General features: G+C 49.1%; 112 protein-coding genes and 1 pseudogene. 28 read left to right on the top strand and 85 right to left on the bottom strand.

Annotated elements, in window-relative coordinates; all coding sequences use genetic code 11:
* Positions 1-378 precede the first annotated feature (378 nt).
* The 6 genes from DWZ56_RS09730 to DWZ56_RS09705 all read right to left on the bottom strand — a co-directional run bounded on the left by DWZ56_RS09730 (position 379) and on the right by DWZ56_RS09705 (position 3655).
* On the bottom strand, positions 379-693 hold the full coding sequence (locus DWZ56_RS09730) for a hypothetical protein (RefSeq protein WP_118556441.1): 315 nt from the start codon (positions 691-693) through the stop codon (positions 379-381).
* A 159-nt stretch (positions 694-852) separates the two neighbouring features.
* Positions 853-1260 carry a hypothetical protein gene (locus DWZ56_RS09725; RefSeq protein WP_442911444.1) on the bottom strand — a complete coding sequence of 136 codons (408 nt, stop codon included), beginning with the start codon at positions 1258-1260 and terminating at the stop codon, positions 853-855.
* 35 nt (positions 1261-1295) lie between these two features.
* Positions 1296-1469, bottom strand: coding sequence for a transposon-encoded TnpW family protein (locus tag DWZ56_RS09720; RefSeq protein ID WP_008978040.1), 174 nt, complete (start codon positions 1467-1469; stop codon positions 1296-1298).
* Positions 1470-1533: 64 nt separating this feature from the next.
* Positions 1534-2397, bottom strand: coding sequence for an ATP-binding protein (locus DWZ56_RS09715; protein ID WP_118556440.1), 864 nt, complete (start codon positions 2395-2397; stop codon positions 1534-1536).
* On the bottom strand, positions 2394-3143 hold the full coding sequence (locus DWZ56_RS09710; RefSeq protein WP_118556438.1) for a phage replisome organizer N-terminal domain-containing protein: 750 nt from the start codon (positions 3141-3143) through the stop codon (positions 2394-2396). The genes DWZ56_RS09715 and DWZ56_RS09710 overlap by 4 nt, the downstream gene beginning before the upstream one ends.
* A 113-nt stretch (positions 3144-3256) precedes the next feature.
* Complete coding sequence (locus tag DWZ56_RS09705; RefSeq protein WP_118556436.1) at positions 3257-3655, bottom strand: cysteine-rich VLP domain-containing protein; 399 nt, start codon at positions 3653-3655, stop codon at positions 3257-3259.
* 126 nt (positions 3656-3781) lie between these two features.
* Here DWZ56_RS09705 and DWZ56_RS09700 point away from each other — a divergent pair, with 126 nt between their 5' ends.
* Together DWZ56_RS09700 and DWZ56_RS09695 are read left to right on the top strand one after the other, a co-directional pair.
* Positions 3782-4060 (top strand): type II toxin-antitoxin system RelB/DinJ family antitoxin, encoded by a 279-nt coding sequence (locus tag DWZ56_RS09700; protein WP_005924829.1) that lies wholly within the window; start codon positions 3782-3784, stop codon positions 4058-4060.
* A complete protein-coding gene (locus DWZ56_RS09695) occupies positions 4057-4347 on the top strand; it encodes a type II toxin-antitoxin system YafQ family toxin (protein ID WP_002596328.1) in 291 nt (96 codons plus the stop codon). The genes DWZ56_RS09700 and DWZ56_RS09695 overlap by 4 nt, the downstream gene beginning before the upstream one ends.
* Positions 4348-4454: 107 nt before the next feature.
* Here DWZ56_RS09695 and mobQ read toward each other — a convergent pair whose 3' ends face one another.
* From mobQ to DWZ56_RS09640, 11 genes are all read right to left on the bottom strand, one after another.
* Positions 4455-5900, bottom strand: a complete 1446-nt coding sequence (gene mobQ / locus DWZ56_RS09690) for a MobQ family relaxase (RefSeq protein WP_118556434.1) — start codon at positions 5898-5900, stop codon at positions 4455-4457.
* Positions 5901-6086: 186 nt separating this feature from the next.
* Positions 6087-6377, bottom strand: a complete 291-nt coding sequence (locus DWZ56_RS09685) for a DUF3847 domain-containing protein (protein ID WP_107630807.1) — start codon at positions 6375-6377, stop codon at positions 6087-6089.
* Positions 6378-6405: 28 nt separating this feature from the next.
* Positions 6406-6867, bottom strand: coding sequence for an RNA polymerase sigma factor (locus tag DWZ56_RS09680; protein WP_118556432.1), 462 nt, complete (start codon positions 6865-6867; stop codon positions 6406-6408).
* 10 nt (positions 6868-6877) lie between these two features.
* Positions 6878-7330 carry an RNA polymerase subunit sigma-24 gene (locus DWZ56_RS09675; protein WP_118556430.1) on the bottom strand — a complete coding sequence of 151 codons (453 nt, stop codon included), beginning with the start codon at positions 7328-7330 and terminating at the stop codon, positions 6878-6880.
* A gap of 103 nt (positions 7331-7433) precedes the next feature.
* Positions 7434-7847 (bottom strand): sigma-70 family RNA polymerase sigma factor, encoded by a 414-nt coding sequence (locus DWZ56_RS09670; protein ID WP_118556428.1) that lies wholly within the window; start codon positions 7845-7847, stop codon positions 7434-7436.
* 738 nt (positions 7848-8585) lie between these two features.
* Complete coding sequence (gene tnpA / locus DWZ56_RS09665) at positions 8586-9059, bottom strand: IS200/IS605 family transposase (protein WP_118556426.1); 474 nt, start codon at positions 9057-9059, stop codon at positions 8586-8588.
* A 205-nt stretch (positions 9060-9264) separates the two neighbouring features.
* Positions 9265-11604: an FtsX-like permease family protein gene (locus DWZ56_RS09660; protein WP_118556424.1), complete on the bottom strand. Its 2340-nt coding sequence runs from the start codon at positions 11602-11604 to the stop codon at positions 9265-9267.
* Positions 11601-12284, bottom strand: coding sequence for an ABC transporter ATP-binding protein (locus DWZ56_RS09655; RefSeq protein WP_117500089.1), 684 nt, complete (start codon positions 12282-12284; stop codon positions 11601-11603). Before DWZ56_RS09655 ends, DWZ56_RS09660 begins: the two co-directional genes overlap by 4 nt.
* A gap of 62 nt (positions 12285-12346) precedes the next feature.
* Positions 12347-13582, bottom strand: a complete 1236-nt coding sequence (locus DWZ56_RS09650; RefSeq protein WP_055066044.1) for a sensor histidine kinase — start codon at positions 13580-13582, stop codon at positions 12347-12349.
* A gap of 9 nt (positions 13583-13591) precedes the next feature.
* Complete coding sequence (locus tag DWZ56_RS09645; RefSeq protein ID WP_118556422.1) at positions 13592-14275, bottom strand: response regulator transcription factor; 684 nt, start codon at positions 14273-14275, stop codon at positions 13592-13594.
* A complete protein-coding gene (locus DWZ56_RS09640; RefSeq protein ID WP_118556420.1) occupies positions 14247-14456 on the bottom strand; it encodes a DNA-binding protein in 210 nt (69 codons plus the stop codon). Before DWZ56_RS09640 ends, DWZ56_RS09645 begins: the two co-directional genes overlap by 29 nt.
* Before the next feature lie 144 nt (positions 14457-14600).
* On the opposite strand from DWZ56_RS09640, the gene DWZ56_RS09635 reads away from it, so the two are divergent.
* Positions 14601-14969 carry a helix-turn-helix transcriptional regulator gene (locus DWZ56_RS09635; RefSeq protein WP_107602795.1) on the top strand — a complete coding sequence of 123 codons (369 nt, stop codon included), beginning with the start codon at positions 14601-14603 and terminating at the stop codon, positions 14967-14969.
* 27 nt (positions 14970-14996) lie between these two features.
* On the opposite strand, the gene DWZ56_RS09630 is transcribed toward DWZ56_RS09635, so the two are convergent.
* The 15 genes from DWZ56_RS09630 to DWZ56_RS09565 all read right to left on the bottom strand — a co-directional run bounded on the left by DWZ56_RS09630 (position 14997) and on the right by DWZ56_RS09565 (position 34709).
* Positions 14997-15296, bottom strand: a complete 300-nt coding sequence (locus tag DWZ56_RS09630; protein ID WP_005933668.1) for a hypothetical protein — start codon at positions 15294-15296, stop codon at positions 14997-14999.
* A 16-nt stretch (positions 15297-15312) separates the two neighbouring features.
* A complete protein-coding gene (locus DWZ56_RS09625) occupies positions 15313-15666 on the bottom strand; it encodes a TnpV protein (protein ID WP_026650081.1) in 354 nt (117 codons plus the stop codon).
* 26 nt (positions 15667-15692) lie between these two features.
* Positions 15693-17564 carry a recombinase family protein gene (locus DWZ56_RS09620; protein WP_118556418.1) on the bottom strand — a complete coding sequence of 624 codons (1872 nt, stop codon included), beginning with the start codon at positions 17562-17564 and terminating at the stop codon, positions 15693-15695.
* Entirely contained in the window at positions 17561-17830 is a 270-nt protein-coding gene (locus DWZ56_RS09615; protein WP_118556416.1) for a hypothetical protein, read from the bottom strand. Before DWZ56_RS09615 ends, DWZ56_RS09620 begins: the two co-directional genes overlap by 4 nt.
* A 94-nt stretch (positions 17831-17924) precedes the next feature.
* Positions 17925-18815 (bottom strand): Fic family protein, encoded by an 891-nt coding sequence (locus DWZ56_RS09610; RefSeq protein WP_118556414.1) that lies wholly within the window; start codon positions 18813-18815, stop codon positions 17925-17927.
* Positions 18816-19116: 301 nt separating this feature from the next.
* The gene (locus tag DWZ56_RS09605) at positions 19117-22029 is read right to left on the bottom strand and encodes a TOTE conflict system archaeo-eukaryotic primase domain-containing protein (RefSeq protein WP_118556412.1); all 2913 of its coding nucleotides are present in this window, start codon (positions 22027-22029) and stop codon (positions 19117-19119) included.
* 111 nt (positions 22030-22140) lie between these two features.
* On the bottom strand, positions 22141-22368 hold the full coding sequence (locus tag DWZ56_RS23605; RefSeq protein ID WP_334294778.1) for a DUF6783 domain-containing protein: 228 nt from the start codon (positions 22366-22368) through the stop codon (positions 22141-22143).
* Positions 22369-22471: 103 nt separating this feature from the next.
* Positions 22472-23830 (bottom strand): MATE family efflux transporter, encoded by a 1359-nt coding sequence (locus tag DWZ56_RS09600; RefSeq protein ID WP_118556410.1) that lies wholly within the window; start codon positions 23828-23830, stop codon positions 22472-22474.
* A gap of 682 nt (positions 23831-24512) precedes the next feature.
* Entirely contained in the window at positions 24513-25301 is a 789-nt protein-coding gene (locus tag DWZ56_RS09595) for a helix-turn-helix domain-containing protein (RefSeq protein ID WP_330424853.1), read from the bottom strand.
* Between the two features lie 153 nt (positions 25302-25454).
* On the bottom strand, positions 25455-28151 hold the full coding sequence (locus DWZ56_RS09590) for an exo-rhamnogalacturonan lyase family protein (RefSeq protein WP_118556408.1): 2697 nt from the start codon (positions 28149-28151) through the stop codon (positions 25455-25457).
* Complete coding sequence (locus tag DWZ56_RS09585) at positions 28151-29662, bottom strand: response regulator (RefSeq protein WP_147369412.1); 1512 nt, start codon at positions 29660-29662, stop codon at positions 28151-28153. Before DWZ56_RS09585 ends, DWZ56_RS09590 begins: the two co-directional genes overlap by 1 nt.
* On the bottom strand, positions 29643-31442 hold the full coding sequence (locus DWZ56_RS09580) for a sensor histidine kinase (RefSeq protein ID WP_147369411.1): 1800 nt from the start codon (positions 31440-31442) through the stop codon (positions 29643-29645). The genes DWZ56_RS09585 and DWZ56_RS09580 overlap by 20 nt, the downstream gene beginning before the upstream one ends.
* Before the next feature lie 44 nt (positions 31443-31486).
* Positions 31487-32323, bottom strand: coding sequence for a carbohydrate ABC transporter permease (locus DWZ56_RS09575; RefSeq protein WP_118556402.1), 837 nt, complete (start codon positions 32321-32323; stop codon positions 31487-31489).
* A complete protein-coding gene (locus DWZ56_RS09570) occupies positions 32320-33186 on the bottom strand; it encodes a carbohydrate ABC transporter permease (protein ID WP_118556400.1) in 867 nt (288 codons plus the stop codon). The genes DWZ56_RS09575 and DWZ56_RS09570 overlap by 4 nt, the downstream gene beginning before the upstream one ends.
* A 113-nt stretch (positions 33187-33299) precedes the next feature.
* The gene (locus DWZ56_RS09565; protein WP_118556398.1) at positions 33300-34709 is read right to left on the bottom strand and encodes an ABC transporter substrate-binding protein; all 1410 of its coding nucleotides are present in this window, start codon (positions 34707-34709) and stop codon (positions 33300-33302) included.
* Positions 34710-35068: 359 nt separating this feature from the next.
* Here DWZ56_RS09565 and DWZ56_RS09560 point away from each other — a divergent pair, with 359 nt between their 5' ends.
* The 3 genes from DWZ56_RS09560 to DWZ56_RS09550 are packed head-to-tail and all read left to right on the top strand — an operon-like array spanning position 35069 to position 37939.
* Positions 35069-35947, top strand: a complete 879-nt coding sequence (locus tag DWZ56_RS09560; RefSeq protein ID WP_118556396.1) for a hypothetical protein — start codon at positions 35069-35071, stop codon at positions 35945-35947.
* The gene (locus tag DWZ56_RS09555; RefSeq protein WP_118556394.1) at positions 35944-37152 is read left to right on the top strand and encodes a glutathionylspermidine synthase family protein; all 1209 of its coding nucleotides are present in this window, start codon (positions 35944-35946) and stop codon (positions 37150-37152) included. Before DWZ56_RS09560 ends, DWZ56_RS09555 begins: the two co-directional genes overlap by 4 nt.
* A 31-nt stretch (positions 37153-37183) precedes the next feature.
* Complete coding sequence (locus DWZ56_RS09550; RefSeq protein ID WP_118556392.1) at positions 37184-37939, top strand: hypothetical protein; 756 nt, start codon at positions 37184-37186, stop codon at positions 37937-37939.
* Positions 37940-37947: 8 nt separating this feature from the next.
* Here DWZ56_RS09550 and DWZ56_RS09545 read toward each other — a convergent pair whose 3' ends face one another.
* From DWZ56_RS09545 to DWZ56_RS09530, 4 genes are read right to left on the bottom strand one after another with little or no spacing between them, the layout of a single operon-like run.
* Complete coding sequence (locus DWZ56_RS09545) at positions 37948-38259, bottom strand: hypothetical protein (RefSeq protein WP_118556390.1); 312 nt, start codon at positions 38257-38259, stop codon at positions 37948-37950.
* A gap of 6 nt (positions 38260-38265) precedes the next feature.
* Positions 38266-39030, bottom strand: coding sequence for an ABC transporter permease (locus DWZ56_RS09540; protein ID WP_118556388.1), 765 nt, complete (start codon positions 39028-39030; stop codon positions 38266-38268).
* A gap of 11 nt (positions 39031-39041) precedes the next feature.
* A complete protein-coding gene (locus DWZ56_RS09535; protein WP_118556386.1) occupies positions 39042-39767 on the bottom strand; it encodes an ABC transporter permease in 726 nt (241 codons plus the stop codon).
* Positions 39764-40528 carry an ABC transporter ATP-binding protein gene (locus DWZ56_RS09530; protein WP_118556458.1) on the bottom strand — a complete coding sequence of 255 codons (765 nt, stop codon included), beginning with the start codon at positions 40526-40528 and terminating at the stop codon, positions 39764-39766. Before DWZ56_RS09530 ends, DWZ56_RS09535 begins: the two co-directional genes overlap by 4 nt.
* A 252-nt stretch (positions 40529-40780) precedes the next feature.
* Between DWZ56_RS09530 and DWZ56_RS09525 the strand changes: the two genes are divergently transcribed.
* Together DWZ56_RS09525 and DWZ56_RS09520 are read left to right on the top strand one after the other, a co-directional pair.
* Entirely contained in the window at positions 40781-41482 is a 702-nt protein-coding gene (locus tag DWZ56_RS09525) for a response regulator transcription factor (protein ID WP_118556384.1), read from the top strand.
* 4 nt (positions 41483-41486) lie between these two features.
* Positions 41487-42860, top strand: coding sequence for a sensor histidine kinase (locus DWZ56_RS09520; protein WP_118556382.1), 1374 nt, complete (start codon positions 41487-41489; stop codon positions 42858-42860).
* On the opposite strand, the gene DWZ56_RS09515 is transcribed toward DWZ56_RS09520, so the two are convergent.
* From DWZ56_RS09515 to DWZ56_RS09480, 9 genes are all read right to left on the bottom strand, one after another.
* Entirely contained in the window at positions 42857-43237 is a 381-nt protein-coding gene (locus tag DWZ56_RS09515) for a hypothetical protein (protein WP_118556380.1), read from the bottom strand. The genes DWZ56_RS09520 and DWZ56_RS09515 overlap by 4 nt on opposite strands.
* A gap of 2 nt (positions 43238-43239) precedes the next feature.
* Positions 43240-44130: a hypothetical protein gene (locus tag DWZ56_RS09510; protein ID WP_118556378.1), complete on the bottom strand. Its 891-nt coding sequence runs from the start codon at positions 44128-44130 to the stop codon at positions 43240-43242.
* Positions 44117-45187 carry a HAMP domain-containing sensor histidine kinase gene (locus DWZ56_RS09505; protein WP_243095171.1) on the bottom strand — a complete coding sequence of 357 codons (1071 nt, stop codon included), beginning with the start codon at positions 45185-45187 and terminating at the stop codon, positions 44117-44119. The genes DWZ56_RS09510 and DWZ56_RS09505 overlap by 14 nt, the downstream gene beginning before the upstream one ends.
* Positions 45184-45855, bottom strand: coding sequence for a response regulator transcription factor (locus DWZ56_RS09500; protein ID WP_118556376.1), 672 nt, complete (start codon positions 45853-45855; stop codon positions 45184-45186). The genes DWZ56_RS09505 and DWZ56_RS09500 overlap by 4 nt, the downstream gene beginning before the upstream one ends.
* Positions 45856-46102: 247 nt before the next feature.
* Positions 46103-46243 (bottom strand): hypothetical protein, encoded by a 141-nt coding sequence (locus DWZ56_RS22905; protein ID WP_176927092.1) that lies wholly within the window; start codon positions 46241-46243, stop codon positions 46103-46105.
* Between the two features lie 17 nt (positions 46244-46260).
* Positions 46261-46629 carry a hypothetical protein gene (locus DWZ56_RS09495; protein ID WP_118556374.1) on the bottom strand — a complete coding sequence of 123 codons (369 nt, stop codon included), beginning with the start codon at positions 46627-46629 and terminating at the stop codon, positions 46261-46263.
* A 72-nt stretch (positions 46630-46701) separates the two neighbouring features.
* Positions 46702-47964, bottom strand: coding sequence for an MFS transporter (locus DWZ56_RS09490; RefSeq protein WP_118556372.1), 1263 nt, complete (start codon positions 47962-47964; stop codon positions 46702-46704).
* A gap of 4 nt (positions 47965-47968) precedes the next feature.
* Positions 47969-48262 (bottom strand): hypothetical protein, encoded by a 294-nt coding sequence (locus DWZ56_RS09485; RefSeq protein WP_118556371.1) that lies wholly within the window; start codon positions 48260-48262, stop codon positions 47969-47971.
* 164 nt (positions 48263-48426) lie between these two features.
* Positions 48427-49089, bottom strand: a complete 663-nt coding sequence (locus tag DWZ56_RS09480; RefSeq protein ID WP_118556369.1) for a TetR/AcrR family transcriptional regulator — start codon at positions 49087-49089, stop codon at positions 48427-48429.
* Positions 49090-49556: 467 nt separating this feature from the next.
* Between DWZ56_RS09480 and DWZ56_RS09475 the strand changes: the two genes are divergently transcribed.
* The 5 genes from DWZ56_RS09475 (at position 49557) to DWZ56_RS09455 (ending at position 53020) form a co-directional block, all read left to right on the top strand.
* Entirely contained in the window at positions 49557-49862 is a 306-nt protein-coding gene (locus DWZ56_RS09475; protein ID WP_147369410.1) for a hypothetical protein, read from the top strand.
* 476 nt (positions 49863-50338) lie between these two features.
* Entirely contained in the window at positions 50339-50995 is a 657-nt protein-coding gene (locus tag DWZ56_RS09470) for a helix-turn-helix domain-containing protein (RefSeq protein ID WP_118556365.1), read from the top strand.
* Between the two features lie 13 nt (positions 50996-51008).
* Complete coding sequence (locus DWZ56_RS09465) at positions 51009-51734, top strand: nucleotidyl transferase AbiEii/AbiGii toxin family protein (protein WP_118556363.1); 726 nt, start codon at positions 51009-51011, stop codon at positions 51732-51734.
* Between the two features lie 163 nt (positions 51735-51897).
* A complete protein-coding gene (gene tnpA, locus DWZ56_RS23780; protein WP_118556361.1) occupies positions 51898-52260 on the top strand; it encodes an IS66 family insertion sequence element accessory protein TnpA in 363 nt (120 codons plus the stop codon).
* Positions 52261-52501: 241 nt separating this feature from the next.
* A complete protein-coding gene (locus DWZ56_RS09455; protein WP_118556359.1) occupies positions 52502-53020 on the top strand; it encodes an IS66 family transposase in 519 nt (172 codons plus the stop codon).
* Positions 53021-53140: 120 nt separating this feature from the next.
* Here DWZ56_RS09455 and DWZ56_RS09450 read toward each other — a convergent pair whose 3' ends face one another.
* The 8 genes from DWZ56_RS09450 to DWZ56_RS09415 all read right to left on the bottom strand — a co-directional run bounded on the left by DWZ56_RS09450 (position 53141) and on the right by DWZ56_RS09415 (position 66442).
* The gene (locus DWZ56_RS09450; protein ID WP_118556357.1) at positions 53141-55735 is read right to left on the bottom strand and encodes an exo-rhamnogalacturonan lyase family protein; all 2595 of its coding nucleotides are present in this window, start codon (positions 55733-55735) and stop codon (positions 53141-53143) included.
* Between the two features lie 269 nt (positions 55736-56004).
* A complete protein-coding gene (locus tag DWZ56_RS09445; RefSeq protein ID WP_158584517.1) occupies positions 56005-57369 on the bottom strand; it encodes an ABC transporter substrate-binding protein in 1365 nt (454 codons plus the stop codon).
* Between the two features lie 84 nt (positions 57370-57453).
* Positions 57454-60618: an alpha-mannosidase gene (locus DWZ56_RS09440; RefSeq protein ID WP_118556353.1), complete on the bottom strand. Its 3165-nt coding sequence runs from the start codon at positions 60616-60618 to the stop codon at positions 57454-57456.
* A 43-nt stretch (positions 60619-60661) separates the two neighbouring features.
* Positions 60662-61495 carry a carbohydrate ABC transporter permease gene (locus tag DWZ56_RS09435; RefSeq protein WP_118556351.1) on the bottom strand — a complete coding sequence of 278 codons (834 nt, stop codon included), beginning with the start codon at positions 61493-61495 and terminating at the stop codon, positions 60662-60664.
* Positions 61496-61501: 6 nt separating this feature from the next.
* On the bottom strand, positions 61502-62395 hold the full coding sequence (locus DWZ56_RS09430; RefSeq protein ID WP_118556349.1) for a carbohydrate ABC transporter permease: 894 nt from the start codon (positions 62393-62395) through the stop codon (positions 61502-61504).
* Between the two features lie 173 nt (positions 62396-62568).
* On the bottom strand, positions 62569-63822 hold the full coding sequence (locus DWZ56_RS09425) for a response regulator (RefSeq protein ID WP_158584516.1): 1254 nt from the start codon (positions 63820-63822) through the stop codon (positions 62569-62571).
* Positions 63782-65635: a sensor histidine kinase gene (locus tag DWZ56_RS09420; RefSeq protein ID WP_118556345.1), complete on the bottom strand. Its 1854-nt coding sequence runs from the start codon at positions 65633-65635 to the stop codon at positions 63782-63784. The genes DWZ56_RS09425 and DWZ56_RS09420 overlap by 41 nt, the downstream gene beginning before the upstream one ends.
* Before the next feature lie 228 nt (positions 65636-65863).
* On the bottom strand, positions 65864-66442 hold the full coding sequence (locus tag DWZ56_RS09415; RefSeq protein WP_118556343.1) for a 50S ribosomal protein L25: 579 nt from the start codon (positions 66440-66442) through the stop codon (positions 65864-65866).
* A 378-nt stretch (positions 66443-66820) separates the two neighbouring features.
* Between DWZ56_RS09415 and DWZ56_RS09410 the strand changes: the two genes are divergently transcribed.
* A complete protein-coding gene (locus tag DWZ56_RS09410; protein WP_118556456.1) occupies positions 66821-67951 on the top strand; it encodes a DUF362 domain-containing protein in 1131 nt (376 codons plus the stop codon).
* A gap of 28 nt (positions 67952-67979) precedes the next feature.
* Here the strand turns inward: DWZ56_RS09410 and DWZ56_RS09405 are convergent, their stop codons facing one another.
* The 16 genes from DWZ56_RS09405 to DWZ56_RS09330 form a co-directional block, all read right to left on the bottom strand.
* The gene (locus tag DWZ56_RS09405) at positions 67980-68687 is read right to left on the bottom strand and encodes an ABC transporter permease (protein WP_118556341.1); all 708 of its coding nucleotides are present in this window, start codon (positions 68685-68687) and stop codon (positions 67980-67982) included.
* A gap of 1 nt (position 68688) precedes the next feature.
* Positions 68689-69603, bottom strand: coding sequence for an ABC transporter ATP-binding protein (locus DWZ56_RS09400; RefSeq protein WP_118556339.1), 915 nt, complete (start codon positions 69601-69603; stop codon positions 68689-68691).
* 99 nt (positions 69604-69702) lie between these two features.
* Complete coding sequence (locus tag DWZ56_RS09395; protein ID WP_118556337.1) at positions 69703-70644, bottom strand: sensor histidine kinase; 942 nt, start codon at positions 70642-70644, stop codon at positions 69703-69705.
* Positions 70641-71345 (bottom strand): response regulator transcription factor, encoded by a 705-nt coding sequence (locus DWZ56_RS09390; RefSeq protein WP_118556335.1) that lies wholly within the window; start codon positions 71343-71345, stop codon positions 70641-70643. The genes DWZ56_RS09395 and DWZ56_RS09390 overlap by 4 nt, the downstream gene beginning before the upstream one ends.
* Before the next feature lie 278 nt (positions 71346-71623).
* On the bottom strand, positions 71624-72049 hold the full coding sequence (locus DWZ56_RS09385) for a DUF2871 domain-containing protein (RefSeq protein ID WP_330424852.1): 426 nt from the start codon (positions 72047-72049) through the stop codon (positions 71624-71626).
* On the bottom strand, positions 72046-72717 hold the full coding sequence (locus DWZ56_RS09380; protein WP_118556331.1) for a hypothetical protein: 672 nt from the start codon (positions 72715-72717) through the stop codon (positions 72046-72048). The genes DWZ56_RS09385 and DWZ56_RS09380 overlap by 4 nt, the downstream gene beginning before the upstream one ends.
* A 189-nt stretch (positions 72718-72906) precedes the next feature.
* Positions 72907-73467 carry a TetR/AcrR family transcriptional regulator gene (locus tag DWZ56_RS09375; RefSeq protein ID WP_118556329.1) on the bottom strand — a complete coding sequence of 187 codons (561 nt, stop codon included), beginning with the start codon at positions 73465-73467 and terminating at the stop codon, positions 72907-72909.
* Between the two features lie 130 nt (positions 73468-73597).
* Entirely contained in the window at positions 73598-74368 is a 771-nt protein-coding gene (locus DWZ56_RS09370) for a 4Fe-4S binding protein (RefSeq protein ID WP_176927103.1), read from the bottom strand.
* A gap of 66 nt (positions 74369-74434) precedes the next feature.
* A complete protein-coding gene (locus tag DWZ56_RS09365) occupies positions 74435-74962 on the bottom strand; it encodes a metallophosphoesterase (RefSeq protein ID WP_118556325.1) in 528 nt (175 codons plus the stop codon).
* On the bottom strand, positions 74959-75831 hold the full coding sequence (locus DWZ56_RS09360) for a metallophosphoesterase (protein WP_118556323.1): 873 nt from the start codon (positions 75829-75831) through the stop codon (positions 74959-74961). Before DWZ56_RS09360 ends, DWZ56_RS09365 begins: the two co-directional genes overlap by 4 nt.
* Positions 75828-76835 (bottom strand): ABC transporter ATP-binding protein, encoded by a 1008-nt coding sequence (locus DWZ56_RS09355; RefSeq protein WP_118556321.1) that lies wholly within the window; start codon positions 76833-76835, stop codon positions 75828-75830. Before DWZ56_RS09355 ends, DWZ56_RS09360 begins: the two co-directional genes overlap by 4 nt.
* The gene (locus tag DWZ56_RS09350; protein ID WP_118556319.1) at positions 76828-77832 is read right to left on the bottom strand and encodes an ABC transporter ATP-binding protein; all 1005 of its coding nucleotides are present in this window, start codon (positions 77830-77832) and stop codon (positions 76828-76830) included. The genes DWZ56_RS09355 and DWZ56_RS09350 overlap by 8 nt, the downstream gene beginning before the upstream one ends.
* Position 77833: 1 nt before the next feature.
* Positions 77834-78643, bottom strand: coding sequence for an ABC transporter permease (locus DWZ56_RS09345; protein WP_118556317.1), 810 nt, complete (start codon positions 78641-78643; stop codon positions 77834-77836).
* Between the two features lie 16 nt (positions 78644-78659).
* Positions 78660-79601, bottom strand: a complete 942-nt coding sequence (locus DWZ56_RS09340; protein ID WP_118556315.1) for an ABC transporter permease — start codon at positions 79599-79601, stop codon at positions 78660-78662.
* A 5-nt stretch (positions 79602-79606) separates the two neighbouring features.
* Complete coding sequence (locus DWZ56_RS09335; protein WP_199679571.1) at positions 79607-81229, bottom strand: ABC transporter substrate-binding protein; 1623 nt, start codon at positions 81227-81229, stop codon at positions 79607-79609.
* A 17-nt stretch (positions 81230-81246) separates the two neighbouring features.
* Positions 81247-81924: an HAD family hydrolase gene (locus tag DWZ56_RS09330; protein ID WP_199679570.1), complete on the bottom strand. Its 678-nt coding sequence runs from the start codon at positions 81922-81924 to the stop codon at positions 81247-81249.
* A 540-nt stretch (positions 81925-82464) separates the two neighbouring features.
* Between DWZ56_RS09330 and DWZ56_RS09325 the strand changes: the two genes are divergently transcribed.
* The 4 genes from DWZ56_RS09325 to DWZ56_RS23115 all read left to right on the top strand — a co-directional run bounded on the left by DWZ56_RS09325 (position 82465) and on the right by DWZ56_RS23115 (position 89403).
* On the top strand, positions 82465-84804 hold the full coding sequence (locus DWZ56_RS09325) for an ABC transporter ATP-binding protein (protein ID WP_118556313.1): 2340 nt from the start codon (positions 82465-82467) through the stop codon (positions 84802-84804).
* A gap of 28 nt (positions 84805-84832) precedes the next feature.
* On the top strand, positions 84833-85393 hold the full coding sequence (locus DWZ56_RS09320) for a DUF1854 domain-containing protein (protein ID WP_118556311.1): 561 nt from the start codon (positions 84833-84835) through the stop codon (positions 85391-85393).
* A 43-nt stretch (positions 85394-85436) separates the two neighbouring features.
* Entirely contained in the window at positions 85437-87635 is a 2199-nt protein-coding gene (locus DWZ56_RS09315; protein WP_118556309.1) for an ABC transporter ATP-binding protein, read from the top strand.
* A 67-nt stretch (positions 87636-87702) separates the two neighbouring features.
* Positions 87703-89403 carry an aminoglycoside phosphotransferase family protein gene (locus DWZ56_RS23115; RefSeq protein ID WP_243095167.1) on the top strand — a complete coding sequence of 567 codons (1701 nt, stop codon included), beginning with the start codon at positions 87703-87705 and terminating at the stop codon, positions 89401-89403.
* Here DWZ56_RS23115 and DWZ56_RS09300 read toward each other — a convergent pair.
* The 7 genes from DWZ56_RS09300 to DWZ56_RS09270 form a co-directional block, all read right to left on the bottom strand.
* Complete coding sequence (locus DWZ56_RS09300; RefSeq protein WP_118556307.1) at positions 89400-90284, bottom strand: sugar phosphate isomerase/epimerase family protein; 885 nt, start codon at positions 90282-90284, stop codon at positions 89400-89402. The two genes, DWZ56_RS23115 and DWZ56_RS09300, sit on opposite strands and share 4 nt — an antisense overlap.
* A 73-nt stretch (positions 90285-90357) precedes the next feature.
* On the bottom strand, positions 90358-91506 hold the full coding sequence (locus tag DWZ56_RS09295; RefSeq protein ID WP_158584515.1) for an exo-beta-N-acetylmuramidase NamZ family protein: 1149 nt from the start codon (positions 91504-91506) through the stop codon (positions 90358-90360).
* Between the two features lie 78 nt (positions 91507-91584).
* Positions 91585-93186 (bottom strand): extracellular solute-binding protein, encoded by a 1602-nt coding sequence (locus DWZ56_RS09290; RefSeq protein WP_118556303.1) that lies wholly within the window; start codon positions 93184-93186, stop codon positions 91585-91587.
* Positions 93187-93304: 118 nt separating this feature from the next.
* A complete protein-coding gene (locus DWZ56_RS09285; protein WP_118556301.1) occupies positions 93305-94192 on the bottom strand; it encodes a carbohydrate ABC transporter permease in 888 nt (295 codons plus the stop codon).
* A gap of 13 nt (positions 94193-94205) precedes the next feature.
* Positions 94206-95135, bottom strand: a complete 930-nt coding sequence (locus DWZ56_RS09280; RefSeq protein ID WP_118556299.1) for an ABC transporter permease — start codon at positions 95133-95135, stop codon at positions 94206-94208.
* A gap of 3 nt (positions 95136-95138) precedes the next feature.
* Positions 95139-96059, bottom strand: coding sequence for an N-acetylmuramic acid 6-phosphate etherase (murQ, locus tag DWZ56_RS09275; protein WP_118556297.1), 921 nt, complete (start codon positions 96057-96059; stop codon positions 95139-95141).
* An 11-nt stretch (positions 96060-96070) separates the two neighbouring features.
* A complete protein-coding gene (locus DWZ56_RS09270; protein ID WP_118556295.1) occupies positions 96071-96913 on the bottom strand; it encodes a MurR/RpiR family transcriptional regulator in 843 nt (280 codons plus the stop codon).
* 423 nt (positions 96914-97336) lie between these two features.
* On the opposite strand from DWZ56_RS09270, the gene DWZ56_RS23110 reads away from it, so the two are divergent.
* From DWZ56_RS23110 to DWZ56_RS09260, 3 genes are read left to right on the top strand one after another with little or no spacing between them, the layout of a single operon-like run.
* Complete coding sequence (locus DWZ56_RS23110) at positions 97337-97642, top strand: chemotaxis protein CheB (RefSeq protein ID WP_243095165.1); 306 nt, start codon at positions 97337-97339, stop codon at positions 97640-97642.
* Positions 97555-98082 (top strand): chemotaxis protein CheB, encoded by a 528-nt coding sequence (locus DWZ56_RS09265; RefSeq protein WP_330424851.1) that lies wholly within the window; start codon positions 97555-97557, stop codon positions 98080-98082. The genes DWZ56_RS23110 and DWZ56_RS09265 overlap by 88 nt, the downstream gene beginning before the upstream one ends.
* The gene (locus tag DWZ56_RS09260; RefSeq protein ID WP_118556293.1) at positions 98028-98672 is read left to right on the top strand and encodes an ATP-binding response regulator; all 645 of its coding nucleotides are present in this window, start codon (positions 98028-98030) and stop codon (positions 98670-98672) included. Before DWZ56_RS09265 ends, DWZ56_RS09260 begins: the two co-directional genes overlap by 55 nt.
* A gap of 83 nt (positions 98673-98755) precedes the next feature.
* Here DWZ56_RS09260 and DWZ56_RS09255 read toward each other — a convergent pair whose 3' ends face one another.
* From DWZ56_RS09255 to DWZ56_RS09230, 9 genes and pseudogenes are all read right to left on the bottom strand, one after another.
* On the bottom strand, positions 98756-100312 hold the full coding sequence (locus tag DWZ56_RS09255) for a glycosyl hydrolase family 28 protein (protein WP_118556291.1): 1557 nt from the start codon (positions 100310-100312) through the stop codon (positions 98756-98758).
* 39 nt (positions 100313-100351) lie between these two features.
* The gene (locus tag DWZ56_RS23105; protein ID WP_243095161.1) at positions 100352-100750 is read right to left on the bottom strand and encodes a hypothetical protein; all 399 of its coding nucleotides are present in this window, start codon (positions 100748-100750) and stop codon (positions 100352-100354) included.
* A gap of 66 nt (positions 100751-100816) precedes the next feature.
* Positions 100817-101569, bottom strand: a complete 753-nt coding sequence (locus DWZ56_RS23100; protein WP_279220284.1) for a hypothetical protein — start codon at positions 101567-101569, stop codon at positions 100817-100819.
* 11 nt (positions 101570-101580) lie between these two features.
* Positions 101581-101895: a glycoside hydrolase family 2 TIM barrel-domain containing protein gene (locus tag DWZ56_RS23325; RefSeq protein WP_279220283.1), complete on the bottom strand. Its 315-nt coding sequence runs from the start codon at positions 101893-101895 to the stop codon at positions 101581-101583.
* A 46-nt stretch (positions 101896-101941) separates the two neighbouring features.
* A pseudogene (locus tag DWZ56_RS23600) lies at positions 101942-102067 on the bottom strand (hypothetical protein); the annotation flags it as partial.
* Between the two features lie 241 nt (positions 102068-102308).
* Positions 102309-104519, bottom strand: a complete 2211-nt coding sequence (locus DWZ56_RS09245; RefSeq protein ID WP_118556289.1) for a helix-turn-helix domain-containing protein — start codon at positions 104517-104519, stop codon at positions 102309-102311.
* Between the two features lie 129 nt (positions 104520-104648).
* The gene (locus DWZ56_RS09240; RefSeq protein WP_118556287.1) at positions 104649-106292 is read right to left on the bottom strand and encodes an extracellular solute-binding protein; all 1644 of its coding nucleotides are present in this window, start codon (positions 106290-106292) and stop codon (positions 104649-104651) included.
* 61 nt (positions 106293-106353) lie between these two features.
* Entirely contained in the window at positions 106354-107265 is a 912-nt protein-coding gene (locus tag DWZ56_RS09235; RefSeq protein WP_118556285.1) for a carbohydrate ABC transporter permease, read from the bottom strand.
* A gap of 21 nt (positions 107266-107286) precedes the next feature.
* Entirely contained in the window at positions 107287-108246 is a 960-nt protein-coding gene (locus DWZ56_RS09230) for an ABC transporter permease (protein WP_118556283.1), read from the bottom strand.
* Between the two features lie 325 nt (positions 108247-108571).
* On the opposite strand from DWZ56_RS09230, the gene DWZ56_RS09225 reads away from it, so the two are divergent.
* The 7 genes from DWZ56_RS09225 to DWZ56_RS09195 all read left to right on the top strand — a co-directional run.
* Positions 108572-109279, top strand: coding sequence for a hypothetical protein (locus DWZ56_RS09225; RefSeq protein ID WP_118556281.1), 708 nt, complete (start codon positions 108572-108574; stop codon positions 109277-109279).
* A gap of 73 nt (positions 109280-109352) precedes the next feature.
* Positions 109353-110339 carry a tetratricopeptide repeat protein gene (locus DWZ56_RS09220; RefSeq protein WP_118556279.1) on the top strand — a complete coding sequence of 329 codons (987 nt, stop codon included), beginning with the start codon at positions 109353-109355 and terminating at the stop codon, positions 110337-110339.
* 132 nt (positions 110340-110471) lie between these two features.
* Positions 110472-111455, top strand: coding sequence for a tetratricopeptide repeat protein (locus tag DWZ56_RS09215; protein WP_118556277.1), 984 nt, complete (start codon positions 110472-110474; stop codon positions 111453-111455).
* 614 nt (positions 111456-112069) lie between these two features.
* Positions 112070-112312, top strand: a complete 243-nt coding sequence (locus DWZ56_RS09210; RefSeq protein WP_118556275.1) for a hypothetical protein — start codon at positions 112070-112072, stop codon at positions 112310-112312.
* A 108-nt stretch (positions 112313-112420) separates the two neighbouring features.
* Positions 112421-113404 (top strand): hypothetical protein, encoded by a 984-nt coding sequence (locus DWZ56_RS09205; RefSeq protein WP_118556273.1) that lies wholly within the window; start codon positions 112421-112423, stop codon positions 113402-113404.
* 63 nt (positions 113405-113467) lie between these two features.
* Positions 113468-114460 (top strand): hypothetical protein, encoded by a 993-nt coding sequence (locus tag DWZ56_RS09200; protein WP_118556271.1) that lies wholly within the window; start codon positions 113468-113470, stop codon positions 114458-114460.
* Positions 114461-114568: 108 nt separating this feature from the next.
* A partial coding sequence (locus DWZ56_RS09195) for a hypothetical protein (protein WP_199679569.1) occupies positions 114569-115343 on the top strand: 775 nt, incomplete at its 3' end.

Raw genomic sequence — 115343 nt, 5'->3', positions numbered from 1 at the left:
ACTGGATGATGATGTGCTGAACATTCCTCTGTTCATGACAGATCAGGCCGATCGGCTGATTGGGTTGGCATTGGAGCAAAAATCATAATAAACGTTGCACAAAGGAGTGCATACATCCGCAACACGAAGAAGGCTCCTGATATGTGTCCCGTTAAGATTGTGAACGCATGCGTTCACAATCTTAACGGGAAAGCACTGATAAAATTTGATGTAAGAATTTTTGCCAAACTCCTTATCAAATCTTCTGCCAATGCGGAAATTAAACCTCTATCGTACACTGCACGTTCACTGCCACCCATTTCCTGTCCCACAATTCGCTTGCCAATATTCCAATAGGTAAGCAGCATTGCACAGCTTTCCAGATCTGCTTAATCTTTTTTATTCCTCTTCTACCCATGGAACACCATAATACTCCTCTACCAGATAGTCATGAAATCCCCATCCGATTCCGTCTGACTCTTGAACAATATTAACAAGCCTGTCATTCCATTTTTCAAACAAAGTTCTATCACCAGAAACAATTTTTATTACATCACAGAACATATCGCAAACTACATTGTAAAAGCTTCCATCAATATCTCCATACATATTTGTGAATTCAGTTCCACATTCCACAAAATATAATTTAAGTTCTGCAATCAATTCAATATTCTGGCATACCTTCTTTAAATCCGACAGAACTTTCTTCGCCATTGAAAGCGAGAATCCTACGCGCACTATATCATATGGAAAAAATATTTTATCCAGTTTCTCCAGAGACAAATTGTCAAGGACTTTTTAATCAAATTCACAAAAAATCTACAAAAAAGGTGCCAGAAGCACTGTATGGCTCCTGACACCTCGTTTGATAGATTACATTTTTCCGTTCAGCAGGTCTTTGCAGAGATATGCATAGTCTGGCAGCTGGTTGATATATGGCTCCCAGCGCCGCTTGATTTCGGCTAATTCCAGCGGGTCGGCTGCTTCCAGTGCATGATCGTTGCCCGTCATATACAAAACATCCGTAGCAACATCGTCCAAACACCTGCCGCAGAGATCGGCGGCTGATTCTATCCTGATACCGGTATCCACATAGACAGGATTTACGCCAATCGTCAGCCAGACATAGCCCACCTTGTCCGACCAGAGCAGTTCAAAATCAGGGCTTTGCCGCAGATGTTCCGCAAAGACTTCCTTTACTCGCTCAATTTCATGTTTCTCTTTTTCTGTGTAAAGCATTTTTGTGTCCTCCTTGACAAAAATTTTGGTGTGTACCATCATCAGTTTAGCACAAGGCGGCTTCGTTTATCAGTCTGTCACATCTGCTGAATTTCATTTTTGAGCATACGCTTGATTTTATCGCTCATGGTTTCTGTGCTGGTATTGCTGAAATGGACATGAACCTTGTAGGTCGTCTTACCGATTTTCTTTACCATCGCCGGCGTGTTTTCCGGCGCTCTGGACGCAGTAACGGCGTCTGCCACCTGCATAGTACGGGGTTCTTTGTTCATGGCGCTCCTTTCTCCGAACGGGTCTGTGCCGCCCGGTAAAAAATCAGTCGTGCTTACTGTTTACAATGTCTTTTGCTGTCTGTCGGGTAGCACCGGCATTTTCTTCCCGAAAATTCTTCCCATCAAAGAGGATCGGCGCACACCGTTCCAAAATACGGTCATAGATACGGGCGTGGGCCAGATCAGGCGGTTTTTTCAGCTCGGACAGTTTCAAGTTTGTTGTGATAATCATGGGTCTGCGGCTGCGATAGCGGCTGTCAATGACGAAAAACATCTGCTCCATAGCATATTCGGTACTGCGCTCTACACCCAAATCGTCAATGATAAGCAAGTCATACTCATCAAAGCTGGCAATAAACTCCGACCTGTCCTCAGAGAACATCCCGGTCAGGCGGTTCAGAATGGTAGGAAAGTTCGTCATCAACACCGGCACATCCTGGTCAAGCAAAGCATTGGCAATACATCCGGCGAAAAAAGATTTGCCGGTTCCCACATCTCCAAACAGCAAAAGCCCGATATTGCTCTTATATGCCTCTTTCCAGTTCTCCACATAGGCGTGAGCCTTGTCCATCAATGGGTTTTGCCCGTTATCATTGGAAAATGTGTAGTCGTACAGATAACGGTCTTGCAAGCCCTGTGCCTTTCGGCGTTTGATACGCTCCATACGGCGCTGCCGTTCTTCAGCAGCCTTGCGCTGCTCCTCAGCTTCCCGCTGGCACTGGCAGATGCAACGCGGCACAAAGTAGCCGGATTTCCCAAAGCATGGCACAACGGTCTGCCTCTGGCCGCCGCATTTCTTACAGTGAATGAGCCCGTCTGACGGGTCTATATACTCGTCCTCAGCCAATTCCACACCGGCAGCTGCCTTGTCGATGAACGCCCGGATTTCTGCGGTAATCTCAATCATACAGTTTCATCCTCCTTTACGCTGTAATCCCGGTTGCGTGAGGGTGTGACGGTTTTTTTAGCGTCCTCACCGGCCCAGCGCCGGATGGTCGCTGCATGGCTCTGATAACGCTTGCCGGTAGAAGCCATGTACTCGGACAGTTTTTCGATGTACTGTTCCCATACAGCAGGAAAGCTGGCCTGCAAGTCTGCCAGTTCTTCATCCGTCAGGAAAACATTCTGGTAACGGCCATAGGTGTGGGAAGGGCGCCCCGTTTCAGGGCGTACCTTCTCTATCTCTCTCTTTATCTCTATCTCTTTCTCTAACTCTATCTCTATCTCTGGTGGACGAATGTCGGACAAATGTCCGCCACTTGTCCGGAGCGCAGAAAGAGCCTTATTTTGGAGCCTCGCAGCCCGCTTTCGCTCGGCCTCGGTAGAGGACTGGCCGATTAAAAGTTCGATGTTGCTCATGTAGAATGTGCCGCTGTCCAGCACTTCCACAAGACCCAGCTTCAGAAATATCTGCAAGGCTCTCTCAACAGTGCCGATCTGCTGGCGGGTAATGGTGGCGATCATCTGCGCCGTGTAAGGGATGTCCTCGTCAAGCTGGAGCCGCCCGCCATGTTTCAGCGATTTCAGGTATAGCTTGAGCAGAATGTTGGAATACAGCACACCGTCCTGCATACTTTCCAGCAGCACGATGGAATCATCGTCAAAATAGTTTTCTTTGAGTTTCAGGTAATAATATTTTCGATTGTCTGACATAGGGTTCCTCCTTAGGGGTTCTCTTGGGATTCTGTACGCATTTTAAGGCTATTTTAGGGGTCAGAGGATAAATCTATCAGCTTACCGTTGACACCCTCGAAAAAAGCCTTGATTTACAAGGGTTTTTCAGCCCCTAAAGCGTGACATTTCTCCCGTTGTTTCCGCTTGCGCTTTGTGGCGTTGATCCGCTTCATGCGTGCGGCACATTCCGGGCAGTATTTGGCCCGATTGGAACCGGGGGTAAACAGCGCCCCGCATACGGCACATTTCTTATCATTCAGCCGGTGGAACAGCGCCGTTTCCAGTTCCTTATCCTGCGGTAATACCGCCGCTCGAAACCACCTGCACAACAGGGAGTAGGAAATAGACTGGACACAGACACATTCCTCCTCATCGTCCAGGGCGATACAGTTTCCGTCGATGTAGTTGCAGCACTCATGCACCAGCCTCCGCGCTCTGCGGTACTGGCGGTAATCCATGACAGGGATAGGTTCAGTCTTGTTGTTCTTCATAAATGATTTCTTTCATAGTGTAGCTAACCTCCTCGAATGAATTTATTGTTAAATATTCGTGTAAAGTATTGTTTTCTTCGTGCAAGTGGCATATACTATAATTGCCAGCAGAAAGGGGTTGATCGTATGGCTGGAAATACCACAAACATCAGTATCCGCATGGACGCAGATTTGAAAGCACAGGCGGACGCACTGTTTACTGAACTTGGCATGAACCTGACTACGGCGTTTAACATCTTTGTGCGCCAGTCGCTTCGTGAAGGCGGCATTCCCTTTGAGGTAAGGCTGGAACAGCCGAACAAAGAAACGGTTGCTGCCATGCTGGAAGCGGAAAGGATTGCAAAAGACCCGTCTGTAAAGGGCTACAATGACCTTGACGAGTTGTTTGCTGACCTGAAAAGATGAAAGAAACCAAATATACCGTCAAGTACACGACCAGTTTCAAAAAGGACTACAAACGAGCCATCAAGCGTGGCTTGAAGATCGAGCTGCTGGAGCAGGTCGTAGCATTGCTGGCAATGGGCGAGCCGCTGCCGGATAAGAACCGCGACCATGACCTGTCCGGCGATTGGGCAGGCCATCGGGAATGTCATATTCTCCCGGACTGGCTGCTTGTCTACCGCATAGAGGATGATGTTCTGGTGCTGACGCTGGCCCGCACCGGCACACACAGCGACTTGTTCGGCAAATAAACAGTCTGCCGCCGTATGGGGAAACCTGTACGGCGGTTTTTCTGTATGCAAAGGTATGTCGTGAAACGCGACGCACTTGACAGAGGTACGCCAAAACGCGGTAGCCTTTACCGCTCCGGCCCACGGTCGTGAGACTTGTCCCGTTCCTGTCGGGACAGCTGCTCGGCGGTTTTGCGGAGCCGTTCCACTGCTTTCAAATCCTCCCTCATGGATTTCATGGCAAGCGTGTCCGTCTGCTTTCCGGCGGTCAGCTGGTCGATCTCCCGCTGCCATGCCTTCGGGGTGATTCCCTCGCCGCTGTCTTTCAATTCTTTCAGATACCGGGCTGCTGCGTCATACAGGATCAGTTCCCGGCTGTGGCGCTGCTCAAACTGTTCCCGCTTTTCCGGCTTTACTTTGGCAAGCTGTTTGTGGATGGACTTGTACTGGTTGTACTGTTCCCACATCTCCCCGCGTTCGGTAAGAATGGCGATCCGGCGCTCAGCCTTGACGATCTTTCCCCGCAGGTCATAGTAACGGCTGTTCATATCAGCGATTTTTTCATGAAGCTGCTGCATAGACTGGATGCCGTTTGCCTGTAAAAAGCTAAATAGTGCAGCGCTTTCCTGCAAAGCCCGGATTTTGCCGGTGCGGGTGCGGGGAGTGTTCAACTGCTGCTGGGCCCCCCACAAAGCAGTCAAGCTGCTTTGCTGTGTTTGTGGTTTTTCCGCTTCGTCTTTCGACCAGCGATAAAGACGGGTAATGCGGGCTTTAATTTCTTTCAGCAGTTTGTTGTCGGCGGCGATCTGTCGGTTTACTTCCCCCTTGTCGGTGCGGATACCGCGCTTTTCCATTTGGCTGGCAGCTGGCCCCAGATGGACAGAGGGAATTTTATCAATGCCCTGCCGCTTGTAGCTGCGGTGGTCAATGCGCTCCGGTCTACCGGCAGATTCCAGCGCCCGGTTGGTGTAGGCTGCCCACGCTGCCCGCCAAATCTCCACATTTCCTTTATCGTTCCAGTCGGTCGTATCCTCCCGATGATTTTTCCAGCCGCCTTTCCCATCCGGGATACGCTGTCCGTTCTCGTCCAGATCGTATGCCTTGCGGCACTTTGCGCCCCACTGTCCATTTTCTTTCAGAGGCCGGAGCGTCAGCATGATATGGACATGAGGATTGCCGGTTCCCTTGTCATGGATAGCAAAGTCGGCACACATTCCTTTGTCTACAAAGTTGTCCTTCACATAGGCACGCACAAGGGCAAGCTGTTGTTCGCCGGACAGTTCACGGGGCAGGGCTGCTTCAATCTCGCGGGCAAGCTGACTGTCCCTTGCTTTCTCGATTTGCTCCACGCTGTTCCAGAGGATAGAACGGTCTGCAAATTCCGGCGGGGCGTGGGCGGTCAGCATGATCTCCGCATGGACAATGCCGCCTTTCCGGGTGTAGTCGTGGGTCATTCCATCCCATTCATTTGTCATCTTGGTTCCGCTGCGGTAAGCAGCTGCGGCAACGGCAGAACGGCCTGCGCTGCGCTTGATGATACTGACGGGGATATGACAGAAATCTATGGGGAACACCTCCTTTCAGTGAGGGGATAACAGGCTCTGTGGAGCCGGACAAACGCAAAGCGGGTGTTTGGCTGTGCAGAGCGCACAAGGGGTTTGGGGAGCGTAGCTTCCCATCGCGGACGAAGTACGCAATGCCCCCGGCAGGGCGCACAGCACCGGCAACGGTGTATAAGTGCGCCCTTGTAAACAAGGGACTTATGGCGTGTCCCCGGATTTTGGAAGGATTGCAGTCAATTCCACAGCCCCCGGAAGGTGGGACAGGGCAATCAGAAATGCTTTGACCTCTGCGCCGGAAAGGTTAGGAGCCAGCGGGAAAATCCCCTCTAAAATGGCTCCGCGCTCAATCAAGCGGCGGGTGCGAACCCTGCGTTCTTCATTCCGCTGCTTGTTCTCTAAAATCTTCTTGCGGTTTTCAAGCTGCCAGATCTCCTTCAGGACTTTCTCCCGTTCTTCTTTTGAGGGGTGGGCTGTAATTTTTTCGTTCATGTCATGCACCTCTTTTCTTTGGAAACGCTCATAGATTGACCGTCCATTTCTGACGCGCAAAGTACCGGCGTAGCCCCCGCAGTGCAGCGTGGATGGATTTTCCCGCCTGCGATGGTGTGATACCCTCCATTGCGGCAATATCTTTCACTTTCATACCCAGCATATAGCGGGCATGGACACGGCGGGCCTGCATAGGTGGCAGGGAAGAAATGGCTTCGTACAATCGCCGTATCAGTTCTTCGTATTCGGCTAATTCCTCTTTTTCTATCAGATGATCCTCTGGCGATGGCTGCGCCCAGCCGATTGCAGCATTTTCGATTCCGTCGTTACAATCGAGGGAGTAAAACGCCTTATATCGGAACATCTTGCGCTCTCTGGAAGCCTCGGCCCTCTTATCCAGAAGAAACGCTTCGACGATCTCATCGGACACCTCCACAAAAATGTCCTCTTTGCAAAATGGATAATATTGTTTGAGATTGATGGTCTGCATAGGCACGCCCTCACTCTGTTTGAAAAAGGTCATCATAGCAGCGGCGCATATTCCGCAGACCCCGACGGATGGCAACGCTGACCTTACTGCTATGGATACCCTCTCTCCGGGAGATTTCCGGCTGCTTGATACCGTCAATATAGTAGGCGTGAACACGGCGGGCCTGTGTCGGAGTGGCATGAGCCAGAGCCACCGGCAGAGCTGCTATCAGGTGCAGGTGGGTGGTCATTTCTTCTCGTTCCAGCAAAATATCTTCCGGCGATCTGCTGTGTTCCAGTGCGTAATTTTCCAGCCAGCTGTATGCGTCCAGAGAGTAGTAGGCGCGGTGGTAGACTTTCCGACGCTCATAGTTCTCCATCTCCCGCTGGGCCTGATACATCGCTGCCCATACCTCGTCCGTAACATCCACAAACTCGTCATGCCGGTAGTGGGGATACATCCACCGCAGATTGATTGTTTTCATAGGCTTACCTCCTGAAAATCGGAGAGGCGGGCAGCTCGTCGGCTGTCCGCCCCTCGCTGAGATAAGGGAAATGATCCCTTTCACTTGGTAGCCAGAAAACAGGTCATTCGTTAAGCCTGTTTTCAAAGAAATTTATAAAATTTTTTCTGACCGCCTCCACACTTTGATACACAGCCACTTTGGAGCAGCCGCACAGCACACCGATCTCTGCAAGGCTCAGCCCGTCAAGCGCATAGAGCAGGAACCGGCTGCGCTGGACATTGGTGCAGGTGTCCAGAACAGCCATCAGCTCATGAAGCGTTTCCATGCGGCAAAGGTATTCTTCCGGCGTTTCGCCGTAGACCCCTACACCCTCGGTGGTAATGATGTACTCGTCAAACTCCCGGCCATCCCAATGCCGCCGCTGTTCATGGAACAGGTTCTCCGTTTTGTGATCGGCCCGGTCAAGAAATTCATAAACTTCCAGCGTGACCTCCACGGCCACAGCTTGTCCGTTATAATTGATGGTAACTTCCATCTGCCTTTCCTCCATTCAGATTTTTTCGGGAAAATCTGAATGGGGTGGCGGAGAACGGCACCGAGGATAAAGTTCGGGCCATGTTGACCCGATGTTCCGGCTCCATAGGGACAAAAAAGCGCCCGGACGGCATAAAGCCATACGAGCGTCATGGAATATATTTTGCTGTTTAATTACATGGTATAGTGCATACCACTGGCCGCATTGCTCCGCTGCTGGGAACAGGCTTTTTTTAGCTGGTGCAGGTCATGGGTACTGTGAAAAAAGACAAAAATAGACACGGCGGCAATCCTCCTATATGCCGCCGTGGATTTACACGGTGTTAGGTCGTCGTTAGATTGGGATAGACGAAAAGAAACGGCGGCTCTGAAAATCAAAGCCGCCGCTTCATAGGCGCGTGAATGTATCTGCTTTACGACGGCTTTTTTTCTTTGCCGTCGTCCGGCAGAAACACTTTTATTTGTTCTCAGTTTAGAAAATCAACCTTACTTCTAAATGACTTCCAGCTTACTCATGTGTAAGGCAAGTCATGACCACCCGCTTAGCGGGTGGCATGTTCTCCCCCTAGAAGGGGATATTACCTGCTTGCGCCCGGAAGGCGCACTGAAGTCTGCTAACTGCACCACATTTACAGCAGCCCCCAAACTGGGGGCTTTTTCAGTGCTTCCTTACTCCGGCGCATCCTCAAAAGAGGCTTGCTGGTTTGCTTTGACTTCCTACTTCCGCTCCAAGCGGGATTTACTTATTGTATTTCTTCACCGGCTCACCCGTGAACGGGTCGATATACTCTACTAATGACATCTGGTCATACTGTAAATCCTCTTTTAACTGATTCTGAATATACTCTTTGATTTTTGCAGTATTTTTCCCCACTGTGTCTACATAATATCCACGGCACCAGAAATGCCTGTTTCCATACTTATATTTTAAATTTGCATGGCGTTCAAATATCATCAGGGAACTTTTTCCCTTTAAATATCCTACTATTTCTGATACAGAATACTTTGGCGGAATTCTTACAAGCATATGTATATGATCTGGGCAGCATTCTGCTTCAATAATTTCAATTCCTTTTCTTCGGCATAATGATCCCAAGATTTCTCCTACATCTGCTCTTATTGCTTTATAAATTATCTGTCTCCGATATTTTGGTGCAAATACGATATGATACTTGCATTCCCATTTTGTATGAGCTAAACTATTCACGTCCATTATTTGGACCTCCTGTGCTTTCATTTGTGGTTTTGCAGACCCACATCTATATTAGCACAGGAGCTCATACTTATATCTAAAGATTATTCCCACCACCTGCATAGCAGGTGGTTTATTTTATTGTCATACAATCAAAAAGGCTGTCCTACCAGTTTTGGCGGGACAGCCTTTCAGATTTATGATGGTGTTAAGTTTTCCGTTTGTTTTACTGTGAACTGATATTTTCCACAATCGACATAGCGTGTAATCTTCTTGCTGGGCCTCGTACAGCCAGCGCCGTGGTTGCGAGAATCACGCCTACGATCAAGCACAATTCCAGCCACGGAACACCCCAGGGATTTCCGAATGTGCGAGTGATAAGGCTGGAGTACAGGAACCAATGAAACAGCAATCCGAAAATACATCCCAATATGACACCACTTATGGCATACGAGGCAGCTTCTGCAGAAATCATGCGTGTAAGCTGTTGATTACTCATGCCAATGGCACGCATTACTCCATATTGACGAGTTCGGGCGGAAACTCCCATGCTGATGGTATTCATAATATGGAAAATCGTAATGGCTACAATGATTGACAGGAAACCATATACCAATGTTGCAAAAGCATAATAAAGGCCGCGTTGTTGCTGTGCTTGGATTAAGACATCAGTGAAAGTGACTCCTTCACCGAACAATGCTTCAACCTCGGCAACATCTTCTTCATCAGAACCAAAGCGGAACTGGACATCCAGGATAGTATATCCAGTCTCACCCGTCAGCTGCGAAAAAGTTTCCTCGGAGCAGATCAGTGTTTCCGTTCCCTCTGCACGAGCCAATAGGCTGTCAGACAAAACACCCCCTACCGTAACTGTTTGATCCTTCCCGTTTATTGTCAGTGTAATGGTATCTCCCACCTGCACTTCTGTTCCTGTGTTTGCCACAAACAAGACCTGTCCCGGCGTGTTCGTTACAGTATCTATGGAACCTGCAATTAGTTGATCTTGCGCCCAGCGGAACTGATTTTCTTCATAGGAGATTAGATTGCTGTTATGGTTTGTGCCGCTAATTTGGGCAGGAACATCATAAGCAAACATTCTGCCAAACACTCGACTAACAGCGGAATTTTGTACTACGGCATCCCTTCGATCCGCCGGAATGGAACAAGTATTTGTGTCACTGACAATGGAAAGCTCGGGCGACCATTCTTTCGGCATAAATGCGTTTTCCATAAAGGGAACCAGCGTACAGAACCCTAAAAACAAGGTGATGCAGATTGCAAATGCACCTGTCATCAGAATATAGCTGCGCCGTTTGGCCTTGGCATGATGGATACCAAGTGCTACCTCTACATGCCACCGCCGAGTGTTTGCCGCATGGCGGAACGAGGATTCCTGCTGTGTATTGCCTGTGACAGCCTCCAATGGGGAAACCTTTGCTGCCATTTTTGCGGGGGTCCGAGCCGCCAATAGAACTGTAATAAGTCCCAATACAATGCTCACACCAATGCTTAGCCAGCTAATGCCAAAGATAGGCATATAACCAAACCATACAGTGCTGAGCTGCCGCATGACTGCACACAGTCCCCAAACCACCACGATACTTAACCCGATACCAATGGGTATGGCGGTAATGCACCACTGTAAAGCCTCACGGCGCACAAAGCGCAATACTTGGCGACGAGTGGCTCCCAAACAGCGCAGTAAACCGAAAAACTCCATGCGCTGGCTGACATTACTATTCAAACTACTGGAAATCATCATAACACAAGTTCCCATTACCACCAAAGAAAGCAGAAATGCCATTGTGTATATCTGCGACATATTGGAACCCGGCAGCTGCCCGAGCATACTGAGCAGTTCTTCATTTTGAGTGATTTGTGCATCAGATATGCCGTTTTGCTGCTGAATATCAGCAATGCTGGAACCAACATTAGTGAGCAGCGAGAACCGAACGACATACTGCCAGTTGCCGCTTAGATCCGCAGTTTGAATGTTTGACAGCCCTTCAGGTGTCAAAAGGATTGCACTGGCACTTCCCGAGATCATATTGGCGGCATCATCCTCCATAATTCCCGTAATCGCCAGTTGCATTGTACTCCCATCAGGAGAGTTCAAAGTAAGAGTATCTCCCAACGAAATTCCTGCTGTTTGTGCTAATGTAGATGAAACAGCTACCTGTCCAGCTATCTCAGGGAACTCACCTGAAAGGACAGAACCTAAATAAATTTCAGAAAATATTGTCTCGTCCATCCCTGCAACAGAAACGGGCTGATCTGCCACTGTGCAGCCGATTTCTGCGGGAATGTTGCCTTGCCAGCCAGACAAGTCTATTTCAGGGCGGGCAGCAATATATTCGGATGTTTTTTCGTCAATAGCTGTGATTTTACAATGCCAATCTCCAGTTTGATGCCGGGTTTCATCCGTCATGCTTTTCAAATACATATCGGCCAGTCCAAACATGACTGCAACCAGGAAAACCGCCAGCACAATGCAAATGCGTGTCATGCGGCTTTGCCTGCGGTGAACCTTGTTGGAGATAGAAACCAAGTCGAGGTAGTGTTTCATTTCCGGCTCGCCCCCAACTCCTTCAGCACACCATCAGACATATTGAAAATGCGGTCTGCCGCACTTGCATGATTTTTGTTGTGGGTAATCATCAAAATGGTTTGCTGGTACTTGGCCGACATGGTTTGCAGGAGAGCCAAGACTTCCTGACTATTTTTACTGTCCAGATTGCCGGTCGGCTCGTCCGCCAAAATCAGTGCAGGTCGTGTAACCAAAGCCCTGCCGATAGCGACACGCTGTTGCTGGCCACCGGAGAGCTGACTGGGAAGATGATGACGGCGTTCGGTCAGTCCCAAAACATTCAGCAGCTCGTTGACAAACCTCTGGTCTGGCCGCTTGTAGTCAAGCAGCAGCGGAAAAGTGATGTTCTGTTCTACATTCAGTTCCGGGATCAGATTAAATGACTGAAAGATAAAACCGATGTGTTGCCGCCGGAACACGGTCAGTTTTTTCTCCGGCATTGAGAAAATATCCTGACCGTCGATCCACACCTTGCCGGAAGTGGCTTTGTCCAGAGCACCCACGACATTCAGCAACGTACTTTTGCCGGAGCCGGATTCACCAATAATGGCAATAAATTCACCTTTGCGAACCGAAAATGTTGCATGACGCAACGCTTGAACCGCTGCTTCACCTTTTCCATAGGTTTTGCACAAGTCCTGTACTTCAAGAATATTCATACGCAGTACCTCCTTATGGTCACATCATACCCCCTTCGGCTTACTTCCAAGTGACCTGCATCTTACTCATTTGTAAGGCTGAAAAAGTTCAATGTGAAGGTAGTTCCAACATCGAGTGTGCTGGTTACAGAAATAGTTCCCCCATGTGCCTCCACAATAGATTTAGCCAGCGGTAAGCCCAATCCTATCCCATGCACATCTGACGAAAAGCGGCTGCGGTAAAAGCGTTTGAAAATGTTGTATAAGTCCTCTTGGTGGATACCTTTGCCATCATCTGTAATGACGATCTGAGTCAACAGGGGTGATTGTGTCCATTGCACCGAAATGTGACCGCCCGGTTGTGTGTGTTCCAAAGCATTTTTGACGATATTTCCAATCGCCTCTGACATCCATAGTGCATCGCAATTAAGAGAAATATCATCCTTACCCGAAAGGGTGATCTCTTTGTGATCCTGTTCTGCCCATGTTTCAAATCGTTCCAAAACATCTTGCATGAGAGCGGAAACATTTTCTTCTGCTTTTTCCATCTGTATAATTCCCGCATCCAGGCGCGCCAGTTTGAGCAGTGTATAAATGACGTTCTCCATTCGCTTAATCTCTCGTTGAGATTTTTCCGAAAAGTTCGCCACCGTTTCGGCTTCTCCTTTATGACTACTTATGATTTCATGGTACATTTTCAAAGCAGATAGCGGCGTTTTAATCTGATGTGATACATCCGAAATGATGTCCTGTAAGAACTCCTTTGTCTGCTTCTGGCTCTCTGCATGGGCGGAGAGAATAGTCGCCATTTCATTGACATCATGGAAAAGGCTATACCAATCACCGGTTTGGGAACATTCAATTCTGGACATGGAATTGCCATCCAAAAATTCTCGAATCTTACTTCCTGCATCATCAATAGCTCTATGCTGGCGTCGCAGATAAAACAGCAGAACCAGATATACCATACCGAACAGAAACAACAGCAGCAAGAATAGATACAGCATCGTCTGATTGCGATATTCCCGAACAGTGGGCAATAGCTGCATAGATGTTGCTTCACTGTATCCAATAGAGGCTAGCGCTTCTTTGCCTCGTTCTATATCGCTTTCGTTGGGGTGAGCAGTAAAAGCTGAAATCTGCAATTTATCCTCATGGTTCAGCTGGTAGCCGGAAACACCATAGTCATGGAGCAACATCTCATGTTGGAAGTCCTTTGCAAGTAAAAACGAAAGTCCTGCGGCAAGTAGAAATGAAATAAGGCAGATGACGGTGATTGCCAACAGTAGATTCTTTGTTTCTTTCCCTAATTTGCCCATACCTTGTCCTCACTCAACGACCCATTTATAGCCGATACCTCGTTCCGTCAGCAAGTATTTAGGCTGATTGGGTGTGTCCTCAATTTTGTTTCTCAGCCGCCGGATATACACAGACAAGGTATTGTCATCCACAAAGTTTCCGTTGCCATCCCACATCCTATCCAGGATCATTTCTCGCGGCATAAGGTGATTAGGATTTTGCATGAACAAACATAGTAATTTGTATTCCACCAGCGGGAGGTCAAGCGGTTCATCATTTTTCCAAACGAGCCGTTCCGCCGTATCTACACGAATACCATTGGCTTCCAGAATAGTGTCCGCTTTAGAAAATTGCAAGGAGCGGCGCAGGATTGCCTTAATTCGGGATAACAATTCATTCAGTTTGAATGGCTTTGTAATATAATCGTCGGCACCCATATCGAGCCCCCGGACAATACTGATTTCCTGATCCGATGCTGTTAAAAATATAATAGGGACTGTTGAACTGTTCCGTATCTCTTTGCAAACATCAAATCCCGTACCGTCTGGAAGAGTAACATCCAGTAACAGCAAATCATAAGTATTCTTTTTGAATAATACTAAAGCTTCTTTTTTAGTTTTGGCATTGTCTACTGTATATCCACTTATTTCTAAAGTATATTGTAGACCGTCAATTAGGCTTAAATCATCTTCTACATAAAGTATCCTTTGCATTTTTTAGTTCCTTTCCTTGTTTTGTCCGGCCATCAAGCGGCTTCTCCGCAGTTTTAGGGAGCAGCCAAATACTCGCCATTTTCACAGCGCCGGGGATACGCCCTCCGGCACAATAATAATTTACCCTACGAGGTGTCACGCCCCATTTCTCGGCGGCCTCTTTCAATGTTATATAGTCCATTTCGCACCTCCACAGAGTACATTATAGTTCTCTTTCTCGAACAATGCAAGAAACGGAATGTGAATTATAAACTTCAACCAACCTACATATAGCAACATTCCGCAGGCAAAGTATGAATTATACAATGTAACTGGGTGATGTTATATGGCGAAAGTTGAAGATTGTCCCGGTTTTGAAACCTTCGGCGCAGATGTCAAAGCCGCACGAGAGGCAAAGCGTCTGGCACGAAAAACATTGGCAGAAATGGTTGGGATTGAATGGCGGTATCTTGCCAACATTGAAAATCAAGGTGCGATTCCGAGCCTGCCCGTGATGATCCAGTTGATTAAGGTCTGCGGACTTCCCGTAGAGCGATATTTTAACCCGGAGATCATGCGGGAAGAAAGCGATCAGCGACAGCGGGTCAGCCACAAGCTGAAGCTCTGTCCTGAACAATACCTGCCGATTATCGAAGGTGCCATAGACGGGGCGCTCAAAATGGAACAGACTGCGAAGCAGAAGGAGGACGCATAATCGCGGCCTCCTTCTAGCGTTTCTATATCAAGTTTCCCGGCACTTTTCCCAAAGTTCCCGGCACCTCTGCTGGATTTCTCCGGTTTCTGTCACAGTCAGATCGCGGTCATTTCCGGTAATCTTATCTTCCAGAAAGTTGGCGTATGTATCCAGCAAGGCGTTTCGCAAATCCTCCGGAGTTTTCTGTATTTCGGCGCTGTACCAGTCATTCCGGTGAGGTTCCCATGCCATCAATGTATAACCGTGGCTGGTCTGCACCACCTCATACAGAGGATCATCATCCAGATATGCCTGAAACACTTCCAGAACCTTTTCAAAGGTCAGCATTTCCCACACCTCCCATTCAGCTGCAAATCAGTTCCCTGATTAAAATTTCCTCAATCTGTGCCGTTAATGTGTTCATCAGTCCTACCCAGCGCATAGGATCACAGGCTTTCAGTTCTTCCGTGACACCCGCAGTCTCCATCATGTGAGGCAGCATGGTGTCCATGCGCTCCTGCGCTGTCCGGTCAATCTCTAACAGGTGTGGATACAACTTCTCGCTCATCAGCAGTTGGTTGTAGAGAATAGGACGATGTTCCTTCAGGTAGGATTTTCGCATCCTGCCGTACTTGCCGATAGAAGTTTCCGGCTGCACAGAAAGTTTTAGGTTGGGTATATCATAATCTCCACAACGAATGTAAGTCAACTTACTCATATTCATTCTCCTTTGCTCCATGATGATTAGACTGCTGCGCTGGTTGCTTTGCGCGGTTCTTCTTTCGGCAGCTGCCCGACAGTAGAAAAAATACCTTTTTTCATATTCTCAGCCCGGATCAAGGCTTTCTTAGCGTCCATTTCCGCTTTTTTCTTCGCCTTGATTTTGTCCTCATACCGTTTTTGTGCGCCGCTGGCTTTCCGCTTCAAATAGTTCTGATGAAGCCTGTCCTTGCGTTCTTCTTTTTTTCGCAGTTCTTCCTGTTCCTCCGGGGTTAAAGGAACCGGCTGTAAAGATGGTGGGATGTAGCGTCCTAAAAAATTGAAGTAGATTTCAATTTCCTGCGTGGTGTCCTGGCTGCCTTTTCGGGCGCGTTCGTGGACAAGGATTTTCTCTACAAACTCGTTGAGCATGGTGTTTGTCAGAGTGTCAAAATTCTCGTACTTATCAATCAGGGCTATAAATTTCTCCGCTGATTTCTGGCTCTGTTCGTAGCCGGTAACAGCCTTTTCCAGCTCCGCAATTTCAATCTCAAGTGCGTCCTGCTCTTTGGCATACTGTGCATCAAGCGCCCTATATCGTGCATCCGGCAGTTTGCCGAGGGCGTTGTCCTCATAGATTTTGCAAATCAGTTTTTCCAGTTCTCCGGCTCTCTTTTGAGCAGCGGCCAGACGCCTGCGCTTTTTCGCTATATCGGCACTCTGTTGGGCAACCTGCGTTTCCTGAACGGTGTGAATAAATTCCGTCCGATCATTTCTGGAATATTCAGCGATAGCCCGGAGCGTGTCGGAAACCAATGTCAGAACAGCACTCTCATTGATACGGTGTTGTGTAGGGCATAGTGTCCCACACGGAACTTTGGTATAATTGGAACAGGTATATTGAGAAATCCGCTTGCCATTGTTGGTGCGGTGGACATACATCTTGCTGCCACAATCGGCACAATAGAGCAAGCCTGTGAGGGAAGCCGCTTCGCCCCAGCCGTTTGGATAACGCCGTACATTGCTGCGGATTTTCTGCACCAGATCAAAGGTCTGCTGGTCGATAATGGCTTCATGGGTATTCTCAAAGATCGTCCACTCGTCCTCAGAAACATAGTGGCTTTTCTTGTCCTTAAAGTGCTTGCGGGTCTTGAAATTGATGGTGTGCCCCAAATACTCTCGTTTTTTCAAAATATTCACGATGGTAGATGATCCCCATCCATAGGGGTCTTTGACCGGCTTTGAACGGTTCACACCCTCGTTGAAGCGAGCAAGGTGTACGACAGGAATTTCAATCCGGTCTGCGGATAATTTGTAGGCGATCTGATAAGGCCCATATCCCTCCAGCGTAAGGGAAAAGATACGGCGTACCACTTCGGCGGCTTCCTCATCTACCAGCCAATGTTCCCGGTTTTCATCCCACAAGTAGCCGTAAATCACGGTGCCTGTCAGGTGCTTACCGCTCATGCCTTTTGACTTAAACACAGAGCGGATTTTCCGGCTGGTATCACGGGCGTAAAATTCATTCATGATGTTGCGGAACGGGGTAAAATCGTCATCACCTTTCAGACTGTCCACACCATCATTGATCGCAATCAGCCGAACTCCGCGCTGCCGCAAAACCTCCATAACTTGACCGACCTTTAGATAGTCGCGCCCCAACCGGCTCATGTCCTTGATGACGATTGCCTCTACACGCCCTGCCTCCACTTCCTCCATCATCGCCAAAAATCCGGGACGGTCAAAACGGGTACCTGAGATACCATCATCGGTAAAGTGCGTAGGGTTTGGCAGCCCATTCCGGCGGGCAAAATCCTCTAACATCTGCTTTTGATTGGAAATGGAATTGCTCTCGCCCTGTAACTCATCGTCCCGGCTCAGGCGCTCGTACAGTGGGGTAATTTTTTCGTTTCTCATAGCTGTACCTCCTGAAACAAAAATGCTCTAAGTGATTGCTTCACTAACCATGACACAATCATGATTAAGAAGTCACTTAGAGCATATATCACCTGATACTGTTCTAACAGTTTTTTTCCATACGTTTCATCTAGCAGGGTAAGATTCAACATCTGTTCTGCCTGATCACAATTTTTATATACATCGCACAGCATTTTTTCCAGTTCTTTTCTCTCTAACTCTGCCAATCTCTTCTTCAACGCAGGGATTGTCATTTCTCTTTTCATTTATTCTTTTCCTCCTGGTTCGCCCTGTTTAATATATGCTTCAAGCTCAAACTGCCAGTTCTTTGCCTCTGACATACTTGCAAGTCCTTCCTTTTTAATACACAATTCTGAAATAATCCAAATACGTTTTATATTTGTCCTGCGCCGTCAAACAGGTATCCGTCAAATAACCTTTTTCATTATTCCATTCTTTCAAACCGCGATAATAGAACAGCTTCAAATTATCATCAATAATGAACGGAACAATATTATAATTCAGGCATTCCTTAAACATAATCAGTCTGCCAACTCGACCGTTGCCATCTTGAAATGGATGTATTCTCTCAAATTTCACATGAAAATCCAGAATATCTTCCAGAGTCTTCTCTTCTTTGGAATTGTACTCTGTAAGTATTTCCTTCATTCTATCGGCAACATCTTCTGGAAGGGCAGTTTCCATTCCGCCGACTTCGTTCGGCATCTTTTTATAGTCGCCAACAGCAAACCAATCTTTTCTTGAATCGCTGGTTCCTGTTTTCAAAATAGAATGAAGTTCTTTAATAAATTTTTCCGTCAATGCTGCTTTCGCATTGTCAATAATTATATCAATACAACGGAAGTGATTTGATGTTTCAATCACATCATCCACATTCAGCACTTCATTCTCCACACCGATCGTATTCGTTTCGAAAATATATCTAGTCTGATCGTGTGTCAAACGGCTGCCTTCGATATGATTAGAGTTGTATGTCAAATCAATCTGTGTCTTATGATAAATACCGCCGAAATATTTATTTGCTTTTTCATCCTGCAAAATATCCAACAATGTTGTCGGCTGTTCTTTTTTCTTATTGGAGCGTTCCGGCTTCTCTGCATTTTCCGGAATCGTCCAGGTCTTTCCGATAAGGAAAGCGCCCGGTACACGCCCATGAGCGCAATAATTGCGAACGCTTCGTTCTGATATACTCCATTTTTTTGCTGTTTCTGTAACAGAAAGGTAACGCATCTGATATCCTCCGCCTATGTGGTCAATACTATTTTCCTCAAAAAGATATTTATGAATCATGGCAAGACTTTTATAATTTTAACATCGAGTTTATTCAAGCAGCCCATTACAAACATATCCGCAGCCTTTATACCTAGTATACCACACTATCGGCAATTTTAATATATTCGCTTTTTGTTTTCATCGTTTTATTGCCGATACCGGTAATTTGCAAGCATCGCTTCTTATTCTCCTCATCATTCCTTGAATAGTATATTACTGATGCAAATAGCATCCATTAGCCGTCCCCTACGCATCTGCTTTATCCCAGCCCTGCCTCCAGCAACTCCGCTGCCGCCTTCCTATCTCTGACCCTAATGAGATTATCCCAGACATCTTCTTTTCCCAATAGATTCATCCCTCCATGCCACACCAGCATTTGGTCGATAACTGCAAAGCGTTCCGCTTCGTCCTCTGCAATTTTTATCTGAATCCCTGCTTCTTTCATTTGAGCAATCAGCTGATGGGAAAATGCCGCGCTGCCATAGGAAGAGTTCTCCGGATCCTCTGTAATAACGGTTATTTTGATTCCTGACTCCTGTCTCGGTTTCATCAGATATGTAAAGCGGCTGACTTTTTCCTGTGTTAACCCGGGACTGGAAATCACGATTTCTTTCTCTGCTTCTATTAGGTCCTGTTCAAAAACTGTTGTGTAATTGCCGGAATCATAAATCGCATTTACATCCTGTTTATCTGCTGCAATATCGGTCACAACCTGAAAACCTATCTTTTTATATGTGCGGAGACGTTTCTGATACATGTTGTCAAATTTCTGAATATGGGGATCTATATAATCATATACAATGACGTCCTTTTTCCCTTCATAATCACGGTTCAAACGCCCGACATACTGTTCCAGTCTGCCGGCAAATGATACCGGAGCGGCCAGCATAAGCGTATCCAGCCTTGGAAAGTCAAAGCCTTCACCGATTTTCTGTCCTGCAGCCACCAATATCAGCGATTTGCTGCGGGGCACTCCTTTCAGTCCAGATCTTACGGCCTCATTTTCTTTTGCAGTATTATCCCCGTATAGGATGAAGACATAATCCGCGTCCTGTTTCACACTGTCATAAAGCAGCTTCGCGTGTTCTTTATATCTCGTGAGCACCACGGGTGTCCTCCCCTGTTTTACACATGCCCTTATATCCTCCAGTATCTGGCTGTTTCTCACAGTGCTTCCGCTTATAAGGGCATATGCCGCATTTATGTCATACCTGCATTCGGATGTGCCTATGACCCTCGTATACCTGGGCATAACAAGATGAGAGATTCCCTGCTCCTCTGTCCGCTCCAAAGCCGTATATCTGTGTCTCACAGGTCCCAGAAGCATATAATTAATTTTTTCAAGATTATCGCTTCGCATCGGAGTGGCGGATACACCGTATACATACTTTGCATTCACTCTTTTTAGTATTTCCTGCGCCGTGGCAGATGCTGCGTGGTGGCATTCATCCATGATTATCATCCCATATGCGTTCAGGTTCTCATGGAAGGTTCCTTTTTTATACAGCGAACCGATCATAGCAATGTCGATAATTCCGGTCATGGTGTCCCTTCCGCCCTTTAATGTGCCTATAACGCTTGTACGCTGTTTTATACGTCCGGTTTTTGTCCGGTAGTTCGGCGGTTCTTCATCAACCTCCAGAAACCGATTAAGTTCATCTTCCCACTGTGCAATTAGTTCTGTGCTTTCCAGCAAGATCAGTGTATTTACTTTTCTGCTGGCAATCAGATAGCTGCAAACCACAGTCTTGCCGAACGCAGTTGCTGCGCTCAATATTCCGTTATCAAATGTCAGAAGGTGTTGCGCGGCCAGATCCTGCTGCACCCGCAGCTCCCCCTTAAAGGATACGCGGATTGGACGGCCTTTTTCTCTATGGTCGGTTATTTCAAATGCAATCTTCGCTTTCCTGCATTCATCCGCCACATTCTCCAAAAGCCCTCTGGGAATTCTAATATAGCCGTCCACATCCGTTCCCAAATAGACGGTGCTGAAATTATAATAATTCGAATAACCCATCCGCCTGTTTTTATAAAAAATGGGATTATCAAATGCCGCCATACCGCGTATCTGATTCTGCAGGCGGGGTTTTAAATTTAAAGCATCCACATACACACCGTCTGCCAGCACAATATGTAACGTACCGGTTACATCCGATGCGAAAAAACCGTTGTAGCGCTTCCAGGGTTTGGGGCGATCTTTGTTATCAGGACAGAGTTCACCTGACCATTTCGCTATATACTGGTCTATTTCTTCCTGTGACAGTCTTTTCGTTCGAAACAATGCGTTCCATTGGTCCGGATACGCATTCCAGTTCTCATCTACAAAAGCACTGTTTCCGTTTTTAAGTGCCTGTCCCTGCAAAGGCAGTGCGATCAGGTTTCCGATAGAATTTGCCACATTCTGTGAAGGGTACATCCGGTCATAATAGCGGAATGATTTCAGATTGACCGTGGAAGCTCCCATATCAAGCAGCAGATAACCAAAACGTCTTGCCGTCTCTGCCGATACAGCCTTACGAAAAAAGATCCATACATGCGCGCCCCGGCCGGAGCGGGACCGTTCTACCAGCGCATCGATTCCGTTCTGTCTGCATATCAGACGAAGGGCGTCCACCTCCTCATGCCATTCGTCATCCTCATTCGCAAAATCCATCTTTTCCGCTTCTTTTTCATGGTTATCAAAATCAAATACAAGAAATCTGCAGGTTCCGTCAGTCAGCAGTGGATATACCCCGATTACATCCGTTCCATCTTCGCGGTATCCCGTCAAATGTTTTATCAGAAGTTCCGGCGTAAGCTTTGTCCAGCTTGTATGCGCACACTCCTCGCACTGCTGCCTTTCTCCCCTTTGCTTCGGGCATAGCGGATTCCAGCGGTTACTGCACTGGGGATAATAATTGCCGCTCTTCGCCCTCTTAGCAAACACATCTTCTCTGCCCCAAAACATAGCAAAGAATTGGGTTGCCAGCTTTCGGTCAATATACTGCTGGCTGATTCTGGCTCCCTGATCCGGATCATATTCCTCCGACATGTTAGGTGTACTTAAAAACGCCTCGCTTTCCGCATATGGGATACCGGCTTTCTCCAAAAGCATTTTAAGTGCCTTATTCTCTGACTGAAGATCTCTGATCAGCTTTCTAAGGGAATCCAGATTATACGCTTCTACATTCATTCAGGATCTCCTTTCCCTGTCAACGGCCTCGGCCTGATGACCTATGCACACTTTCGTGTACTTACTGTTTTTCTTCTTTCTATCATTATAGAATGAGTCCGCAGATCCTGTCTACAGCCTGCTCTTAACTCCAATCGCATTACAGTGTTTCATCACTATGAAATGCATACCGGAAGACCCACAAAATAAATTAGGGCGTGTTTGAAAATTGCTTTCCGTAAGATGTGCGTCACACATTGTGGGAGATTGCCTCCAAATGAGGGAGGCGTAGCGGGCTACGTTGACCGAATTTGGAGGTAATATACCGCAATGTGGGGCGTGCAGATTGCGGAAATGAATTTTAAAACGCGCTCTAGGGCGGCAGAGCCATTTACAGCTCCGCCGCCCTCACTATTTAATCAAAATAGTGCTCATACTCCCCGCAGCTTCCGGCATACAGCTGCTATTGCTCCACCCTCTGCTTAAGCTCACGCCTCATCACCCGGCCAATCAGCACAGCCGCCAGAACAGCCGCAATCACTTCCGTTACCCAAAAGGCATTCCAGACGCCCGCAGCCCCCATCATTTGGCTTAATAAAAATGCCAGCGGCAGTATCACGGCAATGTATCTTGCCAGTGATATCATCAGGGACTCCATGCCTTTTCCCAGTCCCTCCAGCACTCCTGTAACCGCGACGGATATGCCCGATATGAGGAAGCCTCTGCTGATAATGAGCAGTGCCTCTCTTCCCAGAGCGACGGTTTCCTGACTGTCGGTAAACAATCCGAACAGCCCTGTGGGGAAGCATACGCTTAAACCGGTTCCCACTAACATCACGACGCTGATGAGTCCCAGGCCCGCCTTAAAAATATCCTTCACCCTCTTATACTCCCCTGCTCCGTAGTTGTAACCGCAGATCGGACGCATGCCCTGGACGATCCCGTTGGCGGTCAGATACAGGAAGGTCTGCAGCTTATAGTAAACCCCCAGAACCAGCACATATGCGGCGGAGTAGGCGGCCAGAAGACCGTTTAAGACCGTCAGCATCAGTGACGAAAGCGCCATGTTCAGCGCGGCCGGAATCCCTATGCCGTACATCCTGCCGATCACCTGTTTCGCGCCGGCCATATGTTTAAACGAGATGCGCACCGGCACCTTCCCGGTTTTCCTTAGATATATGAATACATAAATGAGCAGGGAAGTCATCTGGCCGATCCCTGTTGCGACAGCAGCACCTTCGATCCCCATTTCCGGAAAGAAGCCGATGCCGAATATCAGGAACGGATCCAGCACAATATTGACCACGCAGCCGGCCATCATGCTGAGCATCGAGACCTTCATCTGCCCTACCGCCTGAAAGATCTTTTCATAACATACACCGGCGCCGATCGGTATACAGAATAAAAATGCCACATTCGAATAAGCAGTTCCCATCTGAAGAATCTGCGCATCCTCTGTAAACGCCGATAAAAATGCCGGCATGCCCGCGATACATACAACGCTTAGTATCAGTCCATGCAGTATATTCAGGATCATCCCAGCCGTCGCGGCCGCATCCGCCAGTTTCTGATTTCCCGCCCCAAGCTGGAAGGCAATAACCGCGTTCACGCCTATGGCGAAACCCACGGTGACCGCATTTACCAGATTCTGCGCAGGAAATACCAGCGACAGTGCCGTCATGGCATTCTCACTGATTTTTGCCACATAAAAGCTGTCTATTATGTTGTACAGTGAATTAACCAGCATGGATATGGTCATTGGAAGCGCCATGGTCACCACCAGAGGCAGCACCGGCCTTTCTTTCATGAATGTCTGTTCCATCTTATATCTTGTCCTTTCTCATGTCACCAGCCAAGGGCTGATGACCTGCGCACGCTTCAGCGTGCTTCCTTTTTAAATTCTTCAAATTTCAACCTTACGCTTAGCCCAAGGCGAAAAAGGATCCCACGAGCGGAGTCTCCGCCTGCGGCGGATCACTTTCACAGCATACTACCTTCCCGCCTAGTACATCGTAAACCAAATAGCTATACTTTTTACTGAGCATATTTTTTCGGGAGTGCGGATCAAAAAACGCAGGTCTACATTCCATTACGGTCCGTGCTAAACAAGCGCCACTGGCGCTTAGCACCGTAGCGGGCTACGTTGAGGCTTTTTGATCCGTGCTATCGGAAAAATAGGCCAGTAATAAAGTGTAGCTATTTGGTATACGAGGTACTAGTGCAGTCCTAACGGAGTAATTTCGATTTCACAGATCGTACTGTGCAGAGCACCCCCTATGAAACAAAAAACGCCGCGCAGCTGCAATTAAACAGCCGCGTGGCGAAAAATGGAGCTAACCTCCAAAAAAATCCACTTCCAAATAGTTGGTTTTGGATTTTTATGGTACCATTTTACTCTGAATATGTCAAGATTTATATTAAACTAAACAAACCTCCTAAAACATCCATGGTTACTGTTCACACGCTGCCGATAAAGCAGCGTATGAGAGGGCAGGGTATGGTCCTCATAGGGATCCCTTGAAGCCCGCCGGTTCTTTCGCTGCGTAGTCTGCAGCGTTAGAACCGCTGCGCGCTTCACGGAGCGAGAGCGGGTCCCAATGAGGAGCATACTCTGGCCTGTCATGCGCGGGAAGTTTACGGTAACTGTGAACAGCAAACATCCCATGCCTGTTGCAGTACGCATACAGGATACCATGCCCTTTCTTTCTGAACCGAACCGATATCCCCTGTTCCGGGTACAGCTTAACCACCTCACAGCTGTCCGCAGTAACATATGCTATGAAAGAAATATAATGCTTCTTTTCCATGGGATGTGTCATGGTTACGCAATATTCATGATCCACCGTTTCAACCGATATCCCATGCGCATCCTCCTCCGGTTCGGCCAGAAGCTCCGGCAGTGAAACCCCGCAGCAGGAGATGCTGCTCTGCCCGACAGCTGTGATGATATTGCCGCAGACAGGGCAGACATAAAAATGCATTTTTTTCATATTTCCCGAAGGATTTTCATTTTCCTTAAAATCACCGGTCAGCAGCTCGGCCGCAGATACGCCCAGCGCTTTTGCAAGCTCCTCCAGGATTCCAATGTCAGGCAGCCCTTTCTCCGTCTCCCATTTCGAGATCGTCTTATCGCTCACATTGATACGTTCTGCCAGCTCCTTTTGCGTAATCTTCAGCTTCTCCCTTAATTTCTTAACTGTCTTTCCTGTAACGTAGCCCATAAATTCTATTCCTGCAGCTGTTTCATGACCTGTTATGCCCGCCGTACAGCTGCATCCTCTCTTTATATTCATTCATGAGCCCATTGTACAGCAGACTCGCTTCACTTACAATCTGCGCACCGTAGAGTCACGGCTGCCGATAAAACAGCACATAGAGGGACAGAGTATGCCCCTCCATGCGCGGGAAGTTTGCGGCACTGTGAATAAGCATAACTAATCCTCAAATCAGCACGTCCGAAACAGCTCCTCCTTAGGGAAATCCGCCAGCAGCCCCCTCACCTCCTCAAGCGTTTCCGGTATAGCGTCCCTGATAAATTCAAGCACCATGATGGCGTTAAGGCACCACTGGGAGGTAAAGTTTGTGGTGATCCAGGGGATTTCGGACAGCACAGACCGGTTGCCGCAGTCCGCCAGCGTGCTTACGGCAAATCCCGTGTCGCAGTCATCCGGCAATAGCGCCCGAAACAGATACTGCACGGTGCGCAGGGCCAGCCCATGATCCCCAAGCTTTGCCGCGCCGTAGGCGGCCATAGCCGCGGCCATAACAGGATACAGGAACACCCGCTCTCCGACAAGGCCGCGGCTCTCTTCCCGCTTTTCCTCCGGAGACAGGTAATAAAATCTGCCGTATTGTGCGATCAGCTCTGACCATTTCTCATCCCCCAGAAGGTCGGCCAGCTCCATCCAGACCTGGGGCCCTCCCAGGGAGATCTGGAGATGTATGCCCCCGGTCGCGCTCTCTCCGATATATCTTAGATGCCCTGTGGCGGGGTCGTATTCGAAGTCAGGCCCCGACATAAGCCCCAGCGGCGCCGCCTTAATATCTTCCATGCCCGTAAGAATCTTCTGCAGATACTGTTCATCCTGGCCGCGTTCCCACTGGGTCATCCAGTTCGATACCATAGCCGCCCAGTCCGGGCCGCTTCTGGCATGGGTGGGCAGCTGGGACTGCCCGCTGCCGTAAACATACCGCAGGGGATCCATGGAAAGCAGGCTGTAATCGGCATCCTTCGTGTCCTCGAACACATCCTCAAAACGCCGGTCACAGAGCAGGTAATAGTGGAATCTGTAATGTCCCGCCATGCCGATGCGTATCTCCTTGCAGGAGCATCCCCAATGGCGCACGCCATGCCTTGTTCCCAGGCCTTTCAGCTTGCCGAGATGATAGACATCCACGTCGGAGGCATGGCGCGTCATCGCCTCCGCCAGCTTTAATATCTCCCCGCGGCCGCTCCGCAAAAAGGCCAGCCACAGCCACATGGTGGGCATGAGCTCGGTGTTCTGCCAGGCGTAGCCGCCGATATCGTAGCGCCAGATGTGGCGGAAACGGTCGTAGGTATGCATCACATCCCCATAGTCATACATGCCGTACCAGTGTCTGGCTTCCACTTCCTTCAGATAAAAATCCACGGCCCGGTCCAGTTCCTCCTCAATCCAGGCAAGCGCCTGCGTCTGTCTGGAGGGAAGGCTCCAATAGCCAAACGCGCGCAGATCATGGTAGTAAGCCGGTTCTCCAAAATACACCGGCGGATCGTTCACAGAGTGCGCAAAGCGGTTCAGATCATCCTCCGAAGGAATTATTTCATCCTGAAAGGCGATGCTGCAGTCGTTGGTATTGGCCACACCATAGGGTGTTGCGCCGACTTCCGGAAACCCTTCATAACAGGTTTCGGCATAAGCGCGATGGTCATAGTGCCTGTAATCATAGGCTCTCGCGGAGGGCGAATAGATCCAAATGACAGCCTCGGCCGCATCTGCAGCCAGCCCCTGAAGCTCCAGCCCCGACGGGTATTTCTGCCAGAAATCTTTCAGGCCCATGAGGATGCTGCCGTTGCTGCCGCCAAACGCCATGACGCCCGGCGCCCTTTTGCCGTGCAGCGCGTCCAGAAAACAACGGTCCGTCCCGGCGGTCCGCTTGCGGATGCCAAAATGCATATCGCTGTCCTGCGCCAGCTCATAATGATCCCAGACCGGACAATTCTGCGCGATATCCTTCAGCCGCTCAAACTCCTCCGCGGACGATATGTATGGCTGTATGTATGGCTGCATGTATGACTGCATGCATGACTGTATGCAGGGCTGTATACATGGCTTTTCCAGGGGCAGTCCCCTGATCTGCCTCTCATAGATCGGTCCTGGGCGCTTATGGTCCCACACCAGCATGAGGCTCGCGGCCTCATGGAACGAACCGTAATCTGTGCCGAATCGAATATGTCTGTCAAAGGTCTCGCCCGAAAGCGGACAAGTTGCCGCTATACCGATCCCCTTCAGGAAATCGGTCCTTTCATCACCGTCAAAAAGGAATGTATGCTGTATGTCAATCCGGTCCGTATCATGATACAGCTTGAGCCTTAAGATGAACGGAATTTTCTGTTCTCCGATTTCCGTCAGCTCATGGATACCCTCTAAGCGAAAGCTCCACATCAGAGGGCCGCTCTCCTCCATGACAGCGCTCTTAAGCACTCCTCTGCCCGAATACTGGATCTGCGTATCCAGCCCGGCCACATGAAAATGCCTCTCCAGAAGCAGCTTCAGGTATGCGTTCTTCATCCGAAGCCTTCCGTTCACCTTAAGATCCCGGAAAATCACGTCCCCCGATTTGGGGATTTCCAGGGACAGGGTGGGGGAACAGAATCTCCATCCCCCTTTTGTCTCCGTGCATTTTGCACGGCTTTCGGGCGCGCCGCCTCCGCCTGGGATGATCTCGGCGCACTCCCCCACAGCGCGGCTGTCGGCCGTGTGCGCAGCCCATTTTATGCTGCCGTCCGGCCAGTAGGCCGTGATCCTGGACTGTACGAAAACATCTTCCTTCTTTTCATTTATAAGGCGGAAACGGCAGTCATGAACCGCCCCCTTTTTCCAGATGCTCCCGAACTGCGCATAGCCGCCGGCCATGCAGTTTTCCAATAAATGAAGCTTCATCATATCCTCCTGTCTTCGCCTGTCTGATCCGCAGGCGTGATGGACTGTCTGTACTGCGAGGGCGTCACCCCCACCTTCTTTTTAAAAACGGTGCTGAAATACAGCTGCTCATAGCCGAGGGCCAGGGCCAGATCCTTTACCTGGATCGCGGGATTGCTGCCGATTAACTTCACAGCATGGGCGATCTTTTCATCAAGGACAAAATCATTATAAGTTTTACCGGTATAGCGGATGAATGTCTTCCTCACATAGGGCTGGCTGACATGAAACATGCCGCATATTTCCTGCAGGGAGTAGTTATGTTCCAGGTTCTGCAGCACCAAATCCTTTATCTGTCCAAAAAGCTCCCTGTCGCTTTTCGCTGCGGAGGGGCTGTCCATGCTTAAATTTTCGTCCAGGATGCCGGTTATATAGCATTTAATCTCCTCATAGCTGTCCAGGCAGAGAATATCTTCGTCGATCCGGTCATTGAGGGAAATGCGCTCTGTATTCAGGATGCCGGCCTTTTCACAGAGGGCGATGATCCAGTGGATCCTCTTTCTAAGGCAGGCGACCGTCACCTGATGCTCCTGCCAAAGGGTGAACAGCTGCTTTAATCCCTGCATCAGCCTCTGACGGTTCCGCGACAGGATCGAAAGCTCCAGCTGACTGCATAAACCTTCATCACCTCCGGTCTCCGGGCTGTCCCCTGATACTTTGGATGTCCCCGAACAGGTACAAAAGCTGCCGGGAATTATGCTCTGAAGCAGTCTCGTGCGGTAGAAATCCTTGATACCCGCTATTGTCGGTTCTGCGCCTGGAGCTGGCTCCAGCCGGATGCATACGGCAGTGCGTTTTTGTCTGGGTGCGCCGGAGAATTTGACGCAGATATAGCGGAACAGTTCGGTGGAAGACATCTGATCCGCCAGAAAGACCACCGAGTTTTTATAGTGAATCCAATAAATCCTTTTCTCTATCCGGGTGATGCAGTCAAAGAGCCGGGCCATATCGCCGGTATAGTAGACCATCAGCACGCGGCAGGGCAGGCATCCCAAATCCTCAAGCTGCCTGGCAAACAGTGCCTCGTCGTCGGTCAGGAAGGCCCTTTCCAGAAGGGACCTCGCGACGGTGTAGCGTTTTGTGAGGCAGGCATCCCGGATTTTCAGCAGCACATCCCTTAGTTCTGCCTGGTCCACGGGTTTGGTGATAAAGGCGTCAATGTTCAAATCAATCGCCGTTTTGGCATATTCAAAAGACTTGTAGCCTGTGATGATCACAATGTGGATATCAGGCGACAACTTTCTGACCTTTTCTGCAAGGGCCAGTCCGCTCATACCTGTCATCCTTATATCCGAAATCAAAAGCTGAGGTTTCTGCTGCCCGATCACGGGCAGAGCTTCCTCCGCGTTGGTACATTGGGCAATCGCCGTAAATATCTCAGTCCTCGAGACAAGTCTGTACAGAAAGCGGAGCATCGGCGGTTCGTCCTCTACTATGACTGCCCGCAGTCCGTCAGATTTCTGACTGTTCAAACGATTCACCTACTTTCCCTTCCAAGGTGACGATAAAGCCACCGGCAGCTGCGTTGTTAATAGTATACCGAAAATCGTTTCCATAATACAGCGACATCCTGACCAGTGTATTCTTGATTCCAATATTTGCATTTTCACGCAGGGGGGCCCGCAGCGCGGCCGCCTCCTGAAGCATTTCATGAATATCCTCCTTCATCTTAAGAAGCGCATCCTCCGGCATGCCGGCGCCGTTGTCATGTATGGAGATGTACCAGCAGCCGTTTCTCACGCAGCCCCAGATCTCGATGGCAAGCTGTGTGTGGCTGGGATCAAAGGCATGTTCAAAAATATTTTCCACAAAGGGCTGCAGGATGATCCGCAGAGTCTTCTGCCTGCGGATTTCCTCATCACATTCGATTTTAAAGGTAAGCTTATCCTCAAAACGCAGCTTCATCAGCTGGAGATATCTTTCTGTATTTTCCAGCTCCTCTTCAAAGGTGGCAAAGCTGCTTTCCTTTTCGGTGATGGCATATTTTAATACCTGGGACAGCATCTGGCAGGAATCGTAGATCCGGTCATCCCCCACATCCGCGCCCATGATCCCGATGATGTTCAGGGTATTATGGAGGAAATGAGGGTTGATCTGCGCCTGCAGATAGCTTAAACGCTCCTTTGACTGCAGCGTCTTGAGGGTGATCTCATTTTCTATCATGACATCCAGGCGCCGCCTCATTTTGGAAAATTCAGCATAGAGAATCTGTATCTCACGAAAGGGAACCCGGCTGATTTCCAGGGAATCCTCGCTTAGATTCTGCACCGTAGTGTCCTGCATTTTCTTCGTAAAGAGTGTCAGCGGCGAAGACATCATATGCGCGAACACACAGATTACCAGGAATGTCAGTATGGCGACGCTGAATCCTGTGACTCCGGTAATCGCAAAGTCCTCCCAGTTTTTGTGAAGGATATTGTTTTTAGAAGCAATCGTTACTACGCACAGGGGACTGTTTTGGGGGCGGGATACGGAGACCAGGTATTCATCCTTCAGCGTCTCCCGCAGAGCATCCGGATCTGCCGCGCCGCCCTTAGCGCCCGGGAAACGGCTGCTCTGATACAGCACCTTATCATCGCACAGCAGCATCATCTCAATGTCATAAAGGCCGCCTGTCTCAAGGAGCTGTGTCAGATTTTCTCCCGTGAGCTGGACAGCCAGAAAACCGATGACCCTGCCCGGGCTCCTCACCGACCGGACAAGGGAAAAACTTTCCGTATCCACATTAGGGACCGAAACGTCGGACACCGGAAGGAGGATTTCCTTCCCGTAATTGGTCCGGGCGGTATTAATCCAGTCAAAGGCCTCCAGAGATCCCTGCGGCAGGCGGTAGGCATAGTTGTACTGGCGGTTATAGCCCTCATTGGTCATAAAGTATCCCTCATCGCTGAAGAAAACGATGCGGTAGGAAGAGCTGCTGTAGGAATAGGAACTGATGGCCCTGGCCAGCGTGCTGTAATTGTTGGCATTCTCGTAGGCGGAGCTTTCGCTGTCATTTAATCCCTTGGCGGCTGTCAGGAATTTCTCATTGGATAAGAGGTCCAGGGATATGAAGGACATGGTGTTGCGGATCGACTCCAGCTGTACGCCCAGAAGCTCTCCGGTATAGTCCACCGCGCTCTGCATCTCCTGTTTGGTGGCATTCCATTTCAGGCGGAAAAGGACGGCTGTGATGCAGAACAGCGGAAGCAGCGCGGCGATGGAGTAGGTCAGTAATAATTTGCTTAGAAAACTTCCTTTTTTCTTCATCATATGCAGCGAATCCTTTCTGCAGGGCGCGCCTGCCTTCACTTCTTTCAGCCTTTTACCGAGCCGGCCGTCATACCCTCCAGGATTTTCTGGTTCAGGAATATGTACAGCAGGATCAGAGGAAGGGAAACCACGATCGCCGCCGTAAATAAATGCCCGTAGTCGGTGGTCCAGGCCGATTTTAACGAATACACAAACAGCTGCACGGTCTGCGTGCTGGAGCCCGACATATAATACTGCGGGTTCTGAAAGTCATTATAAATCAGCACGGAGCGAAGGATCACTACGGTCGCCGTGATCGGTTTGATCAGCGGGAAAATGATTTTGGTATACAGCGCGATGGGGCCGCATCCGTCGATGACGGCCGCCTCATCGATCTCCCGCGGCACGGAGCTTATGTATCCCTTATACAGCATGACTGCGAACGGAAACATGGTGGCGACCTCCACCAGGCAGAGTCCAAACAGCGTATTGGCCACATGCAGCATATTCAGCATCCAGTAGGTGGGGATGACAGAAGCGGGGACAATGAGTCCCGCGACGATCAGTTTATTGGAAGCCCTGCTAAGGAGCCCGGATCTGCGCTGCATGATCAGCGCGGTGGCCGAAGAGGTGAATACCAGAAACAGCACCGAACCCACAGTTATGACCGCGCTGTTTTTAAAGGCTTTCAGCAGAGCGTGGTGCTGATACTGGAAGATAAACGCGATATTCTCAAACAGATCCCATTCTCCGGGCAGCTTAAGCGTCAGCTGCGCGGCCTCCCCGGTTGTCTTGCAGGCGGTGACGATCACAAAATAAAATATAAGCCAATGTGTCACAAAGGTCAATGCCACCAGCAGTATCTCGGTAATCTTGGAAAAAGCACTTCTCTTTTTAATCATGACATATCAACCTCCCGCTTCGAGACGTAGGAATTGATCGGAAATACGATCACGGCGACGGCGATAAATAAAATCACATTTCCGGCAGTGGCCAGTCCGTAGCTTCCCCTGGCAAAGAGCTTGTAGATCGCCGTTCCAAGGACCTCAGAGGCATAGCCGGGGCCGCCTCCGGTCAGCGCCTGTATAAGGTCATAACTCCTAAGTCCGCCGATTAAGCACAGGGTCAGCACGGTGTTAAACGAAGGGATCAGCAGCGGCAGCGTGATCTTACGGAAGGCCATCCAGGGCGTTGCGCCGTCAATGGCCGACGCCTCATAGTAGGACTTCGGTATCGCGCACATGCCGGCGATCAGGATGATCGTCACCGTGCCGATTCCTTTCCAGATATCGGCTATGATACAGGACAGCAGCGCAAAGTGCTTGTCTGTAAGCCAGCGGACCGCATCAAAACCCAGGAACTGCAGAAACTGATTGACGGTTCCGGCAGGCTCTAACAGAGCGCGGAAAGCCAGCGCCACCACGACGTTACCCAGGAGATAGGGGAAGAAGATCACGATTTTCAGATAGTTACCGCTTCGTATGCCGCTGGAGACATAGCGGGCCAGCAAAAGCCCTCCTATTATTTTGACAGAGCAGGTGGTCAGGGCAAAGATAGCCGTATTGATCAGCGCTGTCCTGGTATTCGTCATTGAGAAAAAGGTAATAAAGTTTTCCAGTCCGACAAACCTGGCTTCCTTCAGATTCCAGATCGTCATGGAAAAGTAAAAGGACGCAAAGGTCGGAATGATAAAAACAATGATATAGATGATCAGCCCTGGGGCTGCCAGCCAGATGGGATAAGTCTTCCTGTTAAGCTTTTGCATAAATATATTCTCCCTCTTTTATAAATGGGGCGCTCCCTGTGAAGCAGCAGACGGCAGAAAACACCGAAGAGCGTATTCTGCCGTCTGTTTTTATAGTTACAGCTGCTTTGGATTTACCAGCCCTCTACGCCCTTTTGCTGCGCATCGGTGGCATTGTCCTTTTCGATCTCCGCGATCGCTTCCTCCGGGGAATATTCGCCGGTCTCCGCCATCTGCAGGATGGTAACCATATTGGAACCCTTGATGCTGCAGGTATATTCCATAACGGAAGTGGAGGCCTTAGCCACCCATTCCTGTGCTTCTCTGGCAGCGCTCGAAATGCTGTCGGGCAGAGTCACGTTATTGAGCATGAATGCGCCGGTAGGGGTAGTTACCTGGCAGTACGCATCGATGGCTTCACCTGTGGTCAGGTATTCCATCAGGGCCAGCGCGCAGGCTTCCTTTTCAGAATCGATATTGGCTCCGACACACCATGCCACCGGCATCCAGGTCGCTACGCCGCGCTCCTCTGCCGACTGGTCGGGAAGAGGGAAAAATCCGATGCTCTCCACCTGATCGGGCGCAACCTTTGAAAGCGTCGCCATGATATTGGTGCGGGAGAAGGTCATGACAGCGTCGCCGTTCGCCAGATCCGTGGCTGATTTTTCAAAGCTGACGGAGAGAGGATCTTCATCCTGATATCCCTTTGTATAGAGGTCGTTGAGCTTGTAAAGGCCTCTCATATAGGTTTCCGACTCGTGCAGCGTGATCTCACGGTTTGTGTACTTATCCGCAAATTCGGGATCTTCGTTCCACACATAATAATACTGGGACAAAAACAGGATCTGGGAACCCGCCCCGTCGCTGTAAGGGGTGGATACGGGAACCTTGTCAGTCTGTGTCTTGATGATTTCACAGTTGGCCAAAAACTCTTCCCAAGTGGTGGGGATTTCCAGATTCAGCTCCTCATAGACATCCTTGTTATAGAAGCATCCGGCCACATTGGAGGTGGTCATGGGGATACAGTAAACAGCGCCGGTTTCCTTATCGGACACGAGATCCAGGTAAGAGGACGCCACATTTTCACGGATCCAGTCCTGTCCGGACAGATCGTAAATATTGGCGGCCGGATCCAGCTTGTCCAGCTGTGCGCCGATGGAGCTCTGGAAAATATCCGGCAGGTTGCCGGTAGCGGCGCGGACCTCCAGCGTATAGACAGCTTCTTCGGAATCCGAAGAGAGCAGTTCCACCTCGATCTTACAGCCTGTCAGCTCTTCAAAGGCGTCAAACTGGGCCTGCAGGGCATCTCCAACCTCCCCGGTGGTGGAGTGAGCGATGTTGAGCGTGATCCCCGAGAAATCCAGAGCGCCGTCCTTCTCCCCTTCTGTTTCCGCAGAGCTGCCGGAAGCTGCGGGCGTTTCCACAGATGCGGTCTCTCCGGCATCCGATGACGGGGGCTGTGTGGGAGAGTCTGAACCTTTACATGCCGTAAGACCGAGAAGCATGCTTAGAATCAATGCAAATACCAATACCTTCTTTTTCATTGTAATCCTCCTGTATGTATAAGGGTAAGTGTTTGTTACGATTATATTTTACAGTATTTACAGGAATCTTCTATTTAAAATCAGAAACGGGCATATGGAAAAAAAGTGTTACTGATAAACACTAAAAACACAGTGAAGTATGCCGCCAGATACGGTATAATATCGATAGATATTATACCCGCGCTGATTTTCGTCTGCGAAGCAGACAATTACCGTAGAAAATCATGCGCATCCCCGGAGGGGCCATGTCAGCTTGCTGACATGGTATAATGTCAATAGACCTTATACCCGCACTGATTTTCATCTGCGCAGCAGAGATTCCGAAGAAAATTATACACTTTCCCAGGAGGTATCCCGTTATGGATTTAATCGTCTTTACGCTTACCGCTTTCGCATCCTATTGGTATGAGACAGAAATCTTTCTGTTTTTCGGCGGACTGTTCCTGGCAGCCAGGTTTTTATACTTCTGGTACCGGCCGTTACTGTGTGCCTGGCCGGCCAGCCGCGGTCTGGCGGGCCGGCTGGTTCTCGGATTGCTGCCGGCTGCCGCTTTCATGATTATACTGTTCACCCTGCAGACGATGGCATCCTACGATGTGGTAGGATTCTGGGTATTCTTCTATATAGTCCTGGGCTATGCCTGGCTGCTGGGAGGAATGCATCTGCTGGAACGTTTCGATCTGGCTTCCGCCTGCGATGCCGTCTATCTGGACAACAAAGCCGCGCTGTTTCCCATGGTGGGCGGCTTTATCGGCGTGACTCTCATATACGCGGGCGCCAACATCGGTGACGGACCCGGCTGGTGGGTCATACTGATCGCGGGCAGCCTGGGGTTTGCCGTGTGGTTCTGCCTGGCACTGCTCCTGGGCCACTGCTGCGGGATCACAGAGCGTATCACCGTGGGACGGGATATGGGTTGCGGCATCCGTTTCGGGGCATACCTGATTGCCAGCGGCCTGATCCTTGCCCGGGCGTCGGGGGGCGACTGGACCAGCCTGTACTATACGGTTCTGGAATTTACGGTGGGCTGGCCTGTGCTGCCGCTGGCCCTATTTGCCTTTCTTGCGGAAAAGCTTATCTCCCTTGCCCTGCAGGACGGTTACAGGAATGAAGCGGCGGGAGTCTTACTCTCTCTTCTGTGCGCCGGCCTTTACCTGGCCTTTGCATACATAGCGCTGTCTCTGCCGCCTTCGGTTACGGTTAATTTGATTTTAAAGATCAGGGAGGTGATGCCATGAACGGACCTGTACTTGCCCGCATACCTGCGGACTATTACTCCGAATACCGGTATGAAGCCATCTTTCGGGCATATAAATGGGATCCTCAGGTAGAGGATCACAATACCGTAGCGGATCATGCGGTGCTGCTGGACCGCGCGACCGCCCGACAGCTGGAAGAATGGGCGGAGAAGCTGACGGACGAAACCATGCGGATGGAGGAATCCATCAAGGGCCGGCCGGAACTCATCAAAAAGCTCGGTTTTCCCCGTGCGGTGGAAAAAGCCATCGGCCGCATGGATCATTATGACCCCGCAAAGCATGTCCGGCTGATGCGGTTTGATTTTCATCCCACCACCGAGGGCTGGGCGGTCTCCGAGGTGAACAGCGACGTGCCTGGCGGGCTGGCGGAAGCATCGGTGCTGCCGGCCATCGCACAGCGCTGCTTTCCCGGATATATTCCCCACGAAAACACGGCCCGTCACCTGCTGGAAGCCTTTCAAAAGAGGGTTGAGCCCGGGGCCAGGATCGCCTTTGTGCACTGCACCTCCTATGCGGATGACCGCCAGGTCATGCAGTTTTTAGGGGATTATTTTGAGGAGAACGGTTACCGCTCGCTGTATGCCGCGCCTGACCACATCGTCTGGGAGCAGAAGCGTGCGGTCAGTCTGATCCGGGGCGAAACCGGGCCGGTGGACGGCATTGTCCGCTTCTTTCCTCTGGAATGGCTGGCAAACCTGCCCCGGCGTTCGGATTGGGGCGGATATTACGATACCCTGACCCCTTCCTGCAACCATCCGATCTCAGTATTTGCGCAGTCCAAACGCCTGCCTCTTGTCTGGGACTCTCTGGGGACTAAACTCACGGCATGGAAGGCGCTGCTGCCTGAAACCTGCGCTCCTAATCTGTGCGGTCCGGGAGAGGGCTGGATCTACAAGCCGGCGCTGGGCCGGGTGGGGGAAGGCATCTCCATCCGTGAAGCGCTGACCGCCAAGGAATACGCGCAGATTCAGAAAACGGTCCGCAGGAACCCAAAGGACTGGATCGCTCAAAAACGCTTTGAAAGCAAACCCATCCTGTCGGCGGACGGCGAACCGTATCATCTCTGCATAGGAGTTTTTACAGTGGATGGAAGGGCGGCGGGCTTTTACGGCCGCGTCAGCCCCTATCCCCGCATAGACGCCAGAGCGAAGGATATCCCGCTGCTAGTGGAAGAAAAGCGCTGATCCTATAACACTATAAAGGAGGACATGCACAATGGATGAAAGATACAATACCTATCGCATATGGGCGCCGGATGACGCCCTCTGGACCCAGTGGGCCAAGCCGGTTCTGTTCGCGCACCCCCCGCAGTCCGATCCCTGGCCGATTACTCTGCCCGAAGTTTCATGGGCGCCGCGGCCGGACGGATATACAGCGGTCATCACCGATCAGCCGGGGGCCAGCGGCGTGCTGGAGGGGCTTTCGCTGGCGCAGCTGGGGTACCGGCCGGTGCCGCTTTATAACGGCGTGCCGGCCCCTAACAATCAGGCCGCATCCGTAAATGTAAGCGGCATCATAAGCGTGCTGTACAACGGCGCGGCGCAGCTTTCTGATGCGGCCCTTCCAACGGATGCGCCTCCCGCATTTCTGCTGGACGCTAACCGCATGAACGGGCAGGCAAAGCAGCCGGGCAGATACGATAACCGCTGGTGTGTATTTCCGCAGGATATGCCCTCCGCCGATTTTATGATCCACCAGGGAATCGGGCAGGTATTCGTCCATGCGGACTCCATCCCGAATGATTTAACCCATATACTGCGGCGCTATCAGGAAAAGGGCATACGGATCCTGCATTTCCGGGATTACGGCGCTGTCAGGGAATTGGAGGTCATCCGGCCGTCCCACTTTAAAGGGCTGATGTATCGTTTCAGCACCATGCTGGGTCTGACACAAAATGCCGCAGGCGGCTTCGGCGGCAGGATACCTGAACCGACGCAAACTTCAGGGGAAAGGTTTTACGGGGTTGGTTGAAGCCGCGTTCAAAACGCGGCTTCCGGCATGATATAATTAATAAATACCGCCACTATGAGAATGCCGGCTATAACCAGCCCCCACAGGGCATTGATGCAGACTGCCAGCACATTGACCGGGCTGCGGCTTTCACTGTTTTTTACACAGATAACCGACAGGATCAGGCCGGCGGCAGCCAGCACGATATTGGTCACAGCCCATATGCTGCGCGCCGTTTCGGACAGGCCTATGTGCAGAGGGCCCGCAAGCAGCGCCGCTAACGGCAGTATGCTGATGATCAGTGCTGCTTTGCTTAACTTTTGGTATTTTTTATTTTCCATCTTTATTTACCTCATCTCTTTCTTCCCAAATCGGGTGACAGCCAGCCCCAGCATCAATACAAGGACCAGGGCTGCACATGGTACAAAGGGCATCAGTGCAAATGTCCCGCCGGAGGATGCGGCTGTAAAATCGTGGAGCGAACAGGTTACCAGATAGCCGCTGTAACAGTAAGGATATAAGATCCAGATCGGTGTATTGGCGGCCAGGACCCCAGGGATTACCAGCAGCAGGTTCAGGCCAACCGACAGCAGCGGCTTTTCAAACACAACTGTGACGGCCCACATCGCGGCCGTGCAGGGAAGCATTGTAATAAACAGTCCGGCGCACCATTTCAGCAGATACGGCGCCGGAAGGGCTTCGGCTATTCCCGCCGTCTTAACCGCTATCAGGCCTGCAGCGGCGAACATTCCGAAAAATACCGCCATCTCCATAAACAGATAAAACAGGAGAACACAGAATTTTGCCATCGAAAGCGCATACCGGCTGACCGGCAGAGCCAGCATCTTCAGGATGCCGCTGTTCTGTGTTTCCCGTCCGGCGATCATCACACACACCACAATCATGCTGAAGGGCAGCAGATAGTAGGCGTAGACCAGGGCGCTCTGGATAAACATGGCCGGCCATGCATCCGTGTATTCCGGCGTAAAGTATCTGCTCAAGTTAGCGATTCCCGTGCTCACCACCAGCAGCGGAGCGATAAAGATCAAAGGAATGATCCTCGAGCGTCTCACTTTCATAAATTCAATTTTCAGCAGGTCTAAGAAATTCATTTCGGCCCTCCTCATTCACAGCGCATATTTTTGGCCGCCCAAAGTCCGGCGGTAAGAAAAAGGGCGGTCTCAGACAGCGATGCAACGCAGACCGCCGTATCCGCCCGGGCGCTCATGGCCACTGCCGGCTTTAACATCAGGACGAACGGATGGAGCAGAAACAGCCCTGCATCCGTGGATGCAAACGCCATGCCGGTTAAGAACCCTGCCACCCCGATTCCCAGCGGCACCCACAGATTCTCAAACCGCGATGAAATAAACAGCATGAAGGCCAGCACCGGCATGGAGGTAACATATGAGTATCCTGCAAAGACCAGCAGCGTTTCCCAATCAAATGCTCCCTCCGGCAGATTTGTCACGCCGATCCGCGCCAGTGAAAGATTCTGCAGGATGACCGCGGCCAGAAATGCCGCGCTTACTATCAGGAATTTACAGAAATAGATTCCCGCAGTGCTCACCGGAAGCGTGAATATCTTCCTCACCGCATTCCCCTTAAATTCCATGTAAAAGACCATACAGGCCGCACATACGATTCCGAACATATTGAGCACAACGAGCATGCCGTAGAGCTGGGTCATGAGGACGTCCATCGGGTCCAGAGGAAGATTCAGCAGCGTTTTCCTGCGCACCAGGAAATTTACAAAGGCATATGCGGCTCCCAGTATCCCGGCTGCAAGCAGCACGGGGATCACGCCTGTCCTCTTTTCTTTGCCAAGCTCAATCATAAGCGTTCTCATATTACCGCCCTCTGCTTTCTGGCCGCATTGTCCTGATCGATCATGGTGAGGAACATCTCCTCCAGATTGTCGGAAGCAAATCCCATATTCGAAGCGTTTTCCCGCAGCTTTTCAAGGCTTCCCTCAAATAAAAGGCGTCCGTGGTTCAGTATGCCGATATCATCCGCAATCAGCTCAATCTCAGAGAGCATGTGGGAGGATATCAGCACCGAACAGTCATAGAGGCCGGGCAGAGATTTGACCAGGCCGCGGATCTCATGGATTCCGGACGGATCAAGGCCGTTTGTAGGTTCATCCAATATCAGGATGGGCGGACGGCCGATCAGCGCGCCGGCAAGTCCCAGGCGCTGCTTCATGCCGAGGGAATATTTCCTGGCCAGACGTCCGCCAAACTCCGCGAGCCCCACCAACTCCAGCGCATCGTCCACCGCATCCGCCGAGAGCCCTAAAATCCTGCGGATGATGTCCAGATTCTCCCTGCCTGTCAGGTTGGCGTAATAGGACGGCGATTCAATGAACGAACCGATTTCCTTCAGGATCTCCCTGCGCTCGCCGGGAAAATGCTTTCCGTCCACAGTAAAGCTCCCCGATGTGGGAGCCGCAAGCCCCAGCAGCATCTTCATCGTAGTCGATTTCCCGGCCCCGTTTGGGCCGAGAAACCCGTAGATGCTTCCTCTTCGGACATGAAGGGAAACATGATTGACGGAAATGAAATCCTTATACTTTTTTGTGAGCTGATCCGTTGTGATGATGTAATCCATAGATATATCCACTCCTTTCACTGTCACCAACCGAAGGTTGATGACCTGCGCACACTTCAGTGTGCTTCCTCTTTCACTGTCACCAACCGAAGGTTGATGACCACTTCTGTGTGCTTCCTGATTCGTTATATCCATCATACGGTGCCATCCTGAAACCCACATTTCCGCTGCCTTACTTTTACCTTACTTTTACCCCGAATGCCACACGTCAAACTGCTGACATGATATAATATCGGCAAGGAGGTAAACATCATGGACAATTCCTTTTTACACAGCAAAAAGATCCTGCTGGTTGACGATGAGCCGGATCTTCTGAACATGGTTTCTGCGATTTTAAAAGACGATGGGTTTCAGGATATCACCGCTGTTTCTACTGTCCGTGAGGGATTAGCCGCCGTGCGATGCGGGCGGCCGGATCTGGCGGTGCTCGATGTGATGCTGCCGGACGGCGACGGCTTTGCCCTTTACAGACAGATCCGCAATGTCTCTGACATGCCCGTAATCTTTCTGACAGCGAGGGATGAAGCCTCTGACAAGCTGGCCGGTCTGGGGCTTGGAGCCGATGATTATATCGTAAAACCCTTCATGCCCCAGGAATTCCTGCTGCGGGTTTATGCGGTTCTCCGCCGCTGTTTTAAAGATGAGGCCCCCCTGCTTAAGCTCGACGCATGTACCGTTGATTTCAGCCGCGCCGAAGTCATAAAAGACGGCGTGACGATCCCCCTCACTGCCAAAGAATACGCGCTGCTGGAAACACTTGCCCGAAACGGAGGCAGGATCATCACCACAGATGCGCTGTGCGAGGCGCTGTGGGGAGACAATCCGTTCGGATATGAAAACAGCCTGAACGCTCATGTAAGGCGTGTCCGGGAAAAAATAGAAGCAGACCCCTCCAGACCGGTTTCACTCATCACCGTTAAGGGACTGGGCTATAAGCTTAAGACAAGGACGTGAATCCATGAAATCATTCGGTAAATATATTTCCAGGCATCTGCTCACATTCGCCTCCGTTATCATCGCACTTGTAATACTCAATGTGCTCACATTCGGCATCACTTTTTATAAAATTATTGCGAAAGATTATGGGGAAGCCTCCCCGCAGAACATGCTGGAGACAGCGTCAGAGGCCTCATCGGCAGACGGGATCACGGAAGATGCGCGGCACATACTGGAAGCCAATCATATCTGGGCCATGTATCTGGATATAGACGGGAACTGCGTTTGGACTGCCGGAACGCCTGCAGGCCTCCCCAATCACTACTCCCTCCAGGATGTGGCTCTCTTTTCCAGAGGTTATCTGAACGATTATCCCGTTTTTGTCAGGAACACGGATGACGGCCTGCTGGTATTGGGCTATCCCAAAGACAGCTATACCAAGCTCACCGGAAACTATCTGTCCGTCCGCACGGTCAGGACACTGCCGGTATATATCACCGCGGTCCTCGCGGCGGACATCCTGCTGCTGTTTGCACTATATTACGTATCCAAACGCAAAATTATGCGTAATACCGATCCCATTATCGAATCCATAGAGGCTCTGTCCGATGAAAAACCGGTGCATCTTAAACTGAACGGGGATCTGGCGGAGGTTGCAGACAGTATCAACAGAGCATCCCGGGTCCTTAACAGGCAGAATGAGGCCCGCGCGAACTGGATCAGCGGTGTATCCCATGATATCAGGACCCCGCTGTCCATGATCATGGGATACGCCGCAAAGATTGAGGATAATATAGAAGCTGGTCAGCCGATCCGGGAACAGGCCGGCATCATCCGCCGGCAGAGTGTCAGGATCCGGGAGCTGGTGCAGGATCTGAATCTGGTTTCACAGCTGGAATACGAGATGCAGCCGCTTCACAGAGAAAGGGTGCGCCTGTCCGCCCTGCTTCGTTCCTATGTGGCGGATCTGCTGAACGGAGGGCTTGAAGACCGTACTTCTGTGGAACTTTTAATCGGACCCGGCACAGAAGAAGCCGTGATGGAATGTGACGCCCGTCTGATCACACGTGCGGTCGGCAATCTTGTGCAAAACAGCATACACCACAATCCATCCGGCTGCAATATCACGCTGGCTCTTCTTCAGTCGGACGGAGATCTCACTGTCAGCGTCCGGGACAACGGGGTCGGTCTGACCCTCCAAAAGCAAAAAGAGCTGGCAGAAACTCCGCATTACATGGAGAGTACCGATGAACGGCTGAATCTGCGGCACGGGCTGGGTCTGCTGCTGGTGCGCCGGATCACAGAAGCCCACGGCGGATCCATGCACATAGAAAATCCGCCTGAAGGCGGAGTCTGCGTGTCTTTAACCTTCCGGCAGACAATTCGGCCGCATTAGATCCCCTTCTGGACTTCGTCCGCCAGCTTTAATATCTCCGGAGCGATCTTTGCCCTCCTCGCCCTGGTGATCCACTTATACAGAGGAAAGGCCGCGGCCATGCCGGCGATCCCGATCAGTCCCACCGGTATGCCCAAAACGAACAGCGCATTGCCCCATACCGTTACACAGCACATGCCCAGGCCAAACACCAGGGTTCCAGTGACGCCGACAGCCAGCGCAGCCACCATGCCCAGCGTTTCCGTGCTCCTGTCGAGCCGTCGGAGCTGTTCCATCTTATCCTCCGTTCTGGGAAGGTACTTCTGGCGTATGCCGTCTATCTCCTCTTTTTGTTTTGCAGAATAAGTATAATGAAATGACTGATCCTGTTTATCCATGATTAACTCCTCTCACCGGCCAGGAAATCCAACTGGCGGCCGGACCGAATGATCATATACGCCGCCAGTATAAGCACCAGCAGACATACACAGCTTCCCGTCAGAATATTCATCCAATAACGGCAGGCCATATCGCCGCCGAATTGCGAGAGCATGGATGTCTGAAGCGCAAATAGGGACATCAGAGCCGCTGCCATGCTGAGCATCTTGGCCGCGGACAGCAGCGGAGAATCCATTTGACGGTATTTTATAACGTTTATCACCGCAACGGTAACTGAATAAAAGGTATATGCTGCCGATGCGTAGATCGTCCAGTCCGGGTAGTAAAAACTGCGGTTCTTCCATATCATCTGAATGATCATGCCGGCCATGGACAGATTAAGTAAAAGCATCAGCCAGCCCGTCTGTCGGTAACGGCGCAGCTGCCTGATTCGTCCAGGCAAAACCGCTTCCTCTTTTTTCATGCGGCGGATGCCAGCCATCAGCATGAACCTCATAAAACCCAGCGCCAAGTAATAGACGGCGGTCGCAGCGAGCCACTCCGAGCGAAACACCAGGCTTTCGGCCAGCTTAAACACCGCATAACCCAGATTGATGAACAGCCCTGCATACACCGAAAGCTTTGCTCTGTAATCCCGGTCACTTAAGAAACGGTCCGCAAACACGGTTTTATGCAGCCATTTTCTCAATCCCCGCATCGAGCGAGGAAAACGTATCAGCCAGACGGTCAGGGTATAGGCAGACACTATATACGAGATATACCCAAAAGCCGTGTCATTCTGTCCGGTCATAAATGTATAGGTTAAAAGTACGGTTCCTGTCACAGTGATCAGGAGAGCCGGCACAGTTTTAGGCTGCAGCAGCCACAGGATACTCTTCTTAAGCCCCGCCATTTTCAATCCTCCCAAACCTTACGGTAAAACAGCTGCCTTTGCCTAATTCGCTGGTGACGGATATCTCCGCTCCCGTGATATCTATGATCCGTTTTACAAGCGCCAGGCCCAGGCCGTTTCCCTGGGTGCCGTGCGAGGCATCCCCCTGGTAGAATTTTTCAAAGATATGCTGTCCTGTCTCCCGGCTCATCCCACAGCCGGTATCGGTAACCGTGACAACGGCATCCGCATTGTCGGTCTCCAGACGAACGGCCACTCTGCCGCAGGGTGGGGTAAATTTCATGGCGTTAGAGAACAGATTGTTCCACACCAGATTCAGTAGTTCCCGGTCCGCCTCCACCAGCACATCTTCCTCTATCTGTATATCCAGCCCCAATTCTTTCTGTTCCCAGGTATTTTCGAACGCCAGGAGGCATTCACATAGCTGTTCTCCAAGGTTATATCTCTGCGCTTCCGGGAAAATCTGCTGGTTCTCCAGCTTGTTCAGCTTCAGTATATTCGTGATCATCTCCGAAAATCGCCGTGCCGCATCGGCAACGGTGCCGGCATATTCCATTCTCTTATCCTCTGGCAGATCTGGAACTTTGAGCATCGCAGCATAGTTTTGTATGACGGACAGCGGAGTTTTCAGCTCATGGGAGACATCGGCAATAAAATCTGTTTTCATCGTCTCTATGCCGGCCACCTCCTCCGCCATATGATTGAAATTCTCTATGATGATATCAAACTCATTTTTTGCTCCCATCCGGTGCAACGGCTCAATGCGCGCGGTGAAATCTCCACGGGTCATCCTTCGCGTCGCCTCCAGGATGCGGTTTACCGGCTGCTGTACGGTAAGCTTTCTGCGCAGATAATCAATCAGTGAGAACAGAACGCTTAACACCAGCACATTACAGAATGTCTTTCCCGCCCTGGCGCGTATTATATCCTCCGGGATATCCGCTCCGGAAAAGAACATCAGGAAACAGCAAGTAACGGTAAACGCTACCAGCAGAAAAAAAATGATTAAATTCCACAAGGAAAACATGCTTTTTTGAACCTGCGATTTCTTTTTCACTTCAGCACCGCCTTATAGCCAAGCCCATGGACCGTAACGATTTCAAAATCACTGCAGCCGGATAATTTATCCCTCAGCTTGGTCATATACACATCCACCGTCCGAAGCCCTGAGGTGGTTTCCGTATCCCAGAACTCATCCATCAGCTGTGAGCGGGTAAATGTCTTCTTTGGATAGGACAGCAGCTTAAAAAGCAGGTTAAATTCCCTGACCGTCAGCAAAACCTGCTCGCCGTTTAAATAGGCCGCATGCTCCTGCGCATCCAGCAGGAGGCTCCCTATCTCCAGCCTCTTATCTGACGCGATTCTGGCACGGCGCAGCAGCGCTCCGATCCTTAGCAGCAGCTCGTCAAGATCCACCGGTTTCACCATATAGTCGTCTATTCCAATCTTAAATCCCTTCCGTTTGGAAGTCATGTCATCCCTTGCTGTCATGAACAGGATAGGGATATTCTGATTTAATTCACGCACCGTCTTAGCAAACTCAAAGCCATCCGTTTCCGGCATCATGATATCCGAGATAATCAGATCGAATATATTTCCATACATCGCCTCATACGCTTCCCGGACATCCGTACAGCCAACCGCTTCAAAACCGTTCTGCCCCAGATAAGTGCAGACAGCGTGATTGAGTTCATGGTCATCTTCTACAATCAAAAGCTTGAACATATCACATACCTCCGCTCTGCTGCGCAGACGGAAATCAGCGCAGGTATAATATCTGTCGATATTATATCATGTCAGCAGGCTGACATGACCCCTCCGGGGGATGCGCATGATTTCCCGGGGAAATTGTCTGCTGCGCAGACGGAAATCAGCGCAAGTATAATATCTATCGATATTATACCATATAAATGTTAAAGTTTTGTTTAAATCAGAAGCGCGGAAAAGCCATCTTCCGCACCAGGCTCCTTTTCTACACTGATTTTTTGTCTTCACTTCCGTCATCCGGTATCTTCTCCAGAAAAGTTTCAACAAAATTATTTTCGATTTTTTTATAGCTGCCTGTAACAGCAGTCTCCACCTTCTTAGGTGTTTTCAATCTGTAATTGCTCATTTCTCAATAACCTCCTCTTATTTTATGCCTCTGCATATGGGAAACAGCGACAGCAGCAATACAATTCCAAGAATCCCGATCACAATGCCCGGTATCATCCTGCCCCATACCATCGTAAGGCACATGCCCGTCCCCAGCACCAGCACACCAGCAATGCACAGAAAAACTGCGCCCGCCGTTTTTTTGCTGAGTCTGACCGGAGGCTTATGCTCCATCCTGCGCCATGTAATCATACCGGCCAGCCCAACCGCCAGACCGGCGCACCCGACGGTAACGCCCGGCAAAAACACGCCCCATTGAGGCAGCAAAGCCATGCACATTCCCAACGCAAACAATATTGTGCTGACGGTTCCGAATATAAGACCTGCAAAACTGCTTTTTTTCATGCTAAAATCTCCTTTTTTGTTTTGTTAGGTTTACTTTACCGGGAGATTGTTTTTGAAATGATTATAAAATATTTACAAAATGTTAAACTGCAGAATCTTCTCCTCTTCCTTTCCAAATCCCGAAAAGAAACCTGCCGACAGCACGCCGATCACGCAGATGATGATACCTGTGGGCAGCAGCACCAGACTCACATTTTCGGAAAAAGTATCAAAAAGATATCCGTACACAATCTGTCCCAACGGCTGGGCACACATGGAAACCGTGAATACACAGGACATCACCTTACCGGTCAGATGTGAGGGCGTGCGCTCCTGAATGGCTGAAAGCGCAAATATGGAAAACATATTGCAGGCCGCCTGCCCGGCGCAGAATGCCAGCACCAGAACCAGGTATTTGGCAAATGAGGGCGCCGGCAGCAAAAATACTGCACCGGAGGGAAGCAGACAAATCCCCAAACCGATCATCAGCCAGTAGAGTTTTGTAAACTGCAGCTTACCTGCCAGCAGACCCGCAGCAAGCCCCCCCAATATGGCGGCCAGACCCATAGCGCTTTCCGCGACGCCGTAATGCTCAGCAGAAAGCCCCAGCACGGTGCGCACCAGAAACGGAAATCCTACCACAGCCGTCCCCATCACGAAAAAGCTGACCAGAGCAGCCAAAAGCAGCAGTTTTAAAACGCCTGGCTGCTCCCTGCTAAGAAATCTCATGCTGGCTGCCAGATCCTCTTTTACAATTTGTGTGATGCTCTGTTTTGCCGCGGGCTTGTGCTCCAGCCGTATAAAGCACTCCAGGAACGCGGTTAAAAAGAAGCAGATCACCGCGGCCAGCAGTACAGACCGGATGCCGAACGCCGTATAGAATATGCTTCCTGCAAAAGGTGTAGTAAACGCGGCAACCGCAGAAATCTGATTTACGACCGCATTGCCTTTTAAGATATTATCTCCGCTCTGCATCTGGGGGACGCAGGCCTGGACAGTTAGTGACTCAAAGGCTCCCAGCACAGACAGGACCACCAGCAGTGCGCCGATGAGATATATCCCGCTTCCTTCTCCAAACAGCAAAAATACCGCAAACACCGATAATCCTGAAATAACATCCAGCACCACCATGATATTCCGCCGGTTCATCCGGTCCGCCAGCATCCCGCCAAAGGGCGAAAGCAGGATAGTGGGAACCATAGCCACTGCAAGCAGCCCCGCAAAGACAGCCGCCGATCCGGTACGCTCCAGCACATACATGGACAGTGCAAACTTCAGCGTATTATTGCCGATCAGCGAGCTGGCCTGCCCCAGGATCAGAAAAGTGAAATTTCTGGTAAATAATTTTTGTTTCATATGTCTATCTCCTTCTGAATGCAATCGCCGTTACAATGTCTGCCGCCAGCCCCGCTGCGCCGAGAATAAAGCACCAAAACGCGGCTGTATGGTGTCCCTGCTTAGCCAGCCTGGCGGCTCCAAGCATCAGTCCTGCCTCCGCAGCCAGTGAAATGCTCTTTAAGGTTATACGGAGAGTCCGGCTCTTGTGCCAGGCAACGCTTACGCCCCGATCCAGCCTGTCGGCAGCCTCCTCCACACGGCGTTCGAACCTCTGGGCCGCCGCTTCGATACATCTGTCAAATTCGTATTCAGTCATTCCTGATACCTCCAATTCTTACAGTCTATTTTTATTTATCATACCTACCGTATGAATGTATGTATTTAAAATAAAGCTGCCTTCGCTTGTTTGAAAACGCTATCCTGAGAGTATGACACACATTTTACGGGAAGCAATTTTCAAACAAGCTCTGGCAGGCAACTCTATTTATCCGCTGTCTTGTCGGAGCTTTCTATCTCAATAAAATACTGCCGGGCCAGTTCCATTATCTCATCATCCACTATAGGAACCCCCATCTTATCCAGCATTTCGCCTATAAACTGAAATTTCCTAAGCATCCCCTCCGCGGTGGCCGGGTAGACTGTCGGCGCAAGCCAAAGGCTGGTCAGCAGCGGAATAAGCTCCGCGACCTCTCTGGTGTACTCCGTGCGGATGGATCCGTCCCTGTTTCCCTCCTCGATCAGCCGCTGGAAATAGGGTGTCAGTGTCTGGCGGTTGGACTCAATCATTCCCACCAGCACCCGCGGATTCTTGAGGATAGGCAGAGATTGGATGTTCATATCCATCCTGGCCCGGTCCGACTGATTCAGCCGTATCATTTCCCGAAGCTTCTGCAGGCCGTTCAAGTCATTTCGCCCCATCACGGCTTCAAAAGGATTGTTTTCCGTAAACATCCTGTCTCCCACCGCGTCCATAATTTCCTCCTTGGACTTGAAATGGTGGTAAACAGCTCCTTTGGTCAGCCCCCCCAGCTCATCCACGATATCCTGGATCGTCGTGTTTTCATACCCTTTCACCAAAAACAAACGCTGGGCAGCATCCAGGATCCGTTCTACCGTCACCTCGGGATATTTGTTGCGTGCCATACTTTCCTTCCTTTCCTGTCACCAGCCGAAGGCTGATGACCTGCGCGCACATCAGTGCGCTTCCTCTTTTCCTGTCACCGGCCCAAGGCTGATGACCTCACCTCTTCATTTACATACATACTTTCGGTATGTTTAGATTGTAACAGCTGTTAAATGAACTGTCAAGATACATACCAAAAGAATCTATTTGAATATTACTATCCTGCACCTTTAAATTAGTTCAATCGCTCATCTACGATAGACTTAATAAAATCACTTTTTATCTTTTCTATCTTATATTTTTTTATTACCTCTTTTACAGTTTGCATATTCTCAACCGAAATCGGCAAAATTTCAATTTTAAAGGTAAGGATTATCACATCCGTATTGTCGGTGCAGATATTTATCCGCAGGGATTTGCCGCTATCGTCAACAACTTATCTGATTTTTCGGGTGTAAATATGCTCTGCGATATCGGAAACGGCACGATGAACATTATGTTCGTCAACGACAAAAACCCAAATCCCCGCCGCTGTTTTACCGAGAAATTCGGAACGCACCAGTGTATGCTTCAAATCTGTGAGAATCTGATGAGAATTCATCACGCAGAGCCACCCGAAGAAATGATTACCCGTGTGCTTCGTTTCGGAACAGCGGATATTGACGGTGACTATCTGAAAACAATCACCGACACCGCAAAAGAGTATGTAGAAGGCATTTTCCGCAGGCTCCGGGAACACGGTTATGACTCAAAGCTGATGAAGCTTTATGTAGTCGGCGGCGGTGCGTTATGAGTATCAAGCGAATGAGCCTGCGGTTTAACTTGGATAACGAAACTGACCGCAGTGCTTGGGAACATTTGAAAATGTACGGATTCTAAGAACAAGGCGATTATTACTGCCGTCAATCAGTTTTATGAGTCGCACACGGAAATTGCAGAGACGCTTCCGCTTGGCAGAACACCGGCTATCTCGGTATCCCTGAGATTGAAGAAGGAGCAACGCTAACACTCACCTTTGAGAGAGAAAAGAACGGCATTTCCTATTTGAGAAAGGTTGAGAGAAACGAAGGACAGTAATACGTGTCTCATACTGTAACAAGCAGGGAACTTGTACGGCAAGTTCCAACTCAAAATCGGCTGTTTAGCCGATTTACTCTTTAGGGGCTGCCGCCCCTAACACCCCGTTTTGATTTACGAATAAAATCTGAACTTTTGGAAACGCTATTGACATAATGCACTCATTGGGTGTATTGTATTGGTGAGGTGATAATGATGATGAATATTCGTGAAATGAGAACTCGGTTAGGCGACACCCAAAGCGAATTTGCCGCACGATATAATATTCCATTTCGTACCGTTCAGAATTGGGAAGCAGGCGTGCGTAAGCCGCCGGAATATATTATAAATCTGTTGGAAAGCCGTACACGGGCAGACCTTGTCAACCGAAAGACAACCGTATTGCCGAAGTACAGTCCGCAAAAAAGCGACCTGCCAAAAAGAAGCGACTATGTCGGCGCTCTCGCTTGGCTTAAGGCTGTCCGTGAATGTATTGGAGAATCCGTCGTTTTTGCATTAGATGAAGCGCTGATGTGTCAGGGCAATTTCAGAGGGCGCAGCGATGAGTATATTATATGGGTATATGGTGACGACTCGGTTTCTCGCTTTAACGGTGTAGTTGTTCTTGGCAATCAGATCAGCTCCTACAATGTAAAGGAAAAGAACGGACTGTTCTATACCGACTTTAACAGAACGGTGACAGATGCTCTTGCCAATGAATCTATCTTGGATATGCAGGGCATTACGGAAGCAATCAGCCGCTACTATTATCGCAACGGCGAGAGCTTGGAAGGAATTTCCGTAGCCCCCGAATATCAGGATAAGTTTGACAGATTAGCAGATGAAGCAATAGAATATTACGGAAATTAAGAGGTGATTTTTAATGAATATTACGGCAGAAGAAAAACTGATGTATGAGGTGATGAAGGCTATATATGACAGCGGGATTCCCATTAGCTTTAAGGGATCAATGGTGCTTAAAGCCTGCCTGATGGAAGCAGGCTTCACAGAAGATATTCGTCATACCGTAGATATTGACGCCAACTGGAACTCTGACACGCCACCGACAGCCGAGCAGATGGTTGAATCCTTGCAAAGCGCTATTAAAAAATGCGGCACTGATTTGGAGGTTAGCATTTACCGAATGTATGGCGAAGGACGCTCTGCCGGTTTTGAACTGGCCAACCGAGAAACGGGCGAAATACTCTTTTCTATGGATATTGATGTAAACCGCCCTATTCCTCCCACAAAGCTTTATGAGGTGGAAGGATTGCGTTTTCGTGGTGTATCCCCTTCTCAAATGATAGCTGATAAGGTTTCTGCAATTTCTACCGATAAGGTGTTTCGCAGAATAAAAGATGTCGTAGACCTATATTATATTTCAAAGGTTTTTGATTTTGACAGTGCCGATGTTATTCAAACACTGAAAAACAGCGGCAAAAACTTGGATACCTTTAACGGCTTTCTTCGCAGAACCGAGGATTTACAGCACTCTTACGAAAAGTTCCGTTTTGCGGGCGGCGTGAATAAGCCGCCGTTTGAGGAAGTATATCGTGTGGTAAAATTATATATCAAGGATGTGCTTCCAAAAAAAAGCAGTAAGCGATGAATAACCCACCGTTCCACAATTCCATCCTCTTGTGCAATAATAGAGACATTAAAGGAGAAGTACGATTCCAGCTGGTTCTCAGCTGCCTACTTTGTATTCGTTTACTACATCTCTTCGAAGCAAGTAACTGACTTCTCCCAAAAAGGAAGGAGCATAAAAAACTATGAATGAGAAACCGAAGAATGCCCCACGTACTGATCAGGAATGGATGGAACTGATACAAGAATGCCGTACAAGCGGGCTCGGGGACAAAATCTGGTGCGAACAGCACGGGATCCCGATCAGCAGCTTTTACAGCAAGATAACAAAGCTTCGCAAAAGAGCCTGCGAAATACCGGCAGCGAATCATCGTGTCATCAGGGAATGCCAGCAGGTAGTTCCGCTTCCACTCATCGATGAAATCCCTCAACCATACGGACACAGTTTGTCTGATGATAGATCCGAGCAGTCAGTTCCGGCAGTAATCCTGAAAGCTGGCAGCTACTGTATAGAATATCCAACCATGCAGCCAGAGACACGATCTTGAATAGTAACTGTTTAGGACCCCACTTTAGGTCCAGATGAAAATCTGTTTTGCAATCTGTTCCATGATTTCTGTGAATAAATCTTCCTCAATAATCATGAGACTTGATTTGCTGTGGATTACTCCACAGACATCTTAAATAACTATGTTTCAAAGCCACAGTCCGTGGATTTTGAATAGTTTTAGCAACACTTGAACCTTGAAATTTTATACTTATCCACCGCATTTTGACCATATGAATTGAATTGAATGGAATGGAGTAATAGAAAACCATCCAGAGCAAACATGGGCACCTAGATTCAAAAAGCTTCTTTTGAATATGAAAAAGCCAAAAGAAGACGCAATAGCAATGAATCTGTCAGGTGCTGATGAACATACGATTCAATATTATAATGAAGAGTATGATGCAATCATCCAAGTAGCATTTGCTGAAAACCCAATGGTTACAACGGAAGCAAAGAAAAAGGGGCGCCCTAAAAAAGGGAAAGTACTGGCACTCATTGAACGCCTGCAAAAATACAAGGGTGAAGTCTGCCATTTTCTAAAGGACTTCCAAATAGATTTTGACAACAATCAGGCGGAAAGAAATCTGCGCATGATCAAGACAAAAACTAAGGTATCCGGTTGCTTCAGAACCGAAGAAGGAATCCGTGATTACTTAGCCGTAATGTCCTATATTGGCACTGCCAAGAAACATGGGAAAAATGCGGTTGAAGCTATAAAAAATGCATTTATGGGAAGACCTGAATTAATATTTGAATAATAGGCCTCCTAAACAGTTACAATTTGCCGTATATTAAATTAACCTTATCTGCTATGTAAAATATAGCATATCCCCACCCCTTTTTCTACTTAAACAACACACATGAAGGCGTTTCCCATCTCATTCTTCTTCCAGATAATCACCGATATGCGCCAGCATCACAATCGCATGGGCGCCCCACTGTCCGGTGCCGTTTCCGGTCAGGTGACCGGCTTCATGTATGATTTTGTGCACACCGGCCTCGTCGATCTCACGCACAATGATGGGCACGGCCACCGCATCGTGCTGTTTGTGCTCTTCATCGCGCAGCAGATCTTCCCAACACTGCTTAGCCAGGACCTGATCACCGGCCTTGCCGGCCGTATAGGCGGCGACGCCGTTGGCATAAGTGCTTAGGCGGCCCCGCGGTGACCCCTCTCCCTTATGTATGCCTTTTCCGGTATTGGGCTCTCTCTCCCACCCTTCGTCCAGGCCATCCGGATCGCCGGCTGAAGAATAAACCAGCCCGGCATTTAAGAAGGATTTCCACAGCGCCGGATCGTCCAGCACAGCCAGCACCTCCGGCCATACATACTCGCTGCCGAAACAGTAGTTGAAGTGGCTGGGCGGTGTTTTCGTCATCTGCTTCATATTGCCCGTATGCGGGTCATACCCCCAGATCGAGGAAGACGCAAAGCCGTCCGGGCCGGCAAAATGTGATAAAAGATTCAGGATTTTATCACGGTAGCGCGTATCGTTCGTGCGCTCCCAATGGGTCAGCCAGTTCCCGGCAAATACCATCATATCCGGCCCAAAGCGCGCGTGACAGGGGTAGTCCGGATCCGGCGGGAAATACTGGCGCAGCGGATCCATCGCCGCAACGGCAAAATCCACATCCTTCTCCATCTCCATGATATCCCCGATCCGCTCATCGCCGGTCAGATAATAATATACCTTATGCAGCTGTGTCAGCCCGATGCGGCATTCCTTGCAGCCGCAGCCCCAGTGCACCACATTGTGCCTGCTTCCCAGCATCTTATACGGTCCCAGGTGATAGAGGTCGCATTCTGAGGTATGGCGTGTCATCGCCTCCGCCCAGCGGAAATAATCCGGCCTGCCGGATCGCAGAAATCCGTACCACAGCCACAGATTCGGCACCAGCTCGGTGTTCTGCCACGCATAACCGCCCATATCATAGAGCCAGTTATGGCGGAACGTGTCATAGGTGTGGCGGATATCTCCGTAATCCCAGAAGCCATACTGGTCAAATTCCTCGCGGATGCGTTTATGCTGCTCAAACAGATCGTCCAGATAACCTTCCACCTTTGCGCGTCCGGGTGTTGAACGGTCCTCCACACCCCAGGCATCGCCCAGAGCCATCGTAGAAAGGATGTATTCAGGGCCGCAGAAAAGCAGGTTCGGCTCCTGCCAGCTGCCGGCGCGTTTTACCAGTTCCTCATTGCCTGGGTACGCGCTGAAGGTTTCAACTACCGCCTCATTGGTGTTGGAGATGCCGTAGCCGGAAGCGCGCATTTCATCAAAGCCCTCATAGCAGGCCTGTACATGGGTCTTGTCGTCATAGCGGCGCATATCCATGGGCTGCCCTTCGGGGCTGTAGAACCAGAGGCGTATCGCTGCTCTGGGTTCCTTCATGCCCAGGATCTCCATGGATGCCGGAGACTTCTGCCAGAAATCGCGTTTAAACACAGCCATGCCTCCGTTTGTTCCGCCCGCATAGGCGATTCCCATGGCCCGCTTCCCGGCAGCGCCGCGCACATACACACAGTGATCGCCGGTACGCTTGGATATATCGTAATGATCGCTGGAAAGCTGTGTGATCTTATAGTCATTCCACACCGTCATATCGTTCTGAAGTATACCCTGTGCTTCAGGAGTGACCTCGCCTTTCAGCTGACGGCGGTATGCGCCGTCCGGATCGTTTCTGGTCCACAGGCTTTTGGGCGATTCACAGAACAGGCCGCTCTCCCCGCCGATGCGCACAAAACGGTTATGAAGCGCTCCGGCAATGGGCAGATCGAATTCCAGCCCTATGCCCCGGATAAAATCCTCCTCTTCTCTGCCGTCAAAGGTAAAGGTATGTACCAAACGCACCGCAGCCTGTCCGGCATAAAAGTACAGACGCAGGTCAAAAGGAAGCCACTTGCGGCCGCGTTCTCCGGCCCCCCTCTGAACATGGCTTCCGCGAAGGCGCACCACTGCGGACAGCTCTCCCGCCTTCTCCAGACGCACTACCTCAGCGACGCCGTCAAAAGGCGATACCTGGGAGAGCGAATCGTAGCCGCCGGTCTCGATCCGCCGCTCGCACAGCGCCACAAGGCGGCCATTGCTGTCGCCTCCTCTATGGCTGACTTTAAGCATATCGCGGTCATTTATCCTCATCGTCCAAACCGCAGCACCTGTATCTACAGTGACACATTCCTCCTGCCGATGTATCTTTAAACATGTTTCCGGCACCGCCGGCGTCTCCGGCACACGGTCGCTGACGGTATAGGAATTCTGAGGCGCATCCAACACTGTGCTGTGCAGCGTCCATTTAACCGAACCGTCCGGCCAGCAGGCCTGTGTCTCATTCTGTACGGGAACCGCTTTCCCGTCCGCGCCGTACAGATACAGCGGTGTTTCCTGCTTATGCGCTCCTTTAGGCCACGGCACGCCGAACCGTGTTCCGCCCGCTGTCTGGCGGCTTGCTTCCATCCATTTGAGCTTTATATCCATGATCTTCCTCCTGCATGTCTTTGATTTATGGATATATCCATTATACGTTTTACGGTGTATACAGGCAAGTGAATATCACCAAATAAAAAACGATAAGCGTCTTCTGCCGTCACGCTCAGCAGAAATTTTTAGAACGCAGCGCCATAAAGTTTCCGTGCATGGCAGGACTGGGTATATCGACAAAAAAGGATTTTCCTATCGAACAAAAAAGGAAAGCAGCCCTTTCCCACTTTCTGATGCCCGGAAGGACTGCTTTCTATTTCAATATCCTAATTTGCATAAATCGAATCGTAGTTGGCTTTCTCCTCTGTCATCGCCTCCGCCCATTCATCCAGGAACTCCTGTACACCGCAAAGCCCAGTCATTGCCTCCTGCATCTTTGGCTCCGCCACATTGGCCAGAATATTTCTATACTCTGTCAAATAGAGAGGCTCTTTGAAGAATTTAAGTTCCGGATCATTAAGATACTCGGCAGATTTAACATAATATGGCTTTTCGGTTACCCATTCCGCCTTAGCGGCTTCTTCCTCAACCGGGATACCTCCCCTTAGCTGGATTACATCCGGTGCCGCATCGCTTACCATATACTCAATGAAATCCCATGCCTCTTCGGGATGACTGCATCCTGCCGTAATCGAATAGCCCTGAGCATCTACCACCGGATGACAGCTGTAGCCCTTTACACTCGGCGGCATTAAGAAAATCTCAAATTTAGTGTAATCGCCCTCAAATGTATCATCAATCAACTGCGCAGATCCCAGATTGTGAAAGATAGAAGCCGTTGTACCTGACTGAAAAGAAGCAGCAACCTCTGTCCAGCCTTTATTTAAATCATCTTCTGCTGTATACTCCTTGTACAGCGATAAGTACTTTTCGCAAAACTCCACATTCAGCGGGTCATTGATTGTAGATTTTCCATTTTCATCAAACGCTTCGGTTATCCCGGAGTATGCATACATCATATACTCCAGGTTCTGAGCGCCGCCAGCTCCGCCGCGTATAGTGGTGCCGTATCTGTTATTGGCCGGGTCCGCCAGTTTTTTTACGCTGTCAAAGAACTCATCCCACGTTTCTGGTATCTCAATGCTATTTTCCTTATACCAATCTGTACGGATCCAGAAATTTCGTACATTGATAGATGACGGGATCGCATACAGATCTTTTTTGTTGGGGTCATATTCAATATTGGCTTCGATAGAACCTTTCGATATCTTACCGTTTAGATCTGAGGCTTCAAAATAATCCGTCAGGGGTATAATATTACCTCTGGTTATGAATTCCGGCATAAAACATTGAAATACATCCGGTGCCGCATTTGCCGAAAACGCCATCTCAAGCTTGCTTTTTGCATCGGCAGCATTTCCCGGTATGCCCAGATACTCAATCTTAATATTGGGATTCGATTGCATATATCTGTCCACTGCGGCCTGATAAATCTCGTCCAATTCCGGAGTAGTCATCTCCATCCAGAAGGTCAGGGTGATCTCCTCTTCCTGTTGACCGTCTACAGATTCCATTTCAGTCCCCTGTTTAGTTCCGCCGGCCTGTGTGCTTTCTTTGGGTGTACTGCTGCAGGCAGTCAGACAGAGCAGCATAACCGTCACCAGAAACATCGCGGTAAATCTTTTTAACATTATTCGTACCTCCTCCTTAATTGTGATTCTATTATAATAAGAAACATTACAAATGACCATGCAGTGGTTTTGCAAAAGTTTCATCTATTTTTGCATCCGGACTGTTTTTATCTCATATGGATGAAAGTCCAATGCAAAGCATCCTTCTTTCACGGTCAGACATTCTATATTTTTTTCCATCATATCGCATTCACTGACTTCTGTGCAGCACGCCGTATGAAATACTGCATGCCGGCGGCATCCAAAGCCTTCGTATATACGTGCGATCAGCCCTTTACCGTCTTCAGCGGGCTTTACTGTTTCAACAAATATACCATCGTTTTCGCAGGACAGCAGCGGCATCTTACACCATGGCATGCTCTCATCTGCAGATCCTTTACCGATGACGGCAAACAGCGGATTATTTAAATCGTATGCCTCTTTCTGTATTTCCGCCTCTCTCCAGTCACCCTTGTGAGGCATAAAAGAGTATGTGAACTCATGATGTCCTTTATCCACCGCGTTAGGGAATGACGGAGAACGCAGCAGGGTAAGACGCATAACCTGGTCATGTATATCATACCCGTATTTGCAGTCATTCAGAAGAGCAGCGCCGTAATCAGGTTCCGCAAGATCTGCAAAGCGCTGCGCGCAGGTTTCAAATCGCTCCGCATCCCAGGAAGTATTGCTGTGTGTCGGACGGACCGTAGTTCCAAACTGTATTTCATAGACAGCCGTATCCGCATGTATATCCACGGGAAACGCCGCTTTCAGCATAATGTGTTCATCCTGCCAGTCAATTAACGTATGAAAGTCTATTCTTCGGCTGTCCGCATATAAGCAGATTTCCTGATCAATTCTGGAGTTAAGCCAGCGCCTTGACTGCCTGATACAGATACGTACAGGTCCTTTTTCCGTCACTGTAACTTCCGGCGCGGGCAGTTTATACTGTTTTCGTCTGTAATAGGGGCTGATTTCCCAGGCATCATACTGGTAGGGCCTGTCCTCGTACGCTTCAATCACATTTCCCGGCCCGCTTAATATCTCGCGTTTCATCTCCTTATCATAGATGGACAGGATCGTGCCCTCCTCGCCAAAAGTTATAAGCAGATACCTGTTTTCCAGATGGCAGCCATCCCAGCTTATCGCATCCTCGACGGTCTCGCACCGGCCGCATATATCAAACAGTATAATGCCTGAGGCTGCAGCCTCCGGAATACGCGCAATATATCGGTTATTCCCGATTCTCTGTGCCGGATAGCCCTCTGCATCCCCATGTTTCAATCGGAGTACTTCTGCATCAGATATAAAATCAAACTTAACGATACCACCGCGTCTGAAACCCAATGTATTAATAACAGCCAGCCGGCCGTCGGGCAGACCCGGCTGAAGTATGGCAACAGCTTCATCCATATGCTTCTGCAGCACACTGAATATATTTTGATAGATCTCTTCAACATCGGGATATACACTCCCTAAGGCGGATCCCGGAAGGACATCATGGAACTGGTTCGTCAGAAATTGTTTCAGCATCTCATCCCAGGCAGCTTCATCCCGCTGAAAATCCGGATCGTACATGAGTGCTGCTGAAATCATGAACTCGCATTTCTGAAGCAGGTTTTCTACTCGGCGGTTCCAGCGCTTTACCATACCTACAGAGGTATATGTTCCCCGATGAAACTCCAGATAAAGCTCTCCGTTCCAGACCGGGAGATCCTCCCTACCGCACACCTCTTTTTCCAGGTGTTGAAAAAATTCTTTAACCGTTGAAAATACTACCTTAGGACATCCAGGCAGAGACTGTTCCATCCTCTGTCCTTCTTCAATCATCTGTCTGGTCGTGCCACCTCCGCCATCTCCATATCCATAAGCAATCAGATACGAATGGTTCAGCTGTTTCTGGCTGTACCGTTTCCATCCGCCAATTACATAATCCGGTTCCAGCTCACAATTGTACGAAGTAATATGAGGGCTTCTTGCAAAGCCAAAAGGATTGTAATCCACATGATCATACTGCTTTGCAGGTGAAAAATGCGTTAACAGGGCCGTTCCGTCTATGCCCTTCCATAGAAAGGTATCATATGGAATCTTGTCCTGCTGATTCCAGCTAATCTTAGTAGTCATGAAATAATCAATGCCACATTTTTTACAAATCTGCGGCAGAGCGGCGGAATATCCGAATACATCCGGAAGCCATAGAATACGGCTCTCTATGCCAAATTTACTCTGAAAATACTGCTTTCCCATTAAGAACTGACGTATCAGGCTCTCCCCTGAAGGCAGATTACAGTCAGCCTCTACCCACATCCCGCCCTCTGGCTCCCATCTTCCCTGCCGGACATACTCTTCCACTTTTGCAAACTGATCCGGCAGATTCTTTTCAAGGTATTCATATAACTGTGGCTGGGACGACATAAATATATACTCCGGATACTCTTCTAACAGCTTAAGCGCAGTGCTAAAGCTTCGCTGGACCTTCATCTGCGTATGGGCATAACGCCAGAGCCATGCCACATCAATATGAGTATGCCCCACACTGTATGCACAAACCGATTCCTGACTATTTTCCTTATCATAAACTGATTCTTTAAGATATTTTCTCACATGTTCTACGGATTGATAGAACGCTTCGCTGCCAGGTGCACACAGATTCAGCATGTCAACCGCCCTGCTCAAATGCGGAAGCATCTGTATGCCGGCCTCGCTGTCCTGTCCGATCAGCTTGAGTATTTCATAAGGGACCTTTAAATCGTAATACAGAGCGTGCACTTCCGGCACTATATTATAAAAACGCATAAAAAGTGTCCCCGGCCGGTTTTCCATCCCGCTCCAGGTAGTTTCCCGCACAGCCATGCCCGACCATGCATCCAGATCCACCGTATAACATTCTCCGGCGTGGACACTTTTTGCCAGCAGACATTCCTCGTGGTTTAAATCAATGCCCTGCAGCGGCTTCCGGTTGCAGTAGAGCAAGAACTGCGGGCTTTGGGCGTACCAGCTTTTTTTATCCTGTGTGATATCCAGCCAGAGTTCCTTTCCTTCCATTTCCGGAGGCACGGTAAATTCATAATGAAACCATCCCCGCATATCAAATCCGCCCCAGGTATCTCCGGAACCAAAAGGTTGAAACACAGGTACCTCCGTAAAATTCAGTACTTTATCCGCATATCCGATGGATTCCGGCCGTATGATATTGATGCGCATCAGATCTGCCAGATCCCGCGTCGCCTGACAGATGCGTTCTAATTCAAATGACTGTGTCTGATTCATACTTGCTCCATTCTTTATTAATATTTTTTGCAGCCGGGCGCACTCATCCTTTCACCGCGCCGGAAGCCATGCCGCTTACCAAATGTTTCTGGATCAGGGCAAACAGAAGCAGCGGAGGAAGAAGCGCAATCACACTGCTGGCCGCCAGTGAAGCCAGATTAACTGATGATTCCGCTATCAGCGACTTAAGGGCTATTGGAATTGTAAATTTTGTGTTCGTCATAATAAAAGAAAATGCGACCTGAAATTCATTCCAACATCCGACAAATGCAAAGGCACTGGTAGCAACCACTCCCGGCAGTACGATTCTCGGTATGATCCTCGCAATGATATACAGCCTCCCCGCACCGTCCACCATCGCCGCCTCTTCAATCTCAACCGGAACATCATTAATAAATCCCCGCATCAGCAGCGTATTAAACGGTGTCTGTGATACGATATAGAACAGAATTACAGAGCCCCTTGTATTGATCAGTCCCATGCGGTTGAACATCAGAAAAAGCGGCACTATATAGATTACAACAGGCATAATCTGCGTAAGCAAAAGCAGAATCAGGAATACCCCTTTGCCTTTAAACCGGAAACGGGATAGTGCATATCCGTTCAGCAGCGATAATATGACAATAAACACCACAGATCCCAGGCCAATGACCAGACTGTTCATAAAATATTGCGAAAATTTATTTCTGGTCCAGGAGACTATATAATTCGAAAACGTCGCCGGATCCGGTATGTATTTTACCGGGAGCTTGAATACATCTTCCGGCATTTTAAATGACGTAATAATGCTCCACAGTATCGGGGCAGCGGTAAAAAAGGCGATTACAATTAACGGCAAATATACCATCAGATACTTTTTACATTTTTTGTACCCCATATCCGTTTACCCCTCCTTTCCATATTTCGTAACCTTCAGATACACTACAGAATAAAGCAGCAGACCAATGGCCATAATGACCGCCATCGCTGACCCATATCCGTATTTTCCTCCTACAACCGCCTGCTGCATCAGATATACAGGCATTGTAGTGGTCAAGCGCAGCGGTCCTCCGTTTGTCATAGTAAATATTAAATCAATTGAATTAAATTCCCATATACATCTTAACAGTATAGAAAATGTAAGTGTCTCTCTAAGCAGCGGCAGCGTAATAAACCGGAATTTCTGCAGTGGACCGCAGCCATCGATGATACAGGACTCATAGATATCTGTTGGTATGGACTGCAGTCCAGCCAGAATTGTAATGGCGAAAAACGGTATGCCCCTCCAGAGCTCAGCTATTGCTACCGCCCAGAACGCCAGCCGCGGATTTGAAAGCCAGGCAATATTTTCATTAATCAGGTGCATTTTTTTCAGTACATCGTTTATAACCCCCACATGCTGATTATACATTACGGTCCAGAGCATGGTCGCAAGGACTCCTGATACCGCCCAGGGCATAAATGCCACCGACCTGAAAAATCCACGGCACTTTACCTTCTGGTTGAGTAACAGTGCAATGACCATACCAAAGACCACCTGTCCCACAATTTCAGAGACAACCCATTTCAGGCTGACTCCAAACGCCTTTTGAAAAACCTGATCTTTTATCAGAAGCTTTTGAAAATTTGCTATACCGATAAATGTTCCTGTTCCCGTAAGACTGTTGGTAGAATAATCCTGAAGGCTCAGCTTAAACACCTGTGTAATCGGTATAAACAGAAACAGAACAATCAGAAGTACCGTGGGCAGAATCAATAGATATGGAAAACATGATTTTTTAATGCGCTTATATTTCAATATAAAACCTCCTTCCGATGATGGCCATATGTATATTTTAGCTTTTGCGGACCGGATTTCCCATTAACTACATTGATCTTTTTGTTTGATCTTTTTGCGTTTTTCATCAACAGCCAGGTTTCAGACCGTAAAAAGAGCTGCCACAATGCGGCAGCCCTGAACATGCATGTATATTATTCGAGTTTTTGCTTATACTCCTGGGGGCTCAGCCCCGTATACTTTTTAAAAACAACGCTGAAGTACTGCGGATTGTTGTAACCCACCAGTTCGCAGATCTCATAAATCTTTCGGTCGGTGGTGCGCATCAGTTCCTCGGCTTTTTCGATCCGAACCATTGTAAGCCAGGACATAAAGTTTGTGTTTCTGTATTTTTTAATAATTCTGCACAGATGGGACGGTGAAAGATGGATATGCTCCGCGAGATCATTCAGACTCAAGCCGGCCACCGCATAATTATCCTTTATATAGTGTGCCGCCTCCCGAATTACGGCATGATTGCTGGCAAGTCCGGACTCTGTCTCCCTGACATGAAGGATCCGCCGGCAGTCTGTACCGGAGATGGACTGCAGCACCTTGTAGGTGGAATTATAAGCAGCATCTGTTTTAAAAATATCATGATACACACTGCTGATTCCTACCCTGCCATCCACATTAAGAAATTGTGCCAGTTTTTCCACAGACTCTTCCATTGCATGGTGCACTGCCTCATCGGCGTTTTCCGTTTCTGTCCCTTTTCGTACAAAGAGCACATAGATCTGATTATCATAAGAATTACACAGCACATGATCTGCAAAAGGCCGGCATACCTCACCGATAACATTGATATAAGAAAAAAGATGCAGGCCGTTGATATTGGGCTGGTCATACTCCAAACCTGTATGCAGTATTATACTGACCAGTGCCAAGATAAGCGTATGATCACCCTGATCAAACCCCAGCGTCTCAAGCACCTCGCTGCGGCTGTTTATTTTAGCCGTCCCGATTATCAGATCCGTCATAAGCTGTGTAGCCAGCTGTGATTTTCCCTTCTCCTGCAGTTTTTTCTCTCGCCGTTCTTTTTTGATTTCCTCGCTGATACGCTTGAGCTCCCCCAGCAGCACCTCATGCTTTTCATATTTAAGCACGTAGCCTGCGGCTTTCAGTTCAATTGCTTGTCTGGCATATTGAAAATCATCATAACCGGTCAAAAACAGCACCTTCATTTCAGGATGATGTTCCTGAATCCATGAAGCCAGTTCTATGCCGTTCATAAAAGGCATATTGATGTCCGCCAGTATGATGTCGGGATGCTCGCTGCCAATTACCTGAACCGCCTCTTCCCCATTGCGGCAGGGAGTTGCCAGATCAAACCCGTTCTCTCTCCATAAAATACTTTTTACTATGCCTTCACGTATAATATCCTCGTCGTCCACTATCAGTATCTTCATTATGCATCCCCCCAGTCTGCGTATATGGAATTCTGACTGTAACATTGGTGTATTTCTTGTATTCACTGTCGATCTCTATGCCGTATGCCTCACCGAAATAAAGCTTCAGCCTCTGATTGCTGTTCCATAGGCCGAAATGTCCGCCTGTCTTTTCTTTGGGATAAGGTTCCCGTATGTACCGGTTCAAGCGTTCCAACTCCTCAGGAGATATACCCTGTCCGTTGTCCCAGACTGTCAGGATAATCTGATCCTCACAGCAGCATCCTGAAATATCTATTATGCCCTTATCAGTTTTATTCTTTATACCATGTGATATCGCATTTTCCACCAGCGGCTGGAGAGTCAGGGTCAGTATGCCGCATTCCAGGATATCTTCCTCAACATTAATCATCCATTCAAAAGAATAGTTATAACGTACCTCCAATATGCTCAAATAGTTCTTAATTATCTTCAGCTCATTGGATATGGATGTCTGTTCGTGACCATGATTCAGGCTTAAAACATAGAAATCAATCAGGGACTGGAACATGCTGCTAGCCTGTTGATACCGGTCCAGATCAATCAGTGATTTTACAGAAATCAGCGTATTATAAAGGAAATGAGGATTAATCTGAGACTGCAGAAGCAAAAGTTCAGTTTTCCTCTTACTTTTTTCAATATAAATGACCTCCCCCAGCTGTTTTTGGATCGTTCTGGTCATCTTATTCAGCGCATCAGCCACACGCCTTAATTCCTTGCGGTCTCTTGTTTCAAAGTATATCTGTGTATCGCCCAGCTCATAGATCTCGATCTGATCCACCAAAGAAGAGATATCTCTGGAAATCCAGCGGGATAGCAGAAGAACCGGAATGCATGCAATCGCTATCATAATGCCTACGCAGAGAAAGATCATGCGCTTGACCAGCTCCGTGCCCTTCATAATGCTATCGGTGGGAACTCCGTTTACCAGAACCCACCCATTGATATCAAGAGCCTCATAACTTATCATAATCTGACTGCCGGACCGATCTGTGAGCAGCTTGGCGCCCCTGCCAGACAGCATGCTTAAATATTTCATATCCGCATCGCTTAGCTGAAACGCCCCATCGTTCTGTTCACTGCAGCATATGCCTTCTGATGATATAAGTGCCGCAAAACTGCCCTTCTCTGTTACAATATTACCCAGAACATCTGCAACCGTGGCGGATGGAATGTTGACAGCCAGCAAAGATCCCGCTGTTGAATCCTCGTTGCCAATTACACAGTACAGGGTGAGCACCTGTCTCGCTTTTTTCGTTGCCAGCAGATCATCCTCATGTTCGTTGCTCCATATATAGTGACAAAGTTTTCCCTGACTCTCAGGAACATCGAGTCTGTTTATCAGGCTGGAATAGGTATCCTGCATCACATAGGGTGCCGGACTCCTCATATAGATCAGCTTGTCCCCTGATTTCTCCAACATAATGATAGAATCCACCATACTCGGGTATTCCACAGCCATATCCGTAAGCATACCAGACAGACTGCTGCGGTATTCCAGATACTTTTTATCAATCGAATCTCTCACATCATGGCTGAACGTAAAGTATTCGTACGCAGTACTTTCGACGATCGCACTGCTTCGCATCAATATGGAACTCAGCTTATCTTCCAGCAGAATCTTTGTCTGATGAACCGTATTTTCCATCATTTTTTCCGTATTCAGCTTGAGCTGCTCTCCGGAAAAATATAGACAGATTCCTCCTGTTATGATGATAAAGCAAAACAGCAGCGGCAGAAATATAAGAAGTAATTTATTTTGAAAGCTCAAACTGTAAAAAGCATGTCGTTTCATTCCCTCTCCCCCCAGATGCAACCCTTCCCGTTTTATTATATATGTTACAAATAGAATTCTCAAGCATTAGAAATCCTACGGGCAAATGCATATCGACAAATCCTTCAAGGCGCAACATAAACAGCCCGCCGGGCGCAGAATAAAGCGGGGCATACCGTTGTCTGTATGCCCCGCTCCTATGCGGCATTCTATATGCTTTATGTCATCCCTGCGCTATTTGGCTGCGTCTTAAGCCTCCTGGCTGCTTTCGTCTTCTGAAGCAGAATAGTGAACCTTGGTCACTGTCAGCACCACCGTCTCTGGATCGGTCAGCAGGTCTACGTCTTTATCGGATGCGATCGGCAGATCCTTTACCTTGATTGTATCTCCGACCTTCATCGTGCTCACATCGATTTCAACCTTTTCAACCAGCGCCGCGGGCACCGCCTTATATGAAATCTCATGCAGCAGTTCCTGCAGGACACCCTCCTGAAGCTTGTCATGGCCGAGGAGCACAACTTCCGCGACAGAATGAACCTTCTCTCCGCTCACCAGCGCCTGAAAATCCATTTCATCGATCTGTCTTTTCATCGAGTTGTATACAATTTCTTTGACCAGCACATCCATGTTCCGGCCATCCACTTCCAGCATGATCTGGCTGCCCTTGCCATTCGTCTTGAGAAGACGTTCCGCATCGGCCTTTGCCATCTTAATCGGCATGGAACCCTGAATCTCTCTGCCAAATACATTGCCGGTCACAAATCCTTCCCGTCTAAGCTTCTTTGCTTTGATGGACATGTCTCTTTTTTCAGCTTTTAAAGTATTCATTTGACTTTTCCTCCTTATGCTGACTGCCACCGCCCACAGGCTGATGGCTTGCGCGCACATCTGTGCGTGTCCCAAATGCTTAGCGGCCTTTTTAAATAACAAACAGGTCTACTTAAGTATCACTTCTTGTTACGCCTTCATTATAACACCGGTGTCAAGACTAAATTGCACAACTATTTTTCGTTATTTATTTAAAATATATGAATATTTATAGTTTCAATTTAATATTGGTCATCATTTATACTTTCCTGCCATCTGAACTGTTACTTATATTTACACAGGCCGCAGGCGTGGTTGCAGGCGTTTTCGCTTGACTTAGAGTAAACTCTAAGCGTTATAATAAAAGCAGGCGTTATAATGAAACACGAGGTGAAAATAATGGAAAAATCAAATGTTTATTTTACAGACTTTCATACCGTTGCGTTCGGTGACGGACTGCCGGCCAAGCTTAAAAAGCTGATCAAAGCTGCCGGAATCGGCAATATCGATATGGACGGCAAATTTGTTGCCATCAAGATGCATTTCGGGGAATTGGGGAATTTAAGTTTCCTGCGCCCAAACTACGCCAAAGCCGTGGCGGATGTAGTGTCGGAGCTTGGCGGACAGCCTTTCTTAACCGACTGCAATACGCTGTATCCGGGCAGCCGCAAAAATGCGCTGGAGCATTTAAGATGTGCATGGGAGAACGGCTTTACGCCACTGACGGTGGGATGTCCGATCCTGATCGGCGACGGCTTGAAGGGTACCGATGACATCGAAGTGCCGGTAAACGGAGGCGAGTACATAAAATCCGCCAAAATCGGCCACGCCATCATGGATGCGGATGTATTCATCAGCTTAACCCACTTTAAGGGCCATGAGGCCACCGGATTCGGCGGCACCATCAAAAACATAGGCATGGGCTGCGGTTCCCGTGCAGGCAAAGCGGCGCAGCACAACAGCGGAATCCCCCATATCGATGAGGAGCTCTGCCGCGGCTGCCGCAGATGCTTCCGGGAATGTGCAAACGATGGGCTGGAATTTGATGCGGCTACGAAAAAAATGCATGTAAATCAGGATAACTGTATGGGCTGCGGCCGCTGCCTGGGGGCGTGCAATTTCGATGCCATTTCCTTTACCGACAGCTCCGCCGTTTACCAGCTCAACTGCAAGATGGCGGAATATACCAAAGCGGTGGTGGACGGACGTCCAAACTTCCATATTTCCCTTGTCATGGACGTATCGCCCAACTGCGACTGCCACGGCGAAAACGATGTCCCGATCCTGCCCAATATAGGCATGTTCGCGTCCTTTGACCCGCTGGCTTTAGACCAGGCCTGCGCCGATGCCTGCCTCGCCGCCAGCCCCATGCCGGACAGCCAGCTGGCCCGCAATATGGAGCAGCCGGATTTCGTGGACCATCACGACCATTTCCGCAACTCCACCCCGGAATCGGAATGGCAGAGCTGTCTCTCCCATGCAGAAAAGATCGGCCTGGGAAGCCGCCAGTACAATCTGATCCGGATTTGATCCGAATAAAAGCAGACCTATGCGGCGGTCACATCAGATCTTTTTTCTCCACATTCCATACGGAGAGAACTGCGAATATCAGTGAGACCGCCGTCAATGCGGCCGGCAGAACCGCGCTGTCCGCCATCGTAAAATCCCCAATATTGGCCTGTGTCAGCAGTATCAGCAGAAAAGATGCCACCACAGCTGCCTTTGATGAATGCATGGCCAGGCCGATATAGAGCGCAATAAACCCCATGCTGACGATCACAGCGGATTTCAGGATGAGCTGGATATAGAACCAGGCATCCGCCATATTAAAATCCAGCACAAATGAGGAAGTCATAAAATGCGATCCGATCAGGAGGCATCCGTAGATCAGCAGCTTTGTCAGAATCAGCGCGCCACAATTAAAGATCCAGACAGCGAGCATCTGTGAGGCAAGAATCCTGCGGCGTCCGATGGGATAGGTGAACATCAGGTTCATCGTTTTATTTTTGTATGCGCTGACTATGAAGGATGACAGCATGACGCCGGTCAGTATCAGAAATGCCATGCCGGTAAACAGCTCCACCGAAGAAGAGATAACTTCGTTTCCAGGAGCCGCATCCGGCACTCCGGTTACCGGATCGTTGGCTATGCCAAAAAAGGCCAGTGCATATATGAAGAGGCTTAACGCGGCTGCCACTAAAACAGCCGCCCGGATATACCTGCCTATATTGTTCTTTTTCCATTCCAGCCGTATAAGCTTAACCATATCAGTCCACCTCCCCGGTAATTTTCAGGAAATAGTCTTCCAGCGTACCGGCTTTTCTGCCAATAGCTTCGATTCCCACTTCATTTTCCGACAGCGTTTTGGACAGCGTCTGTATGGGGACACTCTCCTCATAGATGCGGATCCTGCCGCCGTCCATAATCTTAAACCGGTCAAGGTTCAGTTCATTGCTTAACACAAAGGCCGCCCGCTTTGTATCTTGAGTCTTAAGCTCAATGTACTCCAGGCTCATCTCTTCTATTTCTTTCATGGAAACTTCTTTTTTAAGGCAGCCGCGATGAATGACGCCGATCGTATCGGCAATGCTCTCTATCTCCGACAATATATGGGTGGATACCATCACCGTGATACCGTATTCCGAACAGAGCGTCTTTAACAGATCTCTTATCTGCTTCATACCCGCCGGATCCAGACCGTTTGTGGGCTCATCCAGGATCAGAAGCTCCGGCCTTGTCAGCACCGCCCTGGCAATCCCCAGTCTCTGTCTCATTCCCAGTGAATAGCTTTTCACCTGACGTCCGGCCGCCTCGGTCAGATCCAGCATCTCAAGAGCACTGTCTATGCTGCCATCCTGGTAAAACCCCATATACTCACAATGAAGCCTCAGGTTTTCTCTGCCTGTCATGTGATCGTAGAAGGTGGGAAACTCTATGATGCTGCCCATCCGCCCCAGCACTCCGTAAGATTTCGGTGTGAGGGTCTCTCCAAAGATTTCTATGGTTCCGCCGCTGGGTTTCCACAGGTTTGTGATCATCTTCATCACCGTGGTTTTACCTGCTCCGTTCGGGCCAAGGAAGCCATAGATTTCCCCCTTGCGGATATGCAGGTCTACATCGGATACCAGCGTTTTTCCGCCTATATTTTTGGTCAGACGGGCTGTTTGCAATATATAAGACATGATGCCGCCTCCTCTCTTTTCTGATATCCATTATAGAGGCACGGATTTTCAAAACCCTTGACCAATTATTACAAATTCCTTTCGTGGCCGGGCAGAGCACTAAAGGGGGCTCCTCTTCAGCGTTACGGTAAAAACCGTCTCCACGCCCGGTTCGCTTCGCAAAGTGATATCTCCCCCCAGCCTCCTTGCCAGATTTCTTGCTATGGTCAATCCCAGCCCGTTTCCCTGCACCTGGCTGCTCCTGGAATCCTCCGCGGTAAACAGCCGTTCAAACACCGTGCGGGCAAAAGCAGGTTCGATCCCTCTGCCGCGGTCGGTCACATCAATATACGCGCTGCTTTCATCCGCCCGCAGCGTGATACCCAGATATTTTCCTTCCGCCCCATAGCGCACTGCATTGGTAATCAGATTGAACAGAATCCTCTGCAGAGCGTCTTCATCTCCCTGCACATAGATAGGAGTCTCCGGGATCCCGGCTTCCACCAAAAAGCCCTGCTGTGTCAGAAGCTCGTAGAAATCCAGCAGATTTTTGCGGCAGCTTTCATTGACATTTATCCTGACCGGTTCAATGTTCATATCTCCGGCTTCCAGCTTAGCCAGCGTAAAAAACTCATTGATCAGATCCATTACCCGCTGCGCCCTTTCCTCCACCTTCGCTAGCATCCCGCCGTTTTCTGTCGTATTCAGCCGCATGATCTCCAGATAGCCCAAAATGACTGTCATCGGGGTTTTTATATCATGGGAAATATTTGAGAGCATCCTCTTTAAGGATATCTCCATGCGGCGGTAATCGGCGCGCACTTTCCGGCGGTCCTCCAGCACAAGATTGATCCGGTCCGCCAGCCGGATCAGTTCCCGGTTGTCCGTAAATACCAGCACTCTGCTGTCTTCTCCCGTTTCAAGAACAGATTCCAGAGCAGCGGCCATTTCATTCAGTTTTTTTGCCATCCCCTTTTTGTAGGCATACCTCTGATATAAAAGCATACCGGCAAGGGCGGCCGCACACAGAGATAACACGAATATCACAGCTTTATCGCTCATGCCTGTTCCCCCAGCTTATATCCGATTCCCCATACGGTGATCACATACCGCGGGCTGCGCGGATTCTCCTCCAGCTTATTCCGAAGCCTGCTTATATGGACATTCACCGCATTTTCATCCCCGAAATACGCCTCATTCCAAACACTGGTATAGATCTGTTCCTTGGTATAAACCCTCCGGGGATTCTGCATAAACAGCTTAAGGATCTCAAACTCTTTTGCTGTCAGTTCCACATTTACTCCTTTGTTAGACACGGTATAATCGGTAAGATTCATCATCAGATCACCGCATCTGATCGTCTCGCACTCCTGCGGCTCTGCCGCCTCGGACGTCTGCGCCCATCTGGTGCTTCTCCTTATATTGGCCTTTATGCGTGCCAGCACTTCGGACACGGAAAAGGGTTTCGTAATATAATCGTCCGCGCCCAGTCCCAAGCCCAGCGTTTTATCCGAATCACTGTCCTTAGCCGATAGGATGATGATCGGCACAATGCTGCTTCTGCGTATATACTGCATCACATCCATCCCGCTCTTTTTAGGTATCATCAGATCCAGCAGCACCAGGTCATAATGACCGCCGTCAAACAGACGGCATGCGCTCTCCCCATCCCCGGCACAGGTCACTTCAAAATTCTCCGTAGCCAGAAACTCCTTCAGCATTGTGCTGATCTCCATATCATCTTCCACCAGTAATAACTTCACGCCCCTACCTCCGGTTCTAAGCTTTTTATCATTATATTTCCTGCACGGATAATATTCAAGGACTTCACAGCTTTTAGCCGGATATTCAAAGTTACTGTTCACGGTTGTCGTAAACCTACCGCGAATGACAGGGCTTCAAGGGATCCCTATGAGGACCATACTCTGCCCTGTCATTCGCTGCTTTATAAGCAGCCGTGAACAGTAACTATTCAAAAAGGATCCGATTAGCGGTATAATACCTTCCCGCGCCGTTTACAGCGTCCGGACAATCGTTATATTTACCTCTCCTCCAACTCTATGCGCTCCTTAAGAGCCAGGAACAGCGTTACAAAGCCGGCCGTGACGAGGATATGCGCGATCCCCGCCACGCCGGATATCGCGCCGTTTGCTCCCGCGCCGGGCTGTATCTCCAGAACCTGCACCGCTCCGCGGACAAACATCATGACCACAGTCAGAGGGAGCCCTATGTTATACAGCACCAGAAATACCTTAAACTTCCGGCTTTCATTCAGCTTTAAACTCCTGTATAAAAGCATCAGCAAAAGAAACAGAAAGCAGCCCAAAACGAGCAGATGACCGTGGGCAAATGCCAGGGCTGTACGGCCTTCGAAAGCCATATACTTTGTAAACTCCCGATAAAATACGCCGCATACGATGGCCAGTATAAAATACAGAAAAGAAATCTTCCAAAGTCTCTTCATCATGCCGCCTTCCTTTCCGAACGCATATCCATAAACCCGATCAGCACTGTCCACACATAGGCGCAGGTCTTAGGGATCATGAGCATGCCGATTAACGGGTATGTATCCGCAAACAGCACCACCGGTATATAGAAGGCAAAGCTCAATACGATGGTCAGCCACATATGGCGGAAAGGCCGGTCATTATGCTTTTTTGCCTCCCGGAAGAACAGCACGATGATCAGAAGTCCCAAAAGGGCAAACGGGATATTGCGGTAAATGCCCCAGCTTAAAGGCGCGTCGGCGCTGGTCCAGGCATTCTGCGGGAACATGCACAGCGCGATCCGCACCGCGGACAGCAGATAAACTACAGAGGTCAGCCCTTTTTGTCCCTTCACTTCATAGCGCAGCCGCCAGACGTAGTACAGCAGGATATAAAATACCGTCATCGTCACAGATGTAATCAGCTTGCCGACTCCCAGGGCAGCCGCGTAGTTTTCCAGCCCGGTGGTGCACAGCGCGTATGCGCGCGGAACCAGATGAAACGCATCCCCTGCCCCCAGCGTCACCGCCATGATCCCAAAGAGCAGATACTGCCGCTTTCCCTGATTCTTTCGAATCATGATCACACCCAGGGTAATCACCGTAATAAGATATACGGCATCAAACAGTGTTTCCATAATTGCCTGCATAGTCATTTCCTCCTTAAATAAAATAGAATATGATATTTATTATGAACATCGTTCATATTCAGTTATAAATTTTTCCCACCCAAACGCACGCATAGCATTGAGAAACCTCGCTGTATCTGCGTACCGGTAAGTGGGAAAATTAAATCGTCAGGCCCGCCGCATCAGCCGCGACGGCCATAGAACCGCGGTTCATTGATAGATACATCTAGACGCCATCTCTAACAGCGGGCCGCACCGCTCTCTTCCCTGCAGAAGCATGGAAGTCAAAGTGATGAATATCAGATCGACAAATTCATCCTGCGTAAAACCGCCGTGAAAAGCATCCGCCCTGACATCGGAATCCCTGCCTAGAACACATTTTAAGTTCTGTTTGATGTGTCCGAAGTACTGTTCCATCATCCGTCTGCCGCTGGCCTTGTCTTCGGCCGCAAAGCTCATGGAGTGGAGAGTAAAAAATCCCGGATACTTCCCGCATCCTTTCCGTATGCTTTCAAAAAGCCACTCAAGGCAGTCCGTGAAACAGTCAAACACGGAAAAATCCCCTGACATGTGAAAAATATCCTTCCATACATCTTCCACCGCAGCGCTGATCAGATCTGTCTTTGACGGAAAATAGTTATAGATGGACCCCACCGCCACGCCGCAGGCGGCGGCCACGCTGCGCATGTTCACAGCGGATATCCCCTGTTCCATCACAATCTTTCTGCATTCTTCCAAAATGGCTTCTCTGGACGTCACCACGGTATTCATAGCTCTCACCTCTCAAACTGAACAATGTTCATTATACATGAATACCTGCGCCTTGTCAAGAGCTGCGCCATGCGCTGCTTTATCGGCAGCCGCGAACAGTAACCGGCTATGAATAGCTGCTGTCCCCTCCTTACGGAAGAAACAGCTGGTTTTCCTTCCTGCCGCCGCAGCTCTTCTTCATCTTCTGCGCCGCCGCCGATAACAACAGCTTATTGTTATGCCTTGCCTTCACAGGACATACCGCTATGCAGTGCATGCAGGAAATACAGCGTTCCCTGTCCACGCCCGCCGGATCATCCTGAGGGATCGCCTGGACCGGGCACTCCTTGGCACATCTGCCGCATCGGATGCAGGATTTATCCGCCGCAGGCTTCATCGGCACCCCGTTATACTCCCGGTAGGGCCTGCTGCCCGGGACCTTCACCTCGCCTTTGCTTCCGCCGTCCTCCAGGTGTTTCCTGATCCGCTGAGCGTAAGCCGCAAGCTCACTTTTGTCTCTGTCATCCGGCCTGCCCTCACCGAATTTATGGATGATGGAATGCTCCGCCACAGCCGCCACGGCAGCGGCACAGAAAAATCCCGCCCCATCCAGGGTATCTTTAAGTTCCAGCAACGTATCCTCATAATCCCGGTTTCCGTAGACCGCCACAAGCACGGCGGAGGCTTTGCCGCCCTGAAGCATGGCGAGGCGCTCCAGCGCCGTGCCCGGCACCCGGCCTCCAAAGCTCGGCACCGCAACGATACAGACGTCGTCGCCGCCAAAACGGCATTTCGACAAATCCCTGTCCGGATTCAGCAAATCGATCTCTTCCTTTTCGCAGTCCCATGCGCTGCCTATGATACCTGCCGCCTTTTTGGTGCCGCCGGTAGGGCTGAAATAAATTATATACAGTTTTCCCATATGCCACTCTCCGTTCATCTTACACTGTATACAATTATATCCCTTACCTCCTCCGGATGCAATACATCACCGTTCCTCTTCCATACGCGCCTCTTTCATACGCATCATAATCTCTTCCCACGCCGCCGGCCGGTAATCCATGCGCTCCGCGCTGACGCAGAAGCTCTGCCTGCTGACATCCGCATATTGGGGACTTGCATGTACATGTCCGAATATATTGGCATAGGGCATGTTTCTGTTCAAGTACAGCGGCTCATGGGAGAGCCAGTACCAGTTTTCAAACAGGACCGGCCAGTATGAGGCATGGATAAACCCCATCTCCTCCCACTGCTCCGAAGTGAAATACCGGTCATGATTGCCCATGATCAGGTACTTCTCTCCGGCAAGCAGCGACAGGATTCTCCTGTTGTCTTCCCGTCCGCAGGCAGAAAAATCCCCTAGGACAAAGACCCGGCTGTCCTGGTCCACCGTTTCGTTCCAGCGCCGGATGAGCTCCTCTTCCATCTCTTTTGTTCCGGCAAAGGGTCTGCCCTCATATCCTATGATCCGGCTGTCCCCAAAATGGGTATCCGCAATCAAAAATGTCCGCTTCATATGGCAATCCACTGCACGGCATGCTCAATCTGCCACCGCAGATCCCCGCTGTGCACGCCGGTATGCTTCCATTCGCTGTGATACCCCAGGCACGGACAGATACAGGTCATATACCTGCCCGCTGCTTCCGCCTTTCCCTGTCCGGCGCCCCCGGGCACGTGGATGCGCATTCTTTTTCTGTAATGGACATGTCCGCAGACAGCATATTTCACACGGTACCTGGAAAGAAGTTCTCCCAGGGCTTCGCTTCCCAAAAATCCGTTAAAGTAATCCCAGGGCGCGCGGTCTCCCGGCACACAGAACTCCCTCACCGGCAGCATATGGGTGACCACGATGGCCGGATACTCCCTGTACCTTACAAGCTGAGCCTCCAGCCGTTCAAGGCTGCGGCGAAGACACCCCCTGTTGTCAGACGTCCACTGGTTTTTCAGACGGTCCTGCCAGATGCGGCCCTCCAGCTCCATGGCATCCAGCTGCTTCTCATCATATTGAGGAGACGCGAAAGAGTAATCGTACCATCCGATATCGCCGATCAGCGCATAGGTTTCGCGTCTTCCCTTCAAAAGGCAGCCTTTGTTTGACAGGCAGTTTGGGTCCTTTTCGAACGTCCGGTAAATCTGATCGGTGGACAGGATATGAAAGTCTCCGCTCCACATATCATGATTTCCGGGCACATACCAGACCGGAATCCCGGCCAGCCGTTTGAGGTCAGCCGCCGAAGTGCAGGTCTTAAGCACATCCTCACTGATATCACCGGCGATGAGCACGCCGTCCGCCCCCTCGTCCTTCAGATAACCGGCCAGACACTCCAGGACCGGATAAGATTTATTGATGTCCACATGCAAATCTGCAATCGCCGCCAGCTTCATATGGCAATCCCCTCCCCATCATACGGCAGAGCCGCCGTTTCTCCCTGTTTCTGCTCCCCGCAGTAATGACAGGCAGCCATCCAGCCTTTGGATATCTCCTGCAGCTGCGGCTTCTCCTGCCTGCATTTATCCGTGCAGTAAGGGCATCGGGTGTGGAAGGGACATCCGGACGGCGGGTTTGACGGGCTTGGCACATCCCCCTTCAGCACAATCCGCTCCCTCTTTTCCCCGTCTTCCCTGGCCGAGGCGGAAAAAAGCGCCTGTGTATAGGGGTGTCTGGCATGCCAGGTGATCTCTTCCTGGCTGCCGATTTCCACGATACTGCCCAGATACATCACCCCGATCCGGTCCGACATGTAGGACACCACATTCAGATCATGGGAGATGAAGAGATAGGTCAGGCCATATTCCTTCTGCAGCCTCTTCATCAGATTCAGGATCTGAGCCTGCACCGATACGTCCAGAGCCGACACCGGTTCATCCGCGACCACAAAGGACGGATTTAAAATCAGTGCCAGAGCGATGCTGACCCGCTGGCGCTGGCCGCCGGACAGCTGCCCGGGATACCGGTCTTTATAGCTCTCATCCAGCCCCACCACCTGCAGCATGCGTTTTACCATATGCTGCCGCTCCTCTTTACCCATCTCACGGTGATGGATCACCAGCGGTTCTTCCAGAAGCCAGCCGATCTTTTTCTGCGGATTGATGGAAGCATAGGGATCCTGAAACACCATCTGGATACTGCTTCGGAAGGCTCCAAAACGGCGTTCGCTCATATGGGTGATATCCTGGCCTTCAAACAGGATGCTGCCGCTTGTGGCCGTCAGCAGATGGACCAGCAGATTGCCCGTGGTGGACTTGCCGCATCCGGATTCCCCCACCAGGCCCAGAGTTTCTCCCCTGTAGATATCCAGGGATATGCCATCCACCGCTTTTACCTGCCTGCGCTTCTTATCCGTATAAACCTTAGTCACATTGCGCAGAGTTACCAGCGATTCATTCATGATCCGCCTTCCTTTCCGCCGACCGCTTTTCTATTTCCGCCGGACTTAGATGACAGTACACGTCTCTGCCGCGATAGCTGTAGCTATGGGGAGTCTCCTCATGGCAGAGGCTCTGCGCGCCAAAGCAGCGGCCGGCGAAGGGACAGCCTTTTTTGCTCCGGCGCTGCAGCGGTTCCACGGTGCCCGGTATGGATTCCAGCTCCCTGCCCCGTCTTCCTGCAGAAGGGATAGCTGCGGCCAGCCCTCTCGTATAGGGATGCACCGGCTCCTTAAGCACATATTCCACCGGGCCGCTCTCCACCACCCGTCCGGCATACATGATATATACGCGGCTGCACAGGTCGCGGATCACTCCCAGGTCATGGGAAATCAAAAGCACCGCCGTCTGCCTCTCTCTGTTCATCTTTTTCATCAGATCCATGATCTGAGCCTGTATTGTCACGTCCAACGCCGTGGTGGGTTCATCAGCGATGAGCAGATCCGGGTTATTGACAAAGGCCATGGCGATCATGATGCGCTGGCGCTGGCCGCCGGAGAGCTGATGGGGATAGCTCTGATAAATCCGTTCCACATCAGGCAGGCCCACCTGCTTTAATACCTCTAAGACCTGCTTTACGGCTGCTTCTCCGGTCACTTTCTGATGCAGCAGCACATTTTCCTGTATCTGTTTTCCCACTTTAATCAGAGGATTCAGCGCAGTCATAGGTTCCTGAAAGATCATAGAGATTCTGTCCCCGCGGTAAAAGGACCACTCCCTGTCATTTAAAGTGAGCAGTTCCTCGTCCCCAAAGCGAATGCTTCCGGAAACTCTGGCATTCTCCGGCTGCAGCCCAATCATGGACAGAGCCGTTACCGATTTCCCGCAGCCCGATTCGCCGATTAAGGCCACGATCTCCCCGGGGGCTATCTCCATATTCACATCCCTTACGGCCGCGTATTCTTTCTTATCCTGTACAAAACTTAAGGAAAAGTTCTTCACTTTACACACACTGTTCATTCTATCTGCCCTCGTTCACTTCCTGAATACCGTCCCCCAAAAGGTTGAATCCCAGCACCAACACCGCAATGATGACGGCGGGAATCAGCACATACCAGGCCGCGCGCAGGATGCAGTCCTGAGCCTCGCTTAACATCTTGCCAAGGCTTGGGTCAGGCGGCTGGATGCCCATGCCCAGATAGCTTAATCCGGCTTCCGACATCACCGCTCCGGCAAAGGCCAGCGAAGCCGTGGCCGCAAGCTCTGCCGTCAGATTGGGCAGAATATGTACAAACATGATGCGTAGCCCTCCGGCTCCCCGGACCTTCTCGGCCTTGACAAAATCCGCATCCCGGTACTTCATGAAGCCGCTTCTGGACATCCTGGCAAACCGGGGCACCGACATGATTGCCAGCGCGAGAACCGTGTTGGAGATGCCGTTTCCAAATACCGCGATCAGCATCAGCGCCAGCAGCACCCCCGGAAAAGCCATCTGTGCGTCAATCAGCTTCATGATCACTTCATCCACCCTGCCGCCGTAATAGCCTGCAAAGGATCCGACCGCGATGCCCGCGGCTCCTCCGCATACCACCACCAGTACGCCGATCAGAAAGGAAATCTGCACGCCCTTCATCGCACGGCTTAAGATGTCACGCCCGAACTGGTCCGTGCCAAGCCAGTGCGCGGCTCCCGGTACGGACAGCTTATTGGTCAGTTCCATCGCATTGGGTTCGCAGGGCAGATGCACCAGGCTCACTAACAGCAGTGCGCTCATCAGGGCAATCATGCCGAATCCTATGCAAAAACTGATACTTGAAAAATATTTCTTCATAAGAATCCCCCGATATTTATTTCAGTCTGATTCTGGGGTCCACCACGGAATAGACCAGGTCCACGGCAAAATTACACAGCACGACGATAACCGCCAGGTAAAGCACCAGCCCCTGCAAAAGCGGCAGGTCGCGGCTGGAGATGGAAACAGAGATCAGGCGGCCGATGCCGGGAAGTGAGAACACATTCTCCGTGATGATGCTGCCACCCAGGATATCGGCGGTCAGCATGCCAAGGATCGTGATGACCGGAATCAGGGAATTGCGCACCACGTGCCGGTACATCACCTTTGATTTCCGAAGGCCCTTGCTGTAAGCGGTCCTGACATAATCCTGCTTCTGCTGGTTGGTGACGGACACCTTAACGTAGCGGATCAGCACGGCTGAAGAACCCAGGGCGATGGACAGCGAGGGCAGAAGCAGCGAACGCATGCATCCTGCCGGGTCCTCCGCCCAGGAAATATACCCGATGGACGGAAGCCACTTAAGCCTCACGGAAAACAGGTTGATCAGGAAAATCCCCATGCAGAATGCCGGTACGGACAGGCTGATCTGGGACAGCATGGAAAAACCTACGCTGTATTTTCTGCCGCCGTGCCCGGCCAGCCATATCCCGGCCGGTATGCCGATCAGAACGGTCATGAGCATGGTCATCACCGCCAGGCTTCCGGTCACGGTAAGCCCCGATGTAATCAGCTGGGACACCGGCTGCTGATAGCGGAAGGATGTCCCCAGGTCTCCCGCAAACAGCCCCCGTATCCAGCTGAAATATCTCTGGTACAGCGGTTTATCAAGCCCCATGCTCTGTTCCAGGGCCTCAATCTGCATCGGATCCGCATCCACGCCCAGTATGATATAGGCCGGATTGCCCGGCAGTATCTGGAACACCCCGAAGGTGATCAGGGATACCAGCGCCAGCGTCACGAGCAATCCGCCTGCCTTTCTGCAGTAGTACATCATATTCGTCAGTCCTCATAATACATCTTGCTAAAGTCCATAAATCCAACCGGATAGAAGGTATATCCCTTTAAATCTTTTCTGGAAGCTACGGTCAGGTTCGGATCGCAGATCCAGACCGCGGCCGCGTCTTCCGTGAGAATCTTCTGGCACTCCTTGTAGTATTCCGCCCTCACAGTTTCATCTGTTTCCTTGATGGCCTTTTCGATCAGCCCGTCATAGGCAGGGTTGGCATACTTAAAGAAATTCTTGGCATAGGTGGTGGTATAGCGCCCCAGCACATCGTTGGGATCCAGCTTTCCGGTCAGGCCAACGATGGTTGTCTGGTACTGTGCGTTGGTGTACACATCCTCCAGCCATGCCGCCCACTCGATCAGTTGGATTTCCGCCGTGATATTCACCTGTTTTAACTGCTCCACAATGATCTGGGCCGTGTCAATATGCTTCTGATAGTTGGCCGGAACAGTGATTGTCATGGAGAATCCGTCCCCATATCCGGCCTCGGTCAGCAGTTCCTTCGCTTTCTCAATATCCACCGTGTATGTGTCTGCCAGCTGATCATTGTAATAGGTCCCCATCACCGGGCTGAAATTGGAATACAGCTCTGTGGCATAACCTCCGAACACGCCGTCAATGACCTGCTGCTTGTCGATCACATAGCTTATGGCCTGGCGCACCTTCACATTGTCAAACGGCTTCACGCTGTTGTTCAGCGCAAAGATCTGCACCATATTCTGCGGAGAGTTATAGATGTCAAATTCACCGCTTAAGATCTCGGCATTTTCTGCGGATACACCCGCAATGTCCAGCTGTCCGGACTGCAGTGCGGTCACCACAGCGCTCTCATCCGTCATGATATAAATTTCCGCCTTGTCGATCATGGGCATGCGGCTCTCATCATAGTACTCCGTATTTTTCTCCAGGACGACCTTCTGGCCCGGCACATATTCCACAAACCGAAACGGGCCGGTGCCCACCGGCGCCACAGCCTGCTCCTCATAGCCTTTGGGCAGCACGGCTATTTTATTAAACTGCAGGAAGGCCGCATTCACATCGGAGAGCGTCATAACCACGGTATAATCGTCGGGAGCTTCCAGATTCGTGATGCTGCTGAATTTGGATGAGATGGCCTTCTCACCGTTTAAACCGGAGAGGTTTTCATAGGTATAGATCACATCCTCCGAGGTCATGGGGCTGCCATTATGAAATGTTACATTCTTTCTTAAATGAAAGGTATAGGTCAGGCTGTCATTGGAGATATCCCAGCTTTCCGCCAGTCCCGGAATGATACTGCCGGCCTCATCAAAGCGTACGAGGCCTTCAAAAACATTCATAAAGATGGCTTCCGTATCGGTGGCTGCGGACATCCACGGATCCAGGCTGTCCGGTTCGGAGCCCACATTGATGCGCACCACCTTTTCCCCCTGATTCTCTGTGCCCGCCGTTTGTGCCGGCGCCGTGCTTTCCTCTCCTGTCTTTTGGCTCTCCGGACTCCCGGCGCTTACCGCGGATGTTCCGGAGGCGGATGACCCTGATGCGCCTGTTCCTGCCGCAGAGTTACCGCATCCTGCCAAAATCAGCATTGATACCGCCATAAAAATGCACAGCATATTTTTCAGATTCTTCTTCATTGTCATTTTCTCCTCTTCTAATCATAAGTATAGCGTTCCACATCCTGTATGCTCTCAATCACATCGGGAAACTTAAGCTCTTCAATACCAAGCCGCCCCGGCGGATTGATCAGAAGCGTACGCATTCCCGCCGCAGACGCTCCCACCGCGTCATCATAATAATTATCCCCTACATAAAGGCATTCCGAAGGTTCCACTCCCGCCAGCAAAAGAGCTCTCTCAAATATCCTGCGGTCAGGTTTCTCACATCCGGCTTCGGAGGATATCACAACGGTATCCATAAGGCTTAACAGGCCGTTTTCCTCCAGGACCCTTCTGCAGGAGTGATCCCAGTTGGATATCAGCCCGGTTTTTATGCCCCGTTGGTGCAGGCGGTTTAAAACACCGTCCGTAAAGGGGAATTTTCTCCAGCAAACAGACGGGTTTTCCTGCTCCATCCCGATGAGAAACCGCTGCGTTTCCCGGCCAAGCTGCAGGTATTCCATCAGCTTTTCCAGATAGCCGCGGACACCTTCCTTTTTTCCAAGGCATCCCGGATGCTCCCGCATAAAATACTTGTTGGCCAGATGATATGCACACTCGACTTCGTTTATTTCCTTTTTCACTCCCAGATCCGCCAGCACCTTTTGATAGATGGCGGCATGATTGTTTCCGACCAGCGTAAGGCCCAGGTCAAACCATATATACCGGATCATCAGCAAGCTCCCTCTTTTCCTCCTGTCGTTTACAAGCATCAGAATAACACCGCCGTGTAAACTTTCCGGCGGTATTTTTTATAAAATCGGTAAAATCACTGTCAAAACGCCGTGCGCAACGCTGGAAGATTTCACTGTGTTTATATAAAAACTACAATAGAAGATGAAATATATCATAAAAAAGTATAAAATATCAAAAAAATTCGTTTGACATATCTCCCATGCCGTTCTATACTAATAAAAGACCGCTGAAAAATTAGAGAAAGGAGGCAGACAACATGTTCAGAACAATCAATCGTTCCATCGCATTTCGTAACAGAGATAATTTAGTTACCAATACAACTTTACCGTCATCACAGCATCCGTTTGCGAAAAAACCTGCATGGTGTCCTGCCCAAACCAGCTCTGCGTTCTGATCCAGGAAACCGTCAGCCCTTTTCCGTAACCGGGAAAGGGCTTTTTTTGTGCAAAAATAGCTGAACTGTTACGATTATCAGTATAGAAGAAAGGGGAAAGGCACGCGAGTGCCGGTAAGAAACATTGAATAAGGAAATATTCCGCAGGCTTCCGCCTGCATTAAAAACTCTGGCGGAAGAACAGGGCATCACGGAGGACAGCTGTCTTGTCTTTGCCCGCTTCGATATGAATTTCGAGGAAAAGTATGTGGACGGCTGGCTGCTTCTGACAAACAAGCAGGTTCTGATCGCCCAGGCCGTCAAGGGGCCCATGTATCTGAAGCAGTACAAAGGCTGCGTGGACCGCAGGGAAAAAGCGGCGGGGAGCGAATCCTATGAGACCAGCCTGCTGCCTGTGTCAGAGACCGCTTCCATGCAGGTGCTCAAACAGGTAGCCACCAACGTCCTGTTTTACAGGCCCGAAGGGGAGGGCAGGGAGGATATCCGCCTGGCGCTGTGCTCCAACATGTATCTGGCGCAGCTGCGCCATTTCGCCGCGGTTTTCACCGCGCTGAAGGAAGGTAAGGAGCTTACGGAGGAAGTGCTTCGCGGGGAAAAGGAAGAGGAATACTGCCCCAAATGCGGCACCATGTATCCGGACCGGGAGCGCCGGATCTGCCCGAAATGCATGAACAAAAGCTCCGTGTTCTTCCGTACATTGGGCTATTTTAAGCCATACGCGGCCAGCATCGCAGGCATGTTCGTCTGCATCATCGCAACCGCACTGCTCAATCTGGTATGGCCTTACTTAAACGGTACGATACTGTACGACCGGGTGCTTGCAAGGGATGAGCACTTTCTGGAATTTTTAAACCTTCCGGCCGGCAAATTCGTCACCGCACTGCTTCTGGTGGTTCTGTCCATGTTTATGACGAAGCTGTTCATACAGATCTTCGGCATCATCCAGGGCGTTTTAAATGCCAGGATCATCCCTGGCGTGGTGATGAAGCTTAAAACAGACGTGTTCGATTCCATGGGCCGCCTGTCCATGGGTTTTTACAACAGCAAACAGACCGGCAGCCTGATGACCAGGGTCATGGGGGATTCGGAGGAGGTTACGGGATTCTTTATCGACGGCCTGCCCTATATGTTCTCCAACATCTTCTCACTGATCGCCACAGCCGTCATCATGCTTAAGATCAACTGGAAGCTGGCCATACCGGTGCTGATCTGGATACCGGTGGTTTTATTCACCAGCTATAAGATGGCTCCGATCCTGTTTAACTTCTTTACCAGCAGGCACAGGGCCCGCCGCTCCTTAAACGGCAGGGTCAATGACAACCTGACGGGAGCCCGCGTGGTCAAGGCCTTCGGCCAGGAAGAGAAGGAGCTCACGCGCTTTGACAAATACAACCGCAAGCTCATGCGCGCCGATGTGGATCTGGTGCGTTTCGACAACCGATTCACCGTGCTCTATGCGGCGGTGGAGAGCTTCTCCAACCTGCTGGTATGGGGATTGGGCGGCTTCATGCTCTTTAAATACGGCAATCTGGAGCTGGGTGTGCTGATCACCTTCATCAGCTACGTGGCGCAGTTGAACAATCCGCTGGATTTTCTGGCCTTCAGCTTTCACTGGTGGGCGGAAAGCATGAGCAGCGCGCAGCGTATGTTTGAGATCATCGATTCCCTTCCTGAAATCACGGAAAAGGAAAATCCGGTGCACATGCAGGATCTGCGCGGCGATATCGAGCTAAAGAATGTCACCTTCTCTTATGATAAGAACAAAACCATACTGAAAAATGTCAGCCTCCATGTGGAAGCCGGCCGGATGCTGGGCATCGTAGGGCGCTCCGGCGCCGGCAAGACCACACTGGTCAACATGATCTCCAGGCTGTACGACCCGGATGAAGGCGAGATATTGATCGACGGAGTCCCTGTAAAGGATATCGCTTTTCTGGACCTTAGGCGCAATGTAGCCATGGTCTCACAGGAAACCTACATATTTATGGGCAGCGTATACAGCAACATCGCATACGCCAACCCCGAGGCAACCAAAGAGGAAGTGGTGCAGGCCGCGGTTTTAGCCAGCGCCCATGATTTCATCTGCAAGATGCCGGACGGCTATGACACGATCATCGGCGCCACAGGCCGCGAGCTCTCCGGCGGGGAGCGGCAGCGCATCTCCATCGCGAGAGCCATACTGGCTAACCCCAAGATTCTGATCCTGGATGAGGCCACCGCTTCTGTGGATACGGAAACGGAAAAAGCCATACAGGCATCCATTAACTTCCTGATTAAGGGACGCACCACCATCTCCATCGCCCACCGGCTCTCCACCCTGCGGGACGCGGACCGTCTAGTGGTCATGGATGAGGGCCGCATCACTGAAGAAGGCACCCACGAGGAGCTTTTGCAGAAAAAAGGAACCTATTACAAGCTTAGAGAACTGCAGACCAAGGCGCTGGCCATGAGGGGTCTGGAATAATGACAGAAATGAAGAAATGAGGTAGATTATGGAACAGGATTTATACGCAGAAGAATTTGATCTGGAGCAGATGGAGGCGGAAACCGAAGCCATGCTGGCCCTGAACTATCTGGACAGAAACAACAGCACGTTCCGGCGCACACCGGGCGGCTTTGTCTCTCTGGATACGGAAGATAAACATTACGCGAGGGTTCAGGTGTTCCGCACCTTTCCTTTCACCGGCAAAAATCTATATATATCCATCCGCGAGGCGGATGAGAAAGCCCGCGAGATCGGCATCATCCACGACCTGGATCAGGATGTGGACGAAGAAACAAGGCAGATGCTGACCGAACAGATGGAACTGCGCTATTTTACGCCGATCATCAAAAAAGTGAAGAATGTAAAAGAAGAATACGGCTTCGCCTATTTTGACGTGGTGACGGATCACGGCCCCTGCCGCTTTGCCATCCATATGAGCGGCAACGCGGTGGTGCACTTAACCGACACACGCCTGCTCATCACGGATCTGGATGAGAACCGTTTTGAGATACCGGATACCCGAAAGCTCTCCAATAAGGAGCTGAAAAAAATAGGGCTGTTTCTTTAGTTAAATACCGCGCCGGATACCGGTGCAGAAAACGAGGTTATCCATGGAATTAAATGTAAAGCTGCCGCAGGAGATCTTAAGTCTGTTTCAGCTGCGGGATAAGGAGGAGATCCGCTACAGCTCCCCTTTTGACATCAACCGCCAGGGGCAGTTCACTAACAGCTCCTACGGCATACTGACAAACAACCGCCTGATCATCGTGGAAGACAGGCAGATTGTATATGAAAAAGAACTGGCAGAGCTCTCCGCCATGAAATGCGAATCGCAGGTCAACAGCGGCATCCTGGTGGTGACGGAAAAGGACACGGACACCGCCAGGCATGTGGCCAGATTCTCCATGAAGCAGATCTCCCGGTTCGCATCCATCGCCAAGGGCGGCATGCTCATGATGGAGGGGAGCCGGCGGACCGTGGAAAACAGGGAATATGAAAAGACCTGCCCCAAATGCGGCAGAGCCCTTCCCGGCACCAGAGTCTGCCCCAAATGCGAGGGCAAGCATGTCACACTGATGAAATTTGTCCGCCTCTGTTCCAATTATAAGCGGCAGTTTCTGCAGGTGGCGCTCATGATGCTCTTCGCCTCCGCCATCAACCTGGCCGGCCCCATATTCCAGCAGCGTTTTATCGACGACACCCTGCTGTCCGGCCACGGAAATGTCCCGGCTGTCATCCGTTTTATCCTGATCATGGCCGTAATCACCGTGCTGTCCATCATCACGCGCTATCTGCGCAGCCTCTGGAGCGCCAAGCTGGGCGCCGGAATCAGCATGGACATCCGTGAAAAGCTGTATCACAGGATCCAGATACTCACGCTTTCCTTCATTCAGGACCGCCGTCCCGGCGAACTGATGAACCGCATTAACAATGATTCCGCCAATATACGGAAATTCATGGAGGATGCCTTTGGCAGCATCTTCTACCAGATCGTGCTGATGCTGGGAGCGATCATCGTCATGCTGACCATCAGCCCCGGCCTGACGCTTCTGTCCATCGTATTTCTGCCTCTGGCCTTCTCCCTGTCGGTGGGCTTTCGCAAGGTGATCCACCGCAGGTTCCACATGCAGTCCAAGAAGGGCGACGACAATAACAGCGCGCTGCAGGATGTGATCTCCGGCATAAGGGTTGTGAAATCCTTCGGCAAGGAACAGTACGAATCCGAGCGCTTTAAGGCGGTATCGCAGACCTATGCCAATATCCAGAAAAACAATGAGGTATTCTGGGCGGCGTTTTACCCCATGCTGACATTCATCATGGGCATGGGCATCTATTTCGTGACGGCGCTGGGCGGCTTTAAGGCGCTGGACGGAAGCCTGTCGCTGGGTCAGCTGCTGCAGTTCATCACCTATGCCACCATGCTCTACGGACCTTTGGGCTGGATGACCCACCTGCCCCGAATGATTGTGCAGATGTTAACCAGCCTGGAACGTATCTATGACGTGCTGGATGAGCAGCCCAAGATACACAACGCCGAGCATCCCATAAGCCGGGAGATTAAGGGCGATGTGGTATTTAAAGATGTCTGTTTCGGCTACCGTTCCTATGAAACGGTGCTGGATAAGATTAATTTTGAGATTAAAAAGGGAGAGATGATCGGCATCGTCGGCGCCTCCGGCACCGGCAAATCCACGCTGATCAACCTGGTCATGCACCTGTATGATGTGGATGACGGAGAACTGCTGATCGACGGGATCAACATCAACGATTACCGGCTGGAAGATTTCCACCGGCAGATCGGCGTGGTGCTGCAGGAGACCTTCCTCTTCTCAGACACCATTCTCAACAACATGCGTTTTGCCAAGCCGGACGCCACCTACGAGGAGATCATCCGCGCCGCCAAAATGGCCAACGCCCACGACTTCATCTGCAAGACGCCCAACGGCTACAACACCTATGTGGGCGAGAAAGGCTTTAATCTCTCCGGCGGTGAACGGCAGAGGATTGCCATCGCCCGGGCTATTTTAAATGATCCTAAGCTTCTGATCCTGGACGAGGCCACATCCAGCCTGGATACGGAAAGCGAATACCTGATACAGAAAGCGCTGCAGAGGCTGACCGCCGGCAGAACCACGCTGGCCATCGCCCACCGCCTGTCCACATTAAAGGATGCCGACCGCCTGATCGTCATAGACGGGCATAAGATCGCGGAATGCGGCACACACAACGAACTGCTGGAACAAAAGGGCATCTACTACCAGCTGGTAACCGCTCAGCTGCAGATGCAGACCTTAAAGGAAGATGCCTGATAAAGCGCACCGGAGCGTGTACAGAGCATCCGCCTGCTGTCGCTCACAGTTAAAGAAGGAGAGTTTTATGGACCGTTTTATACAATGTGAACCCATAGATAAAGGATGGTCTGAGGACAAAAAATACAGCGCTGTGTTCCCGAACGGGGACAGAGTGCTGTACCGGGTCTCCGCCGCTGATCAGTATGAGCGGAAAAAAGCTGAGTTTGATATCATGAAACAGATCGCCGCGCTCGGCATTCCCATGTGTATGCCGCTGGAATTTGGCACCTGCGAAGACGGGGTGTACTCGATCCAGAGCTGGATCGACGGGGTATCCGCAGAGGAAGAAATCCCCCTGCTGGCGGACACAGAGCAGTATGTCCATGGCCTTCAGGCAGGGCAAATCCTCCATAAGATTCACTCCATACCGGCGCCCGCCGGCAGAGAGGGCTGGGAAAGCAGGTTCGGCCGCAAGATCGACCGCAAGATACGCGGCTATCACGACTGCCCCATCGGATTTGAAGGCGCAGATCATATGCTCCGGTACATAGAGGAACACCGGCATCTGCTCAAAGGGCGCCCCCAGTGCCTTCAGCACGGCGATTATCACATCGGCAATATGATCATCGATCCCTCCGGCGTCCTGACCGTCATCGATTTTAATAGGTGGGATTACGGAGACCCCTGGGAAGAATTCAACCGCATCGTCTGGTGCGCGCAGAAGTCGCATCTGTTTGCCACCGGCATGGTCAACGGCTATTTCGGCGGCACGCCTCCCATGGAGTTCTGGAAGCTTCTGGCCCTCTACATATCCAGCAACACGCTCTCCTCCGTCTATTGGGCGGTGCCGTTCGGCCAGAAAGAAATCGATACCATGAAACGGCAGGCGGCCGAAGTGCTGGGATGGTATGATAACATGAACCGGCCTGTGCCCTCATGGTATCTCGGAAACCCGTGCGTGCAGACAACGGACGGCCTGACCTATATGCTGAAGTCACCTTTTGATTTCAGCTTCCTAAGCCGGTATGGCAGGGTGTTCCGGATCTTTGACGGACAGGATTCCGGCAATATCTGTTTCGGCACGGAGAAAGACGGCAGACGTTATTTTATAAAATTTGCCGGGGCGCCGACGGCCCGCTATGATGGGAAACCGGAAGACGCCATATCCAGGCTCAAGTCCACAGTCCCCGTCTATCAGGACCTCCGGCATCCGAACCTGATTGAATATCTCGGGTGCGAAGAGATCGGCGGCGGCTTTGCCATGATCTTTGCATGGGCAGACGGCGAGTGCATGGGAAGAATGTTTCCAAAATCGCGGCGGCGGTTTCTGCAGACGGATACAAAAACCAGAATGCAGGTGTATCTGGACATCCTGTCGTTCCTTGAATATACGGCATCCCAGGGATATATCGCCATTGACTTCTATGACGGCAGCATCATGTATGACTTTACGCGCCATAAGACGGTCATATGCGATATCGATTTTTTCCGTAAAAAGCCCTGTGTCAATGACATGGGACGGATGTGGGGCAGCTCCCTTTTTCAGTCTCCGGAAGAATACCGGCTTGGCGCTGTGATCGATGAGGTCACCAACGTCTACACGGCCGGAGCTATGGCGTTTGCCCTTTTCTCCGGATACTGCCGTTCTCCTGAAGACTGGCCTCTTGGCAGCAAGCGTTATGAGGTTGTCTGCCGGGCGGTTCATGAAGACAGGGATTGCCGACAGCAGTCCATCCGGCAGCTGATCGGGGAATGGACGGCGGCCGCCGATCCATTGGATATTTAGCCCTCCACGAGAGACAGCAGATATTCGCCGGTCTTCATCATGTGCCGCCACATCGAATCCTTAATCGATTCCGGCACATGGGCGGCGAGGCGTTTCACCTCAAAGCTGAAATCTCCCTCATAGCCGATTCTCTTTAAGGCCGGCATGACTGCCTCCCAGTTTACATTGCCGATATAGGGCACGCGGTGTTCATCCATTCTCCCGCTGTTGTCGTGGACATGGGTGACTTTAATGCGCCTGCCCAGATACTCCAGGCAGGGAACCTGATCGGCATAGACCAGATTGGCGTGGCCGAAGTCCCAGCATATCCCCACATTATCGTATCTTTCATGGAGTTTATCCACAAGCTCCGCCAGCTCCTCCACAGTCGCGCAGTAGCTTCTCTTAAAGCCCTGGCCGGGAAAGTCGGCCATATTTTCTATGCAGATGCCCACATCCTGCCGCGCTGCAAATTCCAGATGGCGCGAAAAATATTCCAGATTCTTCTTCCTTGACCCGGCGCCTGTAAGGCTGGTCTGAAAGTCGGTCCCCGGATGCGCTACGGTCCAGTGTGCGCCCAATATGCGGGTGCACACGATGGCTCTGCGGATGATCTCCTCCGTATCTTCTATAATACCTGTCTGCGGATGGCAGAAATTATAAAAGGGCACATGTGTCTGCACAAATGTGATGCCCAGTTCATCGGCCTCCCTGCGTACGGTTTTGGCCCACTCCTCAAAGCGGTCCGTCCTAAGCGGAGAGCCGGGCGCGCCGGCCGAACAGAAGATGGCATCCAGATTCCGAAAGCCCAGTGCCGCATAATGGCGCAGATCTTCCAGATAAGCGCGGTAACTGCCGTCATCGTCATAGATGAAAAAGTTGATGGTTGTTGATAGCCTCATATTAACCTCGATTCCTGCTGCCTTAGAGCATGTTTTAAGATAATCGGTACGGCGCAGAGCCGTATTTGTATGCCTAACGGTAGATGCGGATATCCTCCGTCACCGCTTCAAACTCTTTCGCCTGAACCCGCCACTCCTCCAGCAGCTCCTCCAGGCAGATGCGTCCTTCCAGATATCCGGCCGCCTGTTCGCTGCCGGTCAGATAATGAAGATGTTTCCTGCCGGTTTCATTGTCTATGAGCGCAAACTGCTCCGGATACAGCCTGGCCGCCGTGCGCAGCAGGATCAGCGACGCGGGGATGAAGTCCAGGTCCTTGCGAAGCGGGGCAAACTCCACCCCATAACACACCTCTCCTGCATATTTTCTCTCCGAGGGGATAAAGGCCCGCTGGCGCAGCAGGATGCCCTCATCCTGTATTTCCCTCTTCAGCTCCCGGTAAAATTCACCCATATGTATATATGGCGCGCCATATATCTGAAAAGGCTTTGCGGTCCCGCGCCCGTCACTCAAAGTCGTCGCTCCTGCCAGGCATCCGCCGGCATAGCATACAGTGGTATCGTAATCCGGCAGGGCAGGGCTCGGGATGTTCCATACGGCCTTGGTATCCGGAAAATAGCAGTCCCGGTTATAGTTTTTGAGCTCAATTACCCTGTAGTCCATATCCAGGTTCCGGTACCGGATAAAATAATACCCCAGCTCGCCCGGAGTCAGCCCATATCTTAGCGGCAGCCCATAGTCACCGATAAAGGAAGCGAACTTAAGCTCAAGCGTTCCGCCCGAAACGATCCGGCCGCCCAGGGGATTGGGCCGGTCGAGCAGCAGGAACGGAATATGCAGGCGGGCCGCAGCCTCCATACAGTAAGTCATGGTATAGATATAGGTATAATACCTAAGTCCCACATCCTGTATATCGTAGACCAGCACATCAATTCCGGTGAGATCCCCGTCCCCGGGCCTCACCTTATCCCCAAACAGGGAGGTTACAGGTATGCCGTGCTCCGGATACACCGTATCCTCCACGCCTCTCCCGGCCCCTGTCCCGTACAGCCCGTGTTCGGGAGTAAACAGCTTTACGATCTGCAGCTCTCTCTCTGTAAAAATGTCAACATTGGTCCGCCAAACGGAGTCCACACCTGAATAATTTGTGATCAGTCCGATCCGCTTTCCTCTAAGAGCACTCTCAAACTCATCTATCCGGTCAAGTCCTAAAACAGTCTGCATCTTTTTTCCTCTCCTCATACAGTTCCCAGCCCGGCTGAACGTTTTGGGCCGGAGCATCTGCATGCTCCGGCCGGTTCATTACTGGGATATCTTCTTATAAGCCTCTTTCCCCTGCTCAATCACATCGGAAAGGCCGGCAGCCTTCAGGGCTTCATACTGTTTCTGGTATTCCGCCTTATCTATCTGTCCCATGATGTATTTGTCGCGCAGCGCGGTCTGCTGCTCCAGCAGATCAAAATTATCCACATAAGCCTCTGTCTTAAGGAGCGGTGCTTCCACATAATAGTAAGGCTCATTGATGGTCATACCGTCGATGAATGTCTGTCCGGAATCTTCCAGCTCGTCATAGCTCATGCCGCCCATCAGAATCTGCATATACAGATCCTCTGTAAAGCAGAAGGGAATCGTGCTGGGAATCAGTCCGTTTTCTCTCGCAACGGCAAATCCCTCATTATACGGAGCCTTCAGGACGGGTTTGTTATCCACCCGGTCAAAGTACTCGCCTTCAATACCGTAATTGGTCAGTTCAATACCCTCGTCGCTGTATACATAGTCAAAGAATTTCAAGATCGCATCCAGCTTGCCGTCTTCCACAGCCTGTACGCTCACATAGGTGCTCGCTGTGATCTTCGCCCTGGCCGGTATATTCTGTGCTCCGTCAGGTCCCACGATCGGCACCACACAGCTGAAGAAAGCATCTTCATCGATTTCACGGCAGGCGATGGTATAGTTCTTCGCGTATTCCGCATAGCCGACCAGGCTGCCCAGCGTGTTGCTGGCGCCCAGAGTGTTAAAATCTGCGCCCTTTAATGTAACAAATTCTTTGGCAAACAGCCCATCCGCATATACCTGTCTCATGCTGTCCAGGAAAGTTTCATAATTCGGGTTTTCCGGATCGTACAGATACTCCCCGTCCACCACTGAAAATGTGCCGTTGCTCTGCATCCCGAAGATATTCAGGATGAATTTGAAGAAGTCATAGTTGATTGCGAAGGGGATCTCATCGTTAGGATCTCCGTTGCCGTTAGCGTCTTCAGCGGCAAATGCTTTCCATACATTCACCCACTCATCCCAGGTCTTCGGCATCTCCAGATTCAGGTTATCCAGCCAGTCCCTGCGGATCATTGTGCTGAAAGCGGGCGGAACATCCATCACCAGGCCGAAGCCATAGATTTCACCGTCCTCCTGGTTGATCAGCTGCAGCCTGTCCTTATCGTCCACGAACCGCATATAGTTGGGCATATCCTTCTCCAGATAATCCGTCAGAGGGACGATCAGCCCCTGTTTGATCAGATCATCGATGGCCTTGGGCGCGCCGGTGCCGCCGCTGATCACATCGGGCAGATCTTTTGCCGCCACCTTAGAGGCCAGCTGTGTGTCAAAACCTTCTTCGTTGGCCCATTCGAAATTTACCGTTATCCCCGTGCGCTTCATCAGCTCGTCAAATATGGGCGTGGATTCCTTATACGGCTTCCACAGCGGGCCGAAATAGGAAAACTCTGCCGCAGTTTCGGAAGCGCTCCCGCTTTCCTTCGCTGTGGGCTCCGATGCCTCCTGTGTTTTACCGGCATCCGGCGCGGTTGTCGATTCGGTCGGCTTATTGCCGCAGCCTGCCAGAGACAGAATCATACTCAATGCCAATACAACCGCAAAAACTCTTTTACCTTTACCTCTCTTCATTACCTTTCCTCCTTTTTCTTGTCACCAACCGAAGGTTGATGACCTGCGCACGCTTCAGCGTGCTTCCTCTTTTCTTGTCACCAACCGAAGGTTGGCCTGCGCTTAACTTTGGTTCGCGCTAGCCTTTCACCGCCCCCAGAGTAACCCCCTTAACAAAGTACTTCTGGACAAACGGATAAATAACCAGCATGGGAACGATGGATACGATCAGTATCGCATAGCGGATCTGATCCGCCAGCTTTACCGATGTCTGTCCCGGCCGCGCGGTCCCCAGATCGAACTGGGCGGCGTTTGCCTCCAGGACTATTTCACGCAGCACTTGCTGCAATGTGAACTTTGAAGAATCCGTGATATATAAAAGCGGTCCGAAATACGCGTTCCAATGGGCTGCGATCACCCACAGGCCGATGGTGGCAAAGGATGCCTTTGCAAGCGGCGCCACGATCCTGAACATCACGCGCAGCTCCCCGGCCCCGTCCATGCGGGCGGATTCCAGCAGCTCCCGGGGGATTCCCCTAAGAAAGCTGGTCAGGATCAGCACATGGTAGGAGGAGATCAGGGCCCCCAGTATCAGTGACCAGTAGCTGTTAATCAGCCCCAGCTTCTGGATGCAGATATAGGACGGAATCATTCCGCCCTGGAACCACATCGGGATCAGGACAAAAATATTATAGATTTTCTTCCCCGGAAATTCGCAGCAGGCGACGGGATAGGCAGCAAAGAATGTAGCGATCAGGCTCACCCCGCAGCCCACCATCGTGATATAGATGGAATTGCCGAAGGATCGCAAGATATCCCCGTTGGCCAGCACATCCTTATAAGCCTGCAGCGTAAATCCCTTGGGCAGCACCCTCACCTCATGGCGCAGCACATAGCCGTCAGAGCTAAGCGATACCGCCAGTATATTCACGATCGGGTATAAGATACAGATGCAGGTCATGATACCGATCAGAAGCAGAATCCCTTCCACGATATAATCCGTCCTGCTCATCTTTTTATGAAGCATAACCGTCCCCCCTTTACCAGATGCCGGCAGAATCCGAATACTTCTTGCTAAGCCGGTTTGCCATAATGACCAGGATCAGGGCCAGCAGGCCGTTAAACAGTCCCGCGGTGGTGCCCATGCTGTAGTCGTATTTAATCATGCCCCTCTTGTATACCCAGGTCTGTATGACCTCGGATACCTCCAGGTTTACGGAGTTCTGGAACAGATAGATCTTTTCAAAGTTGGCGTTGACCAGGGAGCCCACCTTGAGGATCAGCATGACGACGATGGTGGGAGTGATCCCCGGCAGTGTGATATGCCAGAGCCGGTCGAAACGGTTGGCACCGTCCACCATAGCTGCCTCATACAGGTTTACATCCACCGACGTCAGCGCCGACAGATACACGATGGCGCTGTAGCCCATAGTCTGCCACAGTCCCGACAGCACCATGATCGTGCGGAAGTATTTGGCATCCCCCAGGAAATACACCGGCTCCTTTCCGAAGAATTTCATGATATCCGCCAGCAGTCCTGTGGAGGGCGAAAGGAATTCGGTCACGATCGAGACAAATGCCACCATGGATATGAAATAGGGCAGGAAGCTCACGGTCTGTATGACCTTTTTCGCCTTCTTAAACCGCATTTCATTTAAAAACAGGGCAAATATGATCGGCATCGGAAATCCCACGGCCAGAGCATACAGATTGAGCAGAAGCACGTTGCGCATCAGCCGCCAGAAGTCCAGCCCGTTAAAAAATCTGCTGAAGTTCTCAAAGCCGATGAACTCGCTTCCCGCAAAGCCCTTGTACATATTGTAGTCAAAAAAGGAAATGGACAGCCAGCTCATCGGCCAGTACTGAAATATGATGTACCAGACAACCACCGGCAGGATCATCAGATAGATGAATCTTGCCCTGTACATGTCCTTTTTCAGCTGTTTAAACGATCTCTTCCTCTTATTCATCCGCTAGTCCCCGCATTTGATGCCAGTCCTGACAAGAGCATTCCTAAGGAATCCGCCGCAGCCATCCAGCGCGTCTTTTGCTTCTTCCCTCCCAAGCCCAGAAAGGCACATCATTATTGCCAGCTTTGTGTCTTTGCCGGAAGCCTCCAGATAACGCTGCGCCTCCTCCATACTCCTGCCTGTAACGCTGCAGAAGATCCGTTCCGCGCGGTCTTCCAGCTTTTTATTGGAAGCCTTCAGATCCACCATCATATTCCCGTACACCTTACCCAGCTTAATCATTACCGCCGTGGAGAGCATATTTAAGATCATTTTCTGGGCGGTGCCCGCTTTCATTCTGGTGGAACCGCTGATCACCTCAGGCCCGGTGACCGCTTCGATGCAGATATCGGAAACTTCCTTCATCCTGCTGTATACATTGTTGACCACCGCCACCGTCGCTGCCCCTCTTTTCCTGGCCTCTGACAGAGCGCCAATCACAAAGGGGGCGCTTCCGCTGGCGCTGATTCCGACCACAACATCCTTTGCGGTTACGCCGCATCCGGCTATCTGCATCTTCCCCAGCGCGGCATCGTCCTCGCAGCCCTCAATCGCAGTCCGCAGCGCCCTGTCTCCGCCGGCGATACATCCCTGCACAAGGTCCGGTTCCACACCGAATGTGGGCACGCACTCCGAGGCATCCAGGACTCCCAGCCTTCCCGAGGTTCCGGCCCCGATATAGAGCAGATGTCCCCCTCTCTTCAGCGCCAGATACGCCGTATCCACCGCGGCTGCGATCTGGGGGAGCGCCCGGTTCACGGCTTTTGCCACCGAAGCATCCTCCCGGTTGATCAACTGCAGGATCTCCCGTGTGCTGCACTGATCAATATGTGTCGTTTCCTGGTTGACCTTCTCCGTCTCCAGGTACGCATAATAGGAATCCAATTTTCCACCTCCTACTCCTGTTTCCTGATATGAGTGCGTTCCAGCTGCCTCATATTTTCTTCAAAGTTCTTATTTATGTATGCCGTATACAGAATATCAATGATATTGAGCTGTGAGATGCGCGAGGACATGGCTCCACTGCGCATGATGAATTCCGTCGCCGCCACGGAAAGATTGTAGTCCGCCAGTTTAGCCAGCGGCGAATCGTCAAACCGCGAGATCAGAATGATCGGAACATCCTGCTTCTTGATTTTCTTCGCGCAGGAGATCATTTCCTTCGTCATGCCGGAATAGCTGATGATGATCGCGATGCTGCCCTCCCGTATATTCATGGCCTGCAGATACTGAGCATGCCAGTCGTCACAGAGAAAACATTCCTTGTTTACGCGCAGGAATTTCAGATAGGCATCCCTTGCCACAAGCAGGGAAGAGCCCAGACCGAACAGGTAGACCGCGCGACACTGCACCAGCAGTTCCACACATTTCTCCAATACCGGAATATCGATCAGCTTTCTGGTATTCTCCAGGGATACGATATTCTTATAGGTTACCTTATTGACGATCTCTTCCAGGCTGTCCTCCCTGCGGATCTCCTCCATCTGTTTTTCCACCGAATCCTTGCGGATCGCCAGCTCATAGAGCAGGGATTGTTGGAACTCCTTATAGCCGCGAAATCCCGTCTTCTGGCAGAGCCGTATGACTGTGGAGGTGGAGGAAAAGGTCCTTTCCGCCAATTCGTGTATGCTGCAGCCGGCCGCCTGCTCCGGCTCCTTCAGGAGAAATGCGATCACCTCTTTCTCCGTTGTGGTGGCCTGGGCAGAATATTCCTGCAGTCTTACCAGAACATTTTTCATTGTACCCTCTTATTCTCTGCCCTGAAAATTTTCCAATGTTCCGGGATATCGCCGGAACATTCGGATTGGAAAATCCGGGGCAGTCACTGTATCCGATGCAGTTTCTATTTTCATTATACGGATTGGAAACTATTTATCAATGCTTTTGCCTTTTTATGAAACTTTGTTTCATATATTGGTGCTTTTTTACGAAGTTTTTACCGAAAAATGAATGAAAACTATGTGGATATCCATGTGGAAATCCATGGCAAATAAATGTGCATTTTGTCGAACACTGTGATATGGAAGAATGCTTGATGAGGAGATATCTGCATCAGGTGTTTTTTGCATATTCGGGAAAGTCATGATTTAAAAATACATATATATACTATAGCTAGTGTGCTGACACCAGCTATAGTATTGCTCGCATGAAAGGAGAGTATCATGGAAGAGATAGGCGCCGATCAGGCAGATTATATGCTGCCGGATCAGGAGGATGTCCGGTGCTATGTGGGGGTGGGAGCTTCCGCGGGAGGAGTCGAGGCATTGCAGGAACTGTTTCAGCATATGCCGCTTGATACCGGCGCATCGTTTATTATTGTACAGCATCTTTCACCGGATGCCGTCAGCCTGATGGATAATCTCTGGCCTCGGTTAGCGACGTGCATGCCGTGGCCATTATCCTGTCCGGAAGCGGCTCTGACGGGGCCATTGGAATCGGTTCTGTCAAAGAAAACGGAGGGCTTGTGATCGTCCAGAAACCGGGCGAGGCCCAGTATGCCTCCATGCCGCAGAGCGCCCTCGCCACCGGCATGGTGGATTTAACCTTAAACGTGGCACAGATCGGTTCCTCCCTGAGGGAATACCTGAAAAATCCTCACATTCAGTCCATGCATCAGGAAGAACTGACCCATATGGATCTGGCAGAAGATTATTCCTGTATCCTCAATGCGATCAGCCTGTATTCGGACATCGACTTCACGATCTATAAGACAAATACGATCTACCGGAGGATTGAACGGCGTATCACGCTCAACAAGTTTCACGGAATGGGAGAATATCTGGATTACCTTCTGTCCACAGAGGAAGAACGTGCACAGCTTTACCGCGATCTGCTCATCGGGGTGACTTCCTGGTGGCGGAGGAAAAATCCGGGGGAAAAGAGCAGGCGGAATTCACCTTCCGGGTAAAAGACTCCGGCTGCGGCATCAGCGCCGAAAACCTGGAGGTGATTTTTGATGCATTTGAACAGGTGGACGGGGATAATACCGGTAAGGTGCCCGGAACCGGCTCTGAGTTCTATTTCACCGTACCGATCAAACTGTCTGAATGTCAGATGCCCGGGGAACCGGTGAAGCCAGAGGTCATCCGGTCTGCGGAAATGCTTTCGGAGAAACGCATTCTTCTGGCTGAAGATAACGATCTGAATGCCGAAATCGCCCAGACACTGCTTGGCAGTTATAATTATCAGGTGGAACGGATGAAAAACGGGAAAGAAGCAGTGAAAGGCTATCTGCAGAAACCGGAAGGATATTATGATCTGATCCTGATGGATATACAGATGCCTGTGATGGATGGCTTGGCCGCCGCCAGGAAAATCCGCAAAAGCGGCAAGCCGGGAGCGCGTGAGATCCCCATCATTGCCATGAGCGCCAATGCATTTAAAGAGGATGTGGAACGCTCTTTAAACGCCGGGATGAACGCTCACACCACGAAACCTATTGAGATTGAGAAGCTGGTGGCGCTTTTGGATACCTATCTGACGGAGACGAAAGAATAGAAGAATTTAGGGAAAGACGATGGGAAAGCGGAACAGGGATGTCCGCTTTCCCTTTTTATTTTTAGCTAAATAGCTGTGTATTATTAAAGGCAGCGCACTCTTTCCAATGTTATATCTTCACAAAACTGCAGACTGATGGTCTGCTTTCTGCTCTGTCCTTCTTTGCCAATTGTTATATTACGAAAGATAATATTTCGGAGTTCATGGCCAGACATATCGAAACCGCATAATTCTATGGCTTCACATTCCTGATAGCCTCTGTGTCTGCTATAATATTCCCCCAGTATCTCCAGGTTTTCAAATCGGCAATTTTCAAAGACTGGCGGCTCTTTCGCAGCAACCCCATCATCGTTATAGCCCACGGAATGAAATAAAACCCTGGCGCTCCTCACATTTACTACCTTTACCCCGCGAACATAACCTCCTCGCTTTTTAGTGCCTTTAATTTCGATACCACAGAGTGAATTTCCCATATCACAATCCCAGATACTTACATCCTCTACGCCTCCGGACATCTCGCTTCCGATACATATTCCGTGACCAAATGCACATTGACAGTCAAAAACTCTGATCCGGGCAGAAGGACGGTTAACCGTATTACCCTCCGGGTTTTTACCGGACTTTATCGCCACAGAATCATCTCCTGTGTAGAACGTACAGCCAAAGACTGTACAGTCCGTGGACGAGTCCGGATCCCAGCCGTCCCCATTCCATATATTCTCGGAGTAGAAAATGCAATGATCTGTCACAATATGATCTGAATAAATCATATGTACATTCCAACTGGCTCCATTTTTCAAAGTCACATGCGATAATGTAATATTCTGGCAGTTACTCATATTAATCAGCCGGGGACGTACTCTGCCGGGTATGGTCTCCGGTTTCTCGCACTCCTGGATCATATCCCCCAATTCCTCCAGATAATCCTTCAGCCGCACCGTTTCATCCGCAATCACCCTCTCTGCCAAGGTTCTTCCTCCGCTCTCAATAGTACCGCCTCCCCGGATCACCACATTTTTACAATTATATCCTGCATCATGATCTAATTCTCCCAAATTTAAAAGGCTTTGGTAGCAGGGAAGCTCTGTACCTTCAAAACGGCTCCAAATACGTGGCAGGTAATCCTCCGGGTTATCTGTCCCTAAAAGCACTGCCCCTTCCTCCAGATACAGTTCCATGTCACTGTGGAGGCGCAGCGCTCCTGTACGGTAAACGCCAGCAGGCAGGTACACGGTTTCTCCAGGTCCGCAGTCGTCAATTGCCTGCTGAAGAACCAGCGTATTCATAGTATGTCTGTCGCCAGCCGCCCGGTAAGGTGATTGCGTAACATTCAGCCTTCTTCGGTGCGGCGTTGTTGTTATGGAAACTCTTTTCCAGGGACATTCCTGCTCCGCCTCTTCAACTGCATTTCCTCTAGCTTTCGAACCGTCGTTTTCCTTAAAAGTTTTAGGAATCCGATATAAGCTGATCTCATAATTCCTCTCAGCTTCCAGCCCCGTCAGCTCATAATGAGTTCTGTTTGTAATTCCTGCCTCACGCCCATCCACCAAAATCCGGTACCCTTCATAGACTCCCGAATCCTCAGGCAATTCCCAGTACAATGTAATGCTGTCTTCTGTTGCATAAAAATATGGTTCCATTCTGTTCCTCCATAATCCTCTTTATACAGCCCATCTTATCTACCCTACACAAAGAGTGATCTGCCCGCTTCTCATACCATCCGAGTCCGCCCATACTGACACACGCCCTGGCTCTCCTGTCAGCACAATCAGTACGCTGGCACATCCCCGATGCATATGAATATGGTCTTCCCTATAGGGTTCATTTCCTGTAATATCTCCGTTGTCTACTGCCAGAATCACAGCCGGACCTTCTGTTCGGAACCGCACTTTTCCACTCTCCCGAAAATATGGATGCCCCTCCCCGTCAGCGGCCCTGACTGTCAGCAGTATTTGATACCCTTCCTCCGCTTTCACATGGCGGAGCCCCCCATCAAACTGCAGCTTTATGGCAGGCCCCGGCGTCACGGTTTCCTGGCTGCAGACTACTTTTCCACCGTTCAGTCCGACTACACGCACTGTTCCTGGCTGCCAGGGCAGGAATCCCGTAATCAACCTGTTAGGGCAATCCTTAGGGCGGGGAATTTAGAATCGTTTACCATTCAGATATAATGCTACCTCTTCACAGTTACTGACAATCGAATATGGAATCAAACATTTATGGAATCGAGAGAATTGCCAATGATCTGCGTAAGCAGGCATATCCCAGTGCTCCTTTATCCCTTCATCTGCCAGAAAATAATCCATAACGGAAAAATGCACCATTGGCTCCTCTCTCCAATAACTCTGGATGAGATAGAACCCTGACCTGCACTCATTATTCGTGCGGATTAATGCGCCGCCCCACCCCTTGGCTGGGTAACCCATGGACTCACCCGGATAGTCGTAGCCAGTCCAGATCATACCCCCAATACAGTATGGTTTTTCAAATGGAATCAGGGACGGATTTTTCTCAGTAAAATTCTGCATCTGCTCCCCATTCCCCATAAAATATTGGTATAGCTCCGTACCCAGAATCAGTTTATCTGGCACGGCTTCATGAATCAGCGAATACCATTGTTCCTGGTAATTGCAGGAAATAATATCAACTAGTTCTGCAATACCCGAAATTCGCTCCACACGTTCACGATTGTCATAGATTTCTGTATCAGATATCTCGTCCACAAACTGCTGAATATCCTTGATCGCTGACAGATTCACATCGCTTTCTCTCTTAAAATGAGGATTCATCGCATAGGACACAGGCCGTGTATCATCCAAAGATAAGGCGTACCTCTTAAGCATCTGCAATATTTTCAGCATAGATTCCTGCCCCTGGTTTTCTACCTCATTTCCCACACCCCATATAACTACGCTGGGACGGTTCTGTCCCGCTTTATCATAGCATCCATATCAGACTGCCATTCCTGCTCAAAATATCTGCCATAAAGCCCGCCCTGCCATTTATCAAAACATTCCTCATACACATAAAAGCCCATCTCATCACACAGATCTATGAACTCTTCCGCAAAGGTATGGTGGGCTGCCCGGATTGCGTTGCAGCCCAGCTCCTTCAGATGCTGAAGCCGCTCCCGCCAAATCTCCGGCTTCGCGGCTATCCCAAGGCACCCCGCCTCCTGATACAGACAAACACCCTTCAGCTTGATAGGAGGTACTGTAACCATACTTATGTCCTCCTGCACATTTTTCGTTCACCCATACGGTACAATTCTCGTAAACACCGCCGAACTCCATAAAGTACAGGTACCTCGGATATTTATGCTCCAGACGCAGCGCTCTCCTGTACCAGCCGATACCCCAGCGGTCCCTGAACCCCTGATCTTCTCCCTGCACCATATTTCTGTCAAAGGGTGCGTCCACCGCCCAATCATGAGGTAGTCTAACCGATGTGAAGCGCAAATCTTCCGGGATATCAGGTATCTCTTCAGGCACTCCCTGCACCTTCTGTTTCTTGGCAGCCTCGGCAACACTGTAAGGACCGCATTTCATCAATCCGAATTCCCATCCTGTCATAAGTATTTCTTCTGTTCTTGGCATTTTCTGATCCTTTCCTTCACTTCTCCATTATCATCTGAATTCACATTCTGCCCATGCGGTACTCCTTAGGCGTCTTTCCCACATATTTCTTAAACCGCCTCATAAACACATGGTCATCCTCGTATCCAACAGCCTGGCTAACTTCCTTCACAAGCAGCTTAGTATTCTCCAGCAACTCTTTCGCCTTCTCCATGCGTATGGCCACCAGGTAGTCGGAAGGGCTGATATTTTCGCTGTTCCTGAACTCCACCGCAAGAGTCACCGGACTGATACCCAGATATTCAGCCAGCATTCCCATATTTAATTCAGGGTTACCGAAATTCTCCTGCATGTAGGAAACCGCGCGGGCAGCCATATTGTCCCGTTCCTTTTCGGTAGCCCGTCGGTTATCCATCAGCATACGGCAGGCTTCGCATAGGATATCGCTAAAATCATGGATATTCAGACATTGGGACAGCATAAATACATTGTATACATCCTTCAGGTCCGTTCCCACATCTTTAAATTCCTCCAATAGCAAATGGAGCAGGTCGTTATACATGATACGAAAAGTCAAAAGTGTCTGGTTTCCCTGCTTCACCCGATTGCATATATCTCCCACTGTCCTTTGCACCTCCGGCATACTGCCCGAACGGATCGCTTTTTTCAGATTGTACAGATATACGTCCGGCAGCATCTCGACTGTCCCAGGACCTCCCAACGATGAAAAGCGTAACATCATGCTGTTATCTTCCAAAAAACGGTTGTCATAAGCTGCGTCCGCCTCAAGATAAGCCTTCGCCCCCTCTTCGAAATCCTCATGGTATTCGCTGACAGCCATGATAAACTCTTCACAGTGCTCCTGGCCGCAGGTAAACAGCCGCTGCAGCACCTCTTCCATGCTTTTTCTCTCTCTGCCAAACAGCACATACAGGCTCTGACCGCTGTTAATCAGCCCAACTTGCCAGCCCTCCACCGTATTTTCCTTCTCAATCTCCTGAAGCATCAGGGTGTGTATCCTTCCCTCATTACCGTCTCCCCTGTCACCCATAAGCACAACCAGAAACAGGCTGATGTTTTCCAGCAAAAATCCAGAATCCCGCGCCGCCCGGTATATTTCATCCTTCCTGTAATCACTCTGAACAAAGCTTCTGATAAAGCCAGATTTGCGATGGTTCAAATTTTCACGGGTAGATTCCTGGCTGCTTTTTGTCAGCATTTGTATCCCACTCTCGATGCTGTCATAATTATATGAATCCTCCTTCTGATTTAACAGCATATTCAGTCTCTTCACTCTGGTGGAAACCGCCCTTGACGCGCTTACCACCGCGATTGCAGCCGGCACGCTGCACACCAGCAGCAAAAACAAAATCCCCCATTGCTCTGACAATATCTTCTCACGAAAAACATCCATAGTCTGCAGAGTACAGTAGGTGAGTCCGCTCACTCCACGCTCCGCTGTAAGCAGATAATGCTCTCCGCCGATAGTCACCTTCCCCTGTTTCTGTTGCACCGCTTCCATAACTGCCGTCTGCCGGAGCAGTTCATCGGCCTCCGTATCAAAATTTTCCCGGGAGACAATGATCTGCCCGTCGTACAGGATATAATTGTTTCTCCGTTCCTTAGCCTCGCTCCCCAACAGTTCGTTATAAAATTTTTGATTCACCACAAATACGGCCGTACCGATGTTGTCCGGCAGCACAGGAAGCATGTAAATTGTGGACTGTTCGGATACCAGATATCCTGCCTGCAGATAGCCGCACACTTCCTGCTCCGGCAGCGCCAGCATCTCTCCGCTTTCATCATACAGAAACTCTTTGAACATCCCTCGGCTGTTCTCCTCTAATACAAGTCCCTTGTTAAGAAAGGAATCAATCTCCAGGGAAGTATTCTGATTAAAAACATAATGATCCCTGTGGTAACAGTAAAAGATAAATTCAAAAAATTCGCTGGCTATCCAGTATTGATTAAGGCGATCCCGCAATTTCAGGCTTTTCTCCGGTGTCTCCTCCAATCGGAATCTTGTGATATTTGTCTCCACATTCATCTGAATCACAATATTCTTCAGGATCTTCATCTCACTTTCATGCCTGGTCATGATGTAATCCAATGTGCGTTCATTTGCGGCAAGAAAATCGGCGTAAATAGTGTGATAATAATACTGATAAATGTATATCCCCATAGACAGAAATATCAGCAAAAGGACGGTGCTTACTGCAACAATATAATGAAAAATATTTCTGTTTCTCCACTTTCCCTCTGTTCTGTTCATCCGTGATCCCCCTCAAATAGTGCTGAGTCTGCAAACCGTTCTGTCTATTTTACCATGTCCGGGAAACGCAAACAATCTCGCCATTCAAAATGACGAGATTGTTTGCATGGCCCAGATCAGTTCCCTGCCTTAATCAAGTTTCATCTGATCCAGCGCTCCCTGATAGACCTGAACATACTTCTCCTCAACTCCCATATCTGCAAACAGCTTAACAAAGGCATCCCAGCTCTCGTCCGTCACCCCTTTTGATACAAAGTTCGCCGCGTTCTCCCACACAGCATTGTCTATATCAGTGGCAATCAGCTGAGTGGAATCCCGCTGTTCAGCGGTCAGGGGCACATAGTTCAGATACTTATCAGAGTACTTCTGTACAATACCGGCCTCCTCATATATATCACAGTATTCAATCTTCTCAATCCTCTGAGAAGGCAGATTATAAGTGGATGAGATATAATTGCCGGGTGCGAAAAACAGTGCATTACAATCCAGATAATCTTTGACATCTGCCGTATTGTCATTTGTGACATTGATCATGCCGTTGTTATCGTATTCCCAGCCTTTTCCCTCAGCACCGCTGCCTTCTGCTCCGAAGTAAAGAGAAAACATAGTCTCCGTTTCCAGCATGGCATCCAGCAGCCGGAGTGACTCTGGCACATGTTCATTAGTGCAGGTGATACTCGCTCCTGGGCTTGCGGTCTCCAGGTATCGGTAGCAGCTGACCTTCGTCCCTTCGGGTGACGGGGGAACGAACAATGTGGCATTCTTCTCTACCCCGTCCGAATATCCCATGGCCTCCAGACGCCAGCACACAAACATTCCCACATTATCGCTTTTCAGCTTGGTATCCACAGTATTCTTATCCTGTGAAATAAACTCCGGATCTGTCAGTCCCTCTTCATACAGCACATGCAGCCATTCCATGCACTGCCTGAATCCGTCCTGGACAGGGGCCAGCTGCACGTTCTTATCATCGTCGATATAGATCCATCTGCTGCCGCTATCCAGCGGTATACCAAACATGGGAAGCAGCCATCTAATGCCATAACCGGCCGCGTTCAGTCCCATCTGTAACGGGACCTCATCCGGCTGACCGTTGCCATTGGGATCCCCATTCTTAAAGGCTCTAAGTGTATCCGTCAGCTCATCCATCGTCTCTGGTGTCTTCAGGTTCAATGCGTCCAGCCATTCCTGGTTGATAAAGAAATGCTGTTCCACACTGATATCCTGGGCAAACAGATAGCCGATCGAATATGTATGCCCGTCCGAGGCGATCAGACTTGTTGTGGGATCTTCATCTTCTCCCGCGATCCGTTCTGTATAAACCGGCATATACTGCTCTATCATCTCCTCCAGAGGGATCAGCAGATGCTGTTCCACACCGAATTCTTCTTTTTCCACAGCGCCGCTGGGATGGAGCAGTATATCCGGATATTCCCCGGAAGCCCACATCAGGTTAAGTTTTGTGCTCCAATCACTGCTCTTTACCACCTCCCACTCCAGATGAATCCCAGTCTTCTCCTCCAGAGCCCGGATAACCGGCATGGTATCCGGTTCCGTCAGCACGTCCGTGTCCCGAATGGCAAACATGACCTTCAGAGTCAGTGGCTCATTTACAATCGGATACCCCGTCTCGTTAAAGCTCTCTCCTGCCGCCTGGCCGGATGTCTCCTGATTCGATGACGAAGGCACCGAACTGTCCGCGCTGTGGCAGCCGGTAAGCCCGCACAAAATCAACGAAAGTACCAACACTACAGCAATTACTTTCTTTTTCATAAACAACCTCCTTCTAAAACCTTTTTTATTATTACTCTATCTCAACACCTTTGTGCCGAAATCATCCCTTTAAAGAACCGATCATAACACCCTTCTCAAAATACTTCTGCAGGAAAGCATACAGTATGACGACAGGGCCTGTGGAAATCACAATGATACAATATTTGGAGACGTTGGCGATCCGCAGAGCCTCGCTCATAGACTCCATTGAATCCGCCATGGAAATCATGTAGTCGCCGGATTTGTCCACCTGCAGAGAAGCCAGAATTTCCCTCAACACCGTCTGAAGGGGCAGCAGCTTTCTGTCCTTTATGTACACAAGACCTGTAAAATAATCATTCCATTTTGCTACGCCGTAATATACAGCCAGCACAGCTACGATCGTCTTGCTCAAGGGCATCACCACCTTTTTGAAAAACTGTATGTGGGAAGCCCCATCCAAAACCGCGGCCTCGTAAAGCTCACTGGGAATACTGGTTTGGATAAATGTTCGCGCCACCATGAGGTTCCAGACACTGACACATCCTGTCAGGATCAGGATCAGCGGGTTGTTGTACAGCCCGACATCCTTCAGCACCAGGAATGTGGGAATCAGACCGCCTCCAAAGAACATCGTGATCACAAAGTATAGATTGATCGCGGTCTTCCCCGGGAACTTCGGCCTTGACAGCGCATATGCCGCCAACAGGGTAACAATAACACTGAGCGTAATGCCCGTCGCGGTGTAAAACAGGGAATTCCCATAGGACCGAATCAGCTCACTGTACCCGAGCACCGCCTTATAGCCAATCAGTGAAAAATCCACCGGATGCCAGATGACCTCCCCACGGATAATGGCGTCCGGATCAGACACCGATGCGATAACTACCAGATACAGCGGGTACAGCACGATCAGCATGACCACAATCCAAACCACCGAATTAAACAGATAAAACATCCTGTTACTAAAACTCAACTTCATTTTCTTCTTCATCGGCTTTTTCTTCCTCCCTGTCTAAAACAGCCCCACGTCCGACACTTTTTTTGATATTCTATTTACGGATATGATCAGCACAAAGTTGATTAGGTTAATAAACAGTCCGATGGCGGATGTATAGGAAAACTGGCCGCTCCCCAGGCCCACATTATATACGTAGACTCCAATGATATCCGACCTTGTAATATTACCAGGCGTCTGCATGACAAGTGCCTTGCTGGTATCGCTGTTCAGCATCTTCCCGCAGTTTAAGATGAAGTTCATCATCGCCACCGACATAACACTGGGCAAATCTATGTACCGGATCTTCTGCCAAATACTCGCACCATCAATTTCCGCCGCCTCGTATAGGGACTGGTCGATACCGGTCAGCGCCGCGATGTACAGAATTGTGCCAAACCCTGCCGACTGCCAGACCCCGGAGATAATATAAATGGAACGGAAATTCTCCGCTTTAGACATGAAATCCACTGCCGGCAGTCCGAGCATTCCCCGGAATATATTCAGGATACCACCGGTTGGCGAGAGGAAGACATACAGCATTCCCGCAAGTACTACGGTAGAAATAAAGTGGGGAATATAGATTGTCGTCTGTATAAACTGCTTTGCTTTTGCATTTCTGACCTGATTTAACAGGATTGCTAGAATCAGGGGAGCCGGAAAACTCCAAAGCAGGTTGTATATATTTAGGAGGAATGTATTTGCCAGCAGTCTTTTAAAATAGTAGGCTTCAAAAAAAGTTTTAAAATGCTTCAGACCCACCCAGACGCTGCCCGCTATCCCGTCCACCGCCCGGTAATCCCGAAAGGCGATCTGGATGCCATACAGGGGCAGATAATGGAAGATCAGGAAGTAGACGATCGCAGGGGCTACCATCAGGTACAGCTGCCAGTTATTTCCCATAATCTGTAACAGATTTTGCTTCTTCGTCTTCTTCGGCGCCTTCGTCAGAACTCTCTTTCTGTCTCTCTTTCCCATACCTTTTATTCCTCCTCATCCGACTGTTTTGCAGCCCACATTGTGCGTTCGGTACAGTTTTTAGTATAAGGCGGCAGTAAGATTGGGTAAAGTGTTTAAAATTATAACACTGTTTTTGCTGCCTATCCCCGAGTTTTACTCAAAAAACACTGGTAATTTATGGTTCTGTTAAAAGGTATAAAAATTTTCACCCCTTTATAGGGGAGGGAACGTTACTATTTTTTGTTCTGTGAGCTTGATTAAAATAAGATCAGAATATATAATGGAAGATGCAGAACATGCATTCGCCTTATCATTCATTTGAAAAGTCACGGAGGCTAAAGATATGAACGTACCCTATATTTGGGAACATAACCATGATGACTCGCTGATCTACGCCGACCCATATATCGGCGCTTATGTCCGCGGCCGGAACAAAGAGGAGGCCTTAGCCAAGTTTGATGATGAAATCCGTTCCTATATCTTATGGCGGGATCATACACCCTTCACCGGTGAACTCACCTTTGAGATGGCAGAGGACCACAGCAGCAGCCTGGATATCCGCGATGCCGATTCCGATGTGATCTTTCTTAGCGAACGGCCGCCGCTGTCTGCGGAGGAATATGCCTGTCTGAAATCCCTGGCAATGCGGTCCGCCGCCTCATTTCAGAAACTTTTTGATTCAATCCCTGATAAAAACAGGACCTGTCTCACCAGACGCCGCACCTTTTACGGAGAAATCCCCGTGACTGCCACAGAGATGTATGAGCATACAAAGAACGTCAACAGTTATTACTTCGGTGAGATCGGCATAAAAGCAGAGAACGGGCCGGATATCTACTCCTGCAGGGCCGATGCGTTCCGGACGCTGGAATCCTCTGCGGATTATCTGGACAATGCCGTTTTTGACGGAAGCTATGGGGAGCAGTGGTCGCTGCGGAAGGTATGCCGGAGATTCGTATGGCACGACCGGATCCATGCAAAGGCTATGTGGCGCATGGCGGCAGAGGTGTTTGGCGTAGATGCGGCGGTTAATCCGTTTTGCTTTGTATAAATGGCGGATCGCCAAAACAATAAAGAGGAAATGATCCGTAATAGATTTATTTACCTTTACAGAGGAGTAGTTTATGCCAAAATGGTTAAAAAAATATGAATTATTGAGAAGGGTGGAGTTCACACTCTATGCATTGTTTGGAGTTGAAAATATACTGTTCTTTTTTTTCTTACTTGATTTTAATAATTATAAAACTGATAATAGTATAATAGTGTACTTTATATCCATGGTTATAGGAATCATTCTTTTTTACACAGGTATAAAGAAGATATTTCGGTTCAAAGCGGAAATAGAAAACATTAAAATATCCTCCATTCTATACTTGCAATGCGATCCTGAACGCTTTATCAAACAAGTCGAGCCCGCTGTAACATATATTGGTAATGGCAGATTAACATGGTACAGTCAAACAGCAAGCGAACTTTCATTGAAAACCTCTCTGGCCACAGCTTATATGTTAAACGGAGATTGTGAAAAGGCAATTGCGCTTTTTAAGGATGTCTATTTACATTCAGAATACAATAAAAATAGCAATGGTATGCTCTATTATTTGCATAATCTAATAATAGCTTATATTACCAATAATGATGTTAAAAATGTAAAAAAATATTTATTTGACTATGAACAAGCTCTGAAAGATACCAATTCATCTAAAAATGATTCACAGTTTTTTATAGATAGCCTAACCGAAATGAAATATCGTCTAAATCTCATATGCGGGAATACAGCCGATGCCGCTGAATATTATGAAGGTCTGTTGAATTCCGAGCCTAATATGCTAATTACTTATCGAACAACTATATACTGGCTTCTTGCAAATATTTACAGGATCGAGGGCAGGGAGGAGCAGGAAATTGACTGCTTAAAAAAAGCAGCTGAACTTGGATATAACCTATTTACAGCCCAAAAAGCCAGGCAAATACTGAAGGATAAGGGTATCACGGTAAAAAATATGCCTATAGCGCCCGTTGAACTCCCTAAGGTCAAATATATCAAACCTTTATTATGTATAGCAACTGCATGTCTTCCCTGCATATGGTTCATTATTACTCAGTTTTAAACTTGTACTCTGTGCAATATTTATTTTGATGTTAACGGGGTGCGTACATTGTCTTTGTCTTATGCTGCATATACTTTTTTAACGCTGACGGATAAGGGAGCTGACTGATTTCATATTTTGGAGGTGAACTGCATGCCTAAATGGTTTAAAAGGGCTGCGACAATAATATCCTTAGGAGGTGCAATATTTGCATCATTTACAGCTATAAACATTTTGTATTTCTTTTTCTATTGGGAATTTTCATACAATTATAGATTTGATACAGCGGTTATAATATATTTGATATGTATGATTGTTGGCATAATATTATTTCATATTGGTATTAAACGATTGACCTATGGGATCGCCTCTGTCATTATCCAGAAAGTCAGGAATACTTTAGTCCTCCAATGTGATACCAAACAATTCATACAATTGGCGGAACCCGCTATACTATATATGAACAAAGGCAAGATATTATGGTTCTCAAAGTCCGCCATAGAAATTAACTTAAAATTGTCTTTGGCTTCTGCTTATGTGGTAGACGGTAATCCAGACAAAGCAATCCAAATTGAAACACAATTATTTTCAGACCCCGAGTTCATAAAATATAAAAACGTCAAACTCATTTTAACGCGAGAGCTTATCTGGGCTTATATAGTAAAAAAAGATTCAGATAAGGCTGCAGAATTGCTAAACAGTTATAAGCAATTATTAGATGAATACGAACCTGACCGTAAAGATTACGATAAAGCGAAAGATCAACTTACTGATATGACATTCCGGTTAAATATACTTAATAACGTTACAGACGGAGCTGCTGAATACTACGAGAACGTTCTGCAGACTCCACTTAGTGAAAGCTATAAAACCGTTGTATACTGGCTCTTAGCCAATATTTACAGAATAGAAGGAAATGAGGAAAAAGAAATACTATATCTTCGTAAGACATCCGAAAACGGGTACCATATGCACGTAGCAGAACAAGCCCGATGTATTTTGGCCAATAAAGGTATTACTGTAGATGAGCCTGTATTAAAAAAATTCAAACCAAAAAGAATATCATATATTTTACCGGTGCTTTTAATGATAGTCGGATGCGTACCATTCATTTGGTTAGCAATAACGAAGTTGTAATATCATCAGGTATCACAAATTATACAAAAATAAATTCATGCCTGATCAATTAGAAAAATGAACCATCAATTGCATCATGAAAATGTAGGCTAATTATTTTATTTTTATATGATAACATTATCAAAGAACTCAATCACTAAAAGGCCATTTAATAGGGGGAATGTTTTATGGAGAATTAACAATTGCCTAGAAATTAGTCAACGAGCTAGACAGTTAATGATTGATATGAATGAAGAAATAGAACCTTCTTTAGAAAAAAATTTTAAATATTGTTCAATTTCCATACCACCAGTCGCATACACTTTAATTGTAATAGGAGCTGTACCTTTACTAATATATTTATTTGACACATTTTATCATTTGTTAATATAATTTAAATTCATAATTAAGGAGCTGCTGTTTTTTTAAGCCCCTACACCAAAATAAGCATACCCTGCAGATTTTCTTGCGTTTCAACAAAGGATGTTCAGTTGGATATACTTCCTATCGCAAGCGCCATTTGGCGCTTACAATGCAATGGCCGGAATTAAAGACTTTATTGTATTTAGAGCATATACCACCCCCATACTGCCAGCCAGAATCCCCACTATCAGCAATATGGCTGCTTGTGTGGCATGAACAGTGCGCGGAGGGCACTGATCGGCCAGGGGCAGGGAGAATTTGTGGAAGAGGAGATTAGGGCTTACGAACAGAGTTATGAGGAGTTACTCTGTAAGGGGATGGATGAAAACAGGAAAACAAAGCTCATTATGCAAAAAAGGAAGATTGCGATACTGGAAAATATCAAACATGTATTCATGGGTACACCGGTTATTTTTTTGCCGGTGCTAAGCCCGTCTGTTCAGCCGGCAGACTGAACTGTTACCGTTTACACCACAATATATAAAGAGTTGCATTTTATAAGCTTATAATATATTATTAGTTGGTAACTTCTGTAAAATATCAATGATCAAGTAGGACGTATTATGGAAAATTGGTTTAATAAAATTAAAAAGGCGAATAGATTTTGTCTTATAATAATATTAATATATCTTTTGCTTTATTCTGTCATTTGGGCAATATATCTGCAATTTAATTCATTTAGCTGGAGTGATTTTCTACTGCGGCTTACCGGTGTCTATCTATTCTGTGCAGGATCAGTATTTTTATATCTTTATATCCCGAATCGGCGGGTTCTTCTGTTCTTCTTCAAAACTTTATTTTTACAATGTAACCCCGTATCAATTATTGAAAATGTTGAACCTGTAGTCAAACAGTTAGACAAAAAATCCGGATACTTTTTTGCCAAGGAAAGGACAATAATAAGGCTTAAATATTTATTGGCTTCTTCGTATTTTAATGTGGGATATATTGATAAGGCCTTGGACTATTACACTTATGTGGTTAATTATATCGATTATGATATTAGTAATATAAATCGTTTATTATATTATAGTGGTATAATAAATATATTGTTATGTAAGAATGATCTGGAAAAAGCAAAAAAATATTTGAAATTATATAAAGACATCTTAAACAGCCGTAACAAAGTTAAATATTTCAAATTATTCCACTCCATTCTTCCTATATTCGATTATATTATGGAACATGGGTACAACGAGTACGTCTATTTGATTGAGTTATATGAACGTCTGCTGGCAGATATTAAGGATTATCGGTTGACACTTTTTAAAATGCAGGTTTGCTGGCAGCTTGCACACTTATATAAGAAAAAAGGAGATAGCGCCCTCCAAATACATTATTTAAAAAGCATTGCTGAACAGGGCAACACCATGAGTATATGTAAACAGTCAATTGCGATGCTTAGTACACAAAAAATCGATATTCCGAAGCCGATTATAGAGGAAGTAAAAGTAACTGTACGACCTACTGTAACAGTTGTTTTATATTTATTACTTACAGCTGGTCTCGCAATTCTAGTATATTCATTTTTAACCTTAATTATCTAGCAAGAAACGAATAAAGTTACCCATTTCTATAGTATACAAAAACTATCAAGACAAGGATATCATATGGAAAATTGGTTCTCCAAACTACAAAAGAATTATTATATACATATAATCAGTACATTGCTATATTTTATTTTTATAATAATAATTTACTGTTTTACAAGACATTTAAATAATGATGTATTTAGGGATGATATTTTTATAGCACTTATTATTGGTGTACTATTATTTTATAGTGGAACATATATCCTAAATATTTACCAGCCAGTGGTAGGGGGGCTGCAGCAATTAACAGGATTACTTTATATACAATGTAATCCATCCCTGCTTATCAGTTATATTGAACCTGTTATCAAATTGGCAGAGAAAGACAAAGTGCATTTATATGCGAAAACGACACTTAAATTGCGCCTTAAATATCTTATGGCATTATCTTATTTATATCTTGGCGAAGCAGAAAAATCGCTTCCTTATTGCAATGATTTAAGGGTTTATATTGATTATGAACACAATCTGTCGAACAGGCTATCTTACTACAGTTGTATTATCAGTACTTACTTATATCTTCAAGATTTTGTAAATGCAAGAAAATATGTTGCGCTATATGAAAAGGAATTAACGAGTAAAAGGAAAGTGCCTTTTAAGCAGTTCGAAAAATCTCTACTAACTATATATAAATATATTACAGAAACAGCTGATACAGATATCGATCAGTTAATCCTCCTTTATGATAAGCTATTAACGGCTTTAAAGGATATTCCATTCATTCATATAAAAATGCAAGTTTACTGGCAGTTATCACAACTATATGCTAAGAAAAACGATAAAGAACATCAGCTGTCATTGTTACAGGAGATAGTCAAATACGGAAATGGTCTGGATATAAAACAGCGTGCTCAAATAGTGCTGCAGGAACATCAAGTGGATATTCCTGATTCCGAACAAAAGAATCCCCATTATACGTTAAAACCATCTTTACATACCGCATATGCCCTATTAGCTTTAAGTTTTCTTCCACCTTTGATTATATTGATTAAAGTATTAGTGTGTATTTAAGTATGTATCCTACGGAACCAAAAATAATAATATACTTGCAATAAGATACCATATGTCCTTTAATTATTCTAGTAGTTTTTGTAATTATGCATTTTGGAGGTGAACTGCATGCCTAAATGGTTTAAAAGGGCTACGGCAATAATTTACTTAGGGATTACAATATTTTTATCATTTACAGCTATAAACATTTTGTATTTCTTTCTCTATTGGGAATTATCATATAATTATAGATTTGATACAACGGTCATAATATATTTGATATGTATGATTGTTGGCATAATATTATTTCATATTGGCATTAAACGATTGACCTATGGGATTGCCTCTATTTTGGTCCAGAACGTTAATGATACATTGCTCATCCAATGTGATGTCAAACATTTCATACAATTAGTAGAACCTGCTATTCTATATATGAACAAAGGTAAAATATTGTGGTTTTCACAGTCCGCCATAGACCTTAGCTTAAAAATGTCTTTGGCCATTGCTTATATGGTAGACGGTAATCCAGAGAAAGCAATTCAAATTGATACACAACTATTTTCAGACCCCGAGTTCATAAAATATAAAAACGCCAAACTCATTTTAACACGAGATCTGATCAAGGCTTATATAACAAAAAAAGATTCAGATAGGGCTGCAGAACTTCTAAACAGTTATAAGCAATTATTAGATGAATACGAACCTGACCGTAAAGATTACGATATAATGAAAGATCAACTTACTGATATGACATTCCGGTTGAATATACTTAATAACGTTACAGACGGGGCCGCTGAATACTACGAGAACCTTCTGCAGACTCCACTTAGTGAAAGCCTAAAAACAGCTGTTTACTGGCTCTTGGCCAATATTTACAGAATAGAAGGAAATGAGGAAAAAG

This window comes from Lachnotalea sp. AF33-28 (assembly GCF_003477885.1).
Lineage (GTDB): Bacteria > Bacillota > Clostridia > Lachnospirales > Lachnospiraceae > AF33-28.
This window is presented reverse-complemented; position numbering and strand designations above follow the sequence as displayed.

What these genes read in the sequence shown, in the direction of transcription:
- DWZ56_RS09495 (WP_118556374.1), bottom strand. Translation starts at nt 46,629, where the DNA reads ATGAAAAAAAGCAGTTTTGCAGGTCTTATATTCGGAACCGTCAGCACA.
- DWZ56_RS09695 (WP_002596328.1), top strand. Translation starts at nt 4,057, where the DNA reads ATGAAAGAAACCAAATATACCGTCAAGTACACGACCAGTTTCAAAAAG.
- DWZ56_RS09715 (WP_118556440.1), bottom strand. Translation starts at nt 2,397, where the DNA reads ATGATTGAGATTACCGCAGAAATCCGGGCGTTCATCGACAAGGCAGCT.
- DWZ56_RS09245 (WP_118556289.1), bottom strand. Translation starts at nt 104,519, where the DNA reads ATGAACAGAACAGAGGGAAAGTGGAGAAACAGAAATATTTTTCATTAT.
- DWZ56_RS09340 (WP_118556315.1), bottom strand. Translation starts at nt 79,601, where the DNA reads ATGATGTACTACTGCAGAAAGGCAGGCGGATTGCTCGTGACGCTGGCG.
- DWZ56_RS09705 (WP_118556436.1), bottom strand. Translation starts at nt 3,655, where the DNA reads ATGAAGAACAACAAGACTGAACCTATCCCTGTCATGGATTACCGCCAG.
- DWZ56_RS09560 (WP_118556396.1), top strand. Translation starts at nt 35,069, where the DNA reads ATGGATTTAATCGTCTTTACGCTTACCGCTTTCGCATCCTATTGGTAT.
- DWZ56_RS09530 (WP_118556458.1), bottom strand. Translation starts at nt 40,528, where the DNA reads ATGGATTACATCATCACAACGGATCAGCTCACAAAAAAGTATAAGGAT.
- DWZ56_RS09425 (WP_158584516.1), bottom strand. Translation starts at nt 63,822, where the DNA reads ATGAAGATACTGATAGTGGACGACGAGGATATTATACGTGAAGGCATA.
- DWZ56_RS09620 (WP_118556418.1), bottom strand. Translation starts at nt 17,564, where the DNA reads ATGAGAAACGAAAAAATTACCCCACTGTACGAGCGCCTGAGCCGGGAC.
- DWZ56_RS23110 (WP_243095165.1), top strand. Translation starts at nt 97,337, where the DNA reads ATGGAAGAGATAGGCGCCGATCAGGCAGATTATATGCTGCCGGATCAG.
- DWZ56_RS09535 (WP_118556386.1), bottom strand. Translation starts at nt 39,767, where the DNA reads ATGAGAACGCTTATGATTGAGCTTGGCAAAGAAAAGAGGACAGGCGTG.
- DWZ56_RS09640 (WP_118556420.1), bottom strand. Translation starts at nt 14,456, where the DNA reads ATGGACTATATAACATTGAAAGAGGCCGCCGAGAAATGGGGCGTGACA.
- DWZ56_RS09315 (WP_118556309.1), top strand. Translation starts at nt 85,437, where the DNA reads ATGGAATTAAATGTAAAGCTGCCGCAGGAGATCTTAAGTCTGTTTCAG.
- tnpA (WP_118556426.1), bottom strand. Translation starts at nt 9,059, where the DNA reads ATGGACGTGAATAGTTTAGCTCATACAAAATGGGAATGCAAGTATCAT.
- DWZ56_RS09615 (WP_118556416.1), bottom strand. Translation starts at nt 17,830, where the DNA reads ATGAAAAGAGAAATGACAATCCCTGCGTTGAAGAAGAGATTGGCAGAG.
- DWZ56_RS09480 (WP_118556369.1), bottom strand. Translation starts at nt 49,089, where the DNA reads ATGGCACGCAACAAATATCCCGAGGTGACGGTAGAACGGATCCTGGAT.
- DWZ56_RS09420 (WP_118556345.1), bottom strand. Translation starts at nt 65,635, where the DNA reads ATGAAACGACATGCTTTTTACAGTTTGAGCTTTCAAAATAAATTACTT.
- DWZ56_RS09345 (WP_118556317.1), bottom strand. Translation starts at nt 78,643, where the DNA reads ATGAAGAAATATTTTTCAAGTATCAGTTTTTGCATAGGATTCGGCATG.
- DWZ56_RS09380 (WP_118556331.1), bottom strand. Translation starts at nt 72,717, where the DNA reads ATGCAGGCAATTATGGAAACACTGTTTGATGCCGTATATCTTATTACG.
- DWZ56_RS09600 (WP_118556410.1), bottom strand. Translation starts at nt 23,830, where the DNA reads ATGGAACAGACATTCATGAAAGAAAGGCCGGTGCTGCCTCTGGTGGTG.
- DWZ56_RS09565 (WP_118556398.1), bottom strand. Translation starts at nt 34,709, where the DNA reads ATGAAAAAGAAGGTATTGGTATTTGCATTGATTCTAAGCATGCTTCTC.
- DWZ56_RS09365 (WP_118556325.1), bottom strand. Translation starts at nt 74,962, where the DNA reads ATGAAGCGGACATTTTTGATTGCGGATACCCATTTTGGGGACAGCCGG.
- DWZ56_RS09405 (WP_118556341.1), bottom strand. Translation starts at nt 68,687, where the DNA reads ATGGTTAAGCTTATACGGCTGGAATGGAAAAAGAACAATATAGGCAGG.
- DWZ56_RS09515 (WP_118556380.1), bottom strand. Translation starts at nt 43,237, where the DNA reads ATGGATAAACAGGATCAGTCATTTCATTATACTTATTCTGCAAAACAA.
- DWZ56_RS09210 (WP_118556275.1), top strand. Translation starts at nt 112,070, where the DNA reads ATGAACAGTGCGCGGAGGGCACTGATCGGCCAGGGGCAGGGAGAATTT.
- DWZ56_RS09200 (WP_118556271.1), top strand. Translation starts at nt 113,468, where the DNA reads ATGGAAAATTGGTTCTCCAAACTACAAAAGAATTATTATATACATATA.
- DWZ56_RS09710 (WP_118556438.1), bottom strand. Translation starts at nt 3,143, where the DNA reads ATGTCAGACAATCGAAAATATTATTACCTGAAACTCAAAGAAAACTAT.
- DWZ56_RS09660 (WP_118556424.1), bottom strand. Translation starts at nt 11,604, where the DNA reads ATGAAACACTACCTCGACTTGGTTTCTATCTCCAACAAGGTTCACCGC.
- DWZ56_RS09655 (WP_117500089.1), bottom strand. Translation starts at nt 12,284, where the DNA reads ATGAATATTCTTGAAGTACAGGACTTGTGCAAAACCTATGGAAAAGGT.
- DWZ56_RS09730 (WP_118556441.1), bottom strand. Translation starts at nt 693, where the DNA reads ATGGCGAAGAAAGTTCTGTCGGATTTAAAGAAGGTATGCCAGAATATT.
- DWZ56_RS09485 (WP_118556371.1), bottom strand. Translation starts at nt 48,262, where the DNA reads ATGACTGAATACGAATTTGACAGATGTATCGAAGCGGCGGCCCAGAGG.
- DWZ56_RS09610 (WP_118556414.1), bottom strand. Translation starts at nt 18,815, where the DNA reads ATGCGTTACCTTTCTGTTACAGAAACAGCAAAAAAATGGAGTATATCA.
- DWZ56_RS09280 (WP_118556299.1), bottom strand. Translation starts at nt 95,135, where the DNA reads ATGAATAAGAGGAAGAGATCGTTTAAACAGCTGAAAAAGGACATGTAC.
- DWZ56_RS09570 (WP_118556400.1), bottom strand. Translation starts at nt 33,186, where the DNA reads ATGCAAAAGCTTAACAGGAAGACTTATCCCATCTGGCTGGCAGCCCCA.
- DWZ56_RS09415 (WP_118556343.1), bottom strand. Translation starts at nt 66,442, where the DNA reads ATGAATACTTTAAAAGCTGAAAAAAGAGACATGTCCATCAAAGCAAAG.
- DWZ56_RS09375 (WP_118556329.1), bottom strand. Translation starts at nt 73,467, where the DNA reads ATGAATACCGTGGTGACGTCCAGAGAAGCCATTTTGGAAGAATGCAGA.
- DWZ56_RS09410 (WP_118556456.1), top strand. Translation starts at nt 66,821, where the DNA reads ATGGAAAAATCAAATGTTTATTTTACAGACTTTCATACCGTTGCGTTC.
- DWZ56_RS22905 (WP_176927092.1), bottom strand. Translation starts at nt 46,243, where the DNA reads ATGAGCAATTACAGATTGAAAACACCTAAGAAGGTGGAGACTGCTGTT.
- DWZ56_RS09270 (WP_118556295.1), bottom strand. Translation starts at nt 96,913, where the DNA reads ATGAAAAATGTTCTGGTAAGACTGCAGGAATATTCTGCCCAGGCCACC.
- DWZ56_RS09555 (WP_118556394.1), top strand. Translation starts at nt 35,944, where the DNA reads ATGAACGGACCTGTACTTGCCCGCATACCTGCGGACTATTACTCCGAA.
- DWZ56_RS09470 (WP_118556365.1), top strand. Translation starts at nt 50,339, where the DNA reads ATGATGATGAATATTCGTGAAATGAGAACTCGGTTAGGCGACACCCAA.
- DWZ56_RS09520 (WP_118556382.1), top strand. Translation starts at nt 41,487, where the DNA reads ATGAAATCATTCGGTAAATATATTTCCAGGCATCTGCTCACATTCGCC.
- DWZ56_RS09550 (WP_118556392.1), top strand. Translation starts at nt 37,184, where the DNA reads ATGGATGAAAGATACAATACCTATCGCATATGGGCGCCGGATGACGCC.
- DWZ56_RS09215 (WP_118556277.1), top strand. Translation starts at nt 110,472, where the DNA reads ATGCCTAAATGGTTTAAAAGGGCTGCGACAATAATATCCTTAGGAGGT.
- DWZ56_RS09575 (WP_118556402.1), bottom strand. Translation starts at nt 32,323, where the DNA reads ATGATTAAAAAGAGAAGTGCTTTTTCCAAGATTACCGAGATACTGCTG.
- DWZ56_RS09630 (WP_005933668.1), bottom strand. Translation starts at nt 15,296, where the DNA reads ATGCTGACCTTTGAAAAGGTTCTGGAAGTGTTTCAGGCATATCTGGAT.
- DWZ56_RS23115 (WP_243095167.1), top strand. Translation starts at nt 87,703, where the DNA reads ATGGACCGTTTTATACAATGTGAACCCATAGATAAAGGATGGTCTGAG.
- DWZ56_RS09670 (WP_118556428.1), bottom strand. Translation starts at nt 7,847, where the DNA reads ATGGAAGTTACCATCAATTATAACGGACAAGCTGTGGCCGTGGAGGTC.
- DWZ56_RS09350 (WP_118556319.1), bottom strand. Translation starts at nt 77,832, where the DNA reads ATGAACAGTGTGTGTAAAGTGAAGAACTTTTCCTTAAGTTTTGTACAG.
- DWZ56_RS09465 (WP_118556363.1), top strand. Translation starts at nt 51,009, where the DNA reads ATGAATATTACGGCAGAAGAAAAACTGATGTATGAGGTGATGAAGGCT.
- DWZ56_RS09475 (WP_147369410.1), top strand. Translation starts at nt 49,557, where the DNA reads ATGAACATTATGTTCGTCAACGACAAAAACCCAAATCCCCGCCGCTGT.
- tnpA (WP_118556361.1), top strand. Translation starts at nt 51,898, where the DNA reads ATGAATGAGAAACCGAAGAATGCCCCACGTACTGATCAGGAATGGATG.
- DWZ56_RS09220 (WP_118556279.1), top strand. Translation starts at nt 109,353, where the DNA reads ATGCCAAAATGGTTAAAAAAATATGAATTATTGAGAAGGGTGGAGTTC.
- DWZ56_RS09205 (WP_118556273.1), top strand. Translation starts at nt 112,421, where the DNA reads ATGGAAAATTGGTTTAATAAAATTAAAAAGGCGAATAGATTTTGTCTT.
- DWZ56_RS09545 (WP_118556390.1), bottom strand. Translation starts at nt 38,259, where the DNA reads ATGGAAAATAAAAAATACCAAAAGTTAAGCAAAGCAGCACTGATCATC.
- DWZ56_RS09225 (WP_118556281.1), top strand. Translation starts at nt 108,572, where the DNA reads ATGAACGTACCCTATATTTGGGAACATAACCATGATGACTCGCTGATC.
- DWZ56_RS09330 (WP_199679570.1), bottom strand. Translation starts at nt 81,924, where the DNA reads ATGATCCGGTATATATGGTTTGACCTGGGCCTTACGCTGGTCGGAAAC.
- DWZ56_RS09540 (WP_118556388.1), bottom strand. Translation starts at nt 39,030, where the DNA reads ATGAATTTCTTAGACCTGCTGAAAATTGAATTTATGAAAGTGAGACGC.
- DWZ56_RS09235 (WP_118556285.1), bottom strand. Translation starts at nt 107,265, where the DNA reads ATGAAGAAGAAAATGAAGTTGAGTTTTAGTAACAGGATGTTTTATCTG.
- DWZ56_RS09650 (WP_055066044.1), bottom strand. Translation starts at nt 13,582, where the DNA reads ATGGGCAAATTAGGGAAAGAAACAAAGAATCTACTGTTGGCAATCACC.
- DWZ56_RS09385 (WP_330424852.1), bottom strand. Translation starts at nt 72,049, where the DNA reads ATGATGAAGAGACTTTGGAAGATTTCTTTTCTGTATTTTATACTGGCC.
- DWZ56_RS09255 (WP_118556291.1), bottom strand. Translation starts at nt 100,312, where the DNA reads ATGGAACCATATTTTTATGCAACAGAAGACAGCATTACATTGTACTGG.
- DWZ56_RS09355 (WP_118556321.1), bottom strand. Translation starts at nt 76,835, where the DNA reads ATGAATGAATCGCTGGTAACTCTGCGCAATGTGACTAAGGTTTATACG.
- DWZ56_RS09320 (WP_118556311.1), top strand. Translation starts at nt 84,833, where the DNA reads ATGGAACAGGATTTATACGCAGAAGAATTTGATCTGGAGCAGATGGAG.
- DWZ56_RS09395 (WP_118556337.1), bottom strand. Translation starts at nt 70,644, where the DNA reads ATGAGCGATAAAGCTGTGATATTCGTGTTATCTCTGTGTGCGGCCGCC.
- DWZ56_RS09700 (WP_005924829.1), top strand. Translation starts at nt 3,782, where the DNA reads ATGGCTGGAAATACCACAAACATCAGTATCCGCATGGACGCAGATTTG.
- DWZ56_RS09725 (WP_442911444.1), bottom strand. Translation starts at nt 1,260, where the DNA reads ATGATGGTACACACCAAAATTTTTGTCAAGGAGGACACAAAAATGCTT.
- DWZ56_RS09675 (WP_118556430.1), bottom strand. Translation starts at nt 7,330, where the DNA reads ATGAAAACAATCAATCTGCGGTGGATGTATCCCCACTACCGGCATGAC.
- DWZ56_RS09580 (WP_147369411.1), bottom strand. Translation starts at nt 31,442, where the DNA reads ATGATGAAGAAAAAAGGAAGTTTTCTAAGCAAATTATTACTGACCTAC.
- DWZ56_RS09450 (WP_118556357.1), bottom strand. Translation starts at nt 55,735, where the DNA reads ATGGATATAAAGCTCAAATGGATGGAAGCAAGCCGCCAGACAGCGGGC.
- DWZ56_RS09605 (WP_118556412.1), bottom strand. Translation starts at nt 22,029, where the DNA reads ATGAATGTAGAAGCGTATAATCTGGATTCCCTTAGAAAGCTGATCAGA.
- DWZ56_RS09370 (WP_176927103.1), bottom strand. Translation starts at nt 74,368, where the DNA reads ATGGGAAAACTGTATATAATTTATTTCAGCCCTACCGGCGGCACCAAA.
- DWZ56_RS09360 (WP_118556323.1), bottom strand. Translation starts at nt 75,831, where the DNA reads ATGAAGCTGGCGGCGATTGCAGATTTGCATGTGGACATCAATAAATCT.
- DWZ56_RS09440 (WP_118556353.1), bottom strand. Translation starts at nt 60,618, where the DNA reads ATGAATCAGACACAGTCATTTGAATTAGAACGCATCTGTCAGGCGACG.
- DWZ56_RS09595 (WP_330424853.1), bottom strand. Translation starts at nt 25,301, where the DNA reads ATGAATATAAAGAGAGGATGCAGCTGTACGGCGGGCATAACAGGTCAT.
- DWZ56_RS09290 (WP_118556303.1), bottom strand. Translation starts at nt 93,186, where the DNA reads ATGAAGAGAGGTAAAGGTAAAAGAGTTTTTGCGGTTGTATTGGCATTG.
- DWZ56_RS09285 (WP_118556301.1), bottom strand. Translation starts at nt 94,192, where the DNA reads ATGCTTCATAAAAAGATGAGCAGGACGGATTATATCGTGGAAGGGATT.
- DWZ56_RS09625 (WP_026650081.1), bottom strand. Translation starts at nt 15,666, where the DNA reads ATGAGTAAGTTGACTTACATTCGTTGTGGAGATTATGATATACCCAAC.
- DWZ56_RS09490 (WP_118556372.1), bottom strand. Translation starts at nt 47,964, where the DNA reads ATGAAACAAAAATTATTTACCAGAAATTTCACTTTTCTGATCCTGGGG.
- DWZ56_RS09590 (WP_118556408.1), bottom strand. Translation starts at nt 28,151, where the DNA reads ATGAAGCTTCATTTATTGGAAAACTGCATGGCCGGCGGCTATGCGCAG.
- DWZ56_RS09500 (WP_118556376.1), bottom strand. Translation starts at nt 45,855, where the DNA reads ATGTTCAAGCTTTTGATTGTAGAAGATGACCATGAACTCAATCACGCT.
- DWZ56_RS09240 (WP_118556287.1), bottom strand. Translation starts at nt 106,292, where the DNA reads ATGAAAAAGAAAGTAATTGCTGTAGTGTTGGTACTTTCGTTGATTTTG.
- DWZ56_RS09230 (WP_118556283.1), bottom strand. Translation starts at nt 108,246, where the DNA reads ATGGGAAAGAGAGACAGAAAGAGAGTTCTGACGAAGGCGCCGAAGAAG.
- DWZ56_RS09525 (WP_118556384.1), top strand. Translation starts at nt 40,781, where the DNA reads ATGGACAATTCCTTTTTACACAGCAAAAAGATCCTGCTGGTTGACGAT.
- DWZ56_RS09435 (WP_118556351.1), bottom strand. Translation starts at nt 61,495, where the DNA reads ATGGGGTACAAAAAATGTAAAAAGTATCTGATGGTATATTTGCCGTTA.
- DWZ56_RS09445 (WP_158584517.1), bottom strand. Translation starts at nt 57,369, where the DNA reads ATGTTAAAAAGATTTACCGCGATGTTTCTGGTGACGGTTATGCTGCTC.
- DWZ56_RS09635 (WP_107602795.1), top strand. Translation starts at nt 14,601, where the DNA reads ATGGCGAAAGTTGAAGATTGTCCCGGTTTTGAAACCTTCGGCGCAGAT.
- DWZ56_RS09335 (WP_199679571.1), bottom strand. Translation starts at nt 81,229, where the DNA reads ATGAAGAAGAATCTGAAAAATATGCTGTGCATTTTTATGGCGGTATCA.
- DWZ56_RS09645 (WP_118556422.1), bottom strand. Translation starts at nt 14,275, where the DNA reads ATGCAAAGGATACTTTATGTAGAAGATGATTTAAGCCTAATTGACGGT.
- DWZ56_RS09400 (WP_118556339.1), bottom strand. Translation starts at nt 69,603, where the DNA reads ATGTCTTATATATTGCAAACAGCCCGTCTGACCAAAAATATAGGCGGA.
- DWZ56_RS23325 (WP_279220283.1), bottom strand. Translation starts at nt 101,895, where the DNA reads ATGGTTACAGTACCTCCTATCAAGCTGAAGGGTGTTTGTCTGTATCAG.
- DWZ56_RS09510 (WP_118556378.1), bottom strand. Translation starts at nt 44,130, where the DNA reads ATGGCGGGGCTTAAGAAGAGTATCCTGTGGCTGCTGCAGCCTAAAACT.
- DWZ56_RS09720 (WP_008978040.1), bottom strand. Translation starts at nt 1,469, where the DNA reads ATGCAGGTGGCAGACGCCGTTACTGCGTCCAGAGCGCCGGAAAACACG.
- DWZ56_RS09300 (WP_118556307.1), bottom strand. Translation starts at nt 90,284, where the DNA reads ATGAGGCTATCAACAACCATCAACTTTTTCATCTATGACGATGACGGC.
- DWZ56_RS09685 (WP_107630807.1), bottom strand. Translation starts at nt 6,377, where the DNA reads ATGAACGAAAAAATTACAGCCCACCCCTCAAAAGAAGAACGGGAGAAA.
- DWZ56_RS09680 (WP_118556432.1), bottom strand. Translation starts at nt 6,867, where the DNA reads ATGCAGACCATCAATCTCAAACAATATTATCCATTTTGCAAAGAGGAC.
- DWZ56_RS09295 (WP_158584515.1), bottom strand. Translation starts at nt 91,506, where the DNA reads ATGCAGACTGTTTTAGGACTTGACCGGATAGATGAGTTTGAGAGTGCT.